This window comes from Bradyrhizobium sp. 45, assembly GCF_023073155.1.
Taxonomy (GTDB): Bacteria; Pseudomonadota; Alphaproteobacteria; order Rhizobiales; family Xanthobacteraceae; genus Bradyrhizobium; species Bradyrhizobium canariense_D.
Genome location: NZ_JADPIX010000122.1, coordinates 571,731 through 684,474, shown reverse-complemented (window position 1 = coordinate 684,474; position 112,744 = coordinate 571,731). Strand labels below are relative to the sequence as shown.

Annotated in this window: 107 protein-coding genes and 2 pseudogenes (2 of these 109 only partly in view); 50 read left to right on the top strand and 59 right to left on the bottom strand. The window is 64.3% G+C overall.

Translation table 11 applies throughout. The features are described from left to right. The 3 genes in view from IVB42_RS23605 to IVB42_RS23595 are tightly spaced (at most 38 nt apart) and all read left to right on the top strand, a layout consistent with a single transcriptional unit that may run on beyond the window. Positions 1-48: the end of a VOC family protein gene (locus IVB42_RS23605; protein WP_018453475.1), read on the top strand. 348 nt of this gene lie to the left of the window's left edge; 48 of the gene's 396 nt are visible here — the last part of the coding sequence; the start codon falls outside the window, past its left edge; the stop codon is at positions 46-48. 38 nt (positions 49-86) lie between these two features. Continuing rightward, positions 87-635 carry a hypothetical protein gene (locus IVB42_RS23600; protein ID WP_018453474.1) on the top strand — a complete coding sequence of 183 codons (549 nt, stop codon included), beginning with the start codon at positions 87-89 and terminating at the stop codon, positions 633-635. A gap of 29 nt (positions 636-664) precedes the next feature. Beyond that, positions 665-2,233 (top strand): GMC family oxidoreductase, encoded by a 1,569-nt coding sequence (locus IVB42_RS23595; RefSeq protein ID WP_085350087.1) that lies wholly within the window; start codon positions 665-667, stop codon positions 2,231-2,233. Between the two features lie 147 nt (positions 2,234-2,380). Here the strand turns inward: IVB42_RS23595 and IVB42_RS23590 are convergent, their stop codons facing one another. Next, entirely contained in the window at positions 2,381-2,698 is a 318-nt protein-coding gene (locus IVB42_RS23590) for a ribbon-helix-helix domain-containing protein (protein ID WP_018453472.1), read from the bottom strand. Between the two features lie 264 nt (positions 2,699-2,962). On the opposite strand from IVB42_RS23590, the gene mutL reads away from it, so the two are divergent. Then, a complete protein-coding gene (gene mutL, locus IVB42_RS23585; protein ID WP_018453471.1) occupies positions 2,963-4,774 on the top strand; it encodes a DNA mismatch repair endonuclease MutL in 1,812 nt (603 codons plus the stop codon). A gap of 9 nt (positions 4,775-4,783) precedes the next feature. On the opposite strand, the gene rsmD is transcribed toward mutL, so the two are convergent. After that, positions 4,784-5,338, bottom strand: coding sequence for a 16S rRNA (guanine(966)-N(2))-methyltransferase RsmD (gene rsmD / locus IVB42_RS23580; protein ID WP_018453470.1), 555 nt, complete (start codon positions 5,336-5,338; stop codon positions 4,784-4,786). Positions 5,339-5,340: 2 nt separating this feature from the next. Then, a complete protein-coding gene (locus IVB42_RS23575; RefSeq protein ID WP_018453469.1) occupies positions 5,341-7,434 on the bottom strand; it encodes a pseudouridine synthase in 2,094 nt (697 codons plus the stop codon). Between the two features lie 120 nt (positions 7,435-7,554). On the opposite strand from IVB42_RS23575, the gene IVB42_RS23570 reads away from it, so the two are divergent. Beyond that, a complete protein-coding gene (locus tag IVB42_RS23570; RefSeq protein ID WP_039798664.1) occupies positions 7,555-8,013 on the top strand; it encodes a nucleoside deaminase in 459 nt (152 codons plus the stop codon). On the opposite strand, the gene IVB42_RS23565 is transcribed toward IVB42_RS23570, so the two are convergent. Together IVB42_RS23565 and purD are read right to left on the bottom strand one after the other, a co-directional pair. After that, positions 8,010-8,915 carry an alpha/beta hydrolase gene (locus IVB42_RS23565; RefSeq protein WP_026232536.1) on the bottom strand — a complete coding sequence of 302 codons (906 nt, stop codon included), beginning with the start codon at positions 8,913-8,915 and terminating at the stop codon, positions 8,010-8,012. The two genes, IVB42_RS23570 and IVB42_RS23565, sit on opposite strands and share 4 nt — an antisense overlap. A 171-nt stretch (positions 8,916-9,086) precedes the next feature. Then, entirely contained in the window at positions 9,087-10,370 is a 1,284-nt protein-coding gene (gene purD, locus IVB42_RS23560; protein ID WP_018453466.1) for a phosphoribosylamine--glycine ligase, read from the bottom strand. A 152-nt stretch (positions 10,371-10,522) separates the two neighbouring features. On the opposite strand from purD, the gene IVB42_RS23555 reads away from it, so the two are divergent. Then, positions 10,523-11,038, top strand: a complete 516-nt coding sequence (locus IVB42_RS23555; RefSeq protein WP_247471272.1) for a hypothetical protein — start codon at positions 10,523-10,525, stop codon at positions 11,036-11,038. Between the two features lie 179 nt (positions 11,039-11,217). Next, positions 11,218-11,753, top strand: a pseudogene (locus tag IVB42_RS23550) (transposase). Positions 11,754-11,921: 168 nt separating this feature from the next. Here the strand turns inward: IVB42_RS23550 and IVB42_RS23545 are convergent. From IVB42_RS23545 to IVB42_RS23520, 6 genes are all read right to left on the bottom strand, one after another. Then, positions 11,922-12,287, bottom strand: coding sequence for a response regulator (locus tag IVB42_RS23545; RefSeq protein WP_018453464.1), 366 nt, complete (start codon positions 12,285-12,287; stop codon positions 11,922-11,924). Continuing rightward, complete coding sequence (locus IVB42_RS23540; protein WP_018453463.1) at positions 12,280-14,460, bottom strand: PAS domain S-box protein; 2,181 nt, start codon at positions 14,458-14,460, stop codon at positions 12,280-12,282. The genes IVB42_RS23545 and IVB42_RS23540 overlap by 8 nt, the downstream gene beginning before the upstream one ends. A 251-nt stretch (positions 14,461-14,711) precedes the next feature. Further along, a complete protein-coding gene (locus tag IVB42_RS23535; RefSeq protein ID WP_018453462.1) occupies positions 14,712-14,891 on the bottom strand; it encodes a hypothetical protein in 180 nt (59 codons plus the stop codon). A gap of 321 nt (positions 14,892-15,212) precedes the next feature. Next, entirely contained in the window at positions 15,213-15,512 is a 300-nt protein-coding gene (locus IVB42_RS23530; RefSeq protein WP_018453460.1) for a transcriptional regulator, read from the bottom strand. Then, positions 15,512-16,066, bottom strand: coding sequence for a hypothetical protein (locus IVB42_RS23525; RefSeq protein ID WP_247299349.1), 555 nt, complete (start codon positions 16,064-16,066; stop codon positions 15,512-15,514). The genes IVB42_RS23530 and IVB42_RS23525 overlap by 1 nt, the downstream gene beginning before the upstream one ends. Next, positions 16,063-17,073, bottom strand: coding sequence for an alpha/beta fold hydrolase (locus IVB42_RS23520; protein ID WP_247471269.1), 1,011 nt, complete (start codon positions 17,071-17,073; stop codon positions 16,063-16,065). The genes IVB42_RS23525 and IVB42_RS23520 overlap by 4 nt, the downstream gene beginning before the upstream one ends. 137 nt (positions 17,074-17,210) lie before the next feature. On the opposite strand from IVB42_RS23520, the gene xseA reads away from it, so the two are divergent. Then, positions 17,211-18,833, top strand: a complete 1,623-nt coding sequence (gene xseA, locus IVB42_RS23515; protein WP_026232534.1) for an exodeoxyribonuclease VII large subunit — start codon at positions 17,211-17,213, stop codon at positions 18,831-18,833. Between the two features lie 264 nt (positions 18,834-19,097). Here the strand turns inward: xseA and IVB42_RS23510 are convergent, their stop codons facing one another. Next, positions 19,098-19,268: a hypothetical protein gene (locus IVB42_RS23510; protein ID WP_198293346.1), complete on the bottom strand. Its 171-nt coding sequence runs from the start codon at positions 19,266-19,268 to the stop codon at positions 19,098-19,100. 259 nt (positions 19,269-19,527) lie between these two features. After that, complete coding sequence (locus tag IVB42_RS23505; RefSeq protein ID WP_018453455.1) at positions 19,528-20,352, bottom strand: dienelactone hydrolase family protein; 825 nt, start codon at positions 20,350-20,352, stop codon at positions 19,528-19,530. Between the two features lie 175 nt (positions 20,353-20,527). On the opposite strand from IVB42_RS23505, the gene IVB42_RS23500 reads away from it, so the two are divergent. Beyond that, the gene (locus IVB42_RS23500) at positions 20,528-20,755 is read left to right on the top strand and encodes a DUF2093 domain-containing protein (RefSeq protein ID WP_007596922.1); all 228 of its coding nucleotides are present in this window, start codon (positions 20,528-20,530) and stop codon (positions 20,753-20,755) included. Positions 20,756-20,771: 16 nt separating this feature from the next. Here IVB42_RS23500 and IVB42_RS23495 read toward each other — a convergent pair whose 3' ends face one another. Beyond that, the gene (locus tag IVB42_RS23495) at positions 20,772-21,077 is read right to left on the bottom strand and encodes a hypothetical protein (RefSeq protein ID WP_018453454.1); all 306 of its coding nucleotides are present in this window, start codon (positions 21,075-21,077) and stop codon (positions 20,772-20,774) included. Between the two features lie 492 nt (positions 21,078-21,569). Here IVB42_RS23495 and IVB42_RS23490 point away from each other — a divergent pair, with 492 nt between their 5' ends. Next, positions 21,570-21,764 carry a hypothetical protein gene (locus IVB42_RS23490; protein ID WP_083926320.1) on the top strand — a complete coding sequence of 65 codons (195 nt, stop codon included), beginning with the start codon at positions 21,570-21,572 and terminating at the stop codon, positions 21,762-21,764. Positions 21,765-22,091: 327 nt separating this feature from the next. Here the strand turns inward: IVB42_RS23490 and IVB42_RS23485 are convergent, their stop codons facing one another. The 7 genes from IVB42_RS23485 to IVB42_RS23455 all read right to left on the bottom strand — a co-directional run bounded on the left by IVB42_RS23485 (position 22,092) and on the right by IVB42_RS23455 (position 28,213). Next, positions 22,092-22,427 (bottom strand): GYD domain-containing protein, encoded by a 336-nt coding sequence (locus tag IVB42_RS23485; RefSeq protein WP_007596925.1) that lies wholly within the window; start codon positions 22,425-22,427, stop codon positions 22,092-22,094. A 246-nt stretch (positions 22,428-22,673) separates the two neighbouring features. After that, entirely contained in the window at positions 22,674-23,690 is a 1,017-nt protein-coding gene (lpxK, locus tag IVB42_RS23480; RefSeq protein ID WP_018453451.1) for a tetraacyldisaccharide 4'-kinase, read from the bottom strand. After that, entirely contained in the window at positions 23,683-25,029 is a 1,347-nt protein-coding gene (locus IVB42_RS23475; RefSeq protein ID WP_018453450.1) for a 3-deoxy-D-manno-octulosonic acid transferase, read from the bottom strand. The genes lpxK and IVB42_RS23475 overlap by 8 nt, the downstream gene beginning before the upstream one ends. Next, positions 24,992-25,705, bottom strand: a complete 714-nt coding sequence (locus IVB42_RS23470) for a lysophospholipid acyltransferase family protein (RefSeq protein WP_018453449.1) — start codon at positions 25,703-25,705, stop codon at positions 24,992-24,994. The genes IVB42_RS23475 and IVB42_RS23470 overlap by 38 nt, the downstream gene beginning before the upstream one ends. Next, a complete protein-coding gene (locus tag IVB42_RS23465) occupies positions 25,702-25,944 on the bottom strand; it encodes a DUF4170 domain-containing protein (RefSeq protein WP_007596929.1) in 243 nt (80 codons plus the stop codon). The genes IVB42_RS23470 and IVB42_RS23465 overlap by 4 nt, the downstream gene beginning before the upstream one ends. A gap of 60 nt (positions 25,945-26,004) precedes the next feature. Continuing rightward, positions 26,005-26,823 (bottom strand): 3'(2'),5'-bisphosphate nucleotidase CysQ, encoded by an 819-nt coding sequence (locus IVB42_RS23460; RefSeq protein ID WP_018453448.1) that lies wholly within the window; start codon positions 26,821-26,823, stop codon positions 26,005-26,007. Next, positions 26,810-28,213 (bottom strand): TldD/PmbA family protein, encoded by a 1,404-nt coding sequence (locus IVB42_RS23455; RefSeq protein WP_018453447.1) that lies wholly within the window; start codon positions 28,211-28,213, stop codon positions 26,810-26,812. Before IVB42_RS23455 ends, IVB42_RS23460 begins: the two co-directional genes overlap by 14 nt. Positions 28,214-28,477: 264 nt before the next feature. Here IVB42_RS23455 and IVB42_RS23450 point away from each other — a divergent pair, with 264 nt between their 5' ends. Then, positions 28,478-28,996, top strand: coding sequence for a DUF6101 family protein (locus tag IVB42_RS23450; protein ID WP_018453446.1), 519 nt, complete (start codon positions 28,478-28,480; stop codon positions 28,994-28,996). On the opposite strand, the gene ubiA is transcribed toward IVB42_RS23450, so the two are convergent. Together ubiA and IVB42_RS23440 are read right to left on the bottom strand one after the other, a co-directional pair. Next, entirely contained in the window at positions 28,993-29,925 is a 933-nt protein-coding gene (gene ubiA / locus IVB42_RS23445) for a 4-hydroxybenzoate octaprenyltransferase (RefSeq protein WP_018453445.1), read from the bottom strand. The genes IVB42_RS23450 and ubiA overlap by 4 nt on opposite strands. Further along, complete coding sequence (locus tag IVB42_RS23440; protein WP_085350104.1) at positions 29,922-30,581, bottom strand: hypothetical protein; 660 nt, start codon at positions 30,579-30,581, stop codon at positions 29,922-29,924. Before IVB42_RS23440 ends, ubiA begins: the two co-directional genes overlap by 4 nt. A 209-nt stretch (positions 30,582-30,790) precedes the next feature. Here IVB42_RS23440 and IVB42_RS23435 point away from each other — a divergent pair, with 209 nt between their 5' ends. Further along, complete coding sequence (locus IVB42_RS23435) at positions 30,791-31,543, top strand: 16S rRNA (uracil(1498)-N(3))-methyltransferase (protein WP_018453443.1); 753 nt, start codon at positions 30,791-30,793, stop codon at positions 31,541-31,543. A 9-nt stretch (positions 31,544-31,552) separates the two neighbouring features. On the opposite strand, the gene IVB42_RS23430 is transcribed toward IVB42_RS23435, so the two are convergent. Beyond that, complete coding sequence (locus tag IVB42_RS23430; protein WP_240543985.1) at positions 31,553-32,497, bottom strand: helix-turn-helix domain-containing protein; 945 nt, start codon at positions 32,495-32,497, stop codon at positions 31,553-31,555. Positions 32,498-33,231: 734 nt separating this feature from the next. On the opposite strand from IVB42_RS23430, the gene IVB42_RS23425 reads away from it, so the two are divergent. The 5 genes from IVB42_RS23425 to IVB42_RS23405 all read left to right on the top strand — a co-directional run bounded on the left by IVB42_RS23425 (position 33,232) and on the right by IVB42_RS23405 (position 38,314). Beyond that, complete coding sequence (locus IVB42_RS23425; RefSeq protein ID WP_026232531.1) at positions 33,232-34,380, top strand: ATP phosphoribosyltransferase regulatory subunit; 1,149 nt, start codon at positions 33,232-33,234, stop codon at positions 34,378-34,380. A gap of 3 nt (positions 34,381-34,383) precedes the next feature. Continuing rightward, positions 34,384-35,361, top strand: coding sequence for an ATP phosphoribosyltransferase (hisG, locus tag IVB42_RS23420; RefSeq protein WP_018453440.1), 978 nt, complete (start codon positions 34,384-34,386; stop codon positions 35,359-35,361). A 100-nt stretch (positions 35,362-35,461) separates the two neighbouring features. Beyond that, on the top strand, positions 35,462-36,523 hold the full coding sequence (locus IVB42_RS23415; RefSeq protein WP_018453439.1) for a glycosyltransferase family 2 protein: 1,062 nt from the start codon (positions 35,462-35,464) through the stop codon (positions 36,521-36,523). After that, on the top strand, positions 36,520-37,365 hold the full coding sequence (locus IVB42_RS23410; RefSeq protein ID WP_018453438.1) for a ChbG/HpnK family deacetylase: 846 nt from the start codon (positions 36,520-36,522) through the stop codon (positions 37,363-37,365). The genes IVB42_RS23415 and IVB42_RS23410 overlap by 4 nt, the downstream gene beginning before the upstream one ends. A gap of 136 nt (positions 37,366-37,501) precedes the next feature. Then, positions 37,502-38,314 (top strand): DUF2076 domain-containing protein, encoded by an 813-nt coding sequence (locus IVB42_RS23405; protein WP_018453437.1) that lies wholly within the window; start codon positions 37,502-37,504, stop codon positions 38,312-38,314. A 73-nt stretch (positions 38,315-38,387) separates the two neighbouring features. Here the strand turns inward: IVB42_RS23405 and IVB42_RS23400 are convergent, their stop codons facing one another. Beyond that, positions 38,388-39,188, bottom strand: coding sequence for a L,D-transpeptidase (locus IVB42_RS23400; protein WP_018453436.1), 801 nt, complete (start codon positions 39,186-39,188; stop codon positions 38,388-38,390). Positions 39,189-39,502: 314 nt separating this feature from the next. Between IVB42_RS23400 and IVB42_RS23395 the strand changes: the two genes are divergently transcribed. Continuing rightward, entirely contained in the window at positions 39,503-40,282 is a 780-nt protein-coding gene (locus tag IVB42_RS23395; protein ID WP_018453435.1) for a protein phosphatase CheZ, read from the top strand. Between the two features lie 249 nt (positions 40,283-40,531). Here the strand turns inward: IVB42_RS23395 and IVB42_RS23390 are convergent, their stop codons facing one another. Further along, positions 40,532-41,053 (bottom strand): hypothetical protein, encoded by a 522-nt coding sequence (locus IVB42_RS23390; protein WP_018453434.1) that lies wholly within the window; start codon positions 41,051-41,053, stop codon positions 40,532-40,534. A gap of 313 nt (positions 41,054-41,366) precedes the next feature. Between IVB42_RS23390 and IVB42_RS23385 the strand changes: the two genes are divergently transcribed. The 3 genes from IVB42_RS23385 to IVB42_RS23375 all read left to right on the top strand — a co-directional run bounded on the left by IVB42_RS23385 (position 41,367) and on the right by IVB42_RS23375 (position 44,849). Further along, complete coding sequence (locus IVB42_RS23385; RefSeq protein WP_007596954.1) at positions 41,367-41,663, top strand: co-chaperone GroES; 297 nt, start codon at positions 41,367-41,369, stop codon at positions 41,661-41,663. 142 nt (positions 41,664-41,805) lie between these two features. After that, on the top strand, positions 41,806-43,437 hold the full coding sequence (gene groL, locus IVB42_RS23380; RefSeq protein WP_018453433.1) for a chaperonin GroEL: 1,632 nt from the start codon (positions 41,806-41,808) through the stop codon (positions 43,435-43,437). A gap of 200 nt (positions 43,438-43,637) precedes the next feature. Next, positions 43,638-44,849, top strand: coding sequence for a hypothetical protein (locus tag IVB42_RS23375; RefSeq protein WP_247299347.1), 1,212 nt, complete (start codon positions 43,638-43,640; stop codon positions 44,847-44,849). A 196-nt stretch (positions 44,850-45,045) separates the two neighbouring features. On the opposite strand, the gene IVB42_RS23370 is transcribed toward IVB42_RS23375, so the two are convergent. After that, positions 45,046-45,444, bottom strand: coding sequence for an META domain-containing protein (locus tag IVB42_RS23370; protein ID WP_018453431.1), 399 nt, complete (start codon positions 45,442-45,444; stop codon positions 45,046-45,048). Positions 45,445-45,582: 138 nt separating this feature from the next. Then, positions 45,583-47,247 carry an L-lactate permease gene (locus tag IVB42_RS23365; protein WP_026232530.1) on the bottom strand — a complete coding sequence of 555 codons (1,665 nt, stop codon included), beginning with the start codon at positions 47,245-47,247 and terminating at the stop codon, positions 45,583-45,585. Positions 47,248-47,559: 312 nt separating this feature from the next. Here IVB42_RS23365 and IVB42_RS23360 point away from each other — a divergent pair, with 312 nt between their 5' ends. Then, the gene (locus tag IVB42_RS23360) at positions 47,560-49,323 is read left to right on the top strand and encodes an ABC transporter ATP-binding protein/permease (protein ID WP_018453429.1); all 1,764 of its coding nucleotides are present in this window, start codon (positions 47,560-47,562) and stop codon (positions 49,321-49,323) included. 243 nt (positions 49,324-49,566) lie between these two features. Here IVB42_RS23360 and IVB42_RS23355 read toward each other — a convergent pair whose 3' ends face one another. The 4 genes from IVB42_RS23355 to IVB42_RS23340 all read right to left on the bottom strand — a co-directional run bounded on the left by IVB42_RS23355 (position 49,567) and on the right by IVB42_RS23340 (position 53,997). Further along, a complete protein-coding gene (locus tag IVB42_RS23355; protein ID WP_026232529.1) occupies positions 49,567-50,571 on the bottom strand; it encodes a TorF family putative porin in 1,005 nt (334 codons plus the stop codon). Between the two features lie 415 nt (positions 50,572-50,986). Further along, positions 50,987-51,340, bottom strand: coding sequence for a histone (locus IVB42_RS23350; RefSeq protein ID WP_083926345.1), 354 nt, complete (start codon positions 51,338-51,340; stop codon positions 50,987-50,989). Positions 51,341-51,439: 99 nt separating this feature from the next. Then, entirely contained in the window at positions 51,440-52,762 is a 1,323-nt protein-coding gene (gene glcF, locus IVB42_RS23345) for a glycolate oxidase subunit GlcF (protein WP_018453426.1), read from the bottom strand. Next, the gene (locus IVB42_RS23340; protein ID WP_018453425.1) at positions 52,759-53,997 is read right to left on the bottom strand and encodes an FAD-binding protein; all 1,239 of its coding nucleotides are present in this window, start codon (positions 53,995-53,997) and stop codon (positions 52,759-52,761) included. Before IVB42_RS23340 ends, glcF begins: the two co-directional genes overlap by 4 nt. Before the next feature lie 214 nt (positions 53,998-54,211). On the opposite strand from IVB42_RS23340, the gene IVB42_RS23335 reads away from it, so the two are divergent. After that, positions 54,212-54,547, top strand: a complete 336-nt coding sequence (locus IVB42_RS23335) for an antibiotic biosynthesis monooxygenase family protein (RefSeq protein WP_026232528.1) — start codon at positions 54,212-54,214, stop codon at positions 54,545-54,547. Positions 54,548-54,600: 53 nt separating this feature from the next. Here the strand turns inward: IVB42_RS23335 and IVB42_RS23330 are convergent, their stop codons facing one another. After that, positions 54,601-56,094 (bottom strand): FAD-linked oxidase C-terminal domain-containing protein, encoded by a 1,494-nt coding sequence (locus tag IVB42_RS23330; RefSeq protein WP_018453423.1) that lies wholly within the window; start codon positions 56,092-56,094, stop codon positions 54,601-54,603. 273 nt (positions 56,095-56,367) lie between these two features. Here IVB42_RS23330 and cycA point away from each other — a divergent pair, with 273 nt between their 5' ends. Then, positions 56,368-56,763 carry a cytochrome c-550 CycA gene (gene cycA / locus IVB42_RS23325; RefSeq protein ID WP_018453422.1) on the top strand — a complete coding sequence of 132 codons (396 nt, stop codon included), beginning with the start codon at positions 56,368-56,370 and terminating at the stop codon, positions 56,761-56,763. A 108-nt stretch (positions 56,764-56,871) separates the two neighbouring features. Here the strand turns inward: cycA and IVB42_RS23320 are convergent, their stop codons facing one another. Continuing rightward, positions 56,872-57,828 (bottom strand): alpha/beta hydrolase, encoded by a 957-nt coding sequence (locus tag IVB42_RS23320; RefSeq protein ID WP_247299345.1) that lies wholly within the window; start codon positions 57,826-57,828, stop codon positions 56,872-56,874. Between the two features lie 325 nt (positions 57,829-58,153). On the opposite strand from IVB42_RS23320, the gene IVB42_RS23315 reads away from it, so the two are divergent. Further along, on the top strand, positions 58,154-58,336 hold the full coding sequence (locus IVB42_RS23315; RefSeq protein ID WP_007596968.1) for a hypothetical protein: 183 nt from the start codon (positions 58,154-58,156) through the stop codon (positions 58,334-58,336). A 12-nt stretch (positions 58,337-58,348) separates the two neighbouring features. Here the strand turns inward: IVB42_RS23315 and IVB42_RS23310 are convergent, their stop codons facing one another. The 3 genes from IVB42_RS23310 to ykgO all read right to left on the bottom strand — a co-directional run bounded on the left by IVB42_RS23310 (position 58,349) and on the right by ykgO (position 59,615). After that, positions 58,349-58,609, bottom strand: coding sequence for a hypothetical protein (locus IVB42_RS23310; protein ID WP_018453420.1), 261 nt, complete (start codon positions 58,607-58,609; stop codon positions 58,349-58,351). Positions 58,610-58,733: 124 nt separating this feature from the next. Then, the gene (locus IVB42_RS23305; RefSeq protein WP_247369071.1) at positions 58,734-59,372 is read right to left on the bottom strand and encodes a tetratricopeptide repeat protein; all 639 of its coding nucleotides are present in this window, start codon (positions 59,370-59,372) and stop codon (positions 58,734-58,736) included. A gap of 117 nt (positions 59,373-59,489) precedes the next feature. Next, positions 59,490-59,615 (bottom strand): type B 50S ribosomal protein L36, encoded by a 126-nt coding sequence (gene ykgO, locus IVB42_RS23300; RefSeq protein ID WP_006611362.1) that lies wholly within the window; start codon positions 59,613-59,615, stop codon positions 59,490-59,492. Between the two features lie 322 nt (positions 59,616-59,937). Here ykgO and IVB42_RS23295 point away from each other — a divergent pair, with 322 nt between their 5' ends. Further along, positions 59,938-60,822 carry an amidohydrolase family protein gene (locus tag IVB42_RS23295; protein WP_247299343.1) on the top strand — a complete coding sequence of 295 codons (885 nt, stop codon included), beginning with the start codon at positions 59,938-59,940 and terminating at the stop codon, positions 60,820-60,822. Positions 60,823-60,934: 112 nt separating this feature from the next. Here IVB42_RS23295 and IVB42_RS23290 read toward each other — a convergent pair whose 3' ends face one another. Then, a complete protein-coding gene (locus IVB42_RS23290; RefSeq protein WP_018453417.1) occupies positions 60,935-61,282 on the bottom strand; it encodes a MerR family transcriptional regulator in 348 nt (115 codons plus the stop codon). A gap of 84 nt (positions 61,283-61,366) precedes the next feature. On the opposite strand from IVB42_RS23290, the gene IVB42_RS23285 reads away from it, so the two are divergent. From IVB42_RS23285 to IVB42_RS42310, 4 genes and pseudogenes are all read left to right on the top strand, one after another. Then, positions 61,367-62,377, top strand: a complete 1,011-nt coding sequence (locus IVB42_RS23285; RefSeq protein ID WP_026232526.1) for an NAD(P)-dependent alcohol dehydrogenase — start codon at positions 61,367-61,369, stop codon at positions 62,375-62,377. A gap of 92 nt (positions 62,378-62,469) precedes the next feature. After that, positions 62,470-63,219, top strand: coding sequence for a haloacid dehalogenase type II (locus tag IVB42_RS23280; protein ID WP_018453415.1), 750 nt, complete (start codon positions 62,470-62,472; stop codon positions 63,217-63,219). Between the two features lie 21 nt (positions 63,220-63,240). Continuing rightward, a complete protein-coding gene (locus IVB42_RS23275) occupies positions 63,241-63,708 on the top strand; it encodes a YbaK/EbsC family protein (RefSeq protein WP_018453414.1) in 468 nt (155 codons plus the stop codon). A 55-nt stretch (positions 63,709-63,763) separates the two neighbouring features. Then, positions 63,764-64,605, top strand: a pseudogene (locus IVB42_RS42310) (adenylate/guanylate cyclase domain-containing protein). Between the two features lie 68 nt (positions 64,606-64,673). Here the strand turns inward: IVB42_RS42310 and IVB42_RS23260 are convergent. Both IVB42_RS23260 and IVB42_RS23255 read right to left on the bottom strand, forming a co-directional pair. Further along, on the bottom strand, positions 64,674-65,030 hold the full coding sequence (locus tag IVB42_RS23260; protein ID WP_018453412.1) for a hypothetical protein: 357 nt from the start codon (positions 65,028-65,030) through the stop codon (positions 64,674-64,676). A gap of 95 nt (positions 65,031-65,125) precedes the next feature. Further along, entirely contained in the window at positions 65,126-66,109 is a 984-nt protein-coding gene (locus tag IVB42_RS23255; protein WP_018453411.1) for a tripartite tricarboxylate transporter substrate binding protein, read from the bottom strand. A 154-nt stretch (positions 66,110-66,263) separates the two neighbouring features. On the opposite strand from IVB42_RS23255, the gene IVB42_RS23250 reads away from it, so the two are divergent. Next, positions 66,264-66,521 carry a hypothetical protein gene (locus IVB42_RS23250; RefSeq protein WP_026232525.1) on the top strand — a complete coding sequence of 86 codons (258 nt, stop codon included), beginning with the start codon at positions 66,264-66,266 and terminating at the stop codon, positions 66,519-66,521. Between the two features lie 129 nt (positions 66,522-66,650). Here IVB42_RS23250 and IVB42_RS23245 read toward each other — a convergent pair whose 3' ends face one another. Beyond that, entirely contained in the window at positions 66,651-67,586 is a 936-nt protein-coding gene (locus IVB42_RS23245) for a LysR family transcriptional regulator (protein WP_085350126.1), read from the bottom strand. A gap of 117 nt (positions 67,587-67,703) precedes the next feature. Between IVB42_RS23245 and IVB42_RS23240 the strand changes: the two genes are divergently transcribed. The 4 genes from IVB42_RS23240 (at position 67,704) to IVB42_RS23225 (ending at position 70,185) form a co-directional block, all read left to right on the top strand. Next, positions 67,704-68,456 (top strand): SDR family oxidoreductase, encoded by a 753-nt coding sequence (locus IVB42_RS23240; RefSeq protein WP_018453408.1) that lies wholly within the window; start codon positions 67,704-67,706, stop codon positions 68,454-68,456. A 36-nt stretch (positions 68,457-68,492) separates the two neighbouring features. Beyond that, positions 68,493-69,191: a pirin family protein gene (locus IVB42_RS23235; protein ID WP_018453407.1), complete on the top strand. Its 699-nt coding sequence runs from the start codon at positions 68,493-68,495 to the stop codon at positions 69,189-69,191. 135 nt (positions 69,192-69,326) lie between these two features. Further along, positions 69,327-69,926: an NAD(P)H:quinone oxidoreductase gene (gene wrbA, locus IVB42_RS23230; protein ID WP_018453406.1), complete on the top strand. Its 600-nt coding sequence runs from the start codon at positions 69,327-69,329 to the stop codon at positions 69,924-69,926. A 31-nt stretch (positions 69,927-69,957) separates the two neighbouring features. Next, the gene (locus tag IVB42_RS23225) at positions 69,958-70,185 is read left to right on the top strand and encodes a hypothetical protein (protein ID WP_157642889.1); all 228 of its coding nucleotides are present in this window, start codon (positions 69,958-69,960) and stop codon (positions 70,183-70,185) included. Between the two features lie 3 nt (positions 70,186-70,188). Here the strand turns inward: IVB42_RS23225 and IVB42_RS23220 are convergent, their stop codons facing one another. The 4 genes from IVB42_RS23220 to IVB42_RS23205 form a co-directional block, all read right to left on the bottom strand. After that, complete coding sequence (locus IVB42_RS23220; protein WP_085350128.1) at positions 70,189-71,073, bottom strand: class I SAM-dependent methyltransferase; 885 nt, start codon at positions 71,071-71,073, stop codon at positions 70,189-70,191. Positions 71,074-71,148: 75 nt separating this feature from the next. Then, complete coding sequence (locus IVB42_RS23215; RefSeq protein WP_247299339.1) at positions 71,149-72,294, bottom strand: GNAT family N-acetyltransferase; 1,146 nt, start codon at positions 72,292-72,294, stop codon at positions 71,149-71,151. A 65-nt stretch (positions 72,295-72,359) separates the two neighbouring features. After that, a complete protein-coding gene (locus tag IVB42_RS23210; RefSeq protein WP_018453403.1) occupies positions 72,360-73,760 on the bottom strand; it encodes an O-antigen ligase in 1,401 nt (466 codons plus the stop codon). 41 nt (positions 73,761-73,801) lie between these two features. Then, entirely contained in the window at positions 73,802-74,869 is a 1,068-nt protein-coding gene (locus IVB42_RS23205) for a glycosyltransferase (protein WP_018453402.1), read from the bottom strand. Positions 74,870-75,115: 246 nt separating this feature from the next. On the opposite strand from IVB42_RS23205, the gene IVB42_RS23200 reads away from it, so the two are divergent. Beyond that, positions 75,116-76,102, top strand: coding sequence for a glycosyltransferase (locus IVB42_RS23200; protein WP_018453401.1), 987 nt, complete (start codon positions 75,116-75,118; stop codon positions 76,100-76,102). Positions 76,103-76,117: 15 nt separating this feature from the next. Here IVB42_RS23200 and IVB42_RS23195 read toward each other — a convergent pair whose 3' ends face one another. Continuing rightward, on the bottom strand, positions 76,118-77,146 hold the full coding sequence (locus IVB42_RS23195) for a glycosyltransferase (RefSeq protein ID WP_018453400.1): 1,029 nt from the start codon (positions 77,144-77,146) through the stop codon (positions 76,118-76,120). 394 nt (positions 77,147-77,540) lie between these two features. Here IVB42_RS23195 and IVB42_RS23190 point away from each other — a divergent pair, with 394 nt between their 5' ends. From IVB42_RS23190 to IVB42_RS23175, 4 genes are all read left to right on the top strand, one after another. Continuing rightward, positions 77,541-78,341, top strand: a complete 801-nt coding sequence (locus tag IVB42_RS23190; RefSeq protein ID WP_018453399.1) for a methyltransferase — start codon at positions 77,541-77,543, stop codon at positions 78,339-78,341. 291 nt (positions 78,342-78,632) lie between these two features. Further along, complete coding sequence (locus IVB42_RS23185; protein WP_247395369.1) at positions 78,633-81,002, top strand: exopolysaccharide transport family protein; 2,370 nt, start codon at positions 78,633-78,635, stop codon at positions 81,000-81,002. Next, the gene (locus IVB42_RS23180; protein WP_018453397.1) at positions 80,995-81,804 is read left to right on the top strand and encodes a WecB/TagA/CpsF family glycosyltransferase; all 810 of its coding nucleotides are present in this window, start codon (positions 80,995-80,997) and stop codon (positions 81,802-81,804) included. Before IVB42_RS23185 ends, IVB42_RS23180 begins: the two co-directional genes overlap by 8 nt. 283 nt (positions 81,805-82,087) lie before the next feature. Beyond that, complete coding sequence (locus tag IVB42_RS23175) at positions 82,088-82,429, top strand: hypothetical protein (protein WP_018453396.1); 342 nt, start codon at positions 82,088-82,090, stop codon at positions 82,427-82,429. Here the strand turns inward: IVB42_RS23175 and IVB42_RS23170 are convergent. Continuing rightward, positions 82,403-86,518 (bottom strand): GAF domain-containing protein, encoded by a 4,116-nt coding sequence (locus IVB42_RS23170; protein WP_018453395.1) that lies wholly within the window; start codon positions 86,516-86,518, stop codon positions 82,403-82,405. The genes IVB42_RS23175 and IVB42_RS23170 overlap by 27 nt on opposite strands. 46 nt (positions 86,519-86,564) lie before the next feature. Between IVB42_RS23170 and IVB42_RS23165 the strand changes: the two genes are divergently transcribed. The 4 genes from IVB42_RS23165 (at position 86,565) to IVB42_RS23150 (ending at position 90,071) form a co-directional block, all read left to right on the top strand. Next, positions 86,565-86,741, top strand: coding sequence for a hypothetical protein (locus tag IVB42_RS23165; RefSeq protein ID WP_157642888.1), 177 nt, complete (start codon positions 86,565-86,567; stop codon positions 86,739-86,741). 72 nt (positions 86,742-86,813) lie between these two features. Further along, positions 86,814-87,866, top strand: coding sequence for an Ldh family oxidoreductase (locus IVB42_RS23160; protein WP_018453394.1), 1,053 nt, complete (start codon positions 86,814-86,816; stop codon positions 87,864-87,866). 36 nt (positions 87,867-87,902) lie between these two features. Beyond that, the gene (locus tag IVB42_RS23155) at positions 87,903-89,270 is read left to right on the top strand and encodes an LLM class flavin-dependent oxidoreductase (RefSeq protein ID WP_018453393.1); all 1,368 of its coding nucleotides are present in this window, start codon (positions 87,903-87,905) and stop codon (positions 89,268-89,270) included. Between the two features lie 15 nt (positions 89,271-89,285). Continuing rightward, positions 89,286-90,071, top strand: coding sequence for a fumarylacetoacetate hydrolase family protein (locus tag IVB42_RS23150; protein WP_018453392.1), 786 nt, complete (start codon positions 89,286-89,288; stop codon positions 90,069-90,071). 103 nt (positions 90,072-90,174) lie between these two features. Here the strand turns inward: IVB42_RS23150 and IVB42_RS23145 are convergent, their stop codons facing one another. Continuing rightward, positions 90,175-90,630, bottom strand: a complete 456-nt coding sequence (locus tag IVB42_RS23145) for an Lrp/AsnC family transcriptional regulator (RefSeq protein WP_018453391.1) — start codon at positions 90,628-90,630, stop codon at positions 90,175-90,177. A 153-nt stretch (positions 90,631-90,783) separates the two neighbouring features. Between IVB42_RS23145 and IVB42_RS23140 the strand changes: the two genes are divergently transcribed. Continuing rightward, entirely contained in the window at positions 90,784-94,233 is a 3,450-nt protein-coding gene (locus IVB42_RS23140) for an indolepyruvate ferredoxin oxidoreductase family protein (protein ID WP_018453390.1), read from the top strand. 75 nt (positions 94,234-94,308) lie between these two features. Continuing rightward, complete coding sequence (gene iaaH / locus IVB42_RS23135) at positions 94,309-95,733, top strand: indoleacetamide hydrolase (RefSeq protein WP_018453389.1); 1,425 nt, start codon at positions 94,309-94,311, stop codon at positions 95,731-95,733. Here the strand turns inward: iaaH and IVB42_RS23130 are convergent. Beyond that, the gene (locus IVB42_RS23130) at positions 95,728-96,639 is read right to left on the bottom strand and encodes a LysR family transcriptional regulator (protein ID WP_247299329.1); all 912 of its coding nucleotides are present in this window, start codon (positions 96,637-96,639) and stop codon (positions 95,728-95,730) included. The genes iaaH and IVB42_RS23130 overlap by 6 nt on opposite strands. 275 nt (positions 96,640-96,914) lie before the next feature. On the opposite strand from IVB42_RS23130, the gene IVB42_RS23125 reads away from it, so the two are divergent. The 3 genes from IVB42_RS23125 (at position 96,915) to IVB42_RS23115 (ending at position 100,318) form a co-directional block, all read left to right on the top strand. Further along, positions 96,915-98,096, top strand: a complete 1,182-nt coding sequence (locus IVB42_RS23125) for an HlyD family secretion protein (protein ID WP_247299327.1) — start codon at positions 96,915-96,917, stop codon at positions 98,094-98,096. Positions 98,097-98,213: 117 nt separating this feature from the next. After that, positions 98,214-99,827: an MDR family MFS transporter gene (locus IVB42_RS23120; protein ID WP_018453386.1), complete on the top strand. Its 1,614-nt coding sequence runs from the start codon at positions 98,214-98,216 to the stop codon at positions 99,825-99,827. Between the two features lie 29 nt (positions 99,828-99,856). Beyond that, a complete protein-coding gene (locus IVB42_RS23115; protein WP_026232523.1) occupies positions 99,857-100,318 on the top strand; it encodes a carboxymuconolactone decarboxylase family protein in 462 nt (153 codons plus the stop codon). A 158-nt stretch (positions 100,319-100,476) separates the two neighbouring features. Here IVB42_RS23115 and IVB42_RS23110 read toward each other — a convergent pair whose 3' ends face one another. From IVB42_RS23110 to IVB42_RS23085, 6 genes are all read right to left on the bottom strand, one after another. After that, positions 100,477-101,337, bottom strand: a complete 861-nt coding sequence (locus tag IVB42_RS23110; RefSeq protein ID WP_018453384.1) for a D-amino-acid transaminase — start codon at positions 101,335-101,337, stop codon at positions 100,477-100,479. 122 nt (positions 101,338-101,459) lie between these two features. Next, on the bottom strand, positions 101,460-102,191 hold the full coding sequence (locus IVB42_RS23105; RefSeq protein WP_018453383.1) for an amino acid ABC transporter ATP-binding protein: 732 nt from the start codon (positions 102,189-102,191) through the stop codon (positions 101,460-101,462). Between the two features lie 8 nt (positions 102,192-102,199). Further along, positions 102,200-102,892 (bottom strand): ABC transporter permease subunit, encoded by a 693-nt coding sequence (locus IVB42_RS23100; RefSeq protein ID WP_018453382.1) that lies wholly within the window; start codon positions 102,890-102,892, stop codon positions 102,200-102,202. A 4-nt stretch (positions 102,893-102,896) separates the two neighbouring features. Next, positions 102,897-103,628 (bottom strand): amino acid ABC transporter permease, encoded by a 732-nt coding sequence (locus IVB42_RS23095; protein WP_026232522.1) that lies wholly within the window; start codon positions 103,626-103,628, stop codon positions 102,897-102,899. Between the two features lie 115 nt (positions 103,629-103,743). Next, positions 103,744-104,655, bottom strand: coding sequence for an amino acid ABC transporter substrate-binding protein (locus tag IVB42_RS23090; protein WP_026232521.1), 912 nt, complete (start codon positions 104,653-104,655; stop codon positions 103,744-103,746). A 99-nt stretch (positions 104,656-104,754) separates the two neighbouring features. Continuing rightward, positions 104,755-106,164, bottom strand: coding sequence for a M20 family metallopeptidase (locus tag IVB42_RS23085; RefSeq protein ID WP_018453379.1), 1,410 nt, complete (start codon positions 106,162-106,164; stop codon positions 104,755-104,757). Between the two features lie 241 nt (positions 106,165-106,405). Here IVB42_RS23085 and IVB42_RS23080 point away from each other — a divergent pair, with 241 nt between their 5' ends. Continuing rightward, positions 106,406-107,785, top strand: coding sequence for an LLM class flavin-dependent oxidoreductase (locus tag IVB42_RS23080; protein WP_247395371.1), 1,380 nt, complete (start codon positions 106,406-106,408; stop codon positions 107,783-107,785). Between the two features lie 160 nt (positions 107,786-107,945). Here the strand turns inward: IVB42_RS23080 and IVB42_RS23075 are convergent, their stop codons facing one another. The 4 genes from IVB42_RS23075 to IVB42_RS23060 all read right to left on the bottom strand — a co-directional run. Then, positions 107,946-109,607 (bottom strand): thiamine pyrophosphate-binding protein, encoded by a 1,662-nt coding sequence (locus tag IVB42_RS23075; RefSeq protein ID WP_018453377.1) that lies wholly within the window; start codon positions 109,605-109,607, stop codon positions 107,946-107,948. 105 nt (positions 109,608-109,712) lie between these two features. Then, positions 109,713-110,216 (bottom strand): GFA family protein, encoded by a 504-nt coding sequence (locus tag IVB42_RS23070; protein ID WP_018453376.1) that lies wholly within the window; start codon positions 110,214-110,216, stop codon positions 109,713-109,715. 217 nt (positions 110,217-110,433) lie between these two features. After that, complete coding sequence (locus IVB42_RS23065) at positions 110,434-111,561, bottom strand: alkene reductase (protein WP_026232520.1); 1,128 nt, start codon at positions 111,559-111,561, stop codon at positions 110,434-110,436. A gap of 119 nt (positions 111,562-111,680) precedes the next feature. Beyond that, positions 111,681-112,744 carry the 3' portion of an aldehyde dehydrogenase family protein gene (locus IVB42_RS23060; RefSeq protein ID WP_247299325.1) on the bottom strand. The gene runs 433 nt beyond the window's last position, so 1,064 of the gene's 1,497 nt are visible here — the last part of the coding sequence; its start codon lies off the right edge, out of view — the gene reads right to left on this strand; its stop codon occupies positions 111,681-111,683.

The window sequence follows — 112,744 nt, the reverse complement described above, 5'->3', positions numbered from 1 at the left end:
GACGGCTACAAGATCGAGGTGATCCAGCGCGGCGGACGTTTCAACTGATCGAACCACAAAATCAAAATCATAAAAGGAGGAATGCCATGAGAGAAGTCGATCGTCGAAGCAGGCACAGCCGCCGCATCTTTCTCAAGGGCGCCGCGGCCGCCGTGCCGGTCGCGGCAGTCGCGACCAGCGTCGCCGTCAGCATCGAGGGCGCCTGGGCCGACGAGGCAAGCGCGCTTTCGCCCGCGACGATGAAGACGCTGCTGAAAGTCGCGCGCGATATCTATCCACACGACGTCCTCGGCGACAGCTACTACATCACCGCGATCAAGCCGTGGGACGGAAAGGCCGCCAAGGACCCCGCCGTCAAGGCGCTAATCAGCGACGGCATCACCAGGCTCGATCAGAACGCGCGTGATCGCCACAAGGCGCCCTATGTCGAAGTGCCCTGGGAAGCCGACCGCGTGGTGCTTTTGAAGGAGATCGAGCAGAGCGACTTCTTCCAGAAGGTGCGCGGCGACCTCGTCGTCTCTCTCTACAACCAGAAAGAGGTCTGGCCGCGGTTCGGCTACGAGGGCTCCTCCGCCGAACACGGCGGCTACATCAACCGCGGCTTCGCCGACATCGACTGGCTGCCGAAGGCTTAAGGCTCACCCAACGGTTCAGGAGAACGCATATGGCAAAATTCGATCTGAACGACTCCAGCGTTGTGGTGATCGTCGGCTCCGGTGCCGGCGGCGGCACGCTGGGTAACGAGCTCGCACAGAAGGGCGTCAAGGTCGTGATTCTCGAAGCAGGTCCCCGCATCGAGAATCAGGACTTCGTCAATGACGAGTGGGAGAGTTTCTCGCAGCTCGCCTGGACCGATGCGCGCACCACATCGGGATCATGGCGCGTCGCAAAAGACTTCTCGGGTCTTCCCGCCTGGATCGTCAAGGCGGTCGGCGGCTCGACCACACACTGGGCTGGCGCGTCGCTGCGGTTCGACGAGCACGAGTTCAAGGTGAAGAGCACCTACGGCAACATTCCCGGCGCCAACCTGCTGGACTGGCCGGTCACGCTCGCGGAGATGGAGCCGTGGTACGCCAAGGCCGAGAACAAGATGGGCGTGACCCGCACCAACGGCATTCCCGGACTTCCCGGCAACAATAACTTCAGAGTGATGGAGGCCGGCGCAAAGAAGCTCGGCTACAAGACGGTGCACACCGGCAACATGGCGATCAACAGCCAGCCGCGCGACGGACGCGGCGCCTGTCAGCAGATCGGCTTCTGCTTCCAGGGCTGCAAGTCCGGCGCGAAATGGTCGACGCTCTACACCGAGATACCCAAGGGCGAGGCGACCGGCAATCTCGAGGTTCGCCCCGCCAGCATGGCGGTCAAGATCGAGCACGATGCCGCCGGCAAAGTCACCGGCGTGGTTTACGCCGACGAGAGCGGTGCAATGCAGCGCCAGAAGGCACGCATCGTTGCGGTCGCCGGCAATTCGATTGAAAGCCCACGGCTGCTGTTGAACAGCGCATCCACGATGTTCCCCGACGGCCTCGGCAACTCAAGCGGTCAGGTCGGCCGCAATTACATGCGCCACATGACCGGTAGCGTCTATGCCGTGTTCGAGAAGTCGGTGCACATGTATCGCGGCACCACCATGGCCGGCATCATCCGCGACGAGGCCGCCAACAATCCGAAGCGCGGCTTCGTCGGCGGCTACGAGATGGAGACGCTGTCGCTCGGACTGCCCTTCATGGCGGCGTTCCTCAACCCCGGCGCCTGGGGACGTCCGTTCACCGCCGCGCTCGACGGTTATCCCAGGATGGCCGGGATGTGGCTGGTCGGCGAGGACATGGCGCAGGAAACCAACCGCATCACGCTCGATCCTGTCGTGAAGGACAAGTTCGGCCAGCCGGTCGCAAGCGTGCACTTCGACGATCATCCCAACGATCTCGCGATGCGCGCGCACGCCTACAAGCAGGGCGCTGCGGTCTACGACGCCGTCGGCGCCACCGTGAGCTATCCGACACCGCCCTATCCGAGCACGCACAATCTCGGCACCAACCGGATGAGCGAGAAGCCCAGGGATGGTGTGGTCAACAAGTTCGGGCAAAGCCACGACGTCAAGAACCTGTTCGTCTCCGACGGCAGCCAGTTCACCAGCGGCGCGGCCTGCAATCCGACGCTGACCATCGTCTCGCTGGCGATCCGGCAGGCGGATTACATTGCGGGTGCGATGCAGAAGAAGGAAATTTGATCCAATCTCGTTCGTCGTCCTGGCGAAAGCCAGGACCCATTGCCCCGGGAAGGAGTTCGGCGAAGGCTTGTTGTTCGGGACTCATACCGCCCATCGCTGATGGATTCCGCGGTATGGGTCCTGGCCTTCGCCAGGACGACATCAGGGCTATTCCGCTGCATCGAGGATGGGCGCAACCGTCGTCTTGAACGCCTGCACCGGCGCTGCCGTCTTGGAGCGGTAGATCAGGCAGGAGCAGCGCAGCAACGAAGCGAAATTGTTGACCTCGCCGTGATGGTCGAGCACCTCGGTGTAGAGCGTCGTCAGGAACTTGCCGACGCTCATGTTCTCCTTGGCCGCGATCTCCTCCAGCGTGTCCCAGAATGCCATTTCCAGCCGGATCGAGGTGCAATGCCCACCGATCCGCAACGAGCGGGTCTGGGATTCGTAGTCGCCTTGGGGCTGATGCGCGAAGAGATGGCACATGGCGTCCTCCCGTCCTGTTGCCATTTTTTCGCGATGCTACACCGCAGCCCGGTACCCCACAATCGGGACGGCAGCCGGAGATCGATCCATCCCGGTTGCGCGATTTTCTCGAACGTCCAATCCCATCAATGCGATAGATAGCCCTTTTCCCCAGCCCGCCACGTTCCTGTTGCCCAACACATGCTTTTGACGCAACACGGCCTAGAATGGCGTTCTCCGCGAATCCAGATCGAAGCCCAAGATCAAAGCCGAAAATCGAGTTTCATGCCCGTCCGCCAATTACCCGAACAGGTCGTCAACCGCATCGCCGCCGGCGAAGTGGTCGAGCGTCCCGCGAGCGTGGTCAAGGAACTGGTCGAGAACGCCATCGACGCCGGCGCGAGCCGGATCGACGTCTTTACCGATGGCGGCGGACGCCGGCGGATCGGCATCACCGACGACGGCGGCGGCATGACCGCCAGGGACCTGTCGCTGGCGGTCGAGCGTCACGCCACCTCCAAGCTCGACGACGAGGACTTGCTGCAGATCCGCACGCTCGGATTCCGCGGCGAGGCGCTGCCCTCGATCGGCTCCGTGGCGCGGCTTGCCATCACCACGCGGCATGCCAGCGAGCCGCACGCCTGGGCGCTCAATGTCGAGGGCGGCGAGAAATCCGAGATCATGCCGGCGGCGCTGGCCCACGGCACGCGGGTCGAGGTCAACGACCTCTTCTACGCGACGCCGGCGCGGCTGAAGTTCTTGAAGACCGACCGGACCGAGGCGGAAGCGATCCGTGAGGTGGTGCGGCGCCTCGCGATGGCGCGACCCGAAATCGCTTTCACGCTCGCGGGCGAAGAGCGCGCGCCGGTGACCTGGGCTGCGGCGCTGCCCGGCGTCGCCGGTCGCCTGACCCGTCTCGGCGACATCCTGGGGGCGGAGTTCCGCAGCCATGCCATCGGGGTCCATGCCGAGCGCGAGGGCGTGGTGGTCGCCGGCTATGCCGCAGCGCCGGCGCTGACCAAAGCCAACGCGCTCGGGCAATATCTCTTCGTCAACGGCCGCCCGGTGCGCGACAAGCTGATCCTAGGGGCAGTCCGCGGGGCCTATGCCGACTATCTGCCGCGCGACCGCCATCCGGTGCTGGCGCTGTTTGTCACGCTCGATCCGCGCGAGGTCGACGCCAACGTGCATCCGGCCAAGACCGAGGTGCGGTTTCGCAACGCCGGCCTGGTCCGCGCGCTGATCGTGCACGGATTGAAGGACGGGCTTGCGCGGGAGGGCCGGCGCACCGCCGCCAACAGCGGCGAAAGCGCGCTGTCCTCGTTCCGCCCCGCATTCACGCCGCGCCCGGCAAGCTGGGACTGGCGCCAGTCGCCATCCGCCCCGGTCGCGCCGATGCCGTCATTCGACGGTGCCGCCGTGCCGGCCTTCGCCGAGCGCGCACAGGCCGCGTTCGATGTCGGCGCACCCAGCGCGGACGTGCGGATCGAATCCCAGCCAGTCAGTGACCTGGTCGACCGCCCGCTCGGCGCTGCGCGCACCCAGATCCACGAGACCTATATCGTCTCGCAGACCCGCGACGGCCTGATCATCGTCGACCAGCACGCCGCGCATGAACGCATCGTCTATGAACGGCTGAAGGCCTCGCTGGCGGCCAACGGCGTGCAGCGGCAGATCCTGCTGATCCCCGAGATCGTCGAGATGGACGAGGCCACGGTGGAGCGCCTGCTCGAGCGCAGCGAGGAGCTGGCGTCGTTCGGCCTTGCGATCGAATCCTTCGGCCCCGGCGCGGTTGCGGTGCGCGAGACGCCGTCGCTGCTCGGCAAGACCAACGCCGGCGGCCTGTTGCGCGATCTTTCCGAGCACATGGCCGAGTGGGACGAGGCGCTGCCTCTGGAGCGCCGCCTGATGCACGTCGCCGCCACCATGGCCTGCCACGGCTCGGTGCGCGCCGGCCGCAGGCTGCGACCGGAGGAGATGAATGCCCTGCTCCGCGAGATGGAGGACACCCCGAACTCCGGCCAGTGCAATCACGGCCGGCCGACCTATGTCGAGCTGAAGCTGTCGGATGTCGAGAAGCTGTTCGGGCGACGGTAACGTTCGAAATTACGGCCGCTTCAAAAACACGAACTCCGTGTCGTCATAAGCGCGCCGCTCCAATTCCTCGAAGCCTTCCGGCGTGACGAACTGCGCAGCCTTCGCCTCTTCCACCACGAGCAGCGCGCCCGGCGTGAGCCAGCCCCCGTCGCGCAAGCTCGCAAGCGCCTTCTCCGCAAACCCTTTGCCATAGGGCGGATCGAGGAACACCAGCGAGAACGGCTCGACCGGATGCGCAGGCCCGAGATCGGTGGCATCACGGCGATAGACTTTTGTCACGCCACCCAGGCCCAGCGTCTCGACATTATTCCGCAGCAGGGCGCGCGCTTCCGCGCCGTTGTCGACGAACAGCGTGAACTTCGCGCCGCGTGAAGACGCTTCGATTCCCAGCGCACCGGTGCCGGCGAAGAGATCGAGCACGCGCGCATCCGCAATCGGATCGTCATAGGCGTGCACGAGGATGTTGAACACGGACTCACGCAGGCGGTCCGCCGTGGGGCGGATGTCGCGCGAGGACGGTGAGGCCAGATTGCGCCCCTTCAATCGACCGCCGACGACGCGCAACGTCAGTCCTCCTTCGGCGCCAGATCGCGCTTGCCGTGATAGCCGCGCTTGGGACGGCGCGGCGGGCCGTAGCCGCTCGCCTCAGCCTCGTTGCGCTCGCGCGCTTCCTCGCTGCCGGTGCGTTGCACCAGCACGCGGCGGCCCTTGCGGTCGTTGATCACGCCGCGCTTGGTCGCCGGCTTCTTCTCGCGCGGCACGTCGTCGCCCTCATGCGAGGCAGATTTCTGCGGCACGTCGAACTGCGCACCCGATTTCTCGATGATCTTTTCGCCGAGCTGGTCGCGCAGCACGCGGGACTTGATCTCGTCGACCTGGCCCTCGGGGACCTCGCCGAGCTGGAACGGGCCGTAGGAGACCCGGATCAGCCGGTTCACCTCGAGCCCGAGATGAGCGCAGACGTTGCGCACTTCGCGGTTCTTGCCCTCGCGGATCGCGAAAACCAGCCAGACATTCGCGCCCTGGTCACGCTCCAGCGTGGCGTCGATCGGACCGTATTTGATGCCCTCGATCTCGATGCCGTTCTTCAGCTCGTCGAGCTGCGCCTGCGTGACGTCGCCATGGGCGCGGACACGGTAGCGGCGCAGCCAGCCGGTGTCCGGCAGCTCGAGCGTGCGCGCGAGCCCGCCATCATTGGTGAGCAGCAGCAGGCCCTCGGTGTTGAAGTCGAGCCGGCCGACGCTGATCAGCCGCGGCAGACCTTCGGGCAGATTGTCGAACACGGTCGGACGGCCCTCGGGATCGTCATGCGTCGTCATGAGGCCGCGGGGCTTGTGATAGAGGAACAGCCGCGTGCGCTCGCGCTCCGGCAACGGCTTGCCGTCGACAGTGACGACATCGTTCGAGGTGATGTCGAGCGCCGGCGAATTGATGACACGGCCGTTGACGCTGACGCGGCCCTGCGTGACCATCTCCTCGGCATCGCGGCGCGAGGCGAGGCCCGCGCGCGACAGCACCTTGGCGATACGCTCGCCGGCCTTCTTCGGCTTGGTCTCTTCCTCGCGGCGCGGCCGCCGCTCGGAATCACGATCGCGCTCGCGATAGGCGCCGCGACCGCCGAAGGCCGGACGCTTCTCGAAGATCCTGCTCTCGTCCTCGTTTTCGCGGCGTGGACGATCGCCGGAACGCGCTTCGCTGCGGGGATGCTCGTGCCAGTCGGAACGGCCCTCGGAACGCTCGCGCGGACGATCGAATTTCGGGCGATCGCCGCCGCGATCGAACCTCGGACGATCATCGCGAGGACGATCGAATTTGGGGCGCTCGCGGAACGGACGATCACCCGATGGACGATCGTCGCGCTTCTGCCAGGGCTTGTCCCCACCGCGGTCGCTGCCGCCAAAATCCTTGCGCGGACCCTTGCTGAAGTCCTTGCGCGGCGGCCGGTCGCCGCGAGGCGCCGCATCGCGCTTCTGCCAGGGTTTTGAATCGCTGCGCTCGCTGCGATTGCGGTCCGGTGCGCCGCGCGAAAACTTCCGCTCGCCGTCGAACTTGCGTTCCGGACGGTCGCCACGCGGCGCATAAGGTCGCTTGTCGCCAAACTTCGCGTCACCGGTTCGGCCGGCCGGACGGGAATCGTCGCGATCCCTGCGCGGCGGACGGTCATCACGCCCATAGGACGGGCGATCACCGCGCGGCTTGAACGGCCGCTTGTCGCCATCGCGCGAGGGGCGATCAGAAAATGGGCGGTCACCACGGGGCTTGAACGGGCGCTTCTCGCCGTCGCGCGACGGACGATCGGAAAACGGACGGTCTTCACGCGGCTTGAAGGGACGATCGCCACGCGGCTTGAAGCTGCGCTCGCCACGATCCTCGCCGCGCGGCCGGTCTTCACGCGGCCGGTCTTGGCGATTGAACTTCGGGCGGTCGCTGAAGTCGCGGCGCGGGGCATCGCCCTCCTCGCGGCGGCGGAATGATGGACGGCTGTCGCGGTCGCCGCGGGGCGGGCGGGCGTCGCCTTTGTCCCCGGGAGGGCCGCGCTTGGCGAACTTCTTGTCGGGCCCGCGTGGTTTGCCGGACCGGCCCTTGGCCGGGCCTCCCTTGGCCGGGCCGCGATCACGCCGGCCGCGGGAATCGTTGTCTTTGTCGCTGTCGCGAGGCATGAATAATCTCACTCAGGGGATGGCCAGAAAGCATTGTGCGCGCTCGTCTCGAGCCGCATGCTCAGGCAAATTCGGTCAAGCACTTCTGCTGAAGGCGCAGCTACTAGCAGGTTTCTCGCGATGATACGAGGCTTGAAAGCCCCCTCTTTCATGGATTTGGCGCTCAAAACGGCCGAAAACGCCGGAAAGGCGGGCGAAGTTCCGATCGGATGTGTCGTGGTCCGCAATTACGAGGTCATCGCCACCGCGGCGAACCGGACGTTAACCGATTACGACCCCACGGCCCATGCCGAGATCGTTGCGCTGCGCGAGGCGGCCAAAAAGATCGGCAGCGAGCGTCTGGTCGACTGCGACCTCTACGTGACGCTGGAGCCGTGCACCATGTGTGCGGGCGCGATCTCGTTTGCAAGGGTGAGGCGCCTGTATTACGGCGCCGCCGACCCCAAGGGCGGCGCGGTTGAATCAGGTGTGCGGTTCTTCACCTCGCCGACCTGCCATCACGTCCCGGATGTCTATTCCGGGGTCGGCGAAAGCGAGTCGGCGCGGATGCTGAAGGACTTCTTTCGCGAGCGGCGCTAAGGCGCGGCAAAGAACTCGCGCAGCGCCTTCGCGGTGACGCCGGGATTTTCCTCGGTGAGGAAGTGGCCGGAATCCACCGGCATGCCGTCCACGTTGGTCGCCCATTGCTTCCAGATGTCGAGCGGGGTGGCGGCGGCTTGCGCCACGCCGGCATTGCCCCACAGCGCCAGCATCGGAATGGTGATCTTCTTGCCGGCCTCGAAATCGGCCTTGTCGAGATCGTAGTCGAAATAGGCGCCGGCGCGATAATCCTCGCACATCGCGTGGACGCGGGCGGGATCGCGGAACGGGGCGATGTAGTGTTCGAGCGCGCGCTTGTCGATCGCATCGAGCGTCTTCGATTTGGTCTGGCTCGCCATCTTGAAGCGCAGGAAGAACTCGCCATTGCTCGCGACCAGCGTCTCCGGCAGCGGATAGGGCTGCGCCAGAAAAGTCCAGTGATAGATCTTCAGCGCATAGGCGCGGTTCATCCGCTCCCAGTAATTGTAGGTCGGCAGGATATCGAGCACCGCAAGCTTCGACAGCCGGCCGGGATGATCGAGCGCCAGCCGATACGAGACGCGGCCGCCGCGATCATGGCCGGCGAGCGCGAAGTGCACGTGGCCGAGGCGCTCCATCGCCTCGACCATGGCCTTGGCCATCGCGCGCTTGCTGTAGGGCATGTGCAGCGCGTCGCTCTCGGGCATGTCGGACCAGCCATAGCCGGGCAGATCGGCGATGATCAGCGTGAACCGGTCGGCCAGCTGCGGCGCCACGCGGTGCCACATCACGTTGGTCTCGGAGAAGCCGTGCAGCAGCAACAGCGGCGGTCCCTTGCCGCCGACGCGGGCGAAGATGCGGCCGAAGGAGGTGTTGATCCATTCGGAGGCGAAGCCGGGATAGAGGTCGGCGAGATCGGACATCTTCTGCATCCTTATCTGTCAGCGTGGGATCTGCTCGGTCTTGAGAATGCCCCAAAACAAAAAAGTCGAAAAACAACCCCATGCACAGTAGCTAAGTCCAACAGCCGCCTACACAAATTCGGAGTGCCGACGGGCACGGCGGAAATTGCGCGCGCGTGCGAAAAAAGCGTGTCAGCCCTTGGACTTCTCGGCGTCCACGGCCTGCCAGCCGATGTCGCGGCGGCAGAAGCCTTCCGGCCAATTGATGCGGTCGACGGCCTGGTAGGCGCGCACCTGCGCTTCCGTCACGGTCTTGCCGAGCGCGCAGACATTGAGGACGCGGCCGCCATTGGCGAGGATGGCGCCGTCCTTCTCGACCGTGCCGGCGTGGAAGATCTCGGCGGTCTCGACCTTGGCGGCGTCATCGAGCCCCTCGATCCGCGTGCCTTTCTGGTAATCGCCGGGATATCCCTTTGCCGCCATCACCACCGTGAGCGCGGCCTCCGGATGCCAGCGCAGGTCAAAGTTCTTCAGCTGCCCGTCGCAGGCGGCGAGGAAGGCCGGCACGATGTCCGACATCATCCTGAGCATCAGCACCTGGCACTCGGGATCGCCGAAGCGGACGTTGAACTCGAACAGTTTTGGCCCTTGCGTCGTCAGCATGATCCCGGCGTAGAGAATGCCGCGAAACGGCGTGCCGCGCTGCTTCATGCCTGATACCGTCGGCAGAATGATCTTGGCCATGATCGCGTCATGGATCGCCGGCGTGACCAGCGGCGTCGGCGAATAGGCGCCCATGCCGCCGGTGTTCGGGCCGACGTCATGGTCGAACACGCGCTTGTGGTCCTGCGCGGAGGCCAGCGGAATGGCGGTCTCGCCGTCGCACAGCGCGAAGAAGCTGATCTCGCGGCCCGGCAAGAACTCCTCGATCACGACCTCGGCGCCGGCCTCGCCAAAGGTGCCGTCGAACATCATGGCGATGGCGTCCTCCGCCTCGCGCACCGACTTGGCGACGACGACGCCCTTGCCGGCGGCAAGACCGTCGGCCTTGACCACGATCGGCGCGCCCTGGCTCTGGACGTAGGCACGCGCATCGGCGGCGTTGGTGAATCGCTTGTAGGCGCCGGTCGGAATGCCGAACTCGGTGCACAGCGCCTTGGTGAAGCCCTTCGAGCTTTCGAGCTGGGCGGGGATCCTGTCCGGCCCGAACGCCTTGATGCCGGCGGCGGTGAGGTCATCGACGATACCGGCCGCCAGCGGCGTCTCCGGGCCGACCACCACGAGCTCGACCGCATTCGTCTTGCAGAAGTCGATCACGGCGGCATGGTCGGCGACATCGAGCGCCACGCATTCCGCCTCGCGCGCGATCCCGGCATTGCCCGGCGCGCACCAGAATTTGGTCACCAGGGGAGAGGCCGCGATCTTCCACGCCAGGGCATGTTCGCGACCGCCGGAACCAAGCAGGAGAATGTGCATCGAGGGCTCAGAAATGAGGGATTTGCTGGGGGCGGAGGTCGCACGAATCGGGGCCGGGCTCAAGGGGGCGGCGCCCGAACTCCCCGTCATTCCAGCGCTCGCCGCTGAGGCGCGAGCCCGAATTCATCGGGACCATACGCAGACGACCAGCGATGGGATTGACCGGCTCTCCTGCTCTCAAGCTCAACTTGCTTACCCAAATCCTTCAAGATGGCCATCTCGTAGATGACGCGTCCCTTGTCGAAATCGCCAGTGCCATTGTGGCGGCACGTTTGCCGGACAATAGTTGGGTACGTGGACACATCAAACAAACGCTAAGTGGTCTCGGTTCTTCGTCTATATGGAGCTTGTATGCCCAAATCTGGCTTGCTTCGAAGTACTCATCGAACGATGAACTCATGGCAATAATTGACACGAAGGCCTCCATGTGGGGAAGCAACGAGCATCTCACTCGATTAGTCGCAGGAATGTTTTCCAGATTTGTTGGCTCTCCGCTTCAATCAAAGTTTGAGGCAATACTTCGCAAGGCAGGGGGCTTTGCTACCTCAAGTGTAACGCAGCTTCACCGCGAGCTTGCTAATACCGTTGCTGGCTTCACAGCCATCAGAAAGTTCATCGTTGCTCACAACACTTCACTTCCAAATCGCATTTCGCACGCAAGTTTTTGATGCTCCTCTCGCTCCTTCGGAACGCGGGCATTGCGCCGGTGGCAGTAACCCAGTTGAAAACCATCCACGCAGTCGCTCTAACGGACCCATTTTACGCTCACCTTGTACCGTAAGCAGCCCGTAGGATGGGTTGAGCCCTTGCGAAACCCATCGCACTTGTTTCGTGGTAACGTCCCGTCATGACCGCGTACCGCCGCAACTTTCTTCCGGGTGGGTGCTTCTTCTTCACGGTCAACCTGGCGGAGCGGAAGCTAGCGTTGCTGACGGATCATATCGGGTTGTTGCGCACGGCGTTTCGTGAAACGCACCGACGCCATCCATTCACGATCGATGCCATCGTGGTGCTGCCTGATCACCTTCACACGGTGTGGACGTTGCCAGAAGGTGGTGCCGATTTTGCAATGCGCTGGCAGTTGATCAAATCCACCTTTTCGCGCGGCTTGGCGCGCAACGAGAGGATATCCCCAAGCCGCGCGGCCAAAGGTGAACGGGGCATCTGGCAAGCAGATATTGGGAGCATACCATTCGCGACGAAGCTGATTTCGCGCGGCATGTAGACTATGTTCATATCAATCCGGTCAAGCACGGGCTCGTCGACAGAGTCCGTGACTGGGCGCCCTCCTCGTTTCATCGCCACATAAAGTTCGGCAATTACCCGGCCGATTGGGCCGGCGATCAGTCGGATGACGGCCGCGATTTCGGAGAACGGGGATAGAGAAGCGATGGGTTTCGCAAGGGCTCAACCCATCCTACGAGCTTTGTACCAGTAAAGCAGCGTTGGCCCCTTGATGCCTCGGACCCCGGAGAATCGTACTCGCTTTCGGCACCTGCACACGGCGCCCGGATCGGCATCCGACGCAAGGAAACGCGCGAAGCCGTCCTGCTATGGGAGCGCCAGAATCGCCCGCAATTTCTCGTTCAACTGATCGATAGAAAACGGCTTGCCTATCGCGGGCGAACTGTTGAACTCCTCCTCGAGCGGAGGTCCGCCGTAACCCGTGCTGAACAGGAAGGGAATCCTTCGCTCCCGCAAGATGCGAGCTACCGGAAAAACAAGTTCGCCAGCCAGGTTCACATCAAGGAGCGCCAAATCGAACGATGCCGTCGTCGCGAGTTCGCACGCCTTTTGTACGTGGGCTGCTGAGGCAACGACCTTCAAGCCCAGTTCCTCAAGCATATCTTCGAGCATGAGGGCCACAAGGCCCTCATCTTCGACCAGGAGAACCTTGGCGCCGGACAGCTCAACCATTGGACGCTGCAGGCATAATGGGAAACACCATGCGGCAGCGAGTGCCCTCCGGCTCGAATACCAGATCGAACTCACCTGCGAGATCATGCTCGACGCAACGTTCCATCAACCGCGTGCCGAAGCCGCGCCGCTTTGGAGGCGTAACAGGTGGTCCGCCACGTTCGTGCCATTCGCAATCCAGCACGGCTTGCGAGCGCTCGCCGGCGCTGATCCGCCAAGTGAGCGAAACTGATCCATTCGGCACTGAGAGTGCGCCGTACTTCGCCGCATTGGTCAGAAGCTCGTTGAGCACCATGGTGATGCTAAGTGCCATGCGGGCGTCTAGTTCAACGTGCGGCCCGCTAGTCAGCACCCGTCCGCCCGACATCGGAGCGACGATATCGTGGACGAGCTTTTCGAAAGGCGTATCCTGCCAGTTTCGCTTCGTCAGCAGGTCATGTCCGCGGGCGAGCGCAAGCAGCCGTCCCGTGAAGGTCGGCAGAAATTCCTGCAGATCGGCGGCGTGACGGGCGGTCTGGTTCGCCAGAGATTGCACCGTGGCCAGGGTGTTTTTCACACGGTGGTTTAGTTCGTCGATGAGAGCCTTTTGAGCGTTCTCGGCGTTCTTCCGCTCGCTAATGTCGACGAGCATGTTGATGGCGCCGACAAGATTGCCGTCCGCGTCGCGCAGCGGCGTTGGAAAAGGAATAAACGGCACGCGTCTGCCGTCTGGACGTTCGGCCACCGCTTCGGCACCGCGAACCGGCCGGTTTTCGCGCAGCGCAACAGCCATCGGGCATTCATTGTGCGGCAGCGGCGAGCCGTCGGGCCAATAGAGCTTCCAGGTCACACACCATTCGTCGCCTGGCTGCGGCGTTCTGCCCGCCATCTCGACGGCAGCCCGATTGAAGAAATTAATGCGCCCCTTGGCGTCCGTCGTGTAGATGGCTGCTGGCAACGCCTCGAGGAGATCGCGCATGCGCTGCTCGCCTTCACGCAAGCGATCCTCCAGTTGCTTGGTGGTGGTGACATCCTGAGCGACCCGCACGCCATAAAGGAAGCAGCCTTCCGAATCCCGCACCGACGAACTGAAGATATCCAGATGGCGAACGGACCCGTCAGGCCGTAGTACACGCTTGCGAACCGTGTAGTTCTCGATGTCGCCGCGGACTTGCCGCGCGTACAATTCGGCATCTTCGGTCTGATCGTTGGAATCGGTGTAGTCGAGGAAGGTCATCCCCAACAGTTCGTCGCGTTTGCGCGCGGTGATGCGGCAGAGGGAATCATTCACCCGCAAGAAGCGACCGTTCTCGTCGGTCTCCGAAATGCCGACGCTGGCGGCCTCATAAGTCGCCGCAAGCCGCGCCTCACTTGCTTGCCGTGCCTCTTCGGCAGCATGCAGTTCGGTGACGTCGGTCGTGAAGCAGCGCGTGTTGACAAACTTGCCGTCCACAATGCGGCTGTTCGAGGTAATCAGGACATGCTTGATCGTGCCGTCGCGGGCGCGCAGCCGGGCAGGGTAGCGCTGCAGCGGCTCACCGCATGAAAGACGCTGGAGAATATCGCCAATCACGGGAGCGTCGGCGTGGAACTCGGCGACATGACGCCCGATATACTCCTCGGGCCGGTACCCAAGCAGATCCAATTCGGCCTTATTGGCGCGAATGATAATTCCCTCGCCACTGACGATGTGAAGGCCCACCGCGCCGTTGTCGAAAAAGTCCTGCAGATCCTGCGTCGTGCGGCGGACTTCCTCCTCGACCTGCTTGCGTCCGGTGATGTCCTGGAAGCAATTGATGGCGCCCTGGATGCGACCAGAAAAGTCGCGCAACGCCCGGATGTTGACCATGGCCGTGAAGCGAGAGCCATCCGGCCGCGCCATTATCACTTCGGCATTGCGCGTCGGCGTTCCCGCGCGAACGGCGGTGGCCATGGGGCAGTCGGCATGCGCGAGGGGAGTTCCATCCAGCAGGTAGAGCTGGTGTGAACCGCAGAAGCGCTCCCTCCCAACATCAGGTGTGCGCCCCCACAGCACCACAGCCTCCGCGTTATAGGCGACCAGCAGCCCCTCCGCGTCACAGAGATAGACTGCGCCCGGAATGGCATCGAGCGCGGCAGCGCCGGCCGCAACCAGGGCCTCGAACTCCGTGGGGCGGTGCCGGGCGGAGAGTGGGAATTCTTCTACGTTCGACATGCGGGTGCCCGGCTCTCGGGGGCGAGAGGAACGACGACCCGATACGAGCGTCGTTCGTGCAATGGGCGGACGCCCCTCCGGCCCGCCGAACTGCTCTTAACGCATCACGGGCCCCTTGGTTCCCCCCGTAGGTACGGGTTCGCGAGGGTCCGCTAATGGCGGTTATCGGCGTCAGGACAAGCTGATGAGCATGTCCGCTAAGGGCCGCCTGACCGGGGACATTGCATGGCCGCGACCGCCACTGAGCGGCCTTACTGTCTTGTGTGGTGCTTGAGAACAGTGACGCGCCGATCTCTGTGCCACACTTCTAAATCGTGGCCGTCGAGCAGCTGTCTCGCTTTGGCTGTGGCCTCGTCGTCGTTGGCGCAATCGATCTCATGAACGCCGCTGATCCGCCCGTCCTCGCCCATGATATAAGCGCGGTAGTCCATCGCACGCCTTCCCCGTTGGGAACATTTTACCTCCCAGTTACGGGCGCGGCCTTAACATAGATTAATCGATGTCGTGGGTGCCCTCAATCGTCGCAATGAGCTTCTGGCACTTGAAGGTGCGGACAGTTTTGAAGGAGCGTGTATCGAGATAGCTTTGGACCCGCAGCAATCGGCCATCGCAATGCCGGCAATCCCCAATTGATATGGACTATCGTTGTACGGGCGAGCCTCGCAGGTCAGCTTCGGGTCACAAGCCATCGATCATGCCCGAGGTGGGAGACTTCCGCTTTGCGTTGGTAAGCCGACATTTATGAGTACGTCCTACCCCTGCTTCCCCGCAATAATCTCCTGCAGCGTCGCCACATGCCGCGCGAACGCTCCGCGCCCCGCAGCGGTCGCGGTCACCGTGGTCTGCGGCTTCTTGCCGACGAAGGCTTTCTCCACCGACACGTAGCCCGCCTTGGCCAGCGTCTCGATATGCGCACCGAGATTGCCGTCGGTGGCGCCGGTGAGCTTTTTCAGCCGGGAAAATTCCAATCCTGCGGTGGCCGGCAGCGCGTTCAGTGCCGCCATGATCTTCAGCCGCAACGGCTGGTGGATGATGTCGTCGAGCTCGGCCATCAGATCCGCCGCATCCAGAGGCCGCCGAGGATCAGGCCTCCGCCATTGACGAAGGCCATCCAGAGCGGGAACGCCTCGCCGATGTAGAAATAGCCGATCAGCGTCAGCGCGGAGATACCGAGACCGATCGCCATGAAGGCATAGCCGAACCAGAGACCCGCCAGCGAATAGAACAGCATGAAGTAGAGCGGCCAGAACGTGCCCAGCTGGCGCGGACCGAAATGACCGATCACGTTGGTGCAGAGATAACCGAAGGCGAAGAACAGCGCGAACACCAGAAGCAGTCTGATGTTGAAGGCGGCGCCATGGGGGTGATGCGGCGGATTGAGAATGCGCAGCACCACCAGACCGCCGGCGCCCAAAACGTCCACGGCAACCCAGGCGTAGCCCGCATAGACCGGCCAAAGCCAGGTCACGAGATTGCCCGCGAACACCAATGCGCCCCACCAGACGGCGGCGTGGCTCGCCAGCTCGTAGAGCTGCGATTGCTTCACGCGCTGGACGATGTCGTCGATATCGGCCAGCGCCGCGGAGGCTTCCTTGCTGTCGATCATGACTGCCCTGTCCCGCGCGTCGCCACATCGTCGGCGATGACCGAGATCGCCTTCGGGTTGGTGACGATGCCCATGTGGTTGATGCCGTCGATGATCTTGACGTCGACCGATGGCTTCACCGCCTGCACGGTTTCTGCATATTTATCCGACATCATCATCTCGTCCTCGGCGCCGCCGAAGATCGTGACCGGACGTGTCGCCGCCGGAAGATCGAGGCGATAGCCGCGCGTCGCGAAATTGCGCGTCAGGCGGTCCGAATAGGTGGCGACGAGATATTTTGCCGAACTCGCCGGCACGGCGAGCGCGAGCACCGGAAGCTGCGAACAGCAGTCGATGCCGATCTTGCGCAGCGTGGCCAGCGCGAAGAAGCGCGGCAGGTCGACATTGGCCCAGCCGCCGGCATGCGGCTTGTTGGTCGGCGCGTCATAGCCGAGATAGGGTGCGAGCAGCACGGTGCGCACGAACATGTCCTGCATGATCGGCGTCGCGGCGACGCGCAGCGAGAAGCCGGCGCCTGCGGAATGGCCGATCAAGGTGAGCGGCAGCTCCGGCGCGGTCTTGCGGATTTGAGCGACGAAGTCGACGAGGTCGTCCTCGAGCTGGCCGACATAGCCGATATCGCCGCGCGTGCCGGAGCCACCATGGCCGCGGATGTCGAGCGCCCAGGTCTCCACGCCGCGCGCGGCGATGGCATGGGTCAGGGCATGATTGACGGTGCCGCTGGAGCCGGACGAGCCGTGGATGAAGATCGCGCCACGGCCGGTTGCAAGACCATTGGCAGCGTAGTGGCGGAAACCGATCCAGGTGCCGTCGCGGGCCTGGAAGCGCTCGAGCGGAGGCAGCGTGGACCAGTCTATCCCCTTCGATGAGTCGGAGACCGACTTCATCTCCGGCGGCCGCTCCAGCGGCGTTGCGATCATGGCAGCCAGGATCAGCGCCACACAGCCGACCGCACACAGGGCCCATTTCAGCCCGTTCACAACGCCGCGCAGCACTCGAATTGCCATGATCTACTCCTCTCAGCCTATTCAGCTATAGAGAACTCTATATTGCAGAGTACTCTTTTGGTCAATACCCGGATTGGCGCGGCGCTGCAAAAATCCTTAACGTCGGGTCTGATCCCCACATGCCGAATCGTTTGCCGATGCCTTCAGCGGAACCCCTGCTCAACACTCCCGAATTCACCGTCTCGGAGCTCTCCCAGTCCCTGAAACGGACGGTCGAGGACACCTATGGCCATGTCCGGGTCCGCGGCGAGATCTCCGGCTTCCGCGGGGCTCATTCGTCCGGCCATTGCTATTTCGCGCTCAAGGACGAGAGCGCCAAGATCGAGGCGGTGATCTGGAAGGGCGTGCACGGGCGCATGCGCTTCAAGCCCCAGGAGGGGCTCGAGGTCATCGCCACCGGCAAGCTCACGACCTATCCGGGCTCCTCGAAATACCAGATCGTGATCGAGGCGCTGGAGCCGGCCGGCATCGGCGCGCTGATGGCGCTGATGGAGGAGCGCAAGCGGAAGCTCGCCGCCGAAGGCCTGTTCGACGAGGCGCGCAAGCAGCTTCTGCCGTGGCTGCCGGAGGTGATCGGCGTGGTGACCTCGCCGACCGGCGCCGTGATCCGCGACATCCTGCATCGGCTGGAGGACCGCTTTCCCCGCCATGTGCTGGTGTGGCCGGTCAAGGTGCAGGGCGAAGGCTCGGCCGAGCAGGTCGCGGCCGCGATCCGCGGCTTCAATGCGCTGCCGGAGGGCGGCAGGATTCCGCGCCCCGACGTGCTGATCGTCGCGCGCGGCGGCGGCTCGCTGGAGGACCTGTGGTCGTTCAACGAGGAGATCGTGGTCCGCGCCGCGGCCGAGAGCATGATCCCGCTGATCTCGGCCGTGGGGCACGAGACCGACATCACGCTGATCGATTTCGTCGCCGACAAGCGCGCACCGACGCCGACGGCGGCGGCCGAGATGGCCGTGCCGGTGCGCAGCGATCTCTTTGTCGAGGTCGGCGATCTCGGGCGACGTACCCGGTCCTGCTGGCAGCGCGGCCATGAGAGCCGCCGCAGCGAGCTGCGTGCCGCCGCGCGCGCGCTGCCGGCCGCCGGCGATTTGCTGGCGATCCCGCGGCAGCGGCTGGATTCGGCGGGTGCGTCCCTGCCCCGCTGCCTCAAGGCCAACACCCACGCGCATTTCCGAAGGTTCACCGCCGCAGGCGCCAAGCTGACGCTGCGGGTGCTGCACGGCCAGATCGCGCAGGCTGATCATCGCCTCACCGTGTGCGGCGAACGGCTCGGCCTATCCGCACGCTCGCTCTTGCGGCGGCGGCGCGACCGCTTTGCCGGGCTGGAGGTGCGCTTGCGCGCCTCAAAACTGTCCAATGCGCAGGCGCAGCGCAACGCGATTCACCGCCAGCGCGAGCGCACGCATCGCCTTGCCGAGCGCGCGGGCCGCGCGCTGGTGACGCTGTTGCAGCGGCTGGATGCCCGCGTCGAGAACAGCGGCAAGCTGCTCTCCGCCTTGTCCTATCGCGGCGTGCTCGCGCGCGGCTTTGCCCTGGTGCGGGACGAGGCCGGCCATCCGCTGCATTCGGCGAATGAGATCGGTCCCGGCGCACGGGTCGAGATCGAGTTTGCGGATGGCCGTGTCGGTGCGACCGCGGATGCGGATCGGCCCGCGGCTGCAGCGAAGCGCGCGCCGGCGCAAGCGAAGCCAGCCGCGCAGGACGCCAAGCCTGCGCCGAAGCGCGTGGGCAAGCCGGTGGATCAGGGGAATTTGTTTTAGGCGGAGGGCGGCGTTCCACCCTGGCTGTCATTCCCCGCCTTGTGCGCAATTGCGCACAGGAGCGGGGAATCCAGTACGCCGCGGCTTCTCGATCCATCACAACCGCCTCGGCGTACTGGATCGCCCGGTCAAGCCGGGCGATGACAGTGAGTGTGTGGGACGCGTGTCACGAACTCGCTGTCGTAGCCCGCATGAGCGTAGCGACATGCGGGAGTAGCGGCCCCGGATATCGCTACGCTCATCCGGGCTACAAGACTGCGCGTCTCAGCGGCAGGACAATCCCGCGTCGATCGTGGTCCAGAAGCCGCAATGTTCCGGCGCGCGTTGCGGCGCGCCGGCATGGGCTTCAAACAGGAAGACCGCGACGGTGAAGACGATCAGGGCGGAGGAGAACAGGACGAAGCGGTTGCGCATGGGATTGCGTTTAATCGACATCGTGGTCGAATGATGGCGTCGTCACGGGCTGAAACCACAACGGCGCGCGATCCGTAGAGTCACGGTCGGCCATTTTCCGTGCAGGGCGGTGGTCGATGCGGGGCTGTCCGCTGTTGTTCCCTTCGGCGGCCCCGCCTTCGCTTCTCACGAGCTACGGCGCGGCGAGCCCGCTCGCCACATGTAGCCCGCATGAGCGCAGCGACATGCGGGACAGGCCTACCCGGATATCGCTACGCTCATCCGGGCTACGGCACTGCCATCACCGCGCCAGCCACTCCGCCACTTCCTTCTGCGACTCCGCGCGCGCTGCCGCATCGGTGCCGAGATGGCCGTGCTCGGGCGCGGCGGCGTCGGTGCTGCCGCTCGCTGCGTGCAGCGGCGTGTTGGCGCGGTCGAAGTCGTGATAGGCGCCGGGATAGACCACGATGCGCGCGAGCGCGCTGCGGCCATGCGCGCCCTCGACCATCTGGCGGCAGGCCGGCGGCGACGAGACGTCGTCATTGCCGCCGATCAGCACCAGCGTCGGCACCCGTGTGCTCCACCCGAGGCCGGCGGAAATCCTGCAGTCCGGATAGAACGCGATCGCGGCGCGGAAATCCGGACCCGTCTCGCGCGCAAGGTTTTGCGGACGCACGGCCCAGAGCAGCGCGCTGGCGCCGTTGGCCCAGCCCATCAGGCTGACACGGTCGCGCGCAACCCAGCTCTGCTTCATCAGCCAGGCGCGCGACGCCGCGATATCGGTGACGCGTTCGCGCCGCGCCTTGACGTGGATCTCCTTGACGCGGCATTGCGGCCCGAGCTCGCGCGAGCCGTAGCTGTCAGGGAGCAGCACGGCGTTGCCGGATTTGAGCAGCCGCTCGGCCCATTCGCGATAGCGCGGCAGGACGGAATCGGAATGGCCACCGAGGCCGCCGCAGCCGTGGAGCGCGATCACGGTCGGAAACGGCCCGGTGCCCTCGGGCTTGTAGAGCTGCGCATGCAGCACGCCGGACGCCAGCGGAATCTCGACCGGCTGCGGTGCCGGCGAGCCGTGCGCGGCCGAGAGCAGGAAGGTCAGGAACAGGGCGGTGAACGGAAGGCGCATCGAACTTTGCCGTTGGATCCTTCGCTCAAGCACTATCATGCGGAAACGCCGCCAAAACATCACAAACCGGTGGGTTTACCGGGCGGACAAGCCACCCTATCTGTGCTACATCCCGTCCAACACATCGTGCCCTCCCAGGTGATCCCGGAGCGGCCTTCCACGGAGACTTTCGACCGTGCTGAACAAGTTCGGCCCTTCGGGCCATGGCGAAGCGCAGGTGCAGTATCTCGACGGCGATTTCCGCGTGATCTCGCCGGGGACCTTCGTGCGCTGCGCGATCACCGATACGCGCATTCCGCTCGACGAGTTGAAATACTGGAGCGTGGACCTGCAGGAAGCCTACGCCACGCCCGCCGCCGTGCTCGAGCGGCATTACCCGGGCGCGCCCAAGCCGCAGGCGTGAGGCCGCAGCCGCGCGTCTATCGCTGCTCCGCGCCATCCGCGCCCACGCAGGTCTTGATGAAACTCTTCCTGGTCTCGCCGACGATCTTCTGATCGATCGCCTGCTTCAGGCAATCGAGCCGCGCCTGCGCCATGCAGAGCTGCATCTGGTCGCGCTTGTCCTGTCCCTTCAGGCTTGCCGTCGTGGAAAGACACGTCACGCGCTTGGTCGCGGGGACCGGCACTGTGGCGGTGGACGCCGCCGGCGGTGCCGTCTGTGCAAACACCGGCGCAATGATCAGACCCACAAGACTGGCGGCAACGGCGGCGGACGGCAACTTCATCGCATTCTCCTGAGCGTCTGAAAACGATAGGAGCTTGCGATGAATGGCGCCTGAATGGCAGGCTGCTGTCGATGGGCAAAGCGCAGCTGCCCTGCCGGCATAGCACGAGCGGTGCAGCTTTTTCACGAGGCATGTTCGGACGCATCAGAAATGCTGCTCTCACAGCCGAGATGATTTCCGTTATGCCAATCCGCGTTGCATCGAAGAGTGCTTGCACTCCATGGTTAGTTATTTCGCGTTGTGGTTGGATTCTTTGTTGCGATTGGCGCTCTTAGGTTGTTTGACGAAGTCTTGGTGAAACAAAGCGCCGCTATGCTTCATCTTAGGTAACTGGCCCTGCTCTTTTTATCGCACAGACAATCAAGTCAGCCAAGCGGCCACTGAGCTCTGGAATTGGCGCAGTCTGTGAACGGGCTCATATCGAAGAGCCATCTGTCGGGCTACGATCACCTCGAAAATTTGCGGTGGAATATCTGTAATCGAAAATCAACGATGGGGGTGATCATGCCCACCATATTAGACCTGCTCTATCGTGAATATTGCCGCGCCCGCCTCGCTGAAATGCGGAAACAGCTTCTGATCGCAGCTGAACGCTTTGAAGCTCTCGACGCGCATCATCATCCGGATCAGGGTGACGATGAGAGGACGGACGCACAACGCAAGACCGGTCGCCGCGCGCCGAATTGAAGCGGCCCGAGACCGGCGATCTCTCCCCGTAGCAGTGACCAAGCAGTTGGCAACAGTTTGGGAGGCAGCAATGAATACACCCGAGTACTATACCGCCATGGTGGCCTGCGTCTCGTGCCTGACCATTATCGGATTGATGGCCGTTGGGGCGTGGTGAGCATGATTGACTGCTGAACGCCGCGGACGCAGCACGCACCGGACAGCATGGTTCGTCAACGCAGGCTGGAAGGCCTTCGCCTTGCCTCGGTTGCAGACGTGCTTCTTGCTGTGAGGTGAGCGTTGCCGCCGCTTCCTTCGACTGCGGCGGCTTCGCTTTAGATCCGGATGTCAGCTTCCGGGCGGAGTATACGAAGAACGCAGCTTCGCCGCGTTCTGGCGGACCTGCTTGATCTCGTCCTGCGTGAACAGCCGCGTCAGTTTCACGTTCTGCAGGGTGCCCGCCGTGACGGTCAGGCCGGAGATGGCCGGAGCCGCACCCGGATCAGGCACATCGAAAATCACCAACACGCCTGGGCCGTCGGCCGCAACGCTGAACATCGAAATCAGCTTTCCGCCGGCCGCTTCGATGAGTTTTCTTGCCGCCTCCTGACGATCGGTCTTGGGGTTCTCCAAAATGGCATTGAGAGCGCGGGGTGTGTATTGTCCGGTGAGGCAAAAATGCATGGCATGTTCTCCTCTGGGTTTTTGGCAATGACTTTCCCTGCCGTTCCGAACTCGTCGTTACGGCCGCTGCATCTGAAATGATGAAGGTACTGCCCGCCGTGGGCATAAACGCCGTCGATGATTTCCGGGAGTTCGGCACGTCCCGGTGACGGCTCTCATGCGAGGCTACATCAACTCCCGAACGTGCGGAAGGAAATTCATCAGTGCGACATGTCGTCCCGATCAGATCTCGCCCACCTTACGAGATCATCGCCTGGAAAACCGCCGCTCGCGCGCCTTGTAGAGATGATCGCTGATCAATTGCCGAAGCGCAACCGGGTCATCGAACTCGAGCTGCACCGCGAAAGGCACGATGTCATCCGGCACGCCTTCACGGCCGTGCAGGCGAGCAAGATCCTTTTCCGTCGTTACCAATGTTTGCTGCTCGCGCCCCGCCTCCGCAGCGATGGCTGCGATCTCCTCGTTCGAGAACATGTGATGATCGGCAAAGGCGCGCGTGCGCGCGAGGTCGATGCCGCGGGCGCGCAACGTACGGAAGAACCGTTCGGGATCGCCGATGCCGGCGAACGCGAACACCGGCTTGCCCAACAGTCTTGCGACCGCCTCGGCGTCGGGTTTCAGCCGCGCGCGCAGTTCCGGCTTGTTGCGCCTGGCTAGCTCGGCCGCGACATCGTCGGCGGCGCGGCCGCCGCCGATCACGACCAGCGCGTCGGTGCGCGCGAGCTGCGCCTTCAGCGGCGCACGCAGCGGACCGGCCGGAAACACCTTGCCATTGCCGAGGCCGCGCTCACTGTCGATCACGATCAGCGAGGTGTCCTTGAGAAGACGCGGGTTCTGGAAACCGTCGTCCATCAGGATCACGGTGGCGCCTTGCGACTTCGCCAGCACGACGCCGTCGAGACGGTCGCGCGCGACCGTGACGGGAACGTCGCGCGCCATCATCAGCGGCTCGTCGCCGACGTCGGACGCGGTGTGACGCATGCGGTCGACCATTACCGGGCCCCTGAGGCTACCGCCATAGCCGCGGCTGAGCACCACCGGCGTCTCGCCGAGCTCGCGCAGGAGCTTCGTCAGCGCCAGCACGGTCGGCGTCTTGCCGGCGCCGCCGACATGGTAGTTGCCGACGCAGATCACGGGGATGCCGGCGTCGACGCCCGCGCGCAGCATCCGCCGTTCGGTGATCGCGCCGTAGAGCGCACCCAGCGGCCCCAATGCGTACGATTCGAGCGAACGTGGCCGGTACCAGAAGGCCGGCTCACGCATTGGCGGCCCCCATCTCGATCCGCAACTGCAGAAGATAAGGCTCGAGCGCGGTCATGGTGCGGTTGAGCGCGCCGCCGAGATCCTCGACCACGCCGGCGCCCGATTGCTGGATCTTGTGACGCACGGCAGGATCGGCGAGCAGCTGGCCGAGCTGCTTGATCAGCAGCTCCTGCGTGTCGGCCTGGCGCGCACCGCCGCTGTGATCGAGCGCCTCGTAGACGTCGGCGAAATTGAAGACGTGCGGACCATGGACGATGGCCGCGCCGAGCTTGATCGCTTCGATCGGATTCTGGCCACCATGGCGGATCAGCGATCCGCCCATGAACACGATGTCCGAGAGGCGATAGAACAGGCCGAGCTCGCCCATGGTGTCGGCGATATAAACGTCGGTGGTCGCCGTCGGCAGCTCGTCGCGCGAGCGCAGAGCCGGCTTCAGGCCGGACGCCGTGATCAGGCCTGTGATCGAGGAGCCGCGATCCGGATGGCGCGGCACGATCACGGTCAGGAGCTGCGGGAAGAAACCGCTGAGGCTGCGATGCGCCGCCACCAGCATCTCCTCCTCGCCCGGATGGGTCGAGGCCGCGACGATGATCGGACGCCCGCGCGTCATCGCCATCAGCCGTTCGAGCTTGGCAGGATCGGCCGGCGGCGCCGGCACGTCGAGCTTGAGATTGCCCGTGGTGACGACGTCCCGGCCGCCGAGCGCCGAGAAGCGCTCGGCATCGGTCTTCGACTGCGCCAGACAAATGTCGAAACGCGACAGCAGCGCCGAGATGGTGCCCTGCATGCGGCGCCAGCGCGGGAAGGAGCGCGGCGACATCCGCCCGTTGATCAGCACCATCGGCACGCGACGCGCAGCGCCTGCCAGGATCAGGTTCGGCCAGAGATCGGATTCGATGAACAGCGCCAGCGACGGCTTCCAATGGTCGAGGAAGCGCGCGACGTAGCGCGGGGAATCATACGGCACGTATTGATGGATGACGTCGGGCGGAAAGCGCTTTGCGACAATAGCAGCCGACGTGACGGTGCCCGAGGTGAGCAGAATGCGCAGGTTCAGATCGCGCAAGCGCTCGATCAGGGCCGCCGCGGCGAGGACCTCGCCGACGCTGGCGCCGTGAATCCAGACCAGCGGACCGTGCGGTCGCACGTCCCGGGACAGGCCCCGCCGTTCGCCGACGCGCGCGGGATCTTCCTTGCCCTGCTTCAGGCGCCGCTTGATCAGCACAGGCGCGAGCGGCACCAGGCCGCGCGCCAGGCGCCGGTACATCCGCAGCGTCAACGGCAGCGAGCCCGGTAGCGATTTAGGCATCTGCAGGTCCCGGCCGGCCGAGTTGCGCATAGGCGCGGCGGGTCGCCTCGTTCAAGGTCTCCTCCAGCTCGAGCCGCAGCGCTTCCATGGTGGCGGCGTCCGCATCCGGCGGAACGTGGATTTCCTTGATGCCGACCAACGCGCCCCGCCCGAACGGCAGGTTGATGGTGGTGCGGTCCCAGTTCTTGAGCCGGACGAAGCGGCTGGTCGCCATCGCAAAAGGCATGATCGGCCGCCCCGATTCCCGTGCCAGCATGATGATGCCGAGCCCAGCCACGCGCGAGCGCTTGGGGACGTCAGCGGTCAGCGCGACATTACAACCGTCCTCGAGCGTCCGCACCATTTCCTTGAAGGCACCGACCCCGCCTTTGCGGTGAAACGCGCCGCCATGGTCGCCGGAGCCGCGGATGGTGCCGATGCCGAGCCGCTCGGCGGCAATCGCGTTGAACTCGCCGTCGCGGTGACGGGAGATCAGGACCCTGGCCTTGTACCAGTCCTTGTTCTTGATGAAGGGGGTGAGGAAATGCTGGCCGTGCCAAAAGGCGAAGATCGCCGGGATCTGCGGTTCGACGCGGTCATAGACGTCAGGCGGATCGAACGTGAATGTGTTCGTCCGCCAGACCAGACGCAGATATTCGGCCGCCAGGATTCCGACGGCACGCTGAACGAAGCTGCTCCTCAGCGTATTGCGAAGCAGCTTTTTCAACGCGCCGGTTCTTGATTCGGGTCGAGCAGCCGGTGGAGATGGACGATGAAATAGCGCATCTGCGCGTTGTCGACCGTGCTCTGCGCCTTGGCGCGCCAGGCGGCGTGCGCGGTCGCATAGTTCGGATAGAGGCCAACGATCTCAACGTCGTCGAGGTTCTTGAAGGTGTTGTGCTCGAGATCGACGAGCTCGCCGCCGACGACGAGGTGGAGCAGTTGTTGCGGGGCACTATCTGGCATCGGTTCTGTTCCTAACGGGCTGCCCGGCAAAGCAGTGTTCGACAAGCACGAGAAAGCGCTTCACGGCAAGGGGCGGTTTCGAAAATGCGAGACAATGTTCGCATGACGATCGCGACCCGCTGCCACCAGCACCCCATGCGTGACTTGCCGGCGGTTATAGAGGATGGGATCTCCGGAGAGATCGCTCATCCTACCATCGGCTTCCTGCACGATCAAATCCGCCGCCGCAAGGTCCCAATCATGACTGTTGCCGCCCGCAAAAGCCGCATCCAGCGCGCCATGAGCGACCCGGCACAGACGCAGCGCGAGCGAACCGATTCGCGGATGCAGCTTGATCTCGCCCAGTGACGGCTTCAGGCGCTCGACCAGGGGCTTCGGACCCGCGACCCGCGAGAAGTCAAGCTCGGATCCCGACGTCGCCCGCACCGGCACCTCGTTGAGGGTCGTGCCCTGGCCGCGGGCGGCGAAAAAGAACTCTTCGCTCGTCGGCGCGAACACCGCGGCCAGCACTGGCGAGGCATCCTCGACCAGCGCCACGCTGACGCACCATTCGTCATGGCCATTGAGATAGTTGCGGGTGCCGTCGATGGGATCGACGATCCAGGTCATCCGCCGCGACAGCCGCACCTCGTCGTCGGCGCTCTCCTCCGACAGCCAGCCATAGTCGGGCGTCGCCGCGCGCAGGCGCGCTTCCAGGAGATCGTTGACGGCAATGTCGGCTTCCGAGACCGGCGAGGACGCGCCCTTGGTCCACTTCTTCAGCTCGGTGCGGAACATCGACTGCGCGAGTGCGCCCGCCTCCCGCACCGTCTCTTGCAGCAGCGCCGCGTCGCGCGTCAGGATGGCTTCACCGGTTGCGTTCGCGTCAACGTCCGCCAAGCGTCAAACCCTCGATGCGCACCGTCGGCGCATTGACGCCGTAGCGGAACTCGAGATTGTTCGCCGGCTGCATCGACCTGAAGATCTCGAACAGATGGCCGGCGATCGTCACCTCGCTCACGGGATAAGTGAGTTCGCCGTTCTCAATCCAGAAGCCGGAGGCGCCGCGGCTGTAATCGCCGGTGACGCCGTTGACGCCCGAGCCGATCAAATCGGTGACGTAGAACCCCTGCTTGATGTCGGAGATCAGCTCGGCCGGCGTCGGCGTGCCGGGTTCAAGATGCAGATTGTACGGGCCGGGTGACGGCGAGGAGGACACGCCGCGGTGGGCATGGCCGGTGGTGGTGAGGCCGAGCTCACGCGCGGTCGCGCAATCGAGCAGCCAGGTCGTCAGCACGCCTTCGTCGATCAGCGCGATCTTCTTCACGGCGACGCCTTCGGCGTCGAACGTCTGCGAGCGCAGGCCGCGTTTGCGCAGCGGATCGTCGATGATGCGGATGTTGTTGGCGAACAGCTGCTGGCCGAGCGTGTCCTTCAGGAAGCTGGTCTTGCGCGCGATCGAAGCGCCATTGATGGCGCCGACGACGTGACCGACCAGCGAGCCCGCGACGCGCGGATCGAACACCACAGGCACCTTGCAGGTCTCGACCTTGCGAGGATTGAAGCGCGCCACGGTGCGCTCGCCCGCGGAACGGCCGACGATCTCCGGTGACAAGAGGTCTACACCATGCGGCGCCGAGGTGAAGTCGTAGTCGCGCTCCATGCCGGTGCCGTCACCGACAATGGCGGTGGCGGAGATGCCCTGGCTGGACCGCAGATAAGAACCGTGGAAGCCGGTGCTGGTGACGAGCACCATGCCGCCCATGCCGGCGGAGGCCGAGGCGCCGCCGGATTTGGTCACGCCCTTCACACCAAGCGCCGCAGCCTCGGCTTCGAGCGCGCGACGCTCGAGTTCCGAGGTCGCGGGCACGTCAGGGTCGAGCAGATCGAGATCGGGGAAGTCGCGCGCGAGCAGTGCCGGATCGGCAAGGCCGACATATTTGTCGTCGGGCGCGACGCGCGCCATCGCAACCGCTCGCTCGGCAAGCTTGGTCACGGCATCGCCGCTGGTATCATTGGTCGAGACCACCGCCTGACGGCGGCCGACCAGCACGCGCAGGCCGACATCGTCGCCCTCGGACCGTTCGGATTCCTCGACGCGGCCGTCGCGGACCTCGACGCCTTGCGAGACGCCACGCACGGCGACTGCATCGGCCGCATCCGCGCCGGCGCGCCTTGCAGCCTCCACCAGCCGCTGCGCGAGATCGGAGAGCGCAGACTGGTCGAACAGGTCGCGGCTGGCTGTGGACGAATCCTTGGGCGAAAGCGTCGAGCTTGGTGAAGGGTTCACAAACGAAATCCTGTTGGGGCGGGCTGCGGGACCGGAACCCACAGATGTGCCCTGATCGCGCGGACTTCAAGCATTTTCAGCCCACCAAAAGCTCAGATTCGCACCTTGCGCGCAACGTCTCGTCAATCATGCGCGCCAAGGTCTTGTCAATCATGCGCGGCGGTGAGGTTGGATTAACCAGCCTTTTTAAGCGGTTTCGGAAAGGCTCGCGCTAAGGTCCTCGCATCGACCGGGAACATAATCCTGGCGGGGAGAACTAAAGCCGTGAGGCGTCAAACAGCAACAAGCGGGATCGCTCCCGCCGGGTCGAGCCGCTCCCTGCGGCTCGACCCCCTTTCCCTTCCGGTCCGCTTCGATGCGCATGATCCGCGCGCCGACGGATATGTACGGCAGATCGAGCTTCATCGCGAACGTGTCGTGCTGCACCGTGCCGTCCGCGGCATGCGGATGGCAATCAATGTTCGCGTCAGCGACTTCACCGGCGTCGCGCTGCGCGGCAACGACGAGGCCCAGACCCTCGTCCTCGTTCATCGCGATCCCTCGCTCTCCATTCCGCTGCTGGTCAGCGCCGACGGCGACGAACTCGTTGAGGCCTGGGCAATCTGGAGCGAGCTGTTCGCACTTCCGCAGCTCGACGAAGGCGCACGCCAGCCCGCGCCGCGCCGTCGCCGCGCCAACCCGATTCGCGACCGCCGTCCGAAATTTCTGATGCGCCGCCGCACCGGTGTCGCACGGGAGTTGTCGGTGCATCGCGATGAGCGCGAGATCATCGCCCGGAGTTAAGCCGTCCGCATCACCGCGTCGGCCAGCAAACCCGCAAACAACAACAGCCCAGCGTCGCGGTTCGAGTAGAACAGGCGCTTGCAGAGATCGCCATCGCTGATATTCAGCCGCCCGATCTGCGAGGCCAGATGCACGGCGAAGGCCCCAAGTCCGAGCCAGGCCGGCCAGCGCGCATCGCCCGACGCCAGCGCCACGCCGATCAGCAGCACCGCGAGGCCGTAGAACAGTATCAGCGCCTGGTGCGTATGCGCACCGAACAGGCGCGCGGTGGACTTGATGCCGATCAGCGCATCGTCCTCGGCGTCCTGATGCGCGTAGATCGTGTCGTAGCCGATCACCCAGGAGATCGCGCCGGCATAGAGCACGAGCGCGGTGACATCGATCCGCCCGAAGGTGACGGCAAATCCCATCAGGGCGCCCCAGGAGAACGCGAGCCCGAGCACGATCTGCGGCCACCAGGTGATGCGCTTCATGAACGGGTAGATCGCGACGATCAGCAGCGAGGCAATGCCGGTCAGGATCGCGAAGCGGTTGAACTGCAGCAACACCACGAGCCCGATCAGCGCCTGCGCGACCATGAACGCCAGCGCCTGCTTCGCGCTCACCTGGCCGGAGGGCAGCGGCCGCGAGCGGGTGCGCTCGACCTTGTCGTCGAGGTCACGGTCGGTGATGTCGTTCCAGGTACAGCCTGCCCCCCGCATGACGAAGGCGCCGATGAAGAACAGGACGATGGTGAGCGGCAGGCCGCGGACGTCATGGGCCATGCCGGCGGCGAGCGCCGCCGACCACCAGCACGGCATCAACAGGAGCCAGGAGCCGATCGGACGATCGAAGCGGGACAAGCGCAGATAAGGCCGCGCCCATTGCGGCGCACGCGTATCGACCCAGTTGCCGGTGGAATCGGCAACTCGGGCTGACGTGTCGCTCATCGCGTCAGGACGTTGCCGTTGAGTGTGTCGAAGGTGCTGCCGCCCTTCTTACCGGCATTGGCCTCGGGCGGCGAGCCCGAACCCAGCACTTCGCTCAGCGACGGACCGGCCGGTCCGCGCGGCTGGTTCTGCATCTGCTGCGCAACATTGCAGACCTTCGCCGCCATGGCCTCGGTGTTCTTGTGGCCGTCCTTCATCTGCGCGCCGACCTGCGCCGGAATCCCGCACTTCGAGGCATTGGCCTCGATGTACTTGATCATCTTGGTCTCAGCCTGGCTGAAGTTGCGGATCAGCTTGCAGGCCTCGTCAGGCGGGGCGTGACGGTCGCTCGCGGCCTTGATCAGCTTGCCGCGTTTTTCGGCATCTTCGCGCAGAGGCATGAACGCCTTCATGCAGTCCTCGCCGGGACCGGCTTGCGTCGGCGGGGCCGCGCTGAAGGCGCCGGCGCCACCGACAGGAGCGGCGCCATTCACGGGGAAGGAGGATTGCGGCGCGCCGCCGACGGAGGCGACGGGCGCCGAGCCATTGACGGGCGGGAAGGCGGAACTGGTTGGGGCTTGGCCCGGCAGCGGCGCGGGGAAGCCCTGCGCATAGGCACCAACGGCGCCCATCGTGACCATGGCGGCAGTGATCGGAACCATCAAATGACGGATCATCAAGGCAGTCTCTCCGGCAGGAGCTTGCGGGGTTCGGCGTCTTCCCAATTGAAGCGCAACCGGCGTGCTCGCGATTTTACGATTCCCGCCGGCCCTTAACAACCCGTTGAATAGGGCGGGAGCGCGGCGCGCCGACGCACCATTTTGGCAAAATTTACCCCGAAAGGACTGCTTTCGGTTAAGAACGGCGGCAAATCGGACCTTTGACGATGCCTTCCCACGATTTCCGCGGCCCCCGCCTGTTCGTCGACGCCCCGCTTGCCCAGGACGGCAGGGTCGAGCTCGACCGCGACCAGAGCAATTATCTCGGCAATGTGCTGCGGCTTGCCGCCGGGGCCGAGGTTTTGGCGTTCAACGGCCGCGACGGCGAGTGGCAGGCCGCCATTGAAGGCCGCAAGCGGCCGGACGGTCTCGTCATCCTCCAGCAGACCCGGCCGCAGGACCGGCTGCCCGACCTCGCCTACATCTTCGCTCCGCTCAAGCATGCCCGGCTCGACTACATGGTGCAGAAGGCCATCGAGATGGGCGCCGCCAGCCTGCAGCCGGTTCTGACCCGATTCACCCAGGCCTCACGCGTCAATACCGAGCGGATGCGCGCCAATGTCGTCGAGGCGGCCGAGCAATGCGGCATTCTCAGCATCGCCACCGTTGCCGAGCCGGTGCCGCTGGAGCGCTTCTTGACCCAGCGCGCCGCTGGCAGGCTGCTGATCTTCTGCGACGAGGCGGCGGAGCTCGAAAACCCCATTCGGAGCTTGCAAGCCGCACGCGCCGGGGAGGGAATCGACGTGCTGATCGGACCCGAAGGCGGCTTTGCCGAGGAAGAGCGGGTCCTGCTGCTGCGGCAGCCGAAAATCCTGCGGCTGGCGCTCGGACCCCGCATCATGCGGGCCGACACCGCCGCGGTGGCCGCGCTGGCGCTGGTGCAGGCGGTGCTGGGCGACTGGGGTGGCGAACGCGGCTAAGGCACGTTGCTATTCGCCTCGTAGCGATCGGTTCAGGGTCTCCGAAGGCAACTCTCCGAAAGCCTCTCTGTAGCTCGCTGCGAATTCGCTGAGATGCCAGAAACCATGCGCAAGCGCGCAGGACTTCACACTCCGGCCTGCTCGGCCGGTGCGCAGTTGCTTGCGTACCGACCAGAGGCGCAAGACCCGGCTATAGCGATGTGGGCTCATGCCGCAGATGGCCCGTGTCGCACTCTGGAGAGTCCGGACCGACACGCCCGCCTGTTCCGCCAGTTCGGTGGTCTTGTGCCAGATCATCAGATCGCGCCGAATCAGTTTTTCCATATCAGCCACGATCCGCCGATAATGCTCGGTGGTGGACGACGCAGGTGCGCTTGCGACACTGGACCAGATCGCCGCATCCATCGTGCTGAGCAGTGACCGTTCGACAATCGTTTGCGAAGCCGGCTCATTCAGGAAGTCCGGGTCATTTGCCGCGGTTTCAAGCGAGATCGAGATCAGACGGCGCAGCGAGGCAAGCACGTCCGGCGCCGGATTCAGCAAATGGCATCCATCGCTCAATTCAGGCAATGGCTCCCGCCCGGATGGACTGAAGTAGACCACCGCCAGCAGACGCCCCTCCGGCTCATGCACCAAGCAATCTGAACCGCCTTTTAGAATGACAACAGAACCGCCGGTCGATTGCCCGTTTATGCGGGCAGAGGTCACGTGATCCATCGGTACCACCACTGCGGCAGCATTGGTGAGCTGATAGCCGCGAATGATCCGGGGGAAGGTTTTCAACAGCGACAGGGTCAGGGTCGGCAAGGTGAGCCGGGCACGCATGATCGCGGTCGTCCCGACAGACAACGGCATGCTCGATGCGCCGGCGTATTTCTCGGTCTCACCGAAATGATCGATGTCATACGATTTGAGCTCGAGCGCCGAGGACGGCTTGAGATCCTGGAACGACATCAAGCGATCCGCCGCTATCTTTTGCATTGCCTCGCGAGCAGGGACTAGACGGCTTTGATCCATGTTCTGCTGCTTACCTGACGTTCTTCGTAGAGACGGCGACTTTAGCGCGGCGCAAACCACCCGGCGCTCTGGCCCCGGCGCGCCGCAGGTCGCGGGGCATTGAGAATGGCACGAACGATCAGAAGGTCGAGTGGATCTAAGTCGTAGTGCCGGAACATCTCGCTAATCAAAACAGCATATAGGCCAGCGTGTGTCGCGCGACCGTTCCGATAACGTCTGTGCGTTGCCGCATGAATCGGAAACCAACTTTCGCATTGTAAACGAAGGCTCTGCGAACGGACCGTCCGCCCTACCCAAATTGAGCATGCGACCAGTGGACACCCTCAACCGGGCCAAGCAGCTCGCGGATGAGGTTACATGTGAGGCAGCGAGCATTCCGGCCAGGCGGCCATTCCTTCGTGGAAGCGGCCCGGAGAGCTCGCTGGCCGAATGAATGAGGGTGAGGCGTCCAACCTAACTCGATCGGCCGCAGCGCGATTAGGTATTATATTACCTAGCTTGGCGACGACGCCTGAATTGGGCTTCGCATCCTCTGCTGACGGTGCGTCGCTCCGGCGCTGTTAAGCGATTGATCCTTTGGAGGTCGAAACCGCTTCCGGGCCATGCTAAGGCCTGCGGCAATTCGTTCCCTGCTTGCCCTGCCCGGTTCCACCGGGACGATGGACCCCGAGATGACCGCGACTGCCACCTCAAATGCTGCCGGCTCCGCCTGGGCGGACACGCTGCTGCTGTCGTTCGCGCAGGCCGGCTATGTCAGGGCCGAGCCCGCCATCCTGCAGCCGGCCGAACCGTTCCTGGATCTCTCCGGCGAGGACATCCGCAAGAGCCTGTACCTGACCACGGACCTATCCGGCGATGAGCTCTGCCTGCGCCCGGACCTGACCATACCGGTGGCCCGCGATTACCTCAGCTCTGGCCGTGCCGGCCAGCCGGCCGGGTTCAGTTATCTCGGCCCGGTGTTCCGCTACCGCAGCGGCCAGAGCAGCGAATTCCTGCAGGCCGGCATCGAGTCGTTCGGCCGCCAGGACCGCGCCGCGGCCGATGCCGAAATGCTGGCGCTGGCGCTGGAGGCGACCGCCGCCTTCGGCGTTCGCGACGTCGAGATCCGCACCGGCGACGTGGCGCTGTTCAACGCGCTGCTCGACGCGCTCGACCTCTATCCGGTCTGGCGCCGCCGCCTGGTCAAGGATTTCAACCGCAAGATCAGCCTGGAGCAAGATCTCGAGCGGCTGGCAGCCGCGACCACCGCGACCCGCAGCGAATATGAGGGCGTGCTCGCGGCGCTCGCCGGCTCCGACCGCAAGGCAGCGCTCGCTTTCGTAACCGACCTCATGTCGATCGCCGGCACCACCAATGTCGGCGGCCGCACCACCGCCGAGATTGCCGACCGCTTCCTCGAGCAGTCGACGCTGAAGGGCGGCGCGCTGCCGCGCGAGGCCATCGCCGTGCTCAAACGTTTCCTGTCGATATCGGGTAACCCCGATGACGCCGTGGCCGAGCTGCGCGCGCTCACCAATGATGCGAAGCTCGACCTCAGTGCTGCGATCGACCAGTTCGAAAGCCGGGTCGGCTTCATGGCCGCGCGCGGCATCGATGTGAAGGCGACGCGCTTTTCCACCGCGTTCGGGCGCGGGCTCGACTACTACACCGGCTTCGAATTCGAGCTGCATCACCGCGGCAACGGCGCCGAGCCGCTGGTTGCCGGCGGCCGCTATGACGGATTGATGACCCAGCTTGGATCGGCCGAGCCGATCCCCGCGGTCGGTTTCTCGGTCTGGGTGGATGCGCTGACCCGGATCGGCCGCAAGGTGGGAGCTTAAGTCATGAGCGCGCCATTCGTTCTGGCCGTTCCGTCCAAGGGCCGCCTTCAGGAAAATACCGAGGCCTTCTTCGCCCGCGCCGGGCTGAAGCTGTCGAAGGCGGGCGGCGCCCGCGACTATCGCGGCACGCTCGCTGGCCTCGACAATGTCGAGGTCGCCTATCTCTCGGCGAGCGAAATCGCCTCGCAACTGTCCCGCGGCTCGGCGCATCTCGGCGTCACTGGCGAGGATCTGGTGCGGGAGACCATCGCGGACGCCGACAAGCGCGTCTCCCTGATCGAAGGCCTCGGCTTCGGCTATGCCGACGTCGTCGTCGCGGTGCCGCAGGCGTGGATCGACGTCCGCACCATGGCCGACCTCGACGACGTCACCACCGGCTTCCGCGAGCAGCATCACATGCGGATGCGGGTCGCAACCAAGTTCATCAATCTCACCCGCGCCTTCTTCCAGAGCCAAGGCATCACCGATTACCGCATCGTCGAAAGCACGGGCGCGACCGAAGGCGCACCGGCCGCCGGCAGCGCCGAGTTGATCGTCGATATCACCACGACCGGCGCGACGCTCGCCGCCAACGGATTGCGGGTGCTCGACGACGGCGTGATCCTGCGCAGCCAGGCCAATCTGGTCGCCTCAAGGGACGCCGATTGGTCGCCGCAAGCGCGGGAGACCGCGCGAATCATCCTCGATCACATCGCGGCGCGGGCGCGGGCCAACAAATACCGCGAAGTCCGCACCCGCTTCCGCCAGTGCGACGCGGCCATGCTCACCGAGGCCCATGAGCGCTTCGGCGTCGAAGCCCCGTTCGGCGGACCGACCTCGTCAGGCATGCTCACGCTGCACTGCCCGCCGGGCCAGCTCTATGCACTCGCGAGCTTCCTGCGCGGGCATGGCGCCGAGACCGTCTCGGTGGTTTCGCTGGATTACGTGTTCGACCGGGAGAACCCGCTGTTCGCCAGGCTCGAGGCGTTCCTGCGGCAGTGAGCCCAAAGTTTGTTGAGCAATTCCGTTCAGCGTAGCGACAGCAAACGGCAGCTACCATATGCTGTTGAGATGACCTTGAACGCCTCTGGAACCTTGATCGATGACGCTGGGCTCTGACGTTTCCGGCATGACGACCAACGCGGCAAGCGCCGCCGCGAAGGGGCTGTCGATTGTCGTCCCGCTCTACAACGAAGCCGCGGGCCTCGCCGCCCTACACCAGCGCATCTGCGATCTCGCAAAGACCTTGCGGCAGCGCTATCGCTTGGCTTGCGAGGTCGTCTATGTCGACGACGGTAGCGCGGACGCGACGCTGTCGATCGCCCGCTCGCTGCCGGCCGACGCGGTCGACGTCCAGGTGGTGTCGCTGTCGCGCAATTTCGGCAAGGAGGCCGCGCTGATGGCTGGCCTCGACCATGCCCGGCTCGGCGCGGTGCTGTTCATGGACGGCGACGGCCAGCATCCGCCGTCGCTGGTCGAGCGACTGGTGCGGCACTGGATCGAGGACGGCTACGACGTCGTCTATACCGCCAAGGCGCATCGCGACAACGAGCCCTTCCTGCGGCGGCTCGCCGGGCGCGGCTTCTATGCGCTGATCAATTGGGGCGCGCGCCAGAAGATTCCCGAAGACGCCGGCGACTTCCGCCTGCTGTCGCCGCGCGCGGTCGCAGCACTGAGGCAGCTGCCCGAGCGCAACCGCTTCTTCAAGGGCCTCGCGAGCTGGATCGGCTTCCGCCAGATCCGCGTCGATTACGAGCCCGCGCCGCGCACCCATGGCGTGACGACCTTCAGCGCCGCACGCCTGCTTGGTCTTTCGATCGAAGGCGTCACCTCGTTCTCGGTGGCGCCGCTGCGCTTCGCCAGCCTGCTCGGCGTGATCCTCGCCGGCGGAGCGTTCCTGTTCGGTCTGTCGATCCTCTGGGAGGTCTTGACCACCGGCAAGCAGGTGCCCGGCTATCCCTCACTCGTGATCGGCCTGATGACGATCGGCGGCGTGCAGCTCATCATGATCGGCATCGTCGGCGAATATATCGGCAAGATCCTCTCCGAGCTGAAGGCGCGCCCGATCTACTTCGTCGCCGAGCACAGTGAAAAGCATTTCGAAACCGAGAAGGCCCAGGACGCTTCAAGCCTGGACGCCTCGAAGAGGACGGCGGCCGAATGAGCGCGGCCGCGCCGCTGCGGCGGATCTGGCTCTGCGCCGACGATTACGGCATCAGCCCGGGCGTCAATCGCGCCATCCGCGACCTGATCGAACGCGGCCGTCTCAACGCTACCTCGGTGATGATGGTGGGACCTGCGGTCGAGCGCAGCGAGATCGAAGCGCTCCAGGCGGCAGCGCAAGCGAGCCCACGCTGCGCGATCGGATTGCACGTGACGTTGTCGGCACCGTTCCGGCCGCTCACCATGCATTTCCGTCCGCTCGACGGCGACATGTTTCTCCCGTTTCCGAAGCTGCTGCGCGCGGGTCTTGCGCGAAGGCTCGACCGCGAGTTCTTTCGCAACGAGGTCAAGGCGCAGCTGGCAGCCTTCGCGAAAGCGTTCGGACGCGCGCCTGACTTCGTCGACGGCCATCAGCATGTGCAGCTCTACCCGCAGGTGCGCGACGGCTTTGTCGATGCGGTGAGCGAAGTCGCGCCAAAAGCCTGGGTGCGCCAGGGCGGCCGCGACCTGCCGCTGATGCAGCGGCTGGCCTCACCGAAAGCCATGGTGCTCGACATTCTCAGCGCGCAATTCCGCCGCCGTGCCGTCAGCGCGGGCCTCAGCTTCAATCCCGGCTTCGCCGGCGCCTATGATTTCACGCGGGCGGCCGATTTCGGCGAGCTGATGCGGCAATTTCTCGAAGGCCTGCCGGATGGCGGCCTCGTGATGTGTCATCCCGGCTTCGTCGACGAAATTCTCACCGGGCTCGACCCGATGACGGATGTCCGCGAACGCGAGCACTCCTATCTCGCCGGCGATGCCTTTGCGCGCCTGCTGACGGACAGCGGCGTCACGCTGGGGTAAAACCGGCGAAGTTTGCGAGAAAGCCGCCCCGCGGGGCAGCTTGTCGCATACCGAAATTTAATCCAGCCGGCACTGTTGGGGCCACAATGGAACCCTACATCTGCCTCGCGCTTGTTTTGCGCGAGGGAGACTGACCATGACGCCGCAGGAACGCCAGCTCGTCGACGAGCTTTTCGACCGGCTTTCGAAACTGGAAAATGCACCGCGCGATCCCGACGCGATCGCCGCGATCTCCGACGGCCTGCGCAAGGCGCCCGGCGCCATCTATGCGCTGGTGCAGACCGTGCTGTTGCAGGACGAGGCGCTGAAGCGTGCTCACAACCGCATCCAAGAGCTGGAGGCGGCGCAGGCGCCCGAGCAGGCGCAGTCCGGCGGTTTCCTGGACACCATGCGCGACACGCTATTCGGCGGGGGCCCGTCGCGCGGCTCGGTTCCGAACGTGCCGCCGCGTGACTCGCGGCCGGTATGGAACAGCGGCCAGGCGATGCAGCAGCCCCAGCCGGGCTATGGCCAACCACCGTACGGGCAGGCCTACGGCCAAGGACCGGGTCAGGGCTATGGTGCGCCGCCGATCGGCGGTGGCGGTGGCTCGTTCCTCGGCACGGCGGCGGCCGCCGCGGCCGGCGTCGTCGGCGGCTCGCTGCTGCTCTCCAGCATCCGCGGCATGATGGGCGGATCGCATCAGCAGGCCTTCGGCGACACCAATGCCCTGGGCGATCGCAGCCCCTGGACCGGCAGCGATCAGTCCGGCGGCTCGCTCGCGCGCGATGCCGGCCTCGACGACATCGGCTCGAACCGCGGCGATGCTTCCCGGCAGGGCTTCGCCGACCACGCTTCGAACGACGACCAGAATTACAACGATCAGAACGACAATGACGGCGGCAATGTCGACCTCGCCGACGACGGCGATTTCGGCGGCGGAGATGATGGCGGCAGCGATTACGCCTGACGCTTCTTATCCTTGCTCCAAACGAGAACGGCCGCCGATGAGGCGGCCGTTTTTGGTTCCGAGCGCTATGCGCCTACATCACCACGACCTTGGTGCCGACGTTGACGCGGCCGTAGAGATCGATGACGTCCTCGTTGCGCATGCGAATGCAGCCCGAGGAGACGTTGGTACCGATGGTCCAAGGCTCGTTGGAGCCGTGGATACGGTAGAGCGTCGAGCCGAGATACATCGCGCGCGCACCGAGCGGATTTTCGGGGCCGCCTTCCATATGCCTCGGCAGGTCAGGACGGCGCGCGATCATTTCCGCCGGCGGCGTCCAGGCCGGCCATTCGCGCTTGGCCGTGATCGACTTCACGCCGGACCAGGTGAAGCCGGGGCGGCCGACGCCGATGCCGTAGCGCATCGCGCGGCCGTTGCCCTCGACGAGGTAGAGGAATTTGTTCGGCGTATCGACCACGATCGTGCCGGCGCTTTCGTTGCCGCTATAGTCAACGAGTTGTTTCTCGAATTTCGGATCGAACTGACGCTGCCGCGGGTCGACCGCCTCCTGCTGGAGACCTGCGTCCTGCATCTGCGGTTCGCCCATCGGCGGCAGGCGGCGCTGGTCATAATAACCCGGCTGCTGCTGATACACCGGCTGCTGCGGAGCGTAGGCCGGACCGCGACCGGGCCCGTCACCGAAGATGAACTCGATGAAGCCGCCGCCCATGTTCGAATTGGACGCGACGCGAACCGGCGCAGGCGGCACCTGCGGCTGGTACAGCACCGCGGGCGGATCGTTCGGCACGCTATTGTCGAAGGCGCTGGCGCTGTTGACGCCGGCAAGGAAGGTGCAAGCGCTGCCAAGCAGCGCAACAGACATTTTCTTGAACATCGACGTACTCTGTACTGTTTCGTCTAGATCACATGCGTCGTGGCGAGGTGATGGCTGATCCGCACCCGCGACGTGGTCAATAAAGAGCAAAAGCCGTTTTGTTTGGTAAACGGAAACGCCATTTCGATTCACCACGTCGTCGGCAGCGGCGCAATTTGGCGATCAGCGTTTATTTTCGATGAACGCCGCGCACGCATGGTTAATCGCTCGTTTGCAAGCCGTCGCGCACAGCCGTACGACAGTTCCGGCTGTGAACTTCGTGTTAAATCGCTTCTGCCTACAAAGACGCGTGAGTGAGGTGGGGGGAGTTCTTGATGGCTATTCACCGCAAACGTTTTCGTGTCGAGGAGGCTATTGTCGGCGAGATGCCCAGCCCCGAAATGATTGAGGAGGCTGCGCCGATGCATAGCGAGATCATGGCCGAGTTGCGTGCGATCCGCACGCAGATGGCGAAGGGCACCGCGCCGTTGTCCGGCAGCGCCGCCATGGCGGCGATCGACGCCTCCACCGCCCACGAGCTCTCGGAAGCCCGTACCATGCTCGATACTTACCGAGCGCAGATCGAGCAGTGCGAGAAGCTGAAGGTCGAGCTCGACCTCATCCACGACGCCATCGACCGCACCAAGCGCGAGATCGCGACACTGCATGGCAAGAGCTTCGACGGCGGCGAAATGGCCAAGGTCAATGGCGAGCTCGGCGCGGTCGTCGGCGGTACCGAACAGGCGACCCAGCAGATCCTCGAAGCCGCCGAGTCGATCGACCAGGCGGCCAGCGCGATGGCCAAGGTGCAATCGGCCGATCAGCAGAAGCGGCTCGCCGACGATATCCAGGAACGCGTCATCTCGATCTTCGAAGCCTGCAACTTCCAGGACCTGACTGGTCAGCGCATCAGCAAGGTCATGAGCACGATGAAGTTCATCGAGCAGCACATCAATTCCATGATGGAAATCTGGGGCGGCGTCGACGCGATCAAGTCCCACGTCGTGCCGCAGGTCGACACCCGCAGCGATGACGACAAGCTTCTCAACGGCCCGAAGCTCGCAGGCGACGTCGGCCACGCCTCGCAGGACGACATCGACGCGCTGTTCGACTGAACGGACGCGACGCTCTGAATAACGAAACGCCGGCGCAAGCCGGCGTTTTTTTGTTGTCTATCGTCCCCCGCTGTCATCGTCCGCGCAGGCGGACGATCCAGTATTCCAGAGACGGCAATGATTGAGCCGAGAAGCCGCGGCGTACTGGATGTCCGCCTGCCGCCTACGCTAAAGCTTCGGCGCCCCTGGACCTCAACCCCGGCGAAGCCTTGGCGTAGCCGGGTCGCGGGGCATGACGAAGGATAGAGACTACGCCCTCGGCGCGCAGCGGACGTAGACCATGTTGCCGTAGCGGGTGGCGGCGTCCTTGTCGATGAAGCGGGTGATGAGGACGCGGCCGTCGAAGGAGACGATCTCGCGGTCCTGGTCGCCGGGCGTCGGACCTGCCGGCCCGATATAGTTCTTGCCGCTCGGCGAGCCCTTCAGGCGCAGCTCCTGCGGTGTTGCCTGGTCGGCCAGATGCATGATCACGCCGCCGGAGGAGCCGGCCGTGATCACGTAAGGATTTTTGCATTGGGCCCGGGCGGCAGCCTCGGTGCGGGCGCGGTCGGCCGGGTTCTGGAACGAGGCCAGGCCCCAGCGCCCGACGATCTCGTCGGCGCGGATCGACGCGGGCATTTCCGGACCGGTGCCGGGCTCGGCCTCGGGGGGCGGTGAGGACGAAGAAAAGGACGGCAGGCTCATGCCGCCGCCGCAGGCACCAAGCAGCAGCGCCAGGCAAGAAGCCGCCGCCAGATTGGCGACCGTGCGCGCGTGAGCTGAACTGATCATGGCATTCCCCCGGACAAAACCATGGCCGCACCCCTTACGCAGCCAAGCGCAAAACCGCTGCCGGAGCAATGACGTCCTTTAATACGCCGGCACCCCGAACAAGTTTCCAATGTCACCATCCTATATCCGTCTCACCAATCGCTTAACCACCTTTGCTTGACAGGATCGCGGCCAAGCCATATTCCCGGGCGCACCATTAGCACTCTGAAAGATGGATTGCTAACGCGCGCCGATCGATCCTCGGGAAGGGTGGACGGAAGCGCCGCCCGCCCACTTCCTCTCCTTCCGAAGCGAGCCTCCAAAGGGAAACGTCATGACTAAATCCAAATTTCGTCCGCTGCATGACCGTGTCGTGGTCAAACGTATCGACGCCGAGTCAAAGACCAAGGGCGGCATCATCATTCCGGACACGGCCAAGGAAAAGCCGTCCCAGGGCGAAGTCGTCGCCGTCGGCCCCGGTGGTCGCGACGAGGCCGGCAAGCTGATCCCGATCGACCTCAAGGTCGGCGACCGTGTGCTGTTTGGCAAGTGGTCGGGCACCGAGGTCAAGATCGACAACGATGAGCTCCTGATCATGAAGGAGTCGGACATTATGGGCGTGATGGCCTAAGGCCAGACGCCTGAACGGCCGCTGAATGCATGCCCGGGTCACTCGATCCGGGCATGCATCATTCCGCCGGGTTCGATCGCGGACCCCGGAATGAGGCGACCCAATTAGCAAGACACATCACGAAGAAGAGGAATTGCAGACCATGGCTGCCAAAGACGTCAAGTTTTCCGGAGACGCGCGCGAACGCATGCTGCGCGGCGTCGATATTCTCGCCAACGCCGTCAAGGTGACGCTCGGCCCGAAAGGCCGCAACGTGCTCATCGAGAAGTCGTTCGGCGCGCCCCGCATCACCAAGGACGGCGTCACCGTCGCCAAGGAGATCGAGCTCGAGGACAAGTTCGAGAACATGGGCGCCCAGATGGTGCGTGAGGTCGCCTCCAAGACCAACGACCTCGCCGGCGACGGCACCACCACCGCGACCGTGCTGGCCCAGTCCATCGTCCGCGAAGGCGCCAAGTCGGTTGCCGCCGGCATGAACCCGATGGACCTCAAGCGCGGCATCGACATCGCGGTCGCGGCCGTCGTCAAGGACATCGAGAAGCGCGCCAAGCCGGTCGCCGCCTCCTCCGAGGTCGCCCAGGTCGGCACCATTTCGGCCAACGGCGATGCCGCCATCGGCAAGATGATCGCGCAGGCGATGCAGAAGGTCGGCAACGAGGGCGTCATCACCGTCGAGGAGAACAAGTCACTCGACACCGAGGTGGACATCGTCGAGGGCATGAAGTTCGACCGCGGCTATCTCAGCCCCTACTTCGTCACCAACCCCGAGAAGATGACGGCCGAGCTCGAGGACGCTTACATCCTCCTGCACGAGAAGAAGCTGTCCGGCCTGCAGGCCATGCTGCCCGTGCTGGAAGCCGTGGTGCAGTCGGGCAAGCCGCTCGTCATCATCGCCGAGGACGTCGAGGGCGAGGCGCTGGCCACCCTGGTCGTCAACCGCCTCCGTGGCGGCCTGAAGGTCGCCGCCGTCAAGGCGCCGGGCTTCGGCGACCGCCGCAAGGCCATGCTCGAGGACCTCGCGATCCTCACCGGCGGCCAGCTGATCTCCGAAGACCTCGGCATGAAGCTCGAGAGCGTGACGGTGAAGATGCTTGGGCGCGCGGGCAAGGTTGTGATCGACAAGGAGAACACCACGATCGTCAAGGGCGCCGGCAGGAAGCCGGAGATCGAGGCCCGCGTCGGCCAGATCAAGGCCCAGATCGAGGAAACCACCTCGGATTACGACCGTGAGAAGCTCCAGGAGCGCCTCGCCAAGCTCGCAGGCGGCGTCGCGGTGATCCGCGTCGGCGGTGCCACCGAGATCGAGGTCAAGGAGAAGAAGGACCGCGTCGAGGATGCGCTCAACGCCACTCGCGCCGCGGTGCAGGAAGGCATCGTCCCCGGCGGCGGCGTCGCGCTGCTCCGCGCCAAGAAGGCGGTCGGCCGTCTGACCAACGCCAATGCCGACGTCCAGGCCGGCATCAACATCGTGCTGAAGGCACTGGAAGCCCCGATCCGCCAAATCTCCGAGAACGCGGGCGTGGAAGGCTCGATCGTCGTCGGCAAGATCCTGGAGAACAAGTCCGAGACCTTCGGCTTCGACGCCCAGACCGAGGAGTATGTCGACATGGTCGAGAAGGGCATCATCGACCCCGCCAAGGTGGTGCGTACCGCGCTCCAGGACGCCGCATCGATCGCCGGTCTGCTGGTGACCACCGAGGCCATGGTCGCGGAGTCGCCGAAGAAGGAAGCCGCCTCCGGCATGCCGGCCGGTGGCGGTATGGGCGGCTTCTAAGGCCGAACCTCGCCTGACAGTGCTGCGAAGGCCGCCTCCGGGCGGCCTTCTTTTTGCCGATCATGGCCCGTGCTTTCCAATTCAACCGGCGGCCAAAACCCACTACGGTGACGGCCGATTCGAATTGTTTGGGCCTGATCTCGTCGGAAAACCGCTTCACACTTTCCGGATCATGCCCACTTTGCCCGGGGATTTCGTCGATGCGCGCGCTTGTGTTTTGCTCCACGGCCGTTCTGGCGGCTCTGCTTGCAGGTTCGCCAGAGGTCGCATCCGCCCAGATGAAGCTGGCGCCGAAGGCCACGGCGCCCGGCGGCGTCGAGACGCGCTATTTCACCTCGATCGACGGGCTGATGGACGGCAATGCCGACGTGATCTTGAAAGAGACACGCCAGGGCAAGACCGTCACCGCAGCCGTGCTCGACGTCTGCTATCCCGTCGCGAAGAATTCCGACCGCAAGGACCGCTTCGTCGTCAATCTCCAGGTCGCGGGCCAGAACCTGACGGGTACGACGCAGAGCCTCGGCGCGAAGGCGCCGGTCACAGTCAAGCTGCTGCGCAAACAGGCCGGAGACACGTTCGAATTCCGCGGCCAGATCAGCATTGGCCAGACCGTGACCGAGGTCACCTCGCCCGACAATTCCGATCTCAGCGAGAAGGAATTCCTCGACAACCAGACCTCCGACGACGGCATCACGCCGCAGCCGAAGGACTTCACCGACGTCTCGCCGGAAGCGATCGCGGTCAAGGTCAAGCTGGATGCCGCGACCGAGTTCCTGAAGAGCCTGAAGGGCCAGGACGTCGAGGTGACGCTGGCGAGTCTCACCGTCGGCTGCGACGCGCTGCGCGCGGGCGAGCAGACCATCAACATGTCGGTCGATCCGGAGCGCGCCGGCGCGCTGCTGGCGAAATTCAAGGCGACGCCCGGCGTCACCGCCGCGGGCTGGACCGCGGGCATGACCGAGATGGACCGCACCATCCGCATTGCCGCCGCCGATTGGCGCGAGGGCGACAAGATCAACCGCGACAAGCTCGCGGCCGCGGTGGCTGGCGTGCTGAGCAGGACGCTCGCGGCAAAGCCGGTCTCGCAAAGCTTCAACCCGGCGACCGGCAAGCTCAAGCTGGTGTTCAAGCGACCGAACCAGGATTTTCCCGCGCTCGAGCTCACCGACACGATCGAGGTCGCGGGCCTCGTCTCGCCCGACAAGCCCGGCACGACCGACAAGCTCATGCTCTGGATCGGGAGTCCCGCGACCACGACCACTGACGAGAGCAGCGGCGCCAAGCTCAATCTCTCGGACGAAGCGACCGCGGACGAGGAAGGCGATCAGCCCGACGACAACGGTTCGGTCGAGGCGCTCACCAAGGAACTGAAAGGCCAGCGCTGGGACGCCGACAAGTCGGTGTGGAAGTGATGTAGCCCGCATATCAACTCTCGGTCGTCGCCCGGCTTGACCGGGCGATCCAGTACTCCGAGAAGGTTTTGATGAATCGAGAAGCCGCGGCGTACTGGATTCCCCGCCTGCCGCCTGTGCTAAAGCTTCGGCGCCCCTGGACCTCAACCCCGGCGAAGCCTTGGCGTAGCCGGGTCGCGGGGAATGACAGCAGGGGCTAATTGCCGTTGACGCGAAAGCGCAGCGGCTTGGGGCCGACGAGCGTGAGCACGTCACCCTGGCGCTTCCAGGTCTCGACACTGCCCAGGGCTGCAACGAGATCGTCGTCGGCCTGGGCCCTTGCCGGCGGGCAGGAGCGGTCCTGGATCTGGCCGGGGACGAAGATCACGGTGTTGCCGGCAACCGAGAACTGGCCCTTGCCGCCCTTGCACCAGAGCTCCAGCACGACTTCGCCATTGTCGCCGATCTCGATGTTCGGAATCCGCTTCGAGCCCGGCTGCGGCAGCGCCTCCAGCGTCATCTCGGTGCCGAACGGAAAACCGTCCTCCGCACGCGCGAGCGTGGACATCGCGAGCGTTGCAACCGCCGCACACACCATCTGCCTGAACGAAACCATGAGACCTCTCGACCGACGTGATTTGCGGCACCTTCTATAAGACGGCGGCGCCGTTGAGAAGGTTCGCCCATGGGCCACGCAAAAATCCCCGCGAGGAGCAACCTCGCGGGGATTTGGCTTGAAGCCGGGCGTGGCCTGCTACTTCAGGACCATCGCCGTGAACGGCCAGACATAGGCCTGCAGCGTCACGAACACGCCGACCAACGAGGCCAGCACGATCGAGTGCCAGAACACGAAGCGCAGGATCGTGCCCTCGTGCCCGTACCAATTCGTCGCGGTGGACGCGACCACGATCGACTGGGCGTCGATCATCTTGCCCATCACGCCGCCGGACGAGTTCGCCGCAGCCATCAGGATCGGCGACAGACCAAGCTGCTCGGAGGTGATCTTCTGAAGATTTCCGAACAGAACGTTGGAAGCGGTATCCGATCCCGTTAGCGCCACGCCCAACCAGCCGAGCAGCGTGCCGAAGAAGGGATAGAGCACGCCGGTTGCAGCAAAGGCGAGACCGAGCGTCGCGTCCACGCCGGAGAGCCGCGTCAGCGTGCCAATCGCGAGCATCGCCGAGATCGTGATCAGCGAGATCGCGCAAAGCCGGATGGTGCGCCCGTATTCCGTCAAGAGCCGGCCAGGACCGACGCCCATCAGGAAGCCTGAGATGATCGCCGCAATCAGCATGCCGGTGCCGGTGAACGAGAGATAGGTGAAGCCGAACACCGCGCTCTCTTTCGTCGGCCCCGGCGCGACCGGCGGCATCTTGTTGATCATCTGATGCAGCTCGGGAACGGGATAGTTCCAGGTGAAGATCGAGTTCGCCCAGGTCTTGAATCCACCATTGCCCCAGATCAGCATCACGATGCAGACGATGATCCACGGCAGCAGCGCGCTGAACAGCTCGCTCTGCGTCAGCGGCGTCTTGTCCATCGGTTTTGCCGCGGCCATGGTGGCGGCCGATTCATCGCGGCCGCGCAGCGCCGGCGACAGCCAGAGCTGCCTGGGCTGCCAGACCTTCAGGAACAGGATCAGCGCCCCCATCGAGATCAGCGACGCCCCGATGTCGACGATCCAGGGATTGACGTAGTTCGAGATCACGAATTGCGGGACCGCGAACGACACGCCGGTGACCAGGATCGCCGGCCAGACGTCCTTCATGCCCTTCCAGCCCGCGAACGCCCACACCACCCAGAACGGCACGATCAGCGAGAAGAACGGCAATTGCCGGCCGACCATCGCGCCGAGGATGTAGGGATCAAGCCCGGTCACCGAGGCAAGGCCTTGGATCGGCGTGCCCAGCGCCCCATAAGCGACCGGCGCGGTGTTGGCGATCAGCGACAGGCCGCTTGCTGCAAGCGGCGAGAAGCCGAGGCCGATCAGGACGGCGCCCGTGATCGCGACCGGCGTGCCGAAGCCCGAGGCGCCTTCGAAGAAGGCGCCGAACGAGAACGCGATCAGCAGCAATTGCAGCCGCCGGTCCTCGGTGACGCCGCCGACCGCGCGCTTGAGCAATTCGAAGCGCCCGGTGCTCACCGTCACCTGGTAGAGGAAGATGACGTTGAGAACGATCCAGCCGATCGGGAAGAACCCGGTGACGATGCCCAGCACCGAGGCGCGGATCGACATGTTCGCCGGCATGGTGAAGACGAAGATCGTGATCAAATTGGCCACGATCACAGCGATGACCGCTGCGATATGAGCCTGGACCCGTCCGCTCGCGATCAGGACCAGCAATGTGACGACAGGGACTGCCGCCGCGATCGTCGACAGCACGGGGCTGTGCAACGGGTCATAAACTTGATTCCACATGATCTTCCTCCCCCACGCATGTGTGCTGCAGGCGGCCCGCGTGGACAGCCGATCCTGCTTGACGCTGAAGCGATAACCCCCGAGCTGGACGCGAATTCCTCGCGAATGCAGCGGTTCCCGTCCGCTCACAAGCTCGCGAAATCCCGAAGGCCCCCACCCCGCGCCGTCGAGCCCCATGCTAGGGTTGCAAGCTGCGACAAGCCAACGCAAATTGCAGGACTTGCGACTTTAGTCTAAGCGCGCCGATTTCCGCCGTCGTCCCAAGTCTTTGGCCCCGGGCAGTTGTGCACATCCCTCAGGAGACAGAGCTCTGTGAAGAACATCAGCGCCACGCTCGCGATCGTCTGGCGAATCGCCGCCCCCTATTTCCGGTCGGAGGACAAATGGGCCGGCCGCGGCCTGCTTGCCGCAGTCATCGCGATGGAGCTGGCGCTGGTCGCGATCGACGTCCTGGTCAATCAATGGCAGAACCGGTTCTACAGCTCACTGCAGGCAAGTGACTGGGATAGCTTCGTCAGGGAGATCTGGATCTTCATCGGCCTCGCCTCCGCCTTCATCGCGCTGGCGGTCTACAAGCTGTACCTGAACCAGTGGCTCCAGATCCGCTGGCGGCAATGGCTGACCCGGCACTATTTGGGCGAATGGCTGCAAGGCGCCACCCACTACCGCATGCAGCTTAAGGGCGATGCGGCCGACAACCCGGACCAGCGCATCACCGAGGACGTCAAGAACTTCGTCGAGCAGACCCTGACCATCGGGCTCGGCCTGCTCTCGTCGATCGTGACGCTGTTCTCCTTCGTGATCATCCTCTGGGGGCTTTCCAACGCTGCGCCGTTGCACCTGTTCGGCGCCGACCTCATGATCCCCGGATATCTGTGCTGGGGCGCGCTGGTCTACGCGATCTTCGGCACCGCGCTGACGCACTGGATCGGTGCCCCGCTGGTCAATCTCAATTTCGAGCAGCAGCGCTTCGAGGCCGACTTCCGCTTCAACCTCGTCCGCGTCCGCGAGAATTCCGAGCAGATCGCGCTGCTCAAGGGCGAAGGCGCCGAGCGCGGCCGGCTGCTGGACCGCTTCGGCTTCGTGATCGGCAATTGGTATGCCATCATGAGCCGCACCAAGCGCCTCACCGCGTTCACCGCGAGCTATCAGCAGGCCGCCGTGATCTTTCCCTACGTGCTGGTGGCGCCGGCCTTCTTCGCCAAGAAGATCCAGCTTGGCGACATGATGCAGACCGCCTCCGCCTTCTCGAGCGTACAGGGCGCATTGTCGTTCTTCGTCACGGCGTACCGATCGCTGGCGGAATGGCGCTCGATCGTCGCCCGCCTCGACGGCTTCGAGATGTCGGTCGATGCGGCCGCGCACCTGCCGCCGCACGAGCCTGCGATCGCCCTCAAGGCCGCCGGCGGCAATCGCAATATCACCCTCGAACAGCTCTGCGTGAACCTGCCGAGCGGCACGCCGCTGGTCGCCACCGACGCCTTCTCCGTCCAGACGCCGGAGCGCGTGCTGGTGACCGGACCGTCGGGCTCCGGCAAGTCGACGCTGTTCCGCGCCATCGCCGGCATCTGGCCGTTCGGCACCGGCACCATCTTCGTCCCGGAAAAAGCGAAGCTGATGATGCTGCCCCAGCGCCCCTATTTCCCGGTCGGCGTGTTGCGCGACGCGGTGGTCTATCCGGCCGCGCCGGGCGCATTTGAAACTGCACGCGTCAGGGACGCGCTGATCGCGGTCGGCCTGCCCGACCTCGCCGAGCGGCTTGAGGAGGACGGTCATTGGAACCGGATGCTGTCGCTGGGCGAGCAGCAGCGCCTCGGGCTCGCCCGCGCGCTGCTGCACGCGCCGGACTATCTGTTCCTGGACGAGGCCACGGCCTCGCTGGACGAGCCGTCCGAGGCCCGCCTGTACCGGCTGCTGGCGGAGAAGCTGCCACAGGCCACCCTCGTCTCGATCGGCCACCGCTCGACGCTGGAAGCCTTCCATACCCGCAAGGTGACGATGGTGAAGCACGGCGCGATCCACGTCCTCGGTGACGGTGGTGTGCCGGTCGAGAAGGAGCCGAGCGCGGCACGCTGAGACGGCCCGACGAAGCTCTGAGGCTATGGCCCTTGGTTGCGGCCGTGCTTCGAGACGCCCGCCTTTTTCGGCCTTCAGGATGAGGTCTGTCCTCGCGGTGAGATCTGTGACCCCTCATGGTGAGGAGCCCGCCGGAGGCGGCCGTCTCGAACCATGCGGGCCCCTGGCCTACGCCCCAAAGCCCCAAAGCAAAAGGGCGGCAGGTTGCCCTGCCGCCCTCATCAAGTCGCTTCGGGAAGAAGCTTACTTCAGGTTGCTCATGGCCGTCAGGTCGAACGACAGCTTGGCAATGCCGGCCGCGCCGCACCAGTTGGAGCCAGCACCGCCCGGATTGATCGCGGTGACGTTGGTGGTGCCGGTGGCGTTGAAGGCGCTGGTGAAGGCGTTGCAATCACCCTTGTTCAGGTCGGTGTCGGAGTAACGCAGGTCCAGCGTGAACACTTTGTAGGTGAAGCCGATGCCGATGTTCCAGGTGTTGTAGTCCTTGTAGGGGATACCGTTGGCGAAAACGGTGCCGACGCCGGTGCCGTAGAAGGCGTCCGAAGTACCAAACCACTGCCGGCCGAACTCACCCGAGACGTACATGCCCATGCCGGAAGCACCGAAGGCCGTGCTGGGCGCCGTGTACTTGGCGGTCAACGAAGCGTAGTTGCCCCAGGCACCCGAGTTCAGGAAGTTCGGCGAGTAGTACTCGGTCGCGCCGACCGTGAAGCTGTCGTTGATGGTGTAGTTCACCTTGCCGTAGACTTCGACGAAGCTGACGTCCTTCTTCATGACGTTGCCGTCGGCGAGGAAGATAGTGGTCGTGCTGACGCCGCAGACGTTGCCGCCCGGAATGCCGCCGGTGAGCACGTTGTCGGCGCAGCTGCCGCCCGGATACAGGTAGCCCCAGACACCGATATCGAAGGCGAAGGCGCCGAAGGTCGGGCGGATACCGCCGTAGATGTCGACTTCAGCAGCAGCGCGATTGGCGAAGGAGATGCTCTCGGCGGACACGCCGACGTAGAGCTGGAGGTCCTTGTTGACGTTGTAGCGCGGCTCGAAATAGGCCGCGACCGACGGCTTGTGGTTCGACTGCGTGACGCCGCGGAAGATGTAGTCGCTCATGATGGCGCCGCCGAAGGCGATATCCCAGGGATCAAACGCGACCACCGGCGGGGCCTTCAGTGCCTTCACTCGCATGTCTGCCGCGAAAGCCGAGCCCGTCACCATTGCCAGCGCCGTTGCCAACAAAGCCACTTTTTTCATTTCGATCCCCATCACCAGTTCTAAGACCCCAGCCGGATCCCGGAAGCCCCCGGAACGCTCGACCTGATTGCAAATTTCGTAACTGCGGCAATCTGGATGGGGTGAGGCAAACCGTGAAGCAAAAAACGCGGGCATCTGCCGACTTTTTGGGCGTTCTGACGATTCCACGAAAGGTTGTCAGCCCGTGTGTCTTCTCGATCACATTATTTGCATTCCAAAGTGCACTGGGAGGCCCGCGTTAGTACGGGTCCGGCGGTACCGTGCTGCCCGTGCCACGAATCAGGCTGCTTCCCGACGAGATCATCCCCGCGCGCCGACGCGCCGATGCAAAAAGGCCGCAGCATCGCCGGCTGCGGCCTTCCTGTTGCCGATCATGGTCGTCGGATTGGATCCAGCCTTTGGCCTGACCTTGGGCCTAACCTTGTCCTTCGGCCGGTGTCGTGTCCGCAGAAGACGAAGGCATCGCCCAGCTTGTCTCGGCGGCAGGCTCGGGAGCCGGAGCTGCCGGCGTTGACGGCTTCGGAGCTGCCTTCGCCTTCTTCGGCGCCGCTTTCTTCGCAGCCTTCTTGGCGGCCTTCTTAGGCGCAGCCTTCTTAGCGGCCTTCTTTGGCGCGGCCTTCTTCGCAGATTTCTTTGGAGCCTTCTTGGCAGACTTCTTCGCGGATTTCTTCGCGGACTTCTTGGCTGCCTTCTTTGAGGTCTTCTTCGCCGCTACTGCCTTCTTGGCCTTTTTGGCCTTCTTGCTTTTTTTCTTCTTCGCTTTCGCCATCGTGATCCTCCTGTTGCCGCCGAACAATGGTCGATCGGGTGTCTTCAGCCGTTATCTCCGGACGAAAGCTCAGCCTTCGAAAGCTTAGTCTTCGAAAGCTCAGTCTTGCGCGTTCAATGCCGGCTGCGACCCGCCCGTAGCCCAATCGAGAAGCTCAATCGTGTGTACGACCGGAACTGACGTGCCACTGGCAATCTGCACCATGCAGCCGATATTGCCTGCGGCAATCATGTCCGGCTTGACGCTCGCGATGTTGGCGACCTTGCGATCGCGCAACCGGCCCGCAAGCTCGGGCTGGAGAATGTTGTAAGTCCCCGCCGAACCGCAACACAAATGGCTCTCCGGCACATCTTTCACCACGAATCCGTTATTGGAAAGCAATTCTTTCGGAAGGCCCGTGATTTTCTGCCCGTGCTGCAACGAACACGCAGAGTGATAAGCGACGACGATGTTGTCCTGTCGCGTCGTGGCCGCGAGTCCAAGGCCGGCGACGTATTCAGTGATGTCCTTGGCGAGCGCAGAGACCTTCGCCGCATCGGCGGCAAACGCAGCGTCTTCGCGCAGAAGATAGCCGTAGTCCTTGATCACGGTGCCGCAGCCTGACGCCGTCACCAGGATGGCGTCGAGCCCCTCGCCGGCCGCTTCCGCGCGCCACGCCGCGACATTGGCGCGAGCCCGTGCCAATGCGTCCTGATCGTCGCCGAGGTGATGGGTCAGGGCGCCGCAGCACTGCTCGTCCCTGACAAGGACGACCTCGATGCCGTGGCGCGTGAGGAGACTGATGGCGGCCTGGTTGATGCGCGGCGCCAGCACCTGCTGGGCGCAGCCCTGGAGCAGCGCGACCCGGCCGCGCTTCTTGCCGAGTGCCGCGAACACACTGCCGGCGGCGGGCCCGGGCGGCGGCAGCCGGTCCGGCGCCAGCGCCAGCATCGCCTTGAGGCGCAGAACCAGGCCGGGCGTCGCCGACGGCCGCGGCGTCGGCAGGAACGCGGCCAGCGGGCGGGCCAGCCGCGCCAGCCACATGCTGGCGCGGAAACGCTGCGGGTGCGGCAGGACGAAGGCCAGCACTCGGCGCAGCAGCCGCTCGGCGAGCGGCCGCTCGTAACGCTGCTCGATCCTGACCCGGGCCTGATCGACCAGATGCATGTAATTCACGCCCGAGGGGCAGGTCGTCATGCAGGCCAGGCACGACAGGCAGCGGTCGACATGTTTGACCACTTCGGCCGTCGGCGTCTGGTCCTTCTCCAGCATCTCCTTGATCAGATAGATGCGGCCGCGCGGGCTATCGAGCTCGTCGCCAAGCAGCACATAGGTCGGACAGGTTGCGGTGCAGAAGCCGCAATGGACGCAGGCGCGCAGGATCTTGTCGGCTTCCGCGATGTCGGGATCGGCGAGCTGCGCGAGTGAAAATTCGGTCTTCATGCGGCAGTGCCTCGCGTCAGCCGCCCCCGGTTGAGGATGGTCTTCGGATCGAAACTGGCGCGGACCCGCTCGCTCAACGCGGCAAGGCCAGGGGCTTGCGGGTGGAATACATCGATCGCGCGCCTGATGTCCTCGGCCGCCCGGATCAGCGTGGCGTGCCCGCCGGCGGCATTCGTACGTTCGCGCACGGCCCGAGCATGCGCGTCCGGCTTCGGTGGCACCGCCGCCCAGATCAGTCCACCACCCCAATCGTAGATCACGTCGCCACCGGTCTCGCGCGCCAGCAGGGTCCCGAGCGCCGCGCCCGACGCCGGCGGGCAGACGATCCGCCAGACCGGCCAGGCCCCCAGCGCGCCACTGGCCGCGAACGGCAGGACGTCGCGGATCGTGGTCCACAGCGCCGCTGACGCCGTGTCCTCGACGAGAATTGCGGTTCCGAACGGCGCCAGCAATTCGCGCAGCGAGCCGGCACGGTGGGCGGCCGAGGCGGCAATGCCCTCGAGCCGCAGCACGGTCAGCGCCTCGCCCTGGCCTGCGATATCGCCGAGACCTTCGATCTCGGTCCGGAACGCCGATGTCGGCAGATGCGCGGCCCCGGAGACATCGAAAGGCGAGCCGAGCGCCGCCGTCATTGCCTTGTTGGCGGCGGCATCGTCGAGCCCGCGCAGCAACAGCGTCCGCTCGGCCTCCGGCTTGGGCATCACTTTCAGCGTGACCTCGGTCATGACCGACAGCGTGCCCCAGGAACCGGCGAGAAGCTTGCAGAGGTCGTAGCCGGTGACGTTCTTCACCACCTTGCCGCCGGTCTTGAAGCTGTCGCCGAAACCGGAGACGGCATGCGCCCCGAGCAGATGGTCGCGCGCGCCGCCCGCCTTGATCCGGCGCGGACCGGCCAGGCCAGCCGCGATCATGCCGCCGATGGTGCCGAGCGCGGGCGTGCCGAGCAGCGGCGCGGTGTTCATCGGCTCGAAGGCGAATTGCTGGTTCTTGGCATCGATCAGCGACAGCACGTCGGCCAGCGGCGCCCCGGCCTGGAGCGTGACAATGAGTTCGTTGGGCTCGTAGCCGGTGATGGCATTCAGCGCGGAGACGTCGAGCACGGCGTTGGTCGCCATCGCGTGGCCGATGCCGCGCTTGGAGCCATGGCCGATGATCTCGAGCGGCTGCTCATTGGCAATCGCCGCGCGCACCACCTCTTCGACGTCTTTGGCGTCTCGTACCTTGAGCGTATCCACGGGCAAAGGCGGTAGCGAAATTCGCCGCCAAAATCAAATGCAGCGTGACGACAGCGGCCATTGCCGCGCGATCCGGCTCGACCTCGGAGCCACGGCCAAGATTCGATCCTCATCGAAGCATTCACGACATCGACACTTCGATCACCGGCGAACCAAAGCCGACAGCCGATCGCTACAAATCTGCACCGAGAGACCAACCGACGGAGACGACATCATGAACCACTATGCCACGCAGAAATCGCTCAGCGACGCCGTCGACGGCGGCGGCCTGCTCGTCGTCGCGCAATGGGAAGCGAAGCCGGGCGAGGCCGACAAGATCGCCGCGATCCTCGACCGCTTCCTGCCGGAGGCCCAGCGCGAGGACGGCGTCAAGCTGTTCTTGATCTCGCGCGCAAAGGACAATCCGGCCCAGTTCCTGTTCTACGAACTGTTCCGCGACGAGGCGGCATTCAAGGCGCACCAGGAGAGCGCGCATTTCAAGACCTGGATCGCTGGCGAAGCCCTGCCGCTGCTGGCGAAGCGCGAGCGGGCGCAATACGGACTGCTGTAGGCATTGCCGAGGAAAGAGGCGTGCATCGCAAGCCCTTCCATCGGCGCAAGCGCCTAGAACCGGGGGATGTCCGGGAATGCCAGATTCCCGGCATGGACGTGCATGCGGCCGAGCTCGGCGCAGCGGTGCAGGGTCGGAAACACCTTTCCGGGATTGAGCAGGCCCTGCGCGTCGAAGGCGCATTTCAGACGCTGCTGCTGGTTGAGGTCGATCTCGCTGAACATTTCCGGCATCAGATCGCGCTTCTCGATGCCGACGCCGTGCTCGCCGGTGAGCACGCCGCCGAACTCGACGCAGGCGCGCAGGATGTCGGCGCCGAAGGCTTCGGCGCGCTCGATCTCGCCGGGCTTGTTGGCATCGTAGAGGATCAGCGGATGCAGATTGCCGTCGCCGGCATGGAACACGTTGGCGCAACCAAGCTGGTACTTTTCCGAGAGCTCGCGGATGCGCGCCAGCGCCTTCGGCAGCGCACCGCGGGGGATGGTGCCGTCCATGCAGAGATAGTCGGGCGAAATGCGGCCGACGGCGGGGAAGGCGGCTTTCCGGCCGGCCCAGAACAGATTGCGCTCGGCTTCCGAGGTCGAGATCTGGCAGGTGGTCGAGCCGCAAGCGTTCGCAATCGTCTCGACCCGCGTGATCAGCTCGTCGACCTCGATCTTGGGACCGTCGAGCTCGATGATGAGGAGGGCCTCGACATCGAGCGGATAGCCGGCATGGACGAAGGCCTCCGCGGCGTGGATCGCGGGCTTGTCCATCATCTCCATGCCGCCGGGAATGATGCCGGCGCCGATGATGCGCGCCACGCATTCGCCGGCCGCCTCGACTTGCGCGAAGCCGACCATCAGCGCGCGCGCCGTCTCCGGCTTTTGCAGGATGCGCACCGTGATCTCGGTGATGACACCGAGCAGGCCTTCCGAGCCGGTGATGACGCCCATCAAATCGTAGCCGGAGTTTTCCGCCGACTTGCCGCCGATGCGCAGGATCTCGCCGCTCATCAGCACGATCTCGCAGCCGAGCACGTTGTTGGTGGTCATGCCGTATTTCAGGCAGTGCACGCCGCCGGAATTCTCCGCGACATTGCCGCCGATCGAGCAGGCGATCTGCGATGACGGATCCGGCGCGTAGTAGAACCCAGCATGGGCGACGGCCTGGCTGATCGCGAGGTTGGTGACGCCGGGTTCGGTGACGACGGCGCGGTTGTCGAAATCGATCTCGCGGATGCGCTTGAACTTGCCGAGGCCCAGAAGCACGCCGTCTTCCAGCGGCAGCGCGCCGCCGGACAGCGAGGTGCCGGAGCCGCGGGGCACCACCTTGATGCCCTGCCCTGCACAATATTTCAGGACCAGCGAAACCTGCTCGGTCGTGTCGGGCAGCACAACGACCATCGGCGGCTGCCGATAGGCCGTCAACCCATCGGATTCATAGGCCCGCATCTCGGCGGCGCTGTCGATCACGCCTTCGCCCGGCACGATTGCGCGCAATGCAGCCACGATCTCGGCGCGGCGCGCGAGCACGGCCTGGTCGCTCGCGGGCATCATGATGGCCATAACATTTCCTTCATGGCATATCCTTCCGGCCAAGGCCGCATGATCGATTTGTCGCGGTAAATCAACCACGTCCGCGGTGGTTTGGGTAGGCCGTCCGAAAGTCGGATCGACGATCCTGCGCGAGTTCGCTCTGGGACAAGTAGGAAATCGTGAAACCTGCCATGGTTTGGCGGCTTGTCCAATCCGAGCAGGCCTGCCAAAACCGGCAGGTCCGACCGTTGCCGATCAGGCATGCAACTGACCAGCCCCCAGGGAAGAGACGAAGAGCACCCGATGACAAAACTGATTTTTGGCGCATTGACCATCCTCACCGCGATTGCCACCGCACCCGCCGCGATGGCGCAGGACGTCGCGGCCGGCAAGTCGTCGTTCAACAAATGCCTGGCCTGTCACGCGATCGGCGAAGGCGCCAAGAACAAGGTCGGCCCCGAGCTCAACGGCCTCGACGGCCGCAAGTCCGGCACCGCGCCGGACTACAATTACTCCGACGCCAACAAGAATTCCGGCATCACCTGGAACGAGGCCGTGTTCAAGGAATACATCAAGGACCCCAAGGCCAAGATCCCCGGCACCAAGATGGCGTTCGCCGGCATCAAGAACGAGACCGAGATCAACAATCTCTGGGCCTACGTGTCGCAGTTCGACAAAGACGGAAAGATCAAGCAGTAAGCGCGGGAACGGCGGCCGCTGGAGCTTCGGTTCTGAACCGAAGCTCCAGCTTCTCGTTTTGACGCGTTTTCTTCACGCGAACCGGCATCCACTTCGCTCGAAAACGCTCTAATCGGCGGTCGCCTGCGCCGGGACGATTTTCCCGATCATCGTCTCGATCTCTGTCTTCACGAGATCGGGCACCGCGTTCTGCACCATGTGGCCGAGATCAGGCAGCACGATCAGCTTGGCATTCTGCACGGTGGCGGCGAACGGGCGGGCGTGAATGGCGGTCTTTACCGTCTTGTCGGGTTCGCCGGCGATGATCGTGACCGGCGCCGTTATCTCGCCGTAGCGCGGAGCTTGCGCAGCCACCGCCTGCTTCAGCGACACCAGATCATAGGCATTGGCGATGAACTCGCGCGGGCGCAGCAGCAACGGCGTCGCGGAGTCCTGCACGAAACCGTCCGGCATCGTTTGCGGCAGGAAGACGTTGCGCGCGCCGGACTCGCTCAGGAAATAGCCTAGCGGGAGGGTTATGGTGTAGGCGAACAGCGGGCCGATTACGGGCGTTGCGATGATCTCGTTGTAGCGGCCGACGCCGCCGCGCCAAGGATGGGTGACGGGCGCGAGCATCACAAGGCCCGCGACGCGGCCGGGATGATCGAGCGCCAGCCGCGCGCCGAGCGCGCCGCTCCAGGAATGCACCACGAACACCGCGCGATCGATCCCGAGCTTGCCGAGCGCCTCATCGATCATTCGCGCCTGGACCTCCGGCGTCGAATCCTGCCGCCGCGCCCGCGTGCTCCAGCCGTGGCCGGGACGGTCGATCAGGATGACGCGATGGTTCCTGGCGAGGAGATCGCCGAGCGGCCGCCGCATTGCCTCGAGGTTGGAGCTCGCGCCGTGCAGCATCACGATCGGCAGGCCCGAATCGCGCGGGCCGATATCGACGAGGTGAAGCACGGCACCCTCGACCTCGATCATCCGGCCCTGCGGTGGAAAGGCGCGTTGCACGGCGAGGACGCCGGCCTGCGTGACCAGCGCCAGCACAACCAGCGCGGTCACGACTGACATCACGATCATGGACGGAATCCGGGCGACCCAAGGCACAGGGCAGTTACGTGGCTTGCGGCCGGCAGTTTCGCCCGGGGAGCCCCCGCGCTCCACTTGAAATGCCGGGGCTGTGGATATGTGCATAATTCAAGCGAGAAAAACGCAATGAAATCAATACTGCTCCCCGGAGCACGCAGGCTTCGAAACAGCTTCATGCACTCGTCATCGCGGCTTCCTTATAATCGCCATGGTCGGTTCCGCCATTTAGACGCAGGTGGGCGCCGATCGTGCTCGCAACCCTCAGGGATGCGGGAAGACCGGCAGGATTTATCCTGATTTGAACCGGAGAATTTCGATGAGCCTGAGATCCAAAGATACTGCGATCGACGAGATCGTGGCAAGCTGCCACGGTGACCTGCGCGGTGCCGTGCGCGCGCTGCTGCTGATCAACGAGCACCTCGAGACGGAGCTTGCAAAGGCCTACGCCGCAGCGGTCGATCGCGGCCTCGCCGAGCGCGAAGGCAGCGTTTTGCACTAGATTGCTGTCGACCTAGTTCGTGCTGTCCTCGTCCTTTTCCTCGTCAGGCGTGGGTGCGGGACAGGCGCGGATGGTCGAACGGGCAAGCTTGGCGTCGGCCTTCGATTTGTAAGGACCGTCACCGAACCAGACGTCGCCGAAGATCACGGGATTGCTGGTCACGATGTTGCATTTTCCGGTGGCGCGATTGCCGACCACCCAGAACAGTCCGTCGGCGAGGCTCGCCGTGCCCGACGCCAACAGCAACATACCTGCAAAGATCAAACGCTTCATGGCTGTGCTCCCGCCATGAAGGTAGGCCTGCGGCGGTGCCATCCACACCCCTTGTAACGCGGCGCGTGTCATCGTGGTTAATCCGCCTGCGCCGCATTCGCTCGAGCAATGATCGACTTGTCCGCTAAATATCGCGGCCTTCGACCTTCTCGATCAGCGCCTTGACCTGGTCGGGGATCTTCTCGAGGTGCGGATTGACGGCGAGCGCCTTGCGGTAGGCTTCGAGCGCGCGCTTTTCGTCGCCGACCTCCTGCATGATCATGCCGAGGCCTGCGAGCGCGCCGAAATGACGAGGCTCGCGGATCAACACCTCGCGGATGTCGGCGAGCGAGCGGCCATAATCGTTCTGCATGTAGTAGAGCGTCGCACGACGATTCCAGGCCTCGATGTAGTCGGGCCTGAGCTTGACGACCGAATCCAGCAGCTTGATCGCAACCTCGATCTTCTTTGCGTCGACGGCGGTCTTGGCCCGCGCCATCAGCAGCGCCGCGGTGTCGCTCGGGGTCTGGATCCAGATCGCCCAGATCCGCGCCTCGACATGCTTGGCGCTGGCTTCGTCGGGCGCAGCTTTCAGCGCGCCGAACAGGAAATCGAGATTCTTGGTGCGGTCGACCTTGGGCAGCTTGGCCGGCGCTTCCGGAAGTTTCTTCTGCTTGCCGGGCGGAGCCGGCGGATCAGCCTGCGCCAGCGCCGGAGCGAGGCCGGCGGCTCCCAGCACAAGAGCCAGACACAGGGTGCGCGCGAAGAGGAATCTCACTGCCATGGTCGAAGTCTAAACGCGCAAAGCCGCCCTTGCAAAGCAGGGGCGGCGTCAAACTCGTGTGAGACCGTGGTCTTGCGGGCGCGCGAGCGTCAGGCAGGGCGAAATCAGCCGCCCAGATCAGCCCTGGCGAGCCTTGAAGCGGCGCTGCACCTTGTTGATCACATAGACCCGGCCCTTGCGGCGGACCAGGCGGTTGGCGCGATGGCGACCGCGCAGCGATTTCAGCGAGTTACGGACCTTCATGGCAGAATCCTGAACGTTCGAAAGGCCGTGTTCGGCACTACCGTTTCGGCACGCGCGAATGAGGCAAAATGAGATTTTCCCGCTGGCGGACCGACCGCCCGGGACGGGGCGGTTCTTAAGGCATGGGAGGACCGGATGTCAATGTTAACTGGCCCGATCGCACCCAGCAAATTCAGGAAAACAACCCGATGCAAAGTAGAAGCGGCCGGATCGGGCTCAATCATCTCGGACGACGCCGATCCCACAACGCCTTGTCCCCACAATGCCTTGCCAAATTCGTTATATCATATAATCAATTCGACAACCCGTCGGGAGGAAACCCATGCCGAAGCTGAAGCTGCCGAACATCGACGACGTCGTTGCCATCGACATCCACACCCACGCCGAGGAGCCCTGCGGCACCCATCCCGACGACGGCTATGACGACTTCCAGGCGCAGATGGCGGACTATTTCAAGTCGCCGCACAAGCATCCGCCGACCGTGCCGGAGACCGCCGCCTACTATCGGTCCAAGAACATCGCCGCGGTGATCTTCCCGGTCGACGCCGAGCGCGAGACCGGCTTCCGCCGCTACAAGAATGAGGAGATGCTGGAGATCGCCTCCGACCATCTCGACGTTCTCATCCCCTTCGTCTCGATCGACCCGCACAAGGGCAAGCTCGGTGTGCGCGAGGCGCGCAAGCTGATCGAGGAATACGGGGTGCGCGGCTTCAAATTCCACCCAACCATGCAGGGCTTCTACGCCAACGACCGCATGGCCTATCCGCTCTATGAAGAGATCAACAATGGCGGCGCGATCGCGCTGTTCCACACCGGCCAGACCGGCGTCGGCTCGGGCATGCCCGGTGGCATGGGCATGCGGCTGAAATATTCCAACCCGATGTACATGGACGACGTCGCGGCCGATTTCCCCGAGCTCAAGATCATTCTCGCCCATCCCTCCTTCCCCTGGCAGGAAGAGGCGCTGTCGGTCGCGACCCACAAGCCCAACGTCTACATCGACCTCTCGGGCTGGTCGCCGAAATATTTCCCGCCGATCCTGGTGCGCTACATCAACTCGATCCTGCAGGACAAGATGCTGTTCGGTTCGGACTGGCCGGTGATCACGCCCGACCGCTGGCTGTCGGATTTCGCCAAGATCGAGATCCGCGACGAGATCCGGCCGAAGGTGCTGAAGGCCAACGCGCGCAAGCTGCTGGGGATCTAGGCGCGTACTCGTCAGCGCATCGAGGGCTTCGACGCTGCTATCGAAGCCCTCATGCTCCGGCCCTGAGGGCCTAAGACTTTGGCGCGGTGAATCTGATGGCTATGTTATGCGATCAGTTCACGCCTGCGAGGAAGCCGGCCAGGATTGTCCGGCTTTGGCTGAGCGTCTCGATACGTTCGTCGATCAGGCCGACCTGCTGAGTGAGTATTTTTCGCAGCTCGTTGCACGGCGTGAAAGCTGGATCGTTGTTCCTCACGCATGGGAGCAACCGCTTGATGGTTTCGAGCGTCATTCCCGCGCCGCCGAGCATCTTGGTGCGCCGTACGGTTTCCTCTTCGGCCAAGCCATAGTCGCGATAGCCGGAGTTCGTCCGCAGCGGCGTGAGCAGTCCTTCGCCTTCGTAGTAGCGCAGCATTCGGACGCTGACCCCCGTCCGCCGGGAGAGTTCGCCGATTTTCATCTGAAGCCCCTTGACCCTGACAGCACTGTCAGACCCTAAAGACTTTGCTCGTCCAAGTGAATGCCACTTGTGAAGGGAGCAACGATGAAAGCCTACCATTTGAATGGCCATGCTGGTGCTGGCCGCCTTGCGCGCGCCGAAATCAGCAAACCCGAACCCGCCAATGGCGAGGTCCGCATTCGGGTCGAAGCGGCAAGTCTGAATTACCGCGACCTCCTGATCCTCGACCGTGCAGGCCAAGGCGAGATCAACGGCCGCGTGCCACTCTCCGACGGTGCGGGTGTCGTTGACGCCATCGGCGCCGGCGTCGCGCAATGGCGACTCGGAGACCGCGTCGCTGCGTCGTTCTTCCGCGATTGGATCTCGGGGCCGTTCAAGTCCAGCTATATTCCGTCATCCCTCGGTGGCAACACGATGGACGGAATGCTGGCTGAGTATGTCGTGCTGCCGGCGACCGCGCTGGTCTCAGTGCCGGCCCATCTGTCCGCGGTGGAGGCAGCGACCCTGCCCTGTGCCGGCGTCACGGCTTTCCATGGCCTCATCGCACGCGGCGGGATGCACAAAGGCGACACGCTATTGGTCCAGGGAACAGGCGGCGTCGCGCTGTTCGGGCTTCAATTCGCAGCGGCGCTGGGGGCGCGTGCGATCGTGATATCCTCCTCGGATGAAAAACTCGCCCGCGCCAAGGCGCTGGGCGGCTCGATCCTCATCAACTACCGCGACACCCCTGACTGGGATGTCGTCCTCATGAAGGCGACGAATGGCGCAGGTGCCAGTCACATCCTCGAACTCGGCGGTCCCGGCACTTATGACCGATCGCTGCGATCGGTCGCTTCGGGTGGCAAGATCGTCCAGATCGGTGTCTTGACGGGGTTCGGTCCCAAGCCCGACCTCGCGCGCCTGCAGTGGGAGAATGCCGACATCATTGGTGTCACCGTCGGATCGGTCGAACACTTTGCCGCGATGAATCGCTTCCTGACCGAACACGCGATCCACCCGATCGTGGATCGGGTCTACGACTTCGACGACGTTCCCGAAGCGTATGCGCACCTGCGGACCGGCTCACACTTCGGCAAGATCGTGATCAGGCTTTAAAAGCGAGGGCTCAGTTCGCGTTTCCGTGTTGGATCGATACCGCGGCGCCTTGTATAGTCCGTGGACCGCAACGATCCCGGAGGACAGGTCAATTGAGTCTCAAAGCCGTTGTCTTCGATGCCTACGGAACGCTTTACGATATCCAGTCGGTCGCCGAGACCACCGAGGATGCGTTTCCGGGCTACGGTGAGATCATCACGCAGATCTGGCGAATCAAGCAGCTCGAATACACCTGGTTGCGCTCGCTGATGCGGCGCTACCAGGACTTTGCAGCCATCACGCGCGACTCGCTTGCCTATACGCTGCGCGTGCTCGGGCTCGCTTACGAGAATGAGGCATTCGAGCGCGTCGTCGAGAAGTACCTTCATCTCGATCTCTATCCGGATGCGACGGCGGCGCTCACGGCTCTGAAACCGCGAAAGCTCGCCATCCTCTCCAACGGCAGTCCGGACATGCTGAATGCGCTCGTGCGCAACTCCGGCCTCGACGCCCTGCTCGACGCCACGATCAGCGTCGACGAGAAGAAGATCTTCAAGCCGAGCCCGGAGGCCTATGAGCTGATCGGCGAGGTGCTCGGCACCGCGCCTGACGAGGTGCTGTTCGTCTCCTCCAATCCCTGGGATGTCGCGGGCGCGAAAGCATTCGGACTGAACGTTGCCTGGATCGAACGGGTGACGCCGGAAGCGATGGCGCTGGCTTGCGTCGAGAACGAACTCGTGGCACCGCTGACGATGTTTAAGGCGATCCGCACCCAGATGGACGAGCTCGGCTTTGCGCCGGATCATCGCGTCCGGGCGCTCTCGGAACTGCCAAGTTGCTTAGGCATCGCCGCCCAACGGTAAGTCTGGAATGAGCCGACCTGAATGAGCCTGGAATCCGTTCGCGCCTTCTTCGCCGAGAAAGCCCCCGACATATCAGTTATCGAATCCCCGATCAGCTCCGCGACAGTGCCGCTGGCCGCCGAGGCTTATGGCGTCGAGCCCGGACGGATTGCCAAGACGCTGTCGTTGCGGATCGGCGAGCGCGTGATCCTGATCGTCGCGGCCGGCACTTCGCGCATGGACAACAAGAAGGTGAAGGCGGCGTTCGGCGGCAAGCCGAAAATGCTGGGACTGGAAGAGGTCGCCGAGATCACCGGCCACGAGGTCGGCGGCGTCTGCCCGTTCGGATTAAAGGCGCCGCTGCCGGTCTATTGCGACGTCTCGCTGAAAGCGTTCGACGTGGTGGTGCCGGCCGCCGGCTCGACCCACAGCGCCGTGCGCATCACGCCGGAGCGGATGGCGGAGCTGACCCGGGCTGAATGGGTCGATGTCTGCGAAGTCAGGCCGTAAGGCAGCTGGGGGATGCCTGATGCATTTGCCGGTCAGGGACGCTAATGTACGGACCATGCCCGATGATAAGGTCAAACGGCGGCTGACCACCGTGCTATGCGCTGATGTGCACGGCTATTCTCGTCTCATGGAAGCAGACGAGGCGGGAACGCTGGAGACACTCCGCCGCTATCGCACGGCCATCGCGCGATTGGTGGAGCGCCATGACGGCCGGATCGTGAATACCTGGGGCGATGCCGTCATCGCCGAATTCGCCAGCGTCGTGGAAGCCGTGCAGTGTGCGGTCGAGATTCAGCAGGAAATTTCCAACCAGGATTCGGGCCCACCTCCCCCGATGCGGTTTCGCATCGGCATCAATCTCGGCGATGTGATGGTGGATGGTTCCGACCTCTATGGAGACGGGGTCAATATCGCGGCGCGTCTGCAAGAACTTGCCGAACCCGGTGGTATCGTGATCTCCAGCTCCGCCTATGATCAGGTGCACAACAAATTATCTGTTGGCTTCGACTGCCTCGGCCAGCGTCCAATGAAAAACATTGCTCCCCGTGACCAGCTATCGTGTGACCATGAGCGGCCAAGCCGCTCAAGCACGGAGCTTTCCGCCTGGCGAACGCCTGACATCTCAGACCGCAAGTGCGGGCTCGCAAACTGACGCCGCGCACCGCGACAGATCCGAGTCATCCAATTTGGATGGGCTTCGTTTCAGACGGACTGGCGAAGCTGCCCCGCCCGGTTGCGGCGGCCCTCACGGTGTCGGCCTTTCTGATTCTGATCAATATTTTCACCGGCATGCACAAGATCTGGTTCCATTGGCCGGTGGCAGCTTTGCTCTTCGGCGCCATCATGCGGACGGCGCTCCGGGATCGACCTGAGTCGGACGGCAAGGGCGAGCGCTGAACGAGGCGGCACAACCGCGCTTCGCGCCCACTGCTGCGCGCGCGCGCCCCGATCATGCTTGGGCAGCACTACTCGTCGCTATCGTCATAAGGCCGCGGCTGCGCCTGCGGAGGTGGTGGCGGCACATTGTTGTATCGCGGCGCCGGCGCGGCGCGATTGCCCGGAACCTGCTGCTGCGGCGGCATCTGGTTGTTGGACTGGAACACCGCGCGACAGCCGCTGGAGAGCTGGGGCGTATTCTGCCGCAAGCAGGCCGTAATGCGGCTCACATCAGGGATCTGATCGCTGCACAGCCGCCACACATCCGGCGTGCAGGCCATCTGCTGCTCCATGGTTCCGCGATACTCTTCAGCGGATGCAGCGCCTTGCGCGACGATGCCGCCGATTGCAAGCGCCACACCCAGCGCGATCCGCTCTGTTCGCATGTCCGATTCCTTCGCGAGTCTCTCGAATTCTGTTCAATCAATGAGACGCGGAGAGGTTCTGGACCAACAAAAAATTGTGAAAATGGGCCAGGAACCTATTCGACCTTGCCGATCTTCTTCACCGCAGCAATCAGCCGCGCGCTGTCGACCGCCACGAACTCGGCAAACGCCGGCGCGTCCTGATAGGCAACGAGACTGCCCGACGTTTCGAAGGCCTTGAGCACGTCGGGGCTCGTCATCACCTGCGCCATCGCCTCGCGCAGGCGAGTCGCGATCGGCGCGGGAAGAGCACTCTGTGCAAAGAGTCCGGCCCAGATGTACATCTCGACGTCCTTGTAACCGAGCTCCTGGAAGGTCGGCACATCGGGGAAGCTTGCGACGCGCTTGGCGCCGCAATTGCCGAGCACGCGCAGCTTGCCGTCCTCCACTTGCGGCTTCAGCGTTCCCGGTGCGGCGGCGATCGCCTGCACGGTGCCGCTGAGCAGCGCGGTGAGCGCCGGTCCGGCGCCGCGAAACGGCACATGCAGCAGCTTGATGTCGGCGCTGCTCGCAAACATCTCCATCGCCACGTGCAGCGTGCCGTAAGGCCCCGATGAGCCGTAGGTGATCTGGCCGGGACGCTTCCTGGCATCCTCGACGAAATCCTGCGCGGTCTTCCATGGCGCCGAGGCGGGCACCGCGAGCAGCGTGGGATCGGCCAGCACCCGCGCGATCGGCATGAACTGCGAGAGCTCGTAGGCGACCGGACGGTCGAACAGCCGGTCGGCCTCGGGCAGCACCGCGAGCGAGGACAGCGTCATCAGCAGCGTGTAGCCGTCGGGCTCGGCGCGCGCCGCCGCGGCATTGCCGACGGATCCACCGCCACCGCCGGCGCGGTTGTCGACGATGACCGCCTTGCCGAGGATTCGCTCCAGCGCCTGTGCGACGGGGCGCGCCGCAAGATCCGCCTGGCCGCCGGCCGGAAACGGCACGATCATGGTGACGTTGCGAGAGGGATAGGCTTGCGCGAAAGCCGCGCTCGACAACACAGGCAACAACGGCAATGCGGCAGCCGCGCGCAGGACATCGCGTCGATCCATGGCAGATTTCCCCCTGTTTTCTTATTTCGCTGCCAGCCTAGCGTGACCGTCCGCAAGAACAAGCCGCGCGGCGGGATTAACGAAGCATTATCCATGTTCCGCCCGGTCAGGAACGCCCCCCTGGGCTCACCGTTGCCTCCCAGGGAGTGGAGCGATGAATAGACTTCAGACCATTGACGTGGCGCTGGACGAGATGCTGGTGAATCTCGCCGCCATCGTCTTGCGGCTTTCAAAGCCGGACGTGACGCGAACGCCGGAAGCGCGACGCGCCTTGGCGCAATCCGTGCACCAATACGCGGTCTGCGCGAAGCGTTCGCGCGATCCGCGTGTTCATGATTTGAAGTCGCAACTGGAGGAGACGTTGAAGCCGAGCTTGCGAATTGTGGTGCGTAATGGTGAGAAGGTGTCTTAGTCCAACCCGTCATTGCGAGCGCAGCGAAACAATCCAGAATACCTCCGCGGAGACATTCTGGATTGCTTCGTCGCTTCACTCCTCGCAATGATGGAGGTCGATGAAGCCGCTCGCTCTACGACGGCTTTTCTAAGACGGCTTTGCCTTTCCGCGCACTCGCCGCTTGCACGTCCCCGGCAGCTTCGCCGCGAGAAAATCACCGAGCGCCTCGACGCGCGCGGGGCGCGGGCCGCCAGGTGGCGTCACCAGATGCACGGCGCCTTCGACCTGCTTCCAGTCCTTCAGGATCACTTCGACCTCGCCGGAGGAGATGGCGTCACCGACGATGAATTCCGGAAGGTCGGCGATGCCGAGGCCGGCGATCAGCGCCGGCATCACCGCTTCGCCGTTGTTGACGCGGAGCTGTCCGCCCGGACGTACGCTGGCCTGCTCGCCGGCCGAGTTGGTGTAGTGCCAGACGTTGGGCGTGGAGAGATAGGCGTAGCTGAAGCATTTGTGCTCGGCCAGATGCATCGGATGCGTCGGCCGCCCGTGTTGCTCGAGATATGACGGCGCGGCCACCGTGAAACGCGGCATGGTGAAGAGCCGGCGGGCGATCAGCGAGGAATCCGGCAGCCGCGCGATCCGCACCGCCATGTCGAAGCCCTCGCCAATCAAATCGATGGTCGCATCGCTCAAGTGCAGATCGACCGAGACCTCCGGATACGCCTCGAAGAACTCCGGCAGCAGCGGCGCCACCGCCTTGATCCCGAATGTCATGGGCACGGCGAGCCGCACGAGGCCGCGCGGTGCGACCGATTGCGCCAGCGCCTCGTTCTCCGCCGCCTCGCCGTCGGACAGCAGGCGCGTCGCACGCTCGGCGAGCTTATGCCCGGCATCGGTCAGCGCGAGCCGGCGTGAGGTGCGGTTGAACAGCCGGGCGCCGAGCCGCTCTTCGAGGCGCGTGACCGCCTTGGACACCGTTGCCTTGGACATCGCGAGCTCACCAGCGGCCCCCGCAAACGACCGTAATTCCACGACTTTTGCGAAAATCGCGAGCGCCTCGAAATCGGGGAGTTTGGCCATGAAAGCGGATCCAATTGGGATGTTTAAGGAAACAATGTGTTTCGACAGTTTCTATTTCTATACCACAAACAGAGGCTTATCCAAGGGTCATCAGAAATTCAGGAATGGAGAAATCCAATGACCAAGAAGCTCTCAGGCAAGGTTGCCCTCGTCACTGGTGGCTCGCGCGGTATCGGCGCGGCCTCTGCTCGCGCCCTCGCCGATGAAGGCGCGGATGTCGCGATCAGCTACGTTGCCTCTCCCGAAAAGGCGGAAGCCGTCGTCACCGAGTTGAAGGCCCGAGGCGTCAATGCCCGCGCCTTCAAGGCGGACCAGGCCTCGGCCAAGGACGTGACGCAGCTCGTCAACGACGTCGCGAAGGAGTTCGGCCATCTCGACATCCTCGTCAACAATGCCGGCGTCGCGAGCGGCGGTGCGATCGATGACGCCAATGCCGACACCGAAGCGCTCGCCCGCCAGGATGCCATCAACGTGCATGGCGTGATCGCTGCGATCCGCGCCGCTTCGCAATTGATGGGCGAAGGCGGCCGCATCGTCACCGTCGGCTCGATGCTCGCCGATCGCGCCTCGTTCCCGGGTCTTGCGGACTACGTCGCCACCAAGGCCGCAGTGGTCGGTTACACCAAGGGCGCAGCGCGCGACCTCGGCCCACGCGGCATCACCGTGAATGTGGTGCAGCCCGGCTCGATCGACACTGACATGAACCCGAAGGACGGCGGCGAGTTCGCCGAGACCCAGCGCAAGCAGCACGCGTTGCAGCGCTTCGGCCGCCCCGAGGAAGTCGCGGCTGGCGTCGTGTTCCTCGCAAGTCCGGAAGCCTCCTTCGTCACCGGCACGGTGCTCAACGTCGACGGCGGTTTTGGCGCCTGATCAAGGCGCCATCCGCCAAAACAAGGAATTACGCAGATGATCGAACTCAGACCCTTCGCAAAGCTCGGCGGCGCCGATCACGGCTGGCTCAATGCCAAGCATCATTTCTCCTTCGCAAGCCATTACGACCCCGACAACATGGGTCACGGCGCCTTGCGGGTCTGGAACGACGACGAGATCGCGCCGAACACCGGCTTTCCCGCCCATCCCCACGCCAACATGGAAATCATCACCTATGTGCGCGAGGGCGCGATCACCCATCAGGACAGCCTCGGCAACGAAGGCCGCACCGAAGCGGGCGACGTGCAGGTGATGAGCGCCGGCAGCGGCATCCGCCACTCCGAGTACAATCTCGAGTCGACCAAGACACGCATCTTCCAGATCTGGATCGAGCCGACCGCGCGCGGCGGGCAGCCGACCTGGGGCTCGAAGCCGTTTCCGAAAGGAGACCGCTCGGGCAAGCTCGTCACCATCGCGAGCGGCTTCGAGCATGACACGGACGCGCTGCCGATCCGCGCCGATGCGCGGGTGCTCGCCACCACGCTGAAGGCCGGTGAGAGCGCCGAGTACGTGCCGCACAAGTCGCGGCACCTTTATCTGGTGCCCGCGGCGGGGTCAGTCCAAATTAACGGCGTGCGCGTCAACGCCCGCGACGGCGCCGCGATCCGCGACGAGGACAGGCTGAAAATCACGGCACTCGAAGATTCCGAGATCGTGCTCGTCGACGCGGCGTAACGGCTCTCTCTGTCATGGCCGGGCTTGTCCCGGCCATCCACGCCCCGCGACGAGCGAACAAGAACGTGGATGCCCGGGACGAGCCCGGGCATGACGACCCAAAAAAAGCACTCACTCAATCCCATCGGAGACATCATGACCAAAGTTCTCGTCCTGTATTATTCCGCCTATGGCCACATCGAAACGATGGCCAATGCCGTTGCCGAAGGCGCGCGCGAAGCCGGTGCCACCGTCGACATCAAGCGCGTACCCGAGCTGGTGCCGGCCGAGGTCGCCAAGGCGTCCTATTACAAGCTCGACCAGGCCGCCCCCGTCGCCACGATCGACGACCTCGCCAATTACGACGCGATCATTGTCGGCACCGGCACCCGCTTCGGCCGCATGGCCTCGCAGATGGCGAACTTCCTCGACCAGGCCGGCGGTCTCTGGGCCAAGGGCGCGCTGCACGGCAAAGTCGGCGGCGCCTTCACGGCGACCGCGACCCAGCATGGTGGTCAGGAGACGACGCTGTTCTCGATCATCACCAACCTGTTGCATTTCGGCATGGTCGTGGTCGGCCTGAATTACGGCTTTGCCGGCCAGATGAAGCTCGACGAGGTCACCGGCGGCGCGCCTTACGGCGCCACCACGATCACCGGAGGCGACGGCAGCCGGCAGCCCAGCGCCAACGAGCTCGCCGGCGCACGCTATCAGGGCCGCCAGATCGCGGAGACAGCCAGGAAGCTGCACGGCTGAGCGCGGTTAAGCTTTACGTCCGAACCACTGCATGGCAGGTGCGATCTGGGCGGCATTCTCTTCTGGAGATGCCGCCCCATCTCTGTGGCCAGGATATTTCACCAAAAGCGATACGAATGGCTTTCGAACTCTTGTTGATCGCGCAGATGATCCGCAGGCCCGCTCAGGCGCTGGCGCGGCGCTGGTATTGCCGGAGCCTGTTCAAGGCCTCACGCGGCCGCTTTCACTGTGCCGGCTGCGCGAAGTCATGATGCTCTAGCCACTAGGCCTGCGTGATGTCCGCGTTGGGCTTAATGGGCGCAGTCGCGACAGGCGCCGGCGCTGTCGACAGCCACCAGCCCTCACCGGCGAACCAGCAGGTCTCGTCGGGAGCGCCCTCTCTCCGCAACGACTGCACGCCCTCCCACCCCCTTGCGAACGCCTCGGCCAGTCGCCGGGCGGCATCCGCGTTCTGCAATCCCGCGCAGCCGATGAATTGGGCACGCCCGAGGAATTTGGCGGGCCAGACCGCCCCCTCGTCGGGGCGCGTGATCATCAACATGCCGCCGATCATGCCTTCGGGCGCGAGTGGAAACACCAGCCGCCCACCGGGCAGCAAGGCATCGAGCCATTCGGTGGCCGGCTGCGCCGCACCCGCGCAGACATAGATCACGTCGGCTTTGGGAAGATCGGACGCGATGCCCGATCGATCCCGCACGTCCGTATGGGCGATGTCCTTCAGATTCTCGCGCGCGAGGCCTGCCAGACGTTCGTCGATCTCGTAGGCATGGACGCGGCCGCCGGGGCCGACGAGATGCGCGAGGATTGCGGTGTAATAGCCGCTCCCCGCGCCGATCTGGATCACAGTCTCGCCTTCCTTCACCGCGCAACCGCTGAGCCAATAGGCGTGCGCGCCGGGCATCCCGATATTGAGACCCCGCGCGCTGTCGAGCGCGAGCAGCGTGTTCTGATAGAGGAAAGCGGGATCATCATCGGGTGTGACAACATAGGGGTGGCCGCCAACCGAGATCGACCACGGCCCGGGTCCGGCGAACGTCTCGCGCCTGACGGTGCGAAACGCTTCTTCGATACGGGGGTCCGCGGCCCTCGCCGCGGCGCTGATCAACTGTGCATAGAATGCGCGATATTTTGCCGAACGATCTTCCATGTCGCCTCCGGGAAACAGGCGACGATAACACAACGATTGCGATAATCGAGTGACCCTACAATCCAGGGCGGCGCGTCAGCGCGTCCTCTTGCCCATCGCCTGCGCCGCAAAGGCGGCAAGCCTGGGGTGACGACGCAGGCCCTGCGCGGCGTGGTCGCGCCACGCGAAGGGCATGCCGCGCCAGGACAGCGCGACGCTGACATCCGTCAGCGGCACCGGCTCGGCGCCGAAGCGGCGCTTGTAGTCCTGGTTGCCGATGCTGAGGTCGAAACGGCGCACGCCTTCCGCATGCAGCGCCGCCATAGTGCGCTCGGTCACGAGCAGCCCCGGCGAGCAGTTCGACCAGGAATCGCCGGTGTGGCTGATGCGCAGCAGGAAATAGGTCTCACCGAACCTGACGCCGAGCGCGGTGGCGACAATGGCCTCGTCGCAAACCAGCGCCGAGATGACGGCATAACCGTTCGCGACGCCCCGACGCGCGACCTCGCGATAGAACTGCGCATGGGTTTCGTCGTTGAGGACGAAGCGCGAGCCGAGCTTTCGCATGCGCGCCTGCTGCTGGGCATCCATCACGTCCAGCAGCTCGCGCGCACGCGCGACATCGGTGGCGATCTCGAATCGCGCGCCGGCGTGACGGTTGAAGACGCGCCAGCAGCGTGGCATCTGCATGCGCTTGATCGAGGCCTGGTAATCTTCATAGTCGTCGCCGGTCAGCACGAGGTTGCCGTTGAGCGAGCAGGACCCGATCCGGCCGAGCGACACCAGCGGGTTCGGGTTGCCGCCGATCTGGGCCGGCATCTTCTTCAGGCGCAGCAAATCGAAGCGGTCCGGCAATGCGCGCAATGCGTCGATCAGCGCCGTGCCGATCGCATCCGCCGCCGCCGCGTCCAACGCGGCATCGAGCGCCAGGATCGGCGCGTTGTTGTCGGAAACGCCGAGATCGGCGAATTCGACGATGCGGATGCCGCGCCTGAGGTGGCTGATCATCGGCACGATTGCGATGTCCCTGCCGGTCGTGGCATCGGAGATCAATGCAATCAGCGGCGAGAGATCGTGGAACGCCTCGTACCAGGCGCCGAGCCAGTAGCCATGCTGGAATGCAGTGCGATGGCCTGCGTTCAGGCGCGATGCGGCCCGCGGCCAATCACGCACGAAATCGACCGCGATTGCCGACGCGCTGGACACAAGACCATCTGGTTGCTCGACGCTGAGGATCGTCATCCGCGGGACATACGATTACTGGGCGTTTCCAGATAGATTATGTTTTGTCGCGGCCACAAGTGAGCTCACAGCTTATCGTTAAGCCGATGCCATTGCGGCGGCACCGGCTGCGACAAGTCGTCCGGTTCCATTTCCGCGACGCATTGGAACCTGGCCAGGAAGTGCAGGCCGGCCACGGCAACAGTGAACATGAACCAGATCGGATTTTGCCGTTCGAGCAAGAAGGTCTCGGTGGCCCCGTAATACAGGCCGAACAGCCATACGGTCAGGAACAGCTTTGCCAACGCACCGCTGCGGTTGTGAGTTCGGGCCGTCTGGAAATTGCCGAGCGGCGCGAGCACGAAGACGAGGATCACCAGCAACAGCCCCGGCAGGCCGATGGTGACCGCGAGGTCGAGATAGCTGTTGTGGCTGTGCGCCGCGCTCGTCGCCCATTCGGCGCCCTGGGCGGTCTGCCGCGCGGTCACGTCGTCCCAGAACGCGGCGTAGCCGTGACCGATGATCGGCTTCTCCGCGACAGCTGCGAGCGCGAACTCCCAGATGGCGGAACGGCCGGTGAAGGTGGGATCGAGCGGAAGCAGCCGCGTCATCGCTCCGAGCGCCGGGCTCATGACGCTGCCGACCGTCAGCAGGTTCATCGCGATCAGCGGCACGAAGCAGATGATCCGCTTCAGCCACAGGCCCGGCGTCACGCAGACCAGCGAGGCGAGCGCATAAATCGCAAGGCACAGTACCGACGACGTCTTGCCGCCGGTGAAGATCAGGAAGATTCCAGCCAGCGCGGCGATGGCCGGCCCCATCAAGAACGAACCAATGGCAGACAGGTAAATGCCGACATAAATCAGGATGGTCATCACCGGCGAAGCGATGTTCTTGTGACCAAAGCTGCCGCGCCAGTCGCCGGCCAACTGCGGCTCGGTGACGTCGAGTGCGGTGTGGATCGAGTATTGCGGCGCCACGAAGACGCCGAGATAGCAGAGCGCAAGCAGTACGAGGGCGGCGCCGCCGAGGCACAGGTTGAAGCTGCGCTGCGTCGGCGGCAGCAACGGCAACAGCACCGCGAGCGACATCACGCTGGCTGCGAGCATGAAGCGCTGCATCGAGACTCCGCGATTCTCGGAGAAGACGATGCTGATCAACAGCCAGCCGACCAGGCAGAGATGCAGCGGCGTCACCAGCGTCTTAAGCGCGGGCGCATCCGTTGCGGCGACCAACAGGACTGCGAGCGCGGCCAGCAGGCCCCAGGCGACATAAGTGAGCGCCATTCGTCCGCCGACGACGGTGGTGACATCCTCGCTGCGCAGGTCGGGAAACGGATCGAGCGTCACCAGCACGAGGAGCAGCGCTGCGACTGCGACGAGGCAGCGCGCCGCCCGCACGGCGTCGACCCCTGCAAGCCCATCGCGCAGGACGCCGCCGAACGATCGGGCCTCGACGTCGGTCATGTCAATGGCGCTGCGATCCATGGCTCAAGGCTGGTGGTGAAGCCCGGGGGAAGCTCGAAGTCTTAGCCGATCCCTGTTAAGCATCCGTCAACCAGTCCAGCGGGGCGCTGCGGCACCGCCTGCTGCCGCACGATGCTCCGCGCGATCTCGTAATATTGAAGCGCGCGCTGTTCCAGCGTCAGGTTGTCCAGCACGAAACCGCGGGGATCGAACGTATCGGCGGCGCACCCGGCCCAGAAATCATCCCAGCCCGCCTCAAACCCGGCGATGTCGACGAACTTGGCGCCGCAACGATCGTCCCAGTACGGCACCGACGACACCGGCGCGAATTGGACCCGATGCGGATAGTAGTCGGGGTCTCGCCACGGCCCGCCTGGATCCCAGGCCAGCACCGGCACGCCGCAAGACAATGCCTGCTGATAGGCGATGCCCTGGCTCTCGTTCTGGCAGAGGAAGATCATCGCACGCGATTGCGCGAGCGCGGCCCGATAGTCTTCTTCCTTGTAGCTGCCGTAACGCAGCTCGGCGAACGAGCGGCCTTCCCTCGTGAGCCGGGCGCGGACGGGTTCGATCAGCTCCGCCGCGTAGCGATCGCGGTCCCAGTGCACCTTGTCGTAGATCAGGACGTCGACGCTCTTCTGCGACGTCGCCGGCGGTGCCCAGAGATCCGTGTCGATGCCGATCGGCCAGGCCTCCGTGTCGGGCCAATGCGGCCGATACATGTCGGCGTACCACGGGCCGGGCACCACGACCTTCTTCACCGGCAGGCGCTTGAACAGGTCGGGATCGTCGAGCGGATGATTGTGGGCGGCGACGCCGAGCAGGATCGGATTTTTCCAGGCGAACTTGTCGAGCAAGAAGGTGCGGCCGATGATGCAGGCGAGTTCGCCCGGATGCCGCGCGATGTAGCCATAGTCGTTGACGCGATAGCGGATACCGAGCCGATCGAGCCCCGCACAGAGATTGAGGAACACGCGCAGCTGCCCGCTCATGCGCGGCTCGCCAAGCAGCATGCGACGCGCCATGCGCCGCAGATGCCGGTCGCCGGGAAACCAGCGATCATCCTTGTCCTCGTAGAACAGGTTGAGGACCATATCGTCGGGATCGTAGTCGAATGTCTTTGCGGGCACTGGTGTCCATCCGCGGCGGCCTGATGCGCATTCTCGCATGGGACCGGCTGTCGCACTCTTCCTAATTTGCCACAGGCTTAATGCCGGCGGCTTAACGCTAATTGACGAAACCAACGCTGCGGCAGCCTTCGTGGCGACGCTTTTTTCCCGATGCGAGTATCATCGAGGGCGGCCAGGGTTGCGATCGATCGCATTGCCAAGCGCAGATGCGCCCTGGTTAACAGACCGTTAAAGGCGAGCCGTATCTTGATCACCGCGGAAGACATTCTCGAATTGCCTGCCACATCGCGCGTCGTTCCAGCGGCGCGCGTCCCGCTGCAGGTCGGCTCAACCACGTCGGTGTCCGTCGTCATTCCGGCCAAGAATGTTGCGGCTTATGTCGGCGAAACCCTCGCCAGCGCACTGGCACAAACCGAGGTCACCGAAGTGATCGTCGTGGACGACGGCTCGACCGACGATACCCCCGCCATCGTCCGCGCCATTCGTGACCCTCGACTGCGCCTGATGACCAACGGCGCCGCCGGCGTATCGGCAGCGCGCAATCTCGGCGCGCAGCATGCGAACGGCCAATGGCTGCTCTTCCTCGATGCCGACGATCGCCTGCGGCCCGGCGCGGTCGCGGCGCTGCTGGCGGCTGCGCGTGGCGCGCCGCGAGCGGTTCTGGTCTACGGCGACTACAATACGATCGACAGCGAGGGACGGCAGATCGGCCGTCGGGATCTGCTCAAGGGCCGCCGCAAACCGTCCGGCGACGTGCTGGCGCGGCTCGCCGCCGGCAACTTCATCGTCAATGGCGGCATTGCGCTCGCACGTGCAGAGGCCTTCCGCGCCATCGGCGGGTTCGACGTCTCGCTCAGATATTGCGAGGACTGGCACTGCTGGTGCCGCCTTGCCGCGATCGGCGAATTCGAATTTGCGCCGAACCTTCTGCTCGACTACCGCCTTCACACGGCCAACACCATGAACGCGGCGGTGCGGACGCCACAGGATTTCTTTCCGGCGATCGCGCGGGTGTTCGACGACGGGCTGATCATGGCGCGATTGCCCGCGGGCATGGCGGCCGGGCTGCGCCAGGCCGCCGAGGTTCATCTCGTCACGTATTCGGCAATGCAAGCGGTCCGCTTCGGTAGATATCGCCAGGCCTTCGCCTATCTCGGGATAGTCGGGCGCCGCTCGCTCAAATCGCTGCCGCGTTCCGCGGTCAGGGTCGCCCTCGCCTGCTTCGGTATTTAGCCCGCCGCCTCGGCGTCAGGACACGATCTTCGAGGCCTCATAGGGCTTCGGCTCGATGCCGAACGCGGCGAGCGCCGAGCCGAGCGCGACCATCACGGGATGCATCGCGACGACGGCTTTCGACGATTTCAGCAGAGCGGCCGCGCGCAACAGCGACAGCGGCAACCTCCCGAGCATCTGCGCAAACACCCACACTCGCGCCGCAGCGCCCTGCGCGGCCTTGGACTGCACACGATAATTGATCGCGCCGATGCGCAGGCCTCGCTTCACGATCCAGCCGAAACTGGTGCGGCTTTGCGGCACGGTCTCGGTGATGACTGCTTCCGCCGTCCAGTGGAAGGTCATGCCGGCGTCGCGGCAGCGCACGAAGAAATCGCAGTCGCCGCCCCCGAGGAAGTTGAAGCGCGGGTCGAAGGCGGGACGGGCAAAGCTCTCGAACGCCGCACGCGTGATCAGGCAATTGCCGCAGCCGTAGATCAAGGGCACAGCGCCGCTGTAATCATAGGCGGGACAGAAAACGGGGTGGCGCGAAAGCCAGGGCATGCGGTGGTCCTCGAAGACCGGCAGCACCGGCCCGCCGACCACATCGGCGCCGGTCGCCTCCGCGGTGCGGACCATCAGCTCGAGCCAATCGGGCGAGGCAATCTCGTCGTCGTCGATCATCAGGAACCGGGTCGCGGCGGGAAACAGCGCCAGCGCCGTCTCGAAGGCGGCGTTGATCGCCTGGACGTTGCCTTGCCGTTTCTCGACCAGGCAGACACCCTGAAGTCTGCCATCGGCGAGATACTCCGCGGCCACCGGCGCGCTTTCGCGCCGGACCGCATCGTTCTCGGCCATGACGACGGCGAAAGAGCGCGGGGTGCGCTGGCTGGCGAGCGAGTCCAGTGTCAACCGCAGATGCTGCGGGCGGCGGAAGCAGGGGATGCAGACGACGATACCAACCGACAGGTCGATGATCCGGGAGCTGGCCGCGATCTCCCGGTTGGGATCGCGCACGGCATGCGAGATACGCGTGGCGGACAGGTCTGTCGGGATCAATGTCATGACGTTCTAGATGTCCGAGATAGATTGAAAAAGCCCTGCTTCGATCCCGGGATCAGCGCCGTCCCGCGACGGCACATCGCCCCGGGACGGATGCGTCCCAAAATGAACGGCCGGTTTGAGCCTGACGACGGCGCCAAGGCCGCCGATGTTCCGCCATCCATGCACTTAACCGCTTTCGGGTGTTTCTGCCGCGAAACCTTGCACGCGTGATACTGCAATTCGCGGTCCACCGTGCCGACGGCGGCTGGCGCGGAGGATGCCGTAGTTAACGCACATGCTCATTAACCCCATCGTAAGCACCGCGGCGGGTGAAGCGTCGCGGCATCGGATTTGCTCTACGGGCACACGAGATTTTTCCTGTAAATTTAAGTCGAACAAGCGCGGTCCGAAAAAAATGAACAAGCCAGCCACGATCGATTTCGCGACAACCACGGCGGTCCAAATTCCCGCGGCCATTGCACACACTCAGGCGCTGCACGATCTCGTCCCCGGTGAAGCCCGCGACAGCCTGCTCGCCGTTCACGACGTACTGCGCCGCGAACTGCCACGGGGCCAGCTCGCCACCTACGAAGCCGGAGGCGGCTCGTGCAGCGTCCTGCCACCGGAATTGCTGAACCGCAGCAAGGTCACCGTCGTCGACATCGACGAGGACCAGGTTCGCAACAACAGCTACGCGGACGAAGCGATCCTCGGCGACGTCCAGACCTACCGCTTCGGGCGCGAGACCTTCGATCTGGTGATCTGCTACAACGTGATCGAACATCTTCCCAAGGTCGACGCCGCACTCTTGAATTTCCGCGATGCGCTCAAGCGCGGCGGGATGATTCTGATCGGCGCGCCCAATCCGCGCTCATTGTCCGGGGTCGTCACCAAATACTCGCCGCACTGGTTCCACGTCTGGTTCTACCGGCACATTCGAGGCATCAAGGATGCCGGCCTGCCGGGCGAGCCGCCGTTCCCGACCTTCTTCCATCCCCTGGTGTCGCTGCCGAGGCTCGAAGCGTTCGCCGCCGCCAGTGGCCTCGAGATGATCTACCGCCGTGAGGTCGAGAGCCCGCGCTATCCCGAGATGCGCCGGCGCAAGCCGCTGTTCGCAGCCCTGGTCGACGCCGGCGCCGCCGTTCTCAACGCCGTGCTCCCGCGCGGGACCGACGTCCGCCGCGGCGATTATCACGTCATCCTGCGGAAAAGCTGACGGCCATGGTGCGCGCGCGGCCGATCGCAAGACCAGCGAAGCCTCGCGGCCACGCCGCACGGGGTAACGAACCGTTAATCTCTGAAGGACCGCGCCATCGCACGCGTCACGACGACGCGTCGAAGAGAGGCACGCGCTTAAACGCTTTGTTTGCCATTTCGGTGAATAGTCCCTCAATGAGTATGGTTAATTTTCCCTGTTGCGTTGAGTGGGCACCTATATCTGAGGTGCGTGGCGTAGAGCGAAGAGTACCCCCTCAGCTCGCGGCACTTGGAATGAAAGCTGGGGATCATGCTTGACTATAACCAGCCGATAGATCGGGCCAGACCGGAGGCCCCGCAGCACCGGCCTCAGGCCGGCTTCAACGTGCTGGAGCTGGTCAATCTGCTCTGGCGGCGGAAGATCGCGATTGCCGTTGCCGCGCTGCTCGGTGCGACGCTTGCCGTCACCGTGGGCAAGAGCCTGACGCCCCGCTACACCGCCACCGCCCAGCTCTATGTCGACCCGCGCGAGCTTCAGCTCGTCGACCGCGAGCTAACGCCCCGCGCGCAGGACGTCTCCGGCATGTCGATGGTGGTCGAGAGCCAGGCGCGCCTGATCACCTCCAACAGCGTGCTGCTCCAGGTGATCCAGCAGGCTGATCTGGACAAGGATCCCGAATTCGGCGGCGGCGCCGACGGCAAAGGCGTGATGTCGTCGCTGCTCGGCCTGATCGGCCTTCAGCCCCACGCGCCCTCCGCCGCGGAGAAAAAGGAAGTGCAGCTCGCCGCCCTCGAGGCGCTGAACCGGCACATCACGATCCGCAAGACCGAGAAGAGCTTCATCGTCGATATCGAAGTCTGGTCGACCGATCCGGCGAAAGCGGCAATGCTCGCCAACACGCTGACCAGCGCCTACCTCGCGGAGTCCCGCAACTCGCAGGCGTCAGCCGCGCGGCGCGCCACCAACGATCTCTCCGGCCGCCTGAAGGAACTGCGCGAGCGGCTGCGCAACGCCGAGACCGTGCTCGCGACCTACAAGGCCCAGAACAATTTCGTCGGCACCCAGGACGCGCTGATCAGCGACCAGCAGCTTTCCGCCAGCAACCAGCGGCTTTCCGCCGCCCGCGCCGCGACGATGGACGCGCAGGCGCGCCTCGACCAGATCGAGGCGAGCCGGCGCACGACGGCAGATGCAGGCGCGAACTCCGAGGCGCTGCAATCGCCAACCATCGCCAACCTGCGCGCGCAATATGCCGACGCGCGCAAGAAATATGCGGAGCAGGCCGGCGAACTCGGCCCGCGTCATCCAGCGCTGCGCCAGACCGAAAAGCAGGTCGAGGATCTCAAGCGCACCATCAACGAAGAGATCGACCGCTTCGCCCAGTCCGCCAAGAACGATTTGACGCGCGCCCGCGACTTTGAAGCCTCGCTCAGCCGGGCGCTGGAGGCGCAGAAGCGGCAGAGCGTCCAGCTCAGCCAGGCCGCCGTGCGCCTGCGCGAACTCGAGCGCGAAGCCGATGCCAGCCGTGACGTCTATCAATCCTTCCTCAAGCGCTCGCGCGAGACCGAGGAGCAGGAGACGCTGAACACCTCGGCGGCCCGAATCATCGGCGAAGCGACGGTGCCGCAGCGGCGCTCGTTCCCGCCGGCGATGAGCCTGTTCGCCATGATCGGCTTCATCTTCGGCGCAATCGCTGCATCGAGCTGGTTCGTCGCGGCAGAGCTGCTGGTGGCCGGTGCGTTCGCACCGGCGCCGGCCCGTCCCAATCGCACTCCGTTGCCGCAAGCTCCGCGAGCTCCAGAGCCTTCGCGGGCGCCGGAGACTGCCCGGTCCCAGCCGGTCTCGCGAGCCCCGGAAGTCGCGGAGGCACTGCCGGAACTCGCCGCCCCGCCGCTGCAACCTTCGATGGTCGAGAAGCCCCTGATCGAAAAGCCGCTGATCGCGCGCCTCCAGGAGGCCGACGTCATCCACACGCTCGGTGCCATTCTCGCCACCGGCGGCGGCATCGACCTCACCCGGCTCGGCTGGCCAACGCTGCGCCCCTGCTTTCCACTGACGACGCTGCTCAACGCCTGGCGCGACATGCGCGCTACGGCGGCCCGGCGCGCCGGCGGAACGACAATGCCGGTCATCGCGCTCGTCGGTGCCGGTGAGACCACCGGGCGCAGCGTGACCGCGCTGAATTTCGCGCTCGCGGCCGCGCGCGACGGCGCCCGGGTCCTGATGATCGATGCCGACCATCAGGCGCACCCGCTCTCGAACAAGGTCAGCCGTCCCGTCAAGAGCGAGCCCAGCAAGGTCGGATGGCTTTCGATCGGCAGCAAGGCCGCGCGCGAGATCAAGACACTCAACGGCATCTCGATATTGCCGGCCGCCGAACGCGACGCCGGCAAGGCCACTGACGCCATCCGCAAGGCCATCGAGCAGGCGCGCTCCGCCGGCGGCTATGACCTTGTGATCCTTGACGGCCCCGCGGCGCCACTCACGGCCGGCAGCCGTAAGCTGCTCGATGATGCCGACGCGCTGGTGGCGGTGCTGCCGACCAGCCTCGACATCAACGACGGCCTGGAGGAGATCTTGAGCACACTCGGCCGCGCGGAGCGCAAGCTCGTCGGCGTCGTGCTCGACGAACTCACCCCTATGGCCCAAGCTCGCCAACGAGGCAGACAATATGCTTGAGCGCCGCATCAATCTCGATGGCCGGGCCGCAACCGCCGACGTGCCGCGGATCACCATCGGCGGCCTTCGCATGGCCGCACTCGATCTGGAAGCGACCGCAAATTTCATGATCGAGGCGACCGATCCGCGCCATCGCATCGGCCGTCCGCTGCACCTGACCTCGGCCAATGGCGAGGTGCTGGCGCGGTGCTCGACCGAACCCGAGACCGAGCGCCTGTTCCGCAGCGCTGACCTGATCAACGCCGATGGCCAGCCGCTGGTGGCGGCGTCCAGGCTACAATCCTGGTTTCCGTTGCCCGAGCGGGTCGCCACGACGGACCTGTTTCACGTCGTCGCGCGCAAGGCTGAAGCGGTCGGCCGCACCTTCTACATGTTCGGCGCCAGCGAGGACGAGAACGCCCTTGCGGTCGAGAACGTCCGAAAGATGTATCCAAACCTCAAGATCGTTGGCTACAGCCACGGTTATCTCCGTGGCGACGCGCTGCGCGCGAAGGTCGACGAGATCAACGCGCTTGCGCCGGATTATCTCTGGGTTGCGCTGGGCGTGCCAAACGAGCAGGCGTTCGTCGAGGAATTCACCCCGCATCTCACCAATGTCGGCGTCATCAAGACATCCGGCGGCCTGTTCAACTTCTTGTCGGGAAGCCGCGCCCGCGCGCCGCGATGGATGCAGAAGATCGGGCTGGAATGGGCTTGGCGCACCTTGCTCGAGCCCCGCCGCCTGTTCTGGCGCTATTTAACCACCAACCCACGCGCAATCTATCTGCTGTTCAGCCGCCATCGGCCCTTTAATAATCGCTGAGTAGACGACGACATGATCGCCGCCGGTTGCCAGCCCCGCCTGCGCTATTTCAACGCCAGCGGCGCCGGTATTGCGCCTTGCGGGCCGGGCTCATAAGCGGCTAAAGAGACTGTCACAGTCGGTGTCGGCAACTTTCCCGGCCGCCGCGTGTTTTGTATGGCCGCCGACACAAGCGGCACAATCGGCTCAGCCAATTGCGCGAGCCAGCTTTTCACAGCGAAGGCCACGATCGAGTCCGCGCATCGGCCTGCTTTCAGGCGCGACCCAAGGGAGCACGGAACGAATGCATCAGGCCGCAAACCTGCAATTCGAGCGCATGATGGACGAGCTCGTCCTCTGGCAGGCCGTACCGGAGGGCGAACGATCGCCAGCGCCGGCCTGGTGGTGGGGTCCGGCAATGGCGGTGCTCGACGCGCACGAGCCGATGCCACACGCGTGGTGTTCTGAACTCGGTCTGAGCCACGACTCGAGCTTTGCCGAAGGCGCGCACGCCCTGCTCGCCCTGTTCGCCAAGCAAACCTCGCCGACCTGGCCGGATGATTTTCCGCGCAAGGCGGAAATCAAGGAAGACGACGCCCGCGAGCTGCACCCGCAGCCGTCAGACGACAGCGCTTTTCAACCGTAGCGCCGCGGCCGCGGTGGCGGCATGGTCCGGCTCCGGCTGGAGCGGCGGCGCGTAGGGCAGCTCCATGGGCTGCAGCAGCTCGGCCATCTGCCGCGCCGGCAGCGGCTTGGAGATCAGGAAGCCCTGCATCTCGTCGCAGCCATGGGCGCGCAGGAATGCCTCCTGTTCGGCATTCTCGACGCCTTCCGCCACCACGGTCATGCCGAGCGCCTTGCCCATGCTGATGATCGCCTGCGCGATCGCCTGGTCTTCCAAATCCTGCGGCAGGTCGCGCACGAAGGAGCGGTCGATCTTGATGGTGTCGATCGGGAAATGCTTCATCAGAGACATCGACGAATAGCCGGTGCCGAAATCGTCGATGGCGAGACGGATGCCGCGACTCTGGATGGCGTCGAGCACCTTGAGCGCGCGCCCGACGTTGCGCATCATCATGCTCTCGGTGACTTCGAGCTGGAGCAGCACCGGCGACATTCCACTTGCGGCGAGCGCCTCGTCGACGTCCTGCAAGAGATGCTCGTCGACAAACTGGCGCGGCGACAGGTTGACCGCCATCGATACCGGCAAAAGGCCGCGGCGCTGCCAGGCCATGGCTTGCGCGCAGGCCTCCTTCACCACCCAGCGGCCGATCGGCACGATCAATCCGGTCTCCTCGGCAAGCGGAATGAACTGCGCCGGCGAGATGCTGCCGAGATCGGGATGCCTCCAGCGCAGCAGGGCTTCCACGCCGGTGATCTGGCCGGTCTCCATGTCCACCTTGGGCTGGTAGTTCAAAGTGAACTGATTCCGCTCCAGCGCCCGGCGCAGCGCACTCTCCAACGACAGCCGCTCGATCGACTGCGTCTTCACTTCCTTGGAGAAGAAGCGATAGCCGTTCTTGCCATCTTCCTTGGCGAGATACATCGCCATGTCGGCGTTCTTTGTTAGCATCTGAACGTCGGAGCCGTTGGTCGGATACATCGCGATGCCGATCGAGGCCGTGGTGTGGCACTCGTGCCCCGCTAGCTCCATGGGCTCGGCAAGCGCCGTCAGCAGCCCGGTCGCGATGCGCTGGACGTCGTCGACCTCGCCGCATTGATCGAGGATCACTACGAACTCGTCGCCGCCGAGCCGCGCCACCACGTCGCTTGCGCGCAGGGCACCACGCAGCCGGTTGGCCACTTCGAGCAGGAGCAGGTCGCCGGCCTCGTGGCCCAGCGAATCATTGATGACCTTGAAACGATCGAGGTCGATGAACAGCACCGCAAAGCGCTGATCGTGGCGCTGCGCCTCGTCGATCGCCTCATGCAGCAACCCGTTGAAGGTCTCGCGGTTCGGCAGGTCGGTCAGGCTGTCGTGCGAAGCGAGGTATTCGATTCGCTCGTCGGCCTGGTTTTTCTCGTCGGCCCGGTCGAAATTCTCCATCGCGAAGGAGACGTTGTCGGCGAGGCGCTGCAACAGCTCGACGAACTCGGCCGTGAAGGTGCCGGGCTCGGTCGACATGTAGATCATGACGCCGACGGCCCGATCGTGTGCGACGAGGGGAAAAGCCGCGCCCGACCGCGCGCCGTCGTTGCGGACAATGGAATGAAAGGCGCGAACGCGATCGTCATTGAGATAGTCGTTGCTGATGCAGGGCTGGCGGGTGCGGAACGCCGTGCCGCTCATTCCGCGCCCCTCGGGGCGCTCGGGGTCGATTGATAGGCGGACATTGCGCGTGGTGTCAGACGACGGTCCGGCGCTCGACACGATCTCCAGCTGATCGCTATCGACCCTCGCCAGCGCAATGGTGGTCGAGGTGAACTTGGCGCCGTTCGATGCGGCGAGACAGACGAGGTCGAACAGTTCGGCGCGCGACTTCGCCCGCATGATCGCCTCGTTGGTCGCGCTCAGCGCCGCGAACATGCGAGCCAAACGCTCCGTCCGCGCCTCGTTGCGGGCCTTTTCCTCGGCGCGATCGAAATTATCGAGTGCAAATGACACGTTCTCGGCGAGGCGCCCGAGCAACTCGACCATATCGGGTGTGAACGTATTCTCTTCCGGCGCGAGGAAAAGCAGAATGCCGATCGGCTCCTGGCCGGCGCGCAGCAGCGGGAAGCTGGCAGCCGCTCGCGTTCCATCTTCGATCGCCTTAGAGTGCCAATGCGCCGCTCGGAGGTCGTGGAGATAGTCGTTGATGACGCTGGGCCCGCGGGTCCGCAGCGACATCCCTATGATTCCGCGACCCTCAGGATGGTCGGCGGAAACAAAGCAGGTGCGTCCCACCATCCGCTCCTGGAGGCGCCCCTTCACGGCGACCACGCGAACGAGTTCACGCTGGTCGTCCATAATGCCGATTGTCGCCGAGGCGAATACGCCGCCGAGCACGGCTGCCTGGCACGCCCCTTCGAACAGCTCCTCGCGCGTCTTGGCGCGCATGATTGCCTCGTTCGTCGCGCTCAGCGCCTCGAACATGCCGCTCAACCTGTCACGCTGCCTGTCGGCCTTCGCCTTCTCGTCGGCACGGTCGAAGTTCTCCAACGCGAAGGCGACATTGGCCTGGAGCTTGCGCAATAGCTCGACGAATTCGTCCGTGAAAGTGCCGCACTCGGGCGAATTGAACAGGAATACGCCTTCGACGCTGTCGCCGTTGAATAGCGGCATCGCGGTTGAGGACCTAATGCCATTGCGACGCGCGCTGGCGTGCCAAGGCTTGAGGCGGGCGTCTGCCAGGACGTCGTTGCTGATACAGGGCCGCCGCGTCCGGAACGCGGTGCCGGTCAGCCCTCGTCCTTCCGGCTCCTTGTCGCTGACCGACAGCCTGAAGGATCGCACTTCCTCGGCGTTCGGTCCGAAGGACGCAACAACACGAAGCAGTCCCGCATCGCGGTCAAGCAATGCAATGGAGGTCGAGGCGAACTTGGCGCCGTGCACCGTGGCTTCGCAAACCAGATCCAACAGTTCGCTGCGCGACCTTGCCCGCAGAATGGCTTCGTTCGTCGCGCTTAGCGCTGCGTACATACGCGCCAGCCGATCCTCCTCCAAGGCGATCTGGGCCTTCTCCTTGTCGCGGTCGAAGTTCTCGAGCGCAAAGCACACGTTTTCGGTCATGCGCAGCAACAATGCGACGATGCCTTCGTCTTTCGCCCAGGCTTTGCTCACGAAGAAAAACAGCACGCCGATGCTGGTGCCACGCTTGATCAAGGGAGCAGCCACGCAGGCGACGGCGCCGGCATTGACGTTGGCCTGCTCCCAGGTGGTCCCCTTGGTGCGATTGACGAGGTCGTCCTCGACGATCGCTTGCTGGGTCCGGAACACCTCGCCGGAGATGCCCTTGCCGTAGGGACTCTCCGGATCAATCGAGTAGCGCGACTGTCTGATCAGATCCAGATTATGTCCGGTCGCTGCCACCGGCGTCAGCCATTCGGAATCCGGCTCGTGCAGCAGAACGAAAGTGGCAAGCGATTTGCCGCTATAAACAGCGGCGTCGCAGACCCGCTGGTACAAGTCCAGCTCAGTGCTGGCTTGCAGAATTGCTTCGTTCGTCGCACTGAGCGCGCCGAACATGCGGTTGAGCCGCCGCACTGCCCGCTCGCCATCCAGGCGGGCTCCCTCGGTCGCGAAGCTCTCCAGCGCGTGAGAGATATTGGCCGACATCCGCTCGAACAACGAGACCATCGCCTCGTCGAGCGAGCCGGCGCCCGACCGCGTAACATACAACACCCCAATACTGCGTCCCATGCAGACCAGGGGTAGCGCCGCGGCCGCGCCGACACCCGCCGCCACCGCGCCGTTGCGCCATGCCAGCGAACGCGGATCGTTCAGGAAATCGTTGCTGATGCAGAGCTTCTGGCTGCGGAACGCCTCGCCGCCCACGCCCAAGCCTTCCGGCGTGCCAGCCTGCGTGGTGATCTCGATCGCGCTCAGCCGCGCCACGTCATCGCCGCGACCAGCGGCAAAGCGAAGCTTATGGCCATCCGGCTCCACAAGGAACACGGCCACGGCCATGAAGTCTCCACTCGCAAACCCGGCGTCGCAGACCTTCTGGTACAGCTCATCCGGCGATTTCGCGTAGAGGATCGCTTCGTTGATGGCGCTCAACGCCGCAAAGGTGCGCGCGAGTGTCGTCGGCACGATCTCAGCTCCCGGGCATTTCTGCCTTTTTTTCCCGGATGACGTTATGACCGGCGATCGCCTAAGTGGTCGTTATTGCGCGCTGCAAACCATCGATCAAAGTGAACGAGCTGCGAACGACCTGCGCCAATCTGTCGAAAATGCCACCGCGCGGGACGAATCTTCGCCCGACGGCCCTGCTCGCTGCGAATTTGCAGCCCTGTATTGGTTTACAGGAGATTGATATCGCAGCCGCGCTTTGAGACCATGGCGCCCAACAAGCAGCCTGTTAAGGGCACCATGCCGGGGAAGCGCCATGCCGATCGTCCATGCCGACCGCCTCACGCGCATCAGCGCAGCGCTGCTTCGGGTTGCCGGGGCTTCCGAGGAAGAGGCCGACGCGGTCGCAAACGGCTGCGTCAACGCCAATCTCGCCGGCCACGATTCCCACGGCGTGATCGCCATTCCCACCTATGTTGACCGGATCAAGGCCGGCCACATCGTGCCCGGCGCCAGATGGACCATCGTGCAGGAATCGCCGACGACGACCGTGATCGACGGCCAGTGGGGTTTTGGCTTCCACGTCAACGCCAAGGCGATGGCGCTGACGATCGAGAAAGCGAAGACGGCGAATGTCGCCGCCTGCACCGTGTTCCGGCAAAGCCATGTCGGCCGCCTCGCCGCCTATCCGCTGATGGCAATGCGCGAAGGCATGATCGGGATCGCAACGGCGGATTCCGGCCGTTCGCCGAAGCATGTGGCGCCATTCGGCGGCAAGGAGGCACGGCTCGGCACCAATCCGATCTCGATCGCGGTGCCGTCCGACCTCGATGCGCCGTTCTACCTGGACATGGCGACCTCTGCGGTCGCGGCCGGCAAGATCCAGCTCGCGGTCGCCCGCGGCGAGGAAATCCCGCCGGGGTGGATCATCGATGCCGAGGGACGGCACACTACCGATCCAACCCAGTATCGCAAGGGCGGCGCGCTGCTGCCGCTCGGCGGCACCGAGGGCTACAAGGGCAGCGGCCTCGCCGCAATGGTCGAGGTCCTGTGCGGCCTGCTCACCGGCCTCGGTTTCGGCGTCGAGCCCACGGGCCGGCACAATGACGGCTGCTTCATGGCCGTGTTCAACGTCGCCGCGTTTCGCCCGCTGCAGGATTTCAAGCGCGAGGTCGCCGAGTTCGCACACTATCTCAAATCGACCCCGCCCTCCGAGGGCAGCAAGGGCGTGTTCTATCCCGGTGAGATCGAGGGCTTGCGTGAGCAGCAGCGCCTGCGCGACGGCATCGAGATCGAGGATGCGACCTGGGAAAAACTGCGCGCGCTGGCGCGCGAGTACAGGCTCGACACGGTCCTCGACCTGGCCTGACGGATTTCGGCCTGACGCAATTCGGAGAACAGCAGCATGACGCGGCAGATGGTACTGGTCGGCTTCCTTCAGGCCCAGAACTGCACGAATTTGCCGAGCTCGTGGCGACATCCGGACTCGCGCGACGATTCGATGTCGGCGGACTATTATCAGGAGATCGCCAAAATCCTCGAAGCCGGCAAGTTCCACATGGCCTTCTTCGACGACCGGCTGGCGATGCCGGACCGCTACGGCAACGATCACGCCCACACCGTCGAATACGGCATCCGCTGCGTGAAGATGGATCCGCTGATCGTGCTGACGACGATGGGCATGGTGACGGAGAAGCTCGGGTTGGGTGCGACCGGCTCGACGACTTATTTCGAGCCCTTCGACATCGCCCGCCGCTTCGCAACGCTCGACCTGATGTCGGGCGGACGCGCCGGATGGAACGTCGTGACCTCGCTCAATGACGGCGAGGCCTTCAACATGGGCCGGGATTCTCATCCCGAGCACGACGCCCGCTATGACCGCGCCGACGAATTCATGGAGATCGTTCTCGGCCATTGGGACACCTGGGAAGACGGCGCGCTCATCATGGACAAGACGAGCGGCCGCTTTGCCGATCCGGCCAAGGTGAAGCGGCTCGATCACAAGGGCCCATTCTACAAGTCCCGCGGTCCCTTCACGGTGCCCCGCTCCGACCAGGGCCATCCCGTGATCATCCAGGCCGGCGCGTCCGGCCGCGGCCAGCGCTTTGCAGGACGATGGGGTGAGGTGATCTTCACCGCTGCACGCAATCTCGCCGCCGCCAAGGAAGGCTATGCGTCGGTGCGTAACGAGGCCGCGAAAGCCGGCCGCGATCCGGAGGCGATGTTCCTCTGCAACCTGACGACACCGGTTTGCGCCGCGACCAAAGCCGAGGCCGAAGACAAGATGGCGCTGATCAACAAGCTGCCGCTGCAGATCGACGCGCTGTCGCTGCTGGCCGAAGCGCTCAACTACGATTTCGCCTCCAAGGATCTCGACGAGCCGCTGACGACTGCAGAGCTGAAGAGCATGCAGGGCATTCTGGGCATCCGCGACGGCGTGCTCAAGAACTCCGGCAAAAGCAATCCGAGCGCGCGCGACTTCGTCACCTTCTCCGGCCGCGGCCAGGTCCAGGATGCGATGGTCGGCGGTCCCAAGGAGATCGCGGACAAGCTCGAAGAAATGTTCGTTGAGCGCGGCTGCGACGGTTTTGTCATCGCCGCGACCTATGTGCCCGGCTCCTATGCCGATTTCGTGCAACATATCGTCCCGGAATTGCAGCGGCGCGGATTGTTCCAGAAGGAATATCGCGGCAAGACGCTGCGGGAAAATCTCGGGCTCAAGCGGCCGGCTGCCGGCGACTGGAAAGTGCAGCCGCGCGATGCCGCGGAATAACAACGGAGACACGGCATGCGCTGGCTGAAATTCACCGCTGCGGACAAGACGTCCTGGGGGATCGTCGAGGGTGACCAGGTCATCGCGATCGAGGGCGATCCCTTCGGAGAATGGCAACGCACCTCGCGCACGTATCAGCTCTCGCAGGTCAAGATCGAACTGCCGCTGATTCCGCGCACCTTCTACTGCGTCGGCTTGAATTACCTCAAGCATCTGAAGGAAGCCGCCGACAAGCGCGGCGAAGTGCCTGCTGTCCCCGACCGCCCCGAGATCGGCTATCGCGCGCAAAACGCGCTGATTGCGCATGACGAGGACGTCGCGATCCCGTCCTTTGCGACGGACAAGATCCACTACGAAGGCGAACTCGTTGTCGTCATCGGCAAGAAGGTGAAGCATCTCACCAATCAGAATGCGATGGATTGCGTCTTCGGCTACACCATCGGCAACGACGTCAGCGAGCGCAGCTGGCAGAAGGCCGACCGCAGCCTGTGGCGCTCGAAGAACGCCGACACGTTCAAGCCGATGGGCCCGTGGATCGAGACCGAGGCCGACCTCGACAAGATGGAAACGATCGTCCGGGTCAACGGCAAGGAGACCAACCGCTTCCACACCAACGACATGATCTTTGGCGTGGTGCCGTTCCTAGTCGAGCTGACCAAGTATTTTACGCTATGGCCGGGCGATGTGATCTGGATGGGCACGGATGGTGCCTCGCCTGATATCAAGCACGGCGACGTCGTGGAGATCGACATCACCGGCATCGGCACGCTGCGGAACAGGTTCGTGCGGGAGGAGCGGTGATCCTCATCCTGAGGAGCTTGCGAAGCAAGCGTCTCGAAGGATGAAGGCCCGGTTGTGGCGTCGCGCTTCGAGACGGCCGCTACGCGGCCTCCTCAGCACAAGCTCAAAACGGCAGCGCGACGCCCGTCTTGATCTCCTTCAGCACCACGTTGCTTCTGACATAGCGGATGCCGGGAATGCGGAACATGAAGTCGTCGAGGAATCTGTTGTACGCCGCCATATCCTGCACGACGACACGCAAATGGTAATCGGCATCGCCCGTGGTCGCAAAGCACTCCAGCACCTCACGCCGCGTGGTCACCCGCGCGACGAACTCGTCGACGAATTTTGCGTCGTGCCGTTCCAGCGAGACGTGGAGGATCGCGGACATCGCAAAGCCGGCCTGCTCGCGCGCGACCAGGGCCGCATAGCCCCGGATGGCACCGCTCTCCTCCAGCGCGCGCACCCGGCGCCAGCATGCCGAAGTCGACATGCCGACTGCGTCGGCGAGCTGCTGGTTGGTGGCGCGGCCGTCCTTCTGAAGATAGGCGAGAATCCGCGCGTCCTGGTCTTCGATCATGGAAACCACCAAAATGGATTAATCTACCTTCCCGTAGATCGTTTTGGATAACTCTACCATAATAGGTACGCCATTCGGAAAGAAAGGTAAGACCTACCAGTTGCCCAGGCTTACCCTTCTCCCATCCGGCAAGGATGCCGTGGGGAGGTCCGCATGGCCGCCATTTCGTCTCTCGATCCTTACGAGCTTTCCGACCGCTACGATCGCGAACGGGGCCGCGTCTTCCTCACCGGCACGCAGGCCATCGTCCGCATCGCGCTCGACCAGGTGCGGCGCGACCGTGCCGCGGGGCTGAACACGGCGGGCTTCATCTCAGGCTATCGCGGCTCGCCACTCGGCGGGATCGACCTCGAGCTGTGGCGCATCCACGAGCGACTGAAGCGGGACCGCATCGAATTCCTCCCCGCAGTGAACGAAGATCTTGCCGCGACCGCCGTGCTCGGCTCACAACAGGTCGAGACGCAAGCCGACCGCGAGGTCGATGGCGTGTTCGCTCTCTGGTACGGCAAGGGCCCCGGCGTCGATCGCTCCGGCGATGCGCTGAAACACGGCAACGCCTACGGCTCCTCACCGCATGGCGGCGTTCTGGTGGTCGCCGGCGACGACCATGGCTGCGTCTCGTCCTCGATGCCGCACCAGTCCGACGTCGCCTTCATGAGCTGGTTCATGCCGACGCTCCACCCCGCAAGCGTCAGCGAATATCTCGAATTCGGTGAATATGGCTACGCGCTGAGCCGCTTCACCGGCATGTGGGTCGGCTTCAAGGCGATCTCTGAGATCGTGGAATCCGGCGCGTCCGTCGCGCTGCGCCCACCGCGGGCCTTCCACGCGCCAGACTTCACGCCGCCACCCGGCGGCCTGCACTATCGCTGGCCCGATCTGCCCGGCCCGCAGATCGAGGAGCGGCTGGAGGCGAAGAAGCACGCGGTCTACGCCTTCGCAAAGGCTAATCCGATCGATCGTCACATCTACGACATCCCGGACGCCACCTACGGCATCGTCACCACGGGCAAGGCCCATCTCGATCTGATGGAAGCGCTGCGGCTGATGGGTCTCGACGAAGCGGACTGCCGCAGCATCGGCATCGACATCTACAAGGTCGGCATGGTCTGGCCGCTGGCGCTGCATGACGCGATGGCGTTCGTGAGGGGCAAGCGCGAGATCCTTGTCGTCGAGGAGAAGCGCGGCATCATCGAAAGCCAGTTCAAGGAATATTTTTACGATTATCCGGGCGAAAAACCCGAGCGCATGGTCGGTAAGCATGACGAGCAAGGGGCGCGGCTGATCTCCTGGATCGGCGAATTGTCACCGCGTGCGCTCGCTGGGGTGCTCGCACGCCGTCTCGATCCGATGTTCCCAGGCCTCAATCTCGCCGCACGCGCAGCCGGCTTGATGCCTGAGGCCTCGCGCACGATCAACGTCAGCGGTGCGACGCGTACGCCCTATTTCTGCTCGGGCTGCCCGCACAATACATCGACGAAAGTGCCCGAGGGTTCGAAGGCGCTGGCCGGCATCGGCTGTCATTTCATGGCCAGCTGGATGGACCGCGAGACATCGTCCCTGATCCAGATGGGAGGCGAAGGCGTGAATTGGGCCGCCTCGTCACGCTTCACCGGCAACAAGCACGTGTTCCAGAATCTGGGCGAAGGCACCTATTATCATTCGGGTTCGATGGCGATCCGGCAGGCGATCGCCGCCAAGGCCAACATCACCTACAAGATCCTGTTCAACGATGCCGTGGCGATGACCGGCGGCCAACCCGTCGACGGCCCAATCAGCGTCCACGCTATCGCGCACAGCGTCCGCGCCGAGGGCGTTGCGCGCATCGCGCTGGTGTCGGACGATCCGGCGCAATTTCCGCCAGGCGATCTTCCGGTCGGCGTGTCCCTCCATCCGCGCGAGAAGATGGACAGCGTGCAGCGCGAGCTGCGCGATATTCCCGGCGTCTCGGTGCTGATCTATCAGCAGACCTGCGCGACAGAGAAACGGCGTCGCCGCAAGCGTGGACAGATGATCGATCCCAAACGCTTCGCCTATATCAACGATCTCGTCTGCGAAGGCTGCGGCGACTGCTCGGTCGAATCCAACTGCCTCAGCGTCGAGCCCAAGGAGACGCCGTTCGGCCGGAAGCGCCGGATCAACCTCTCATCCTGCAACAAGGACTTTTCCTGTCTCAACGGGTTCTGCCCGAGCTTCGTCACCGTCGAGGGCGCGAGGCGCCGGAAGAAGGGCGCGAGTCGGATCGACGCGGTCGGCCACGCGGCCACGCTTCCCCTGCCCGCGCCCGCAACGCTCGACCGTCCCTATGATCTGCTCGTCACCGGCGTCGGCGGCACCGGCGTGATCACGGTCGGCGCGCTGATCGGCATGGCGGCCCACCTCGAAGGAAACGGTGTCTCGGTGCTGGATTTTACCGGCTTTGCGCAGAAATTCGGGCCGGTGCTGAGCTACATCCGGTTGGCCGCATCCCCCGACGCATTGCACCAGGTCCGTATCGACCAGGGCGCGGCCGATGCGCTGATCGGCTGCGACCTCGTCGTCAGCTCCTCGCCGAAGGCGTCCGGCACCTATCGAAAAGGTACGCGCGCCGCGGTCAACACCGCGGAGATGCCGACCGGCGACGTCGTCCGCTTCCGTGACGCCGATCTCGCCTCACCCGCCCGCCTGCGTGCGATCGGCCAGGTGATCGGCGACGGCAATCTCGACACCATCAACGCCAATGCGCTGGCCGAGCGCCTGCTCGGCGATGCCGTCTATGCCAATATCGTCATGCTGGGCTTTGCCTGGCAGCGCGGGCTGCTGCCGGTCTCGCTGTCGGCGCTGTTGCGCGCGATCGAGCTCAACGGCGTCGGGGTCGAAAGCAACAAGCAGGCTTTCGCCTGGGGCCGGATTGCAGCCGCCGATCCCGACTTCTTGCCGAAGGTGGACGAAGCGCCGAAGGCCGAGACGCTCGACCAGCTGATCGACCGCCGCGCCGACTTCCTCACGGCTTATCAGAACGATGCCTACGCAGCGCGCTATCGAGAGCGCGTTGCAAGTGTTCGCCATGCCGAAGCCAGCCTGAATAGCGAGGCATTGACCCAGGCGGTCGCGCACGCCCTGTTCAAGCTGATGGCCTACAAGGATGAGTACGAGGTGGCGCGCCTGCACATGCAGACCGGCTTCCTCGACGAGTTGAAAGGCGAATTCGAAGGCGACTTCAGCATCCAATATCACCTTGCCCCGCCGTTCCTGCCGTCGAAGCGCGATGCCCGCGGACGTCCGCGCAAGCACGCCTTCGGACAGTGGATCCAGATGCCGCTCGCCATGCTGGCGCGGGTGAAGGGATTGCGCGGGACGCCGTTCGATCCGTTCGGCTACACGGCGGAGCGGCGCGCCGAGCGGGAACTCATCACCTGGTACGATGGCGTCATCAAACGGCTGCTCGGCGGACTCGACGCGGCGCAACTGCCAAGCCTGGTCGCCATTGCAAAAGCGCCGATGGATATCCGGGGCTACGGGCCGGTTAAGGACGCCGCGATCGGGAAGGTGAAGGCCGAGGTCGAACGGCTGTTCGCCGAGCTCAATGCGCCATCACCTGCAAGGATGCGCGCCTACGGTTGACGGAGCGCCGACGAGACTTCAGCCTCTGGAGCCGAGGGGCGCCCTGATGGCGCTCCTGCAACCGGGTGACGCCTCATGGATTTCGACCAGTTGACCCTGACCCAGGCTGTGGCCGACCTCCGCGCCGGAAAAGTCACGAGCACCGCGCTCACGACGGAAGCTCTCGCCCGCGCCAAGGCCAATGCCGATCTGAATGCCTTCGTCACCCTGGACGAGGCCGGCGCTCTGAAGGCTGCGGCCGCATTCGACGCGAACGACAACAAGGACAAGCCGCTCGGCGGTGTTCCCATCGTGATCAAGGACAATATCGAGGTCACGGGGCTCCCCTGCAGCGCAGGAACGCCGGCGCTGAAGCATTACGTTCCGAGGGCCGACGCGCCGGTGGTCGCAAAATTGCGCGCGGCGGGCGCGGTCATCATCGGCAAGACCAGCATGCACGAGCTCGCTTTCGGCATCTCCGGCTACAACACCGCATTCAAGACCGGCGCGGAGTTCGGCGTGCGCAACGCCTATGACCGCACCCTGATCGCGGGCGGCTCCTCCTCAGGAACGGGCGTCGCGATCGGCGCGCGGATCGTCGCGGGCGGGCTCGGCACCGACACTGGCGGATCGGTCAGGGTCCCCGCCGCACTGAATGGATGTGCCTCGCTGCGTCCGACGGTCGGACGCTATCCGCAAGCTGGCATCGCGCCGATCTCGCACACCCGCGACACCGCGGGCCCGATGGCGGCGACCGCGGCGGATGTCGAACTCCTCGACCGCGTCATAGCAGGTGGCGAAGCCGTTCAGGCGGCCGATCTGAAGCAGATGCGAATCGGCATCGTGAGGTCGATGCTGACAAATCTCGACGCTGACACCAACGCCGCTTTCCAGGCAGCAGTGGCGAAGATGAAAGCGCAGGGTGTCACGATGGTCGAGATCGAAATGCCGCAACTGGCCGAGTTCAATGGCCAGGTCAGCTTTCCGGTCGCGCTGTACGAAGCCTATGACGATCTGGTCGCCTATCTGGACCACACCGGCACGGGCCTCAGCATCGAGGCGATGGCAAGGGACATCTCCAGCGCCGACGTCAAGGGCACCTATGATGGCCTGGTGATCCCGCGCAAACTGCCTGCCCCCGATGGCACGCTGGTTGACGCCAAGCCGATCTATGACGCCGCGATCAATAGTGCACGCCCCGCGCTCCAGGTGCTTTACAGCAGGACTTTCGCCGACAACCGGCTCGATGCCATCGCCTTCCCGACCACGCCGCGCGTCGCCATTGCCTCCAATCCGGATTCCAGCAGCCTCGAGAATTTCGGGTTGTTCATCCAGAACACCGATCCCGGCAGCAATGCCGGCATTCCCGGCATCCAGATCCCGATTGCGCTCGGCGCGGTCAGCAAACTTCCGATCGGACTCGAGCTGGATGGCCCTGCAGGCAGCGACCGCCGCCTGCTTGCGCTCGGCATGGCGCTTGAAAAAGTGTTCGGACGGCTGCCGGCGCCACCCCGCTCATGAATAGGGATTGATCAGCTTCTGCTGCTCGGCGCTGTGATGCACGAGCATGTCGATAAAGGTCCTGACCTTCGCCGACAGATGATGCCGGTGCGGATAGACCGCGTTCATCGACATCTCGACGGGACGATATTCGGGCAGAAGGCGAACGAGATGACCGGCTTCGAGATCGCCCTGGACGAGAAAACCGGCCATCAGGCAGACGGCAGCGCCTTCCAGCGCCACCTTTCGCAAGGCCTCACCGCTGTTGGTGATAAAGCTGCCGGAGATGCGCACCGATGCCGGCGTGCCCTTGCGATCGAAGAAGCGCCAATCTTCGCCGAACGGATAATTCAAGTGACGGGCGCAATTGTGCGCGGTGAGCTCATCGAGCTTCTGCACGCGACCGTGCCTTTCGAGGTAGTCGTGCGAGCAGCACAGCACGTGCCGCCAGGTTGCGAGGCTGCGAACGATCAGGCTCGAATCCGGCGGCGCGGTCATGCGCAGAGCAACGTCATAGCCTTCTTCGATGAGGTCGATTTCGGCCTCGCCCATCCGCAGATCGATCTTGAGCTCCGGATAGGACGACAGGAGCTTCGCCACCACGGGCGCAACGAACGGCACCATGTGCGTGGCGACGTGGATCCGTAGCGTGCCGCGGGGCACCGACTGCAATTCGCTCGCGATATCGTCGGCCTGTTTGATTTCGGCGAGTATCTGGATGCAGCGGTCGTAATAGGCCTTGCCGATGTCGGTGAGGCTGACCTTGCGCGTGGTGCGCTGAAGCAGCCTCACGCCGAGCCGGTCTTCCAGCGCCTGGACGTGATTGCTCACCATGGTGGTCGACATGTTGAGCTTGCGGGCTGCTGCAGAGAAGCCGCCGGTCTCGACCACCCGGCTGAAGACTTCGAGACTGGTCAATCGGTCCATGCCGACTGATTATCCGCTCTTGAGAGATAATCGCAAGGAATTCCGTCCGATTATCCATCAAACCGCTCCTGCGGGCAGCGCGGATGCGTTAGCCGCAATCCCTCGACAGGCGCGGCAATCGCTCTGGGGCAGTCGTACCTCCGGCTCGATAGATCATACGGGCCAAGGCGAGATCCCGGGACTATCCACTGTCAGCGGATAATCCTTTCGGCATTTCGCTGATTATCGATCGGACGAGGAAGACCGATAGTCTGGGTCAGCCGAAGGAGACTGCCATGTCCGAGATGCCCCGCACCAAAAACTTTCAGCAAGCGACTGAAATACCGCAAGCTACCCCGACGGCGCCGGTGCGTGGTCCCGCCCGGAATACGGTCCGGCGGGCGGCGCTGGCGCTCGCGTTCCTTGCGGGCACGGCTGCGGTTGTCCATTACGGACACGACTACTGGGTCAACGGCCGTTATCTCGAGACAACCGACGACGCCTATGTGAAGGCCGACTCCACGATCATCGCGCCAAAGGTCTCGGGCTACATCGCCAAGGTGCTGGTCAGCGACAACGAAAAGGTCAAAGCGGGCCAGCTGCTGGCGAAGATCGACGACCGCGACTTCAAGGCGGCGCTCAATCAGGCCCGCGCCGATGTCGCTGCGGCGGAAGCGGCAGTGCGGAACCTCGACGCCCAGCTCGAACTCCAGCAGCCGATCATCGAGCAGAGCACAGCCGATGTCGCTGCTGCGGACGCGAATCTGAAATTTGCGCAGGAGGAGCGCGCCCGCTACGACGACCTGATGAAGTCGGGCTCCGGCACGATTCAGCGCGCGCAACAGACTGACGCCGCGTTGCGCGCCAGCAACGCGCAACTGCAACATGCCAGGTCGGGCCTCGTGGCCGCGCAACGCAAGGTCGACGTGCTCACGACCCAGCGCGCGCAGGCTACTGCCCAGCTCGAACATGCGCGTGCGGTCGCGGAGCAGGCGACGCTCAATCTCTCCTACACCGAGATTACCGCGCCGGTCGACGGAACGGTCGGCGCCCGCTCACTGCGCGTGGGACAGTTCGTGCAGGCCGGCACGCAATTGATGGCGGTGGTGCCGCTCGATGCGGTCTATGTCGTGGCGAATTTCAAGGAGACGCAGCTCACACATGTCCGCGCCGGCCAGCCGGTCGAGCTGCACGTCGACAGTTTCCGCAACCAGACCCTGCGCGGCCATGTCGACAGCCTGTCGCCGGCGAGCGGCCTTGAATTCGCATTGCTGCCGCCCGACAACGCCACCGGCAATTTCACCAAGATCGTGCAACGGGTGCCGGTGAAGATCGTGCTCGACGACCACAGCCTGACCGGCCTGCTGCGCCCCGGCATGTCCGCGGTGCCGACCGTCGACACCAAGCAGACCGTGCTGGCCGAGCGTGAGACGGCGAAGCATCTCGCCGACAACGCGGCCCGTCCGAACGGCGGTTGAAGCCGGAAAGGTCCGGCGGGACTATCAAGTCCTACCGGATGATCCTTCCCAAACTTGGTCGATTATCGAAACGAACTGCCTGATCCATCCTGTCTCCGTAACCGAGACGAGGCTTCCATGAGCACGCTCCAACCGACCGTTAATACCACGGCCGATATCCCCGCTCCCGTCGCGGCCCCCGCAACGCCCGCCGTCTCGACCAAGACCTGGATCGCCGTGATCGGCGCGACGCTCGGCGCCTTCATGGCGGTGCTGAACATCCAGATCGTCAATGCCTCACTCGCCGATATCCAGGGCGCGATCGGCGCCGGCATTGATGACGGCGGCTGGATCTCGACCTCCTATCTGATCGCGGAGATCGTGGTGATCCCGCTGTCCGGCTGGCTGGCGCAGGTGTTCTCGATCCGCATCTATCTCCTCACCAATGCGGTCCTGTTCCTGGTCCTGTCAGCCGCCTGTGCGTTGGCGCAAGACCTGCCGCAGATGATCGTGCTGCGGGCGGTGCAAGGGTTTACCGGCGGCGTGCTGATTCCGATGGCGTTCACACTCATCATCACATTGCTGCCGCGCGCCAAGCAACCCGTGGGCCTTGCGCTGTTCGCGCTGTCGGCGACGTTCGCGCCCGCGATCGGCCCGACCATCGGCGGCTATCTCACCGAGAATTTTGGCTGGCAGTACATCTTCTATGTCAACGTTGTCCCCGGCACGATCATGGTCGGCATGCTCTGGTACGCGCTCGATGCAAAGCCCATGAAGCTGTCGTTGCTGCGCGACGGCGACTGGGCCGGCATCATCACCATGGCGATCGGATTGTCGGCGCTGCAGACCGTGCTCGAGGAAGGCAACAAAGACGACTGGTTCGGCTCGCCCTTCATCGTCAAGCTGTCCGTCATCGCGGCCGTGGCGCTGAGCGCCTTCCTGATCATCGAGCTCACCGTGAAGAAGCCGCTCCTGAACCTGCGTCTGCTGGTCCGCCGCAATTTCGGCTTCGGCATGCTCGCGAATTTCCTGCTGGGAATCGCGCTCTACGGCTCGGTGTTCATCCTGCCGCAATATCTGGCCCGCATCCAGGGCTACAATGCCGAGCAGATCGGCATGGTGCTGGCTTGGACCGGCCTGCCGCAGCTGGTGCTGATCCCGCTGGTCCCGCGGTTGATGCAGAAGCTCGATGCGCGGCTCATCATCGGCGTCGGCTTCGTCCTGTTCGCGGCCTCCAACTTTATGAACATCTACATGACCGGCAACTATGCCGCCGATCAATTGCTCTGGCCCAATGTGGTTCGTGCGATCGGCCAGGCGCTGGTAATGGCGCCGCTGTCTGCGGTGGCGACCTCAGGCATCGAACCGGAGAACGCGGGCTCGGCCTCCGGCCTGTTCAACATGATGCGCAACCTCGGCGGCGCCGTCGGCATCGCGCTGTTGCAGACCCTGCTGACCAAGCGCGAGCAGTATCACTCCAACGTGCTGATGCAGTCAGTCTCGCTGTTCGAGCAGGCGACGCGGACGCGGCTGGAACAGCTCACCCAATACTTCGTCAATCACGGCATTCTCGATCGGGCGGACGCGTTGCATCGCGCCTATGTTGCGATCGGCCATATCGTGCAGAAGCAGGCCTATATCCTCGCCTTCAGCGACACCTTTTATCTGCTCGGCGTGGCCCTGATCGTCGCGCTGATCGCCACCCTCTTCCTGAAGAAGGCCGGCCACGCCTCGGCCGGCGGCGCCCACTGACGTCAACCCAGCCAGCAAGGAGAACGACCATGAAACCCCGCATGAATTTCTACCAGGCCGCACCCGACACGATGAAGGCGCTGATGGCACTGGAAGAGCAGATCCAGTCGACGGGCCTTGAGAAATCGTTGATCGAGCTCGTCAAGATCCGGGCGTCACAGATCAACGGCTGCGCCTTCTGCATCAACATGCACACCGAGGACGCCCGCAAGCGCGGCGAGACCGAGCAGCGCATCTATCTGCTCAACGCCTGGCGCGAATCACCGCTCTACACCGACCGCGAGCGCGCGGCGCTGGCCTGGACGGAATCAGTGACGCTGATCTCCGAGACGCACGCGCCTGATGACGTCTACGAGCAGGTCCGCCCGCAATTCTCCGACGCGGAGACGGTGAACCTGACCATGCTGATCGGCGCCATCAATGCCTGGAACCGAATCGCGATCGCGTTCCGTGCGGTTCATCCGGTGAAGGTGAAGGCATCGGTGGCGTGAGGTGCTGATGTGTGGAGGCCAAACTGCCTCAATACATTCGCCTGTCATGCCCCGGCTTAACCGGGGCATCCAGTACGCCGCGGCTTCTCGAGTCCAGCACTCCCGTCACGGAGTACTGGATCGCCCGGTCAAGCCGGGCGATGACGGCGGTAGGTAGCTTAAACCGCCGTCGCCTTCGCGAACTCCACGTAGATCTCGCGCAGCCGCATGGCGATCGGGCCGGGCTTGCCGTCGCCGACCTTCTTGCCGTCGATCGCAACCACCGGCTGGACGAACAGCGACGCCGAGGTGGCGAAGGCTTCCTTGGCGGCGAGCGCCTCGGCGACCGTGAAGGAACGCTCTTCGACGCGGAGCTGACGCTCTTCCGCCAGCGCCACCACCGCCTTGCGGGTGCAGCCCGGCAGGATCGCGTTGGAGTTCTTGCGGGTCACGATGACGTCGTCCTGGGTCAGGATGAACGCTGAAGACGAACCGCCTTCGGTGACGTAACCGTCTTCCAGCATCCAGGCTTCGCCCGCACCGGCTTCGGCCGCGGCCTGCTTTGCCAGCACTTGCGCCAGCAATGCTACGCTCTTGATGTCACGCCGCTCCCAGCGGATGTCGGGCACGGTGATCACATTGATGCCGGTCTTGGCCGAGGCGGCGTTGATGATGTCCTTCTCCGACGTGAACATCACCAGGCTCGACTTGACGTCGCCCTTGGGGAAGGCGAAGTCGCGGCCCTTGTCGGCGCCGCGGGTGACCTGGAGATAGACGAGGCCGTTCTCGACCTTGTTGCGTGCAATCAGCTCCTGCTGGATCTCGGTGATGCGCTCGACCGTCTCCGGGAGCCTCAGCTTGATCTCGCCGACCGAGCGCTCCAGCCGCGCCAGATGCGAGGCATTGTCGACCAACTTGCCGTCGAGCACGGCCGAGACCTCATAGATGCCGTCGGCGAACAGGAAGCCGCGATCGAGGACCGAAATTTTGGCGTCCGAAAGCGGGACGAATGAGCCGTTGACATAGGCGATCGGATCCAAGGCAGGTCTCCTGGCGGGAATAGGGATTACCCGCTGGTATAAGGGATTTGTCGGTGCCACGAAACCCTCAACCCGTCATTCCCGACCGGCGCCAGGAGGCACGTCGCGGAATGACAGTGGGATCAATGCGACAGAATCTTCGACAAGAACTTCTGCGCGCGGTCGCTGCGGGGCTTGCCGAAGAAATCGTCCTTCGGGGCGTCCTCGACGATCTCGCCGCGGTCCATGAAGATCACGCGGTTGGCGACCTTGCGGGCAAAGCCCATCTCGTGCGTCACGACCATCATGGTCATGCCCTCATGGGCGAGGTCTACCATGACGTCGAGCACCTCGCTCACCATTTCGGGGTCGAGCGCCGAGGTCGGCTCGTCGAACAGCATGACGATGGGATCCATCGCGAGCGCGCGGGCGATCGCCACGCGCTGCTGCTGGCCGCCGGACAGGTTCGCGGGAAATTTTTGCGCCTGTTCCTTCAGGCCGACCCGCTCCAGCAGCTGCATGCCTTTCGCCACCGCCTTGTCGCGCGACCGGTCGAGCACCTTCTGCTGCGCGAGGCAGAGATTATCAATGATCTTCAGATGCGGAAACAGCTCGAAGTGCTGAAAAACCATGCCGACACGCGCGCGCAGCTTGGGCAGATTGGTCCTGGGGTCGTTGACCTTAGTGCCATCGACGCTGATGTCGCCTTTCTGGAATGGCTCCAGCGCGTTGACGCATTTTATCAGCGTCGACTTGCCTGATCCCGACGGACCGCAGACCACGACCACCTCGCCCTTGGCGACGCTGGTGGTGCAGTCGGTCAGCACCTGGAAGGCCGGGCTGTACCATTTGTCGACGTGGCTGATCTCGATCATGGCAAACTCTATCGAATGATGGCGATGCGCGCCTGCAGGCGGCGAACGCCGAAGGACGCGATACAGGAGATGGTGAAGTAGACGATCGCTGCGAATAGATACATTTCGACCAGACGGCCGTCGCGCTGCGCGACCTTGCTAGCCGCACCGAGGAAATCGGTGATCGACAGCACATAGACCAGTGAGGTGTCCTGGAACAGCACGATGGTCTGCGTGATCAGGACCGGCAGCATGTTGCGGAAGGCCTGCGGCAGAACGACGTAGCGCATGGTCTGGGCGTAGGTCAGGCCGAGCGCGTTGGCTGCGGCCGGCTGGCCGCGCGAGATCGACTGGATGCCGGCACGCATGATCTCGGAGAAGTACGCGGCCTCGAACATGATGAAGGTGATGAGCGAGGACGCGAACGCGCCGACACTGATCGGACGCGACGCGCCAGTTACCCATTGCCCGATATAGGGCACCAGGAAGTAGAACCAGAAGATCACCAGCACCAGCGGCAGCGAGCGCATGAAGTCGACATAGACGCCCGCGATGCGGCCCAGCACCTTGTAGCCGGACAGCCGCATCAGCGCGATCGCCGTGCCGAAGACGAGGCCGCCGAGTGCAGCAAGCCCGGTCAGCATCAGCGTGAACGTCATGCCCTCATAGAATAGATAGGGCAGCGTGCGGATGATGACCCCGAAATCAAAATTGCTGAACATGGCGCTACTTCCCCGTGATGTAGCCGGGGATCGCGACCCAGCGCTCGAGGAAGCGCATCGCGGTCACGACGACGGCGTTGACGAGGAGATAGAGGATGGTCGCAGCGGTGAAGGCCTCGAACACCTGGAACGAGAATTCCTGCATCGAGCGCGCCTGGCCGGTCAGTTCGAGCAAACCAATGGTGATGGCCACAGCCGTGTTCTTGATGGTGTTGAGGAACTCGGACGTCAGCGGCGGCAGGATGATGCGAAAAGCCATCGGCAGCAGGATGTAGCGATAAGCCTGCAGGGTCGTCAGGCCGAGTGCGGTCGCCGCCATCTTCTGCCCGCGCGGCAGCGATCCGATGCCGGCCTGCAACTGCACGGCGACGCGCGCCGACATGAAGAACCCGATGCCAATCGCGGCCGTCCAGAACGGCGCGTTCGGCAGTTGTTTCAGCCACAATCCCGCGGACCTTGGCAACACTTCCGGCAGCACGAAAAACCACAGGAAGAGCTGCACCAGCAGCGGCATATTGCGGAAGAATTCAACATAGGCAAAGCCGAACCAGTACGCTCCCTTCGACGGCAGTGTGCGCATCACGCCGACGATCGATCCGGTGATCAGCGCGATGATCCAGGCGAGCGCACCCGTCTTGAGGGTCAGCACCAGGCCCGACAACAGCATGTCGAGATAGGTGCCGGTCCCCATCGGGTTCGGCTGGAAAAAGATTCCCCAGTTCCAGTTGTAGTTCACGTGTCCCCCGCGCGAACGCGCCAGTCATCGATGTCCTGGCGCCTATGCAAATGTCCGGCCATCCTGGAGTCAAGATGGCCGGACACGATCCCGATCGAAAGATCGAGGTTATAGCTTACTTATAATCGTCCGGGTTTGGCGAGTCCGTCGGCTTGGCAAACTCGTTCTTCAGCTCGGCCGAGATCGGCGTGTTGAGATTGAGGCCCTTCGGCGGGATCTTCTGCGTGAACCACTTGTCGTAGATCTTCTGGCCCTCGCCGGAGGTGTAGAGCGCAGCGGTCGCCGCGTCGACGACCTTCTTGAAGGCCGCGTCGTCCTTGCGCAGCATGATGCCGTAGGGCTCAGGCTTGGAGAACGCGTCCTTGGAGATGACGTAGTCATCGGGCGACTTCGAGCCGGCAACGAGGCTCGCGAGCAGGATATCATCCATCACGAAGGCGACCGCACGGTCGGTCTCGACCATCAGGAAGGCCTCGGCGTGGTCCTTGGCCGGAATGATGTTTGCGCCGAGGCTTTTTGCAACATTGGCCTCGGTGAGCTGTTTGATGTTGGTGGTGCCGGCAGTGGAAACCACCGATTTTCCCTTGAGGTCGTCAATCGCCTTCAGGCCACTCGACTTCTTGAAGACGTAGCGGCTGGCGGTCAAATAATGGGTGTTGGTGAAGGCAACCTGCTTCTGGCGCTCGGCATTGTTGGTGGTCGAGCCGCATTCGAGATCGATGGTGCCGTTCGCCATCAGCGGGATCCGGGTCGCCGAGGTCACCGGATTGAGCTTGACCTCGAGCTTGTCGAGCTTGAGCTCCTTCTTCACGGCGTCGACGATCTTGTAGCAGATGTCCATCGCGTAGCCGATGGGCTTCTGGTTGTCGTCGAGATAAGAGAACGGGATCGAGGAGTCGCGGAAGCCGAGCGTAATGGCGCCGGTGTCCTTGATGTTCTTGAGCGTGCCGGTCAGCTCCTCGGCCCCGGCCTGGCCGACGGCGAAGGTCGCGGCGAGCGCGAGGCCGATGCTACGGAAATGTTTCACGTTTTGGTCCTCTTTCAGGATGATGCCGGCGGGATGCAAGCACAAATTGGGTTGGAATAGAATGTGACTTTTGGCTGGATCGCGGCTCCGGTTAACGGCTCAGGCCGGCGGGCGCGTTAGCGGGCTTGTTAGCGGGCTTGGCAATTCCCCGAGATCCCAGAACAGGCCGGCCATCACCGTCAAGGCCTCTTCGGTCAATGGCAGCAGGATGTGCTCATTGGGCGCATGCTGGGAGCAGCCGGGATAGGAGTGCGGCACCCAGATCGTCGGCAGGCCCAATATCTCGGAAAACACGTCATTGGGCAGCGAGCCGCCGAAATTCGGCAGCACCGCCGGCACTTTGCCGGTAGTCTCCTTCACCGAATTCGCCGCCCATGCGATCCAGGGGCTGTCGAAATCGGTGCGCGATGCCGCGAAGCTCTGTGCGGCCCGCACTTCGACCATCGGAAAACCCCTTTCGACCAGATGCGCACGGACGGCTTCGATCAGGCCGTCGACCTTGGTGCCGACCACGAAGCGCAGTTGCAGCACGGCATTGGCGTGGCCGGGAATGGCGTTGGCCGGCTTCTCGATGTTTCCCGACGACATCGCCAGCACTTCGAGCGTGTTCCAGGCATAGAGCCGCTCGGCCGCCGAAAGACCCTCCTCGCCCCAGTTCTCGGCCAACGCCGGCTCGTCCTCGGTCGGCACCACCTGCACGTCCGCAAGATAGCTGCGGATCTGGTTGGTGAGGCGCGGCGGCTTCAGCGCGTCCAGCTGAAGGCGGCCGTGGCCGTCGACCAGCGTCGAGATCGCGTTGACCAGAATGGTCGCTGGGTTGGCGAGCACACCGCCCCAATTGCCGGAGTGATGGCCGCCGTCGCGAAGGTTCACATCGAGATGAATGCGGATGCCGCCACGGCAGCCGAGGAATAGGGTCGGACGGTCGGCGGACAGGCGCGGCCCGTCGGAGGCCACGAACAGATCGGCCTTGAGCGCATCGCGATTGAGATCGCAGACCTTGCCGAGATCCGGCGAGCCGATCTCCTCGCCCATCTCGAGGATGAACTTGGCGTTGAAGCCGAGCTTGCCGCCGCGGGCCTCGCGCACCGCGCGGAGTGCCGCCATGTTGATGCTGTGCTGGCCCTTGTTGTCGGCGGTGCCGCGACCGTAGAGACGCGTGCCCGAAACCGTGGTGCGCCAGGGATCGCGGCCGTCGCGCCACTCGCCTTCCATCCCGTCAACGACGTCGCCATGGCCGTAGATCAGCACGGTCGGCGCCGTCTCACTTTCGCGGCGTTCGGCGAACAGGAACGGCGCCTTGCCGCTGGGAGATTCGATCATCCGGCTTTCGAAATCGAGCGCGGCAAAAGCGGGCACCATCTCCTGTTCCAGATAGGCGCGCAGCTCGACGCTCCGGTTCGGATTCTGGCTCTCGGTCTGGTAGGCGACGCGGCGGTCGAGTTCGGCGAGGAACGCGCCCGATTCAAAATCGTCACGGGCGCGGGCGATGGCATCGGCTCTGGTCATTATTTTCTTTTTTAGGTTGCGAGGCGAAGGAGCATACCCGATACGGGCAGGCCTCCGAAAGTGGCGGGGACTTCGATAGTCTTGGGATTTCGTTCTTGCTCTCTTGAGATTGGCTTGCCAAGCGCGGCAGCGCCGCTGATTTTGGCCTTGCCAACGTCGCGCTATATGCAAGAACTTCGCCAAGTTCGGGCGCAGCTCTATCATTCGAAGAGCGCCCGGTACAGGGCGCCGGGGGACCATCATGGCCAAGCAGATCAGGCTCAATGCATTTGCGATGAATTGCGTCGCGCACCAATCACCGGGCTTGTGGACCCATCCGCGCGACCGCACTGCCGAATATAACCGCCTGCCCTATTGGATCGATCTTGCCAGAACGCTGGAGCGCGGCCGTTTCGACGGACTGTTCCTGGCCGACGTGCTCGGCGTCTATGACGTCTACGGCAACAGTCCTGACGCAGCCTTGCGCAACGCAGCCCAGTCGCCCTCGAACGATCCGCTGCTGCTGCTGTCGGCAATGGCCGCCGTGACGCAGAATCTCGGCTTCGGCGTCACCAGCAATCTCTCCTTCGAGCCGCCCTATCCGTTCGCGCGGCGGATGTCGACGCTCGATCATCTCACCGAGGGGCGTGTCGGCTGGAACGTCGTCACCGGCTATCTCGACAGCGCCGCGCGCGGCGCCGGCAAGGACAAGCAGATCGGGCACGACGACCGCTACGAGATCGCGGACGAATATATGGAGGTCGTCTACAAGCTCTGGGAAGGGAGTTGGGAGGACGACGCCGTGCTGCGCGACCGCACGCGCGGCATCTTCACCGATCCCACAAAGGTCCATCGCGTCAACCACGAGGGCGCGAACTACCGCATCAACAACACCATCCACCTGAGCGAACCGTCGCCGCAGCGGACGCCCGTGCTGTATCAGGCCGGCACCTCGCCGCGCGGACGGCAGTTCGCGGCACGGCACGCCGAATGCGTGTTCATGTCGGGGCCGTCAGCCAAGGTGATCGCGCCGCGCGTATCGGCGATCCGTCAGGAGGCCGCCGCGTTCGGCCGCAATCCGGCGGAAATCCTGATGTTCTCGATGATGACGATCATCCTCGGGCGGACGGAAGCCGAAGCGAACGAAAAATATGCCGACTATCGCCGCCACATCAGCCCGGAAGGCGCGCTGGCGCTGATGTCGGGATGGACCGGAATCGACTTCTCCGGCTACGAGCTCGATCAGCAGGTGCGCCATGTTCAGAACGATGCCGGCCGCAGCGCACTCGATAACGTCACCCGCGCCGATCCCGATCGCGTCTGGACCGTGCGCGACGTCATCGAGCATGTCGGCGTCGGCGGCGCAGGTCCCGTCGTGGTCGGCACGCCGGAAATGGTCGCGGACAAGATCGAGGCGTGGTTCGAGGCGACCGATGTCGACGGCCTCAACGTCGCCTTCGCGATCTCACCCGGCGATTTCGAGGACATCGCCGACATGCTGGTGCCGGAGCTGACGCGACGCGGGCGGTACAAGGCGGAGTACGCGCAGGGCACGCTACGCGAGAAGCTGTTCGGCGAGGGGCGGGCGCGGCTAGGTGCGCCGCATCCGGCGGCAGGGTTCAGAGTGGGGAGAAAGGGGTAGCGCCGCTAGGTACGCTGTCATGCCCCGGCTTGACCGGGACATCCAGTACGCCGCAGCGTCTCGACTCAATCACCGCCGGCTCTGGAATACTGGATCAGCCGCCTTCGCGGGTGATCACGACTGATAATGTGGCGGCACCAATGCCGCAGGTGACGCTGCCCTACAGCTTCCCGTCCACCATCACCTCGATCAGTTTCGTCCCCGGCCGGCCAAACGCCGACGCCAGCGTCGCCTTCAACTCTCGGGGATCGCTGACTTTGATTGCCTCACATCCCAGCGCCTTAGCCACGCCCGCGAAATCCACCGGCGGATCGACAAAATCCATGCCGACGTAATTGTCGTCGCCGTGGAAGGCGAGCAGGCGCTGCTTGATGATGCGGTAGCCGCCATTGTTGGCAATGACCACATTGAGCGGCAGCTTGTGATGCGCCGCTGTCCACAGCGACTGGATCGAATACATCGCGCTGCCGTCGCCGGAGAAGCAGACCACCGGGCGATCGGGATTGGCGATGCTGGCGCCGACGGAGGCCGGCAGGCCCCAGCCGATGCCGCCGGAGGCAAGGCCGTGATAGCCGAAGCGATCGCGGTGCGCACGCAAGGCCGTGATCTGGCGGCTCGAGGTGAGGCCTTCGTCCACGAGGATGGCATTAGCGGGCATGGCCTCGACCATTTGCAGCACCAGCCAGTCCGGATCGATGGGGCTGCGGTCCGCGGCCTTGCCGATCTGCTCGACCAGCGCGGTGCGCCGCGCGGTCCAGTTCCTCGGCGCGAGTTCGGTCAGCCGTTGCTTCGCGCGGCTCGCCAGGGCAGCGCCGCCCATCTCCTTCAACACCGGGATCAGCGCGCGCAGCGTTTCCTTCAAATCCGCCTTCAGCGCGATCTCAGCCCCGTAGTTCTTGGCGATCTCCCAATCGCCGAGGCCGATCTGCACGATGCCAAGGCCCTCCGGCAGCGCGTCGACCTCGCTGTAGACCGACATCCGCAAGGGATCGCCGCCGAGCGCGATCAAGAGGTCGAAGGGCGCAAGCGTGTCGCGCGCGACTTTCTGGACACGTGCCAGCGTGCCGACGAAGCTCGGGCTCTCCGAGAGGAAGTGCGAGCCATAGGGCGTCGAGGATTGGTAGGCAGCCGCGCCGAGTAGTTCTGCGAGTTCGGCGGCCTCCATCAGCGCATCGCTCTTGACCACTTCGTCCATGGTGACGATCACGGGACGCTCGGCCCTGAGCAGTCGGGCGGCGAACGCCTTCAGTGCCTCATCCGATGGTCTTGTGCGAGCGTCAATGCGGGTGGAGCGACCGAGATCGATCCCTGCCTCGCTGTTGAGGATATCGCCGGGCAATGAAATGAACACCGGCCCGGTCGGCGGGGTGGTTGCGACTTTTGCGGCGCGGCGCACGATGCGCGGCAGATCCTCGAGCCGCGTCACCTCGACCGCCCATTTCACCAGCGGCTCGGCCATGCGCACCAGCGGCCCATACAGCACCGGCTCCATCAGTCCGTGGCCCTGCTCCTGCTGGCCCGCGGTCAGGATCATCGGCGTGCCCGTGAACTGGGCGTTGTAGAGCGAGCCCATCGCGTTGCCGAGGCCGGGCGCGACATGGACGTTGCAGGCGACCAGCTTTCCGGAGGCGCGGCTATAGCCATCCGCGATCGCCACCACCAGGCTCTCCTGCATCGCCATCACATAGGCGAGGTCAGGGTGATCCTTCAGCGCATGCATGATCGGCAGCTCGGTGGTGCCGGGATTGCCGAACAGATGCGTGATGCCCTCGTCCTTGAGCAACGCGAGAAAGGCGGAGCGGCCGGTGATCTTGTTCTTCATGTTTCCTCCAGAGGCGGACGTTGCCGCAAGGCAAAAAGCATGATGGCCGAAATCGCGGGAGGCGCGCAAGGAAGCGCGGTCATGGCTGCGTTGCGTGGGACAGCGCTACATCTCCTCGCGCCCCAACTCGAACGGATCCTCGCCGCTCGCCCGCTTCTTTTTTTTCGAGCGCTGCCAGACCACACCGGGAAAGCCTTTCAGCGGCACCAGCGGCTCGCCGGTATAGGTCCATTCCTGCAGCTCTTCGATCGCGATGTGATAGAGCGGCTGGCGGCCGGTGCGTTCCCTAAACAGCGCACGGGGGATGTTGACCATATGCGGCCCGCGCGGGCGCTCATATGCGATCGGCGTGCCGCAATGCGCGCAGAAGCTGCGCGCGGTCTTCGTTGCCTTGTCCTCGTAGCGCGTCAGCGCCGTCTTACCTGCGGTGATGCGAAACCGCTTCTTCCAGCTTCCGACATAGGTTGCATAGGCGGCGCCGTGGGCGCGACGGCTGGCGGCGGAGTGATCGTGCCAGGCCCAGCGTGCGGGAACGTCGATCTCGAAGGTAACCCTGCCGCAGAGGCACTGGCCGGTGGCTATACCTGCGGCGGCTGCGGCTTTGGCCATTGTCTCTCCTCTCGTCATTGCGAGCGCAGCGAAGCAATTCAGAGTCTTGCCGCCGAGGCAGTCTGGATTGCTTCGCTGCGCTCGCAATGACGGAGTTCGTGGTGTCAGTCGGGGCAACACAATAACTCTGTAGCCCGGATGAGCGAAGCGACATCCGGGAAGACCAGAGCTTGAGTGAACCCCGGATATCGCTTTGCTCATCCGGGCTACAGCAGTGTCAGACCGGCGTCAGTTCGTCGTACGCGGGATAATCCGTATAACCCTTCTCCTCGCCACCGTAAAACGTCGCACGGTTATACGGCGTGAGAGGGTAATCGTGCTGCAGGCGGAGCGGCAGATCGGGGTTGGAGATGAAGATGCGGCCGAAGGCGATGATGTCAGCATGCCCCTCCGCAATGGCGGCGTTCGCGGTCTCGCCGGTAAATCCGCCGGCGGTCATCAGCACGCCGCTGTAGAGCGGGCGGAACAGCAGCATCGCCGACGGCACGTTCTGCCAGTTGACTTCGGCGCGCCCCGAGCCGCTGGAGCGCGGTTCGATGAAATGCAGATAGGCAAGACCGAGCTTGTCGAGCGCGTTGACCACGTGCGTGTAGAGCGGCATCGGATCGGGCTCGCCGGAATCATTGGCGATGCCGTGGGGCGACAGCCGCACGCCGACGCGGCCCGCGCCCCAGACGTCGATCGCGGCCTCGGTCACTTCGAGCAGAAGCCGCGCGCGGTTCTCGATCGAACCGCCATATTGATCGGTGCGCTGGTTGCTGCGTGATTGCAGGAATTGCTCGAGCAGATAGCCGTTGGCGCCGTGGATCTCGACCCCGTCGAAGCCGGCGGCCAGCGCGTTCTTCGCACCCTGCCTGAAGGCCTCGACGATGCCCTTGACTTCATCCGTGTCCAGCGCGCGCGGCGTCTCATAGTTGGAGATCTTGCCGTCGGCAGTCATCGCCTTCATGCCTTCGGCCTTGATCGGGATCGCGGAGGCCGAGACCGGCAGCTCCCCGCCGTGGAAGGAGGAATGCGAGACGCGGCCGACGTGCCAGAGCTGGAGAAAGATGATGCCGCCCTTGGCGTGCACGGCGTCGACCACCTTGCGCCAGCCCGCGATCTGCGTCTCCGAATAGATGCCGGGCGTCGCTGGATTACCGCGGCCGTGCGAGAGCACGGGCGAGGCCTCGGCGATGAGCAGGCCGCCTTGGGTGGCGCGCTGGCCGTAATATTCGGCGTTGAGCGGCCGCGGCGAAAAGCTCTCGCGCTCGGCCCTCATGCGCGTCAACGGCGCCATCGCGACGCGATGCGCGAGCGTGTACGGACCGACCTGCAACGGTTGAAACAACGCCTCGAATTTCATGCTGGCCTCTAATGGCGAAGGAAGGATGCGCATCATATAGCGAGGGGCGGCTACCGAGAGAAGGCGCCGCCCCTGCAAAAGCAGATATTCCCTCCCGCGGAACGCGGGAAAGACCAGTGTTACGCCGTCTTGATCCACACCGCCTTCACGTTGAGATATTCCTCGACGTGCTGCTTGCCGGATTCGCGGCCGTAGCCGCTCATCTTGTAGCCGCCGAAGGGCACGGCCGGGTCCATCGCCTGGTAGCAGTTCACCCACACCGAACCGGCACGGAGCCTCTTCGCGACCGCATGCGCCTTGCTGACGTCCCGCGTCCACAGGCCCGAGCCGAGACCGAACGTGGTGGCGTTGGCGCGCTTGACCAGCTCGTCCATGTCCTTGAACGCGATCGCCGAAATGACGGGACCAAAGATCTCCTCCTGCGCGATGCGCATATTGTCCTGGACGCCCGCGAACACTGTCGGCGAGACGAAGAAGCCTTTTGCAAGCGCGCCTTCGGTGACGCGGCCACCGCCGGCAAGCGCCCGCGCGCCTTCCTTTTGGCCGATGTCGAGATAGCTGGTGACGCGCTCGAGCTGTTGCTCGGACACCAGCGGTCCGATCTGGGTGTTGGGATCGAGGCCGTTGCCGACCTGCAGTTTCTTGCCGAACTCGGCCACGCGGCCGACGAACTCCTCATAGATCGACTGCTCGACGAAAAGCCGGGTGCCGGCGCTGCAGATCTGTCCCGAATTGGCGAACACCGCCATCGCAGCGCCCGGCACGGCCGCATCGAGATCGGCATCCGCGAACACGATGTCCGGCGACTTGCCGCCGAGCTCGAGCGAGACGCGCTTGAGGTTGCCGGCCGAGGCGCGGATGATCGACTGGCCCGTGACATGCGAGCCGGTGAAGGCAACCTTGTCGACGTCGTGGTGTGCGGCAAGCGCCGCGCCCGCAGTCTCGCCATAGCCAGGCACGACGTTGATGACGCCGGGCGGAACGCCCGCTTCCATCGCCAGCTCGGCGATGCGCAGCGAGGTCAGCGGCGCTTCTTCGGCCGGTTTGAGCACGACGGTGCAGCCGGTCGCGATCGCCGGACCGATCTTCCAGATCGTCGCAGTCAGCGGACCATTCCAGGGAATGATGGCGCCGACGACGCCGATCGGCTCCTTCAGCGTGTAGGAGAAGATTTCGCCGGGCA

Coding starts and splice junctions, on each gene's coding strand:
- IVB42_RS23385 (WP_007596954.1), top strand. CDS start 41,367: ATGACTAAATCCAAATTTCGTCCGCTGCATGACCGTGTCGTGGTCAAA.
- IVB42_RS23215 (WP_247299339.1), bottom strand. CDS start 72,294: ATGACGATCCTCAGCGTCGAGCAACCAGATGGTCTTGTGTCCAGCGCG.
- IVB42_RS23435 (WP_018453443.1), top strand. CDS start 30,791: ATGCCTTCCCACGATTTCCGCGGCCCCCGCCTGTTCGTCGACGCCCCG.
- IVB42_RS23085 (WP_018453379.1), bottom strand. CDS start 106,164: ATGACCAGAGCCGATGCCATCGCCCGCGCCCGTGACGATTTTGAATCG.
- IVB42_RS23160 (WP_018453394.1), top strand. CDS start 86,814: ATGCCGATCGTCCATGCCGACCGCCTCACGCGCATCAGCGCAGCGCTG.
- IVB42_RS23440 (WP_085350104.1), bottom strand. CDS start 30,581: ATGATCCGTCATTTGATGGTTCCGATCACTGCCGCCATGGTCACGATG.
- lpxK (WP_018453451.1), bottom strand. CDS start 23,690: ATGCGTGAGCCGGCCTTCTGGTACCGGCCACGTTCGCTCGAATCGTAC.
- IVB42_RS23190 (WP_018453399.1), top strand. CDS start 77,541: ATGAACAAGCCAGCCACGATCGATTTCGCGACAACCACGGCGGTCCAA.
- IVB42_RS23080 (WP_247395371.1), top strand. CDS start 106,406: ATGGCCAAGCAGATCAGGCTCAATGCATTTGCGATGAATTGCGTCGCG.
- IVB42_RS23415 (WP_018453439.1), top strand. CDS start 35,462: ATGACGCTGGGCTCTGACGTTTCCGGCATGACGACCAACGCGGCAAGC.
- IVB42_RS23260 (WP_018453412.1), bottom strand. CDS start 65,030: ATGCGAACAGAGCGGATCGCGCTGGGTGTGGCGCTTGCAATCGGCGGC.
- iaaH (WP_018453389.1), top strand. CDS start 94,309: ATGGATTTCGACCAGTTGACCCTGACCCAGGCTGTGGCCGACCTCCGC.
- IVB42_RS23370 (WP_018453431.1), bottom strand. CDS start 45,444: ATGGTTTCGTTCAGGCAGATGGTGTGTGCGGCGGTTGCAACGCTCGCG.
- IVB42_RS23180 (WP_018453397.1), top strand. CDS start 80,995: ATGCTTGAGCGCCGCATCAATCTCGATGGCCGGGCCGCAACCGCCGAC.
- IVB42_RS23400 (WP_018453436.1), bottom strand. CDS start 39,188: ATGTTCAAGAAAATGTCTGTTGCGCTGCTTGGCAGCGCTTGCACCTTC.
- IVB42_RS23065 (WP_026232520.1), bottom strand. CDS start 111,561: ATGAAATTCGAGGCGTTGTTTCAACCGTTGCAGGTCGGTCCGTACACG.
- IVB42_RS23335 (WP_026232528.1), top strand. CDS start 54,212: ATGAACCACTATGCCACGCAGAAATCGCTCAGCGACGCCGTCGACGGC.
- purD (WP_018453466.1), bottom strand. CDS start 10,370: ATGCACATTCTCCTGCTTGGTTCCGGCGGTCGCGAACATGCCCTGGCG.
- IVB42_RS23185 (WP_247395369.1), top strand. CDS start 78,633: ATGCTTGACTATAACCAGCCGATAGATCGGGCCAGACCGGAGGCCCCG.
- IVB42_RS23195 (WP_018453400.1), bottom strand. CDS start 77,146: ATGACATTGATCCCGACAGACCTGTCCGCCACGCGTATCTCGCATGCC.
- IVB42_RS23600 (WP_018453474.1), top strand. CDS start 87: ATGAGAGAAGTCGATCGTCGAAGCAGGCACAGCCGCCGCATCTTTCTC.
- IVB42_RS23355 (WP_026232529.1), bottom strand. CDS start 50,571: ATGAAAAAAGTGGCTTTGTTGGCAACGGCGCTGGCAATGGTGACGGGC.
- IVB42_RS23105 (WP_018453383.1), bottom strand. CDS start 102,191: ATGATCGAGATCAGCCACGTCGACAAATGGTACAGCCCGGCCTTCCAG.
- IVB42_RS23430 (WP_240543985.1), bottom strand. CDS start 32,497: ATGTCGTTCCAGGATCTCAAGCCGTCCTCGGCGCTCGAGCTCAAATCG.
- IVB42_RS23290 (WP_018453417.1), bottom strand. CDS start 61,282: ATGAAAATCGGCGAACTCTCCCGGCGGACGGGGGTCAGCGTCCGAATG.
- IVB42_RS23495 (WP_018453454.1), bottom strand. CDS start 21,077: ATGAAGTTGCCGTCCGCCGCCGTTGCCGCCAGTCTTGTGGGTCTGATC.
- IVB42_RS23220 (WP_085350128.1), bottom strand. CDS start 71,073: ATGGAAGATCGTTCGGCAAAATATCGCGCATTCTATGCACAGTTGATC.
- IVB42_RS23405 (WP_018453437.1), top strand. CDS start 37,502: ATGACGCCGCAGGAACGCCAGCTCGTCGACGAGCTTTTCGACCGGCTT.
- IVB42_RS23235 (WP_018453407.1), top strand. CDS start 68,493: ATGATCGAACTCAGACCCTTCGCAAAGCTCGGCGGCGCCGATCACGGC.
- IVB42_RS23240 (WP_018453408.1), top strand. CDS start 67,704: ATGACCAAGAAGCTCTCAGGCAAGGTTGCCCTCGTCACTGGTGGCTCG.
- IVB42_RS23490 (WP_083926320.1), top strand. CDS start 21,570: ATGGGGGTGATCATGCCCACCATATTAGACCTGCTCTATCGTGAATAT.
- IVB42_RS23520 (WP_247471269.1), bottom strand. CDS start 17,073: ATGGCAATTCGAGTGCTGCGCGGCGTTGTGAACGGGCTGAAATGGGCC.
- IVB42_RS23275 (WP_018453414.1), top strand. CDS start 63,241: ATGAGCCTGGAATCCGTTCGCGCCTTCTTCGCCGAGAAAGCCCCCGAC.
- IVB42_RS23555 (WP_247471272.1), top strand. CDS start 10,523: ATGGGATTGACCGGCTCTCCTGCTCTCAAGCTCAACTTGCTTACCCAA.
- IVB42_RS23425 (WP_026232531.1), top strand. CDS start 33,232: ATGACCGCGACTGCCACCTCAAATGCTGCCGGCTCCGCCTGGGCGGAC.
- IVB42_RS23465 (WP_007596929.1), bottom strand. CDS start 25,944: ATGCCAGATAGTGCCCCGCAACAACTGCTCCACCTCGTCGTCGGCGGC.
- IVB42_RS23210 (WP_018453403.1), bottom strand. CDS start 73,760: ATGGATCGCAGCGCCATTGACATGACCGACGTCGAGGCCCGATCGTTC.
- IVB42_RS23525 (WP_247299349.1), bottom strand. CDS start 16,066: ATGATCGACAGCAAGGAAGCCTCCGCGGCGCTGGCCGATATCGACGAC.
- cycA (WP_018453422.1), top strand. CDS start 56,368: ATGACAAAACTGATTTTTGGCGCATTGACCATCCTCACCGCGATTGCC.
- hisG (WP_018453440.1), top strand. CDS start 34,384: ATGAGCGCGCCATTCGTTCTGGCCGTTCCGTCCAAGGGCCGCCTTCAG.
- ykgO (WP_006611362.1), bottom strand. CDS start 59,615: ATGAAGGTCCGTAACTCGCTGAAATCGCTGCGCGGTCGCCATCGCGCC.
- IVB42_RS23530 (WP_018453460.1), bottom strand. CDS start 15,512: ATGGCCGAGCTCGACGACATCATCCACCAGCCGTTGCGGCTGAAGATC.
- IVB42_RS23145 (WP_018453391.1), bottom strand. CDS start 90,630: ATGATCGAAGACCAGGACGCGCGGATTCTCGCCTATCTTCAGAAGGAC.
- IVB42_RS23350 (WP_083926345.1), bottom strand. CDS start 51,340: ATGGCGAAAGCGAAGAAGAAAAAAAGCAAGAAGGCCAAAAAGGCCAAG.
- IVB42_RS23330 (WP_018453423.1), bottom strand. CDS start 56,094: ATGGCCATCATGATGCCCGCGAGCGACCAGGCCGTGCTCGCGCGCCGC.
- IVB42_RS23315 (WP_007596968.1), top strand. CDS start 58,154: ATGAGCCTGAGATCCAAAGATACTGCGATCGACGAGATCGTGGCAAGC.
- IVB42_RS23120 (WP_018453386.1), top strand. CDS start 98,214: ATGAGCACGCTCCAACCGACCGTTAATACCACGGCCGATATCCCCGCT.
- IVB42_RS23395 (WP_018453435.1), top strand. CDS start 39,503: ATGGCTATTCACCGCAAACGTTTTCGTGTCGAGGAGGCTATTGTCGGC.
- IVB42_RS23505 (WP_018453455.1), bottom strand. CDS start 20,352: ATGCGCCTTCCGTTCACCGCCCTGTTCCTGACCTTCCTGCTCTCGGCC.
- IVB42_RS23545 (WP_018453464.1), bottom strand. CDS start 12,287: ATGGTTGAGCTGTCCGGCGCCAAGGTTCTCCTGGTCGAAGATGAGGGC.
- IVB42_RS23305 (WP_247369071.1), bottom strand. CDS start 59,372: ATGGCAGTGAGATTCCTCTTCGCGCGCACCCTGTGTCTGGCTCTTGTG.
- IVB42_RS23570 (WP_039798664.1), top strand. CDS start 7,555: ATGATACGAGGCTTGAAAGCCCCCTCTTTCATGGATTTGGCGCTCAAA.
- IVB42_RS23245 (WP_085350126.1), bottom strand. CDS start 67,586: ATGGCCAAACTCCCCGATTTCGAGGCGCTCGCGATTTTCGCAAAAGTC.
- IVB42_RS23540 (WP_018453463.1), bottom strand. CDS start 14,460: ATGTCGAACGTAGAAGAATTCCCACTCTCCGCCCGGCACCGCCCCACG.
- IVB42_RS23475 (WP_018453450.1), bottom strand. CDS start 25,029: ATGCGCAACTCGGCCGGCCGGGACCTGCAGATGCCTAAATCGCTACCG.
- IVB42_RS23310 (WP_018453420.1), bottom strand. CDS start 58,609: ATGAAGCGTTTGATCTTTGCAGGTATGTTGCTGTTGGCGTCGGGCACG.
- IVB42_RS23115 (WP_026232523.1), top strand. CDS start 99,857: ATGAAACCCCGCATGAATTTCTACCAGGCCGCACCCGACACGATGAAG.
- IVB42_RS23365 (WP_026232530.1), bottom strand. CDS start 47,247: ATGTGGAATCAAGTTTATGACCCGTTGCACAGCCCCGTGCTGTCGACG.
- ubiA (WP_018453445.1), bottom strand. CDS start 29,925: ATGAGCGACACGTCAGCCCGAGTTGCCGATTCCACCGGCAACTGGGTC.
- IVB42_RS23140 (WP_018453390.1), top strand. CDS start 90,784: ATGGCCGCCATTTCGTCTCTCGATCCTTACGAGCTTTCCGACCGCTAC.
- IVB42_RS23410 (WP_018453438.1), top strand. CDS start 36,520: ATGAGCGCGGCCGCGCCGCTGCGGCGGATCTGGCTCTGCGCCGACGAT.
- glcF (WP_018453426.1), bottom strand. CDS start 52,762: ATGAAGACCGAATTTTCACTCGCGCAGCTCGCCGATCCCGACATCGCG.
- IVB42_RS23255 (WP_018453411.1), bottom strand. CDS start 66,109: ATGGATCGACGCGATGTCCTGCGCGCGGCTGCCGCATTGCCGTTGTTG.
- IVB42_RS23070 (WP_018453376.1), bottom strand. CDS start 110,216: ATGGCCAAAGCCGCAGCCGCCGCAGGTATAGCCACCGGCCAGTGCCTC.
- IVB42_RS23075 (WP_018453377.1), bottom strand. CDS start 109,607: ATGAAGAACAAGATCACCGGCCGCTCCGCCTTTCTCGCGTTGCTCAAG.
- IVB42_RS23295 (WP_247299343.1), top strand. CDS start 59,938: ATGCCGAAGCTGAAGCTGCCGAACATCGACGACGTCGTTGCCATCGAC.
- IVB42_RS23285 (WP_026232526.1), top strand. CDS start 61,367: ATGAAAGCCTACCATTTGAATGGCCATGCTGGTGCTGGCCGCCTTGCG.
- IVB42_RS23535 (WP_018453462.1), bottom strand. CDS start 14,891: ATGGACTACCGCGCTTATATCATGGGCGAGGACGGGCGGATCAGCGGC.
- IVB42_RS23575 (WP_018453469.1), bottom strand. CDS start 7,434: ATGCCTCGCGACAGCGACAAAGACAACGATTCCCGCGGCCGGCGTGAT.
- IVB42_RS23150 (WP_018453392.1), top strand. CDS start 89,286: ATGCGCTGGCTGAAATTCACCGCTGCGGACAAGACGTCCTGGGGGATC.
- IVB42_RS23565 (WP_026232536.1), bottom strand. CDS start 8,915: ATGTCCGATCTCGCCGACCTCTATCCCGGCTTCGCCTCCGAATGGATC.
- groL (WP_018453433.1), top strand. CDS start 41,806: ATGGCTGCCAAAGACGTCAAGTTTTCCGGAGACGCGCGCGAACGCATG.
- IVB42_RS23390 (WP_018453434.1), bottom strand. CDS start 41,053: ATGATCAGTTCAGCTCACGCGCGCACGGTCGCCAATCTGGCGGCGGCT.
- xseA (WP_026232534.1), top strand. CDS start 17,211: ATGCCTTCAGCGGAACCCCTGCTCAACACTCCCGAATTCACCGTCTCG.
- IVB42_RS23375 (WP_247299347.1), top strand. CDS start 43,638: ATGCGCGCGCTTGTGTTTTGCTCCACGGCCGTTCTGGCGGCTCTGCTT.
- mutL (WP_018453471.1), top strand. CDS start 2,963: ATGCCCGTCCGCCAATTACCCGAACAGGTCGTCAACCGCATCGCCGCC.
- IVB42_RS23595 (WP_085350087.1), top strand. CDS start 665: ATGGCAAAATTCGATCTGAACGACTCCAGCGTTGTGGTGATCGTCGGC.
- IVB42_RS23130 (WP_247299329.1), bottom strand. CDS start 96,639: ATGGACCGATTGACCAGTCTCGAAGTCTTCAGCCGGGTGGTCGAGACC.
- IVB42_RS23510 (WP_198293346.1), bottom strand. CDS start 19,268: ATGTCGATTAAACGCAATCCCATGCGCAACCGCTTCGTCCTGTTCTCC.
- IVB42_RS23165 (WP_157642888.1), top strand. CDS start 86,565: ATGACCGGCGATCGCCTAAGTGGTCGTTATTGCGCGCTGCAAACCATC.
- IVB42_RS23485 (WP_007596925.1), bottom strand. CDS start 22,427: ATGCATTTTTGCCTCACCGGACAATACACACCCCGCGCTCTCAATGCC.
- IVB42_RS23225 (WP_157642889.1), top strand. CDS start 69,958: ATGGCAGGTGCGATCTGGGCGGCATTCTCTTCTGGAGATGCCGCCCCA.
- IVB42_RS23155 (WP_018453393.1), top strand. CDS start 87,903: ATGACGCGGCAGATGGTACTGGTCGGCTTCCTTCAGGCCCAGAACTGC.
- wrbA (WP_018453406.1), top strand. CDS start 69,327: ATGACCAAAGTTCTCGTCCTGTATTATTCCGCCTATGGCCACATCGAA.
- IVB42_RS23175 (WP_018453396.1), top strand. CDS start 82,088: ATGCATCAGGCCGCAAACCTGCAATTCGAGCGCATGATGGACGAGCTC.
- IVB42_RS23125 (WP_247299327.1), top strand. CDS start 96,915: ATGTCCGAGATGCCCCGCACCAAAAACTTTCAGCAAGCGACTGAAATA.
- IVB42_RS23320 (WP_247299345.1), bottom strand. CDS start 57,828: ATGATCGTGATGTCAGTCGTGACCGCGCTGGTTGTGCTGGCGCTGGTC.
- IVB42_RS23590 (WP_018453472.1), bottom strand. CDS start 2,698: ATGTGCCATCTCTTCGCGCATCAGCCCCAAGGCGACTACGAATCCCAG.
- IVB42_RS23100 (WP_018453382.1), bottom strand. CDS start 102,892: ATGTTCAGCAATTTTGATTTCGGGGTCATCATCCGCACGCTGCCCTAT.
- IVB42_RS23250 (WP_026232525.1), top strand. CDS start 66,264: ATGAATAGACTTCAGACCATTGACGTGGCGCTGGACGAGATGCTGGTG.